The organism is Falsiroseomonas sp., assembly GCF_051860665.1.
Classification (GTDB): Bacteria; Pseudomonadota; Alphaproteobacteria; order Acetobacterales; family Acetobacteraceae; genus Falsiroseomonas.
The window spans coordinates 223,013-333,887 of record NZ_JBHYDM010000003.1 but is presented as its reverse complement, the minus strand read 5'-3'; the positions used below and the strand labels follow the sequence as shown (position 1 = coordinate 333,887).

At 70.6% G+C, this 110,875-nt stretch carries 104 protein-coding genes (2 of these 104 cut by a window edge); 43 read left to right on the top strand and 61 right to left on the bottom strand.

The window, feature by feature from the left end; translation table 11 throughout:
• The 4 genes in view from ACTIF1_RS05010 to ACTIF1_RS04995 are tightly spaced (each overlapping or abutting the next) and all read right to left on the bottom strand, a layout consistent with a single transcriptional unit that may run on beyond the window.
• Window positions 1–199 carry the 5' portion of an acyl-CoA dehydrogenase family protein gene (locus ACTIF1_RS05010; protein ID WP_439595282.1) on the bottom strand. 965 nt of this gene lie to the left of the window's left edge, so the window shows 199 of its 1,164 coding nt (coding positions 1–199); it begins with the start codon at window positions 197–199; its stop codon lies off the left edge, out of view.
• Window positions 199–1,026: an enoyl-CoA hydratase family protein gene (locus ACTIF1_RS05005; RefSeq protein ID WP_439595281.1), complete on the bottom strand. Its 828-nt coding sequence runs from the start codon at window positions 1,024–1,026 to the stop codon at window positions 199–201. The genes ACTIF1_RS05010 and ACTIF1_RS05005 overlap by 1 nt, the downstream gene beginning before the upstream one ends.
• A complete protein-coding gene (locus ACTIF1_RS05000; RefSeq protein ID WP_439595280.1) occupies window positions 1,023–1,520 on the bottom strand; it encodes a MarR family winged helix-turn-helix transcriptional regulator in 498 nt (165 codons plus the stop codon). Before ACTIF1_RS05000 ends, ACTIF1_RS05005 begins: the two co-directional genes overlap by 4 nt.
• Complete coding sequence (locus ACTIF1_RS04995) at window positions 1,517–2,251, bottom strand: SDR family NAD(P)-dependent oxidoreductase (RefSeq protein ID WP_439595279.1); 735 nt, start codon at window positions 2,249–2,251, stop codon at window positions 1,517–1,519. Before ACTIF1_RS04995 ends, ACTIF1_RS05000 begins: the two co-directional genes overlap by 4 nt.
• A 105-nt stretch (window positions 2,252–2,356) precedes the next feature.
• On the opposite strand from ACTIF1_RS04995, the gene ACTIF1_RS04990 reads away from it, so the two are divergent.
• Window positions 2,357–4,660, top strand: coding sequence for a bifunctional salicylyl-CoA 5-hydroxylase/oxidoreductase (locus tag ACTIF1_RS04990; protein WP_439595278.1), 2,304 nt, complete (start codon window positions 2,357–2,359; stop codon window positions 4,658–4,660).
• A gap of 24 nt (window positions 4,661–4,684) precedes the next feature.
• Here ACTIF1_RS04990 and ACTIF1_RS04985 read toward each other — a convergent pair whose 3' ends face one another.
• A complete protein-coding gene (locus ACTIF1_RS04985; RefSeq protein WP_439595277.1) occupies window positions 4,685–5,008 on the bottom strand; it encodes a hypothetical protein in 324 nt (107 codons plus the stop codon).
• A gap of 129 nt (window positions 5,009–5,137) precedes the next feature.
• Between ACTIF1_RS04985 and ACTIF1_RS04980 the strand changes: the two genes are divergently transcribed.
• Both ACTIF1_RS04980 and ACTIF1_RS04975 read left to right on the top strand, forming a co-directional pair.
• A complete protein-coding gene (locus tag ACTIF1_RS04980) occupies window positions 5,138–6,034 on the top strand; it encodes a LysR family transcriptional regulator (protein ID WP_439595276.1) in 897 nt (298 codons plus the stop codon).
• A gap of 98 nt (window positions 6,035–6,132) precedes the next feature.
• Window positions 6,133–6,516 (top strand): hypothetical protein, encoded by a 384-nt coding sequence (locus ACTIF1_RS04975; protein ID WP_439595275.1) that lies wholly within the window; start codon window positions 6,133–6,135, stop codon window positions 6,514–6,516.
• Between the two features lie 20 nt (window positions 6,517–6,536).
• On the opposite strand, the gene ACTIF1_RS04970 is transcribed toward ACTIF1_RS04975, so the two are convergent.
• From ACTIF1_RS04970 to ACTIF1_RS04945, 6 genes are read right to left on the bottom strand one after another with little or no spacing between them, the layout of a single operon-like run.
• A complete protein-coding gene (locus ACTIF1_RS04970) occupies window positions 6,537–7,253 on the bottom strand; it encodes an ABC transporter ATP-binding protein (RefSeq protein ID WP_439595274.1) in 717 nt (238 codons plus the stop codon).
• On the bottom strand, window positions 7,247–8,020 hold the full coding sequence (locus ACTIF1_RS04965; RefSeq protein ID WP_439595273.1) for an ABC transporter ATP-binding protein: 774 nt from the start codon (window positions 8,018–8,020) through the stop codon (window positions 7,247–7,249). Before ACTIF1_RS04965 ends, ACTIF1_RS04970 begins: the two co-directional genes overlap by 7 nt.
• Window positions 8,013–8,960: a branched-chain amino acid ABC transporter permease gene (locus ACTIF1_RS04960; protein ID WP_439595272.1), complete on the bottom strand. Its 948-nt coding sequence runs from the start codon at window positions 8,958–8,960 to the stop codon at window positions 8,013–8,015. Before ACTIF1_RS04960 ends, ACTIF1_RS04965 begins: the two co-directional genes overlap by 8 nt.
• Complete coding sequence (locus ACTIF1_RS04955; protein WP_439595271.1) at window positions 8,960–9,883, bottom strand: branched-chain amino acid ABC transporter permease; 924 nt, start codon at window positions 9,881–9,883, stop codon at window positions 8,960–8,962. The genes ACTIF1_RS04960 and ACTIF1_RS04955 overlap by 1 nt, the downstream gene beginning before the upstream one ends.
• A gap of 13 nt (window positions 9,884–9,896) precedes the next feature.
• Window positions 9,897–11,096: an ABC transporter substrate-binding protein gene (locus ACTIF1_RS04950; protein WP_439595270.1), complete on the bottom strand. Its 1,200-nt coding sequence runs from the start codon at window positions 11,094–11,096 to the stop codon at window positions 9,897–9,899.
• Between the two features lie 42 nt (window positions 11,097–11,138).
• Entirely contained in the window at window positions 11,139–11,963 is an 825-nt protein-coding gene (locus tag ACTIF1_RS04945) for an alpha/beta hydrolase (protein WP_439595269.1), read from the bottom strand.
• A gap of 103 nt (window positions 11,964–12,066) precedes the next feature.
• Between ACTIF1_RS04945 and ACTIF1_RS04940 the strand changes: the two genes are divergently transcribed.
• The 6 genes from ACTIF1_RS04940 (at window position 12,067) to ACTIF1_RS04915 (ending at window position 18,415) form a co-directional block, all read left to right on the top strand.
• Complete coding sequence (locus ACTIF1_RS04940) at window positions 12,067–12,639, top strand: nucleoside 2-deoxyribosyltransferase (protein ID WP_439595268.1); 573 nt, start codon at window positions 12,067–12,069, stop codon at window positions 12,637–12,639.
• 58 nt (window positions 12,640–12,697) lie between these two features.
• Window positions 12,698–14,407: a gamma-glutamyltransferase family protein gene (locus ACTIF1_RS04935; RefSeq protein WP_439595267.1), complete on the top strand. Its 1,710-nt coding sequence runs from the start codon at window positions 12,698–12,700 to the stop codon at window positions 14,405–14,407.
• Window positions 14,404–15,156, top strand: coding sequence for a DUF1194 domain-containing protein (locus ACTIF1_RS04930; RefSeq protein ID WP_439595266.1), 753 nt, complete (start codon window positions 14,404–14,406; stop codon window positions 15,154–15,156). Before ACTIF1_RS04935 ends, ACTIF1_RS04930 begins: the two co-directional genes overlap by 4 nt.
• A gap of 78 nt (window positions 15,157–15,234) precedes the next feature.
• Window positions 15,235–16,737, top strand: coding sequence for a circularly permuted type 2 ATP-grasp protein (locus ACTIF1_RS04925; protein WP_439595265.1), 1,503 nt, complete (start codon window positions 15,235–15,237; stop codon window positions 16,735–16,737).
• A 5-nt stretch (window positions 16,738–16,742) separates the two neighbouring features.
• Window positions 16,743–17,684 carry an alpha-E domain-containing protein gene (locus ACTIF1_RS04920; protein WP_439595264.1) on the top strand — a complete coding sequence of 314 codons (942 nt, stop codon included), beginning with the start codon at window positions 16,743–16,745 and terminating at the stop codon, window positions 17,682–17,684.
• Entirely contained in the window at window positions 17,681–18,415 is a 735-nt protein-coding gene (locus ACTIF1_RS04915; RefSeq protein ID WP_439595263.1) for a peptidase, read from the top strand. Before ACTIF1_RS04920 ends, ACTIF1_RS04915 begins: the two co-directional genes overlap by 4 nt.
• Here ACTIF1_RS04915 and ACTIF1_RS04910 read toward each other — a convergent pair whose 3' ends face one another.
• Genes ACTIF1_RS04910 through ACTIF1_RS04895 form a run of 4 tightly spaced genes read right to left on the bottom strand, consistent with a single transcriptional unit; the run spans window position 18,416 to window position 23,025 of the window.
• Window positions 18,416–19,825, bottom strand: coding sequence for an FAD-binding oxidoreductase (locus ACTIF1_RS04910; RefSeq protein ID WP_439595262.1), 1,410 nt, complete (start codon window positions 19,823–19,825; stop codon window positions 18,416–18,418).
• A complete protein-coding gene (locus ACTIF1_RS04905; RefSeq protein WP_439595261.1) occupies window positions 19,825–21,177 on the bottom strand; it encodes an FAD-binding oxidoreductase in 1,353 nt (450 codons plus the stop codon). Before ACTIF1_RS04905 ends, ACTIF1_RS04910 begins: the two co-directional genes overlap by 1 nt.
• On the bottom strand, window positions 21,170–21,988 hold the full coding sequence (locus ACTIF1_RS04900; protein WP_216872475.1) for a creatininase family protein: 819 nt from the start codon (window positions 21,986–21,988) through the stop codon (window positions 21,170–21,172). The genes ACTIF1_RS04905 and ACTIF1_RS04900 overlap by 8 nt, the downstream gene beginning before the upstream one ends.
• A gap of 23 nt (window positions 21,989–22,011) precedes the next feature.
• Window positions 22,012–23,025: an ABC transporter substrate-binding protein gene (locus ACTIF1_RS04895; protein ID WP_439595260.1), complete on the bottom strand. Its 1,014-nt coding sequence runs from the start codon at window positions 23,023–23,025 to the stop codon at window positions 22,012–22,014.
• Between the two features lie 226 nt (window positions 23,026–23,251).
• Between ACTIF1_RS04895 and ACTIF1_RS04890 the strand changes: the two genes are divergently transcribed.
• From ACTIF1_RS04890 to ACTIF1_RS04870, 5 genes are all read left to right on the top strand, one after another.
• A complete protein-coding gene (locus ACTIF1_RS04890; protein WP_439595259.1) occupies window positions 23,252–24,265 on the top strand; it encodes an aromatic ring-hydroxylating dioxygenase subunit alpha in 1,014 nt (337 codons plus the stop codon).
• Window positions 24,266–24,319: 54 nt separating this feature from the next.
• Window positions 24,320–25,246, top strand: coding sequence for an NAD(P)-dependent oxidoreductase (locus ACTIF1_RS04885; RefSeq protein WP_439595258.1), 927 nt, complete (start codon window positions 24,320–24,322; stop codon window positions 25,244–25,246).
• Window positions 25,247–25,324: 78 nt separating this feature from the next.
• On the top strand, window positions 25,325–26,527 hold the full coding sequence (gene egtB / locus ACTIF1_RS04880) for an ergothioneine biosynthesis protein EgtB (RefSeq protein WP_439595257.1): 1,203 nt from the start codon (window positions 25,325–25,327) through the stop codon (window positions 26,525–26,527).
• Entirely contained in the window at window positions 26,524–27,465 is a 942-nt protein-coding gene (gene egtD, locus ACTIF1_RS04875; RefSeq protein WP_439595256.1) for an L-histidine N(alpha)-methyltransferase, read from the top strand. The genes egtB and egtD overlap by 4 nt, the downstream gene beginning before the upstream one ends.
• A 67-nt stretch (window positions 27,466–27,532) precedes the next feature.
• Entirely contained in the window at window positions 27,533–27,958 is a 426-nt protein-coding gene (locus ACTIF1_RS04870; protein ID WP_439595255.1) for a response regulator, read from the top strand.
• A gap of 112 nt (window positions 27,959–28,070) precedes the next feature.
• Here the strand turns inward: ACTIF1_RS04870 and glgX are convergent, their stop codons facing one another.
• Window positions 28,071–30,272, bottom strand: coding sequence for a glycogen debranching protein GlgX (glgX, locus tag ACTIF1_RS04865; protein ID WP_439595254.1), 2,202 nt, complete (start codon window positions 30,270–30,272; stop codon window positions 28,071–28,073).
• A gap of 179 nt (window positions 30,273–30,451) precedes the next feature.
• Here glgX and treZ point away from each other — a divergent pair, with 179 nt between their 5' ends.
• The 3 genes from treZ to ACTIF1_RS04850 all read left to right on the top strand — a co-directional run bounded on the left by treZ (window position 30,452) and on the right by ACTIF1_RS04850 (window position 35,356).
• Window positions 30,452–32,263, top strand: a complete 1,812-nt coding sequence (gene treZ / locus ACTIF1_RS04860) for a malto-oligosyltrehalose trehalohydrolase (protein WP_439595253.1) — start codon at window positions 30,452–30,454, stop codon at window positions 32,261–32,263.
• Window positions 32,260–34,950 carry a malto-oligosyltrehalose synthase gene (gene treY / locus ACTIF1_RS04855; protein WP_439595252.1) on the top strand — a complete coding sequence of 897 codons (2,691 nt, stop codon included), beginning with the start codon at window positions 32,260–32,262 and terminating at the stop codon, window positions 34,948–34,950. The genes treZ and treY overlap by 4 nt, the downstream gene beginning before the upstream one ends.
• A 97-nt stretch (window positions 34,951–35,047) precedes the next feature.
• The gene (locus ACTIF1_RS04850) at window positions 35,048–35,356 is read left to right on the top strand and encodes an HU family DNA-binding protein (protein WP_439595251.1); all 309 of its coding nucleotides are present in this window, start codon (window positions 35,048–35,050) and stop codon (window positions 35,354–35,356) included.
• A 77-nt stretch (window positions 35,357–35,433) separates the two neighbouring features.
• Here ACTIF1_RS04850 and ACTIF1_RS04845 read toward each other — a convergent pair whose 3' ends face one another.
• Together ACTIF1_RS04845 and ACTIF1_RS04840 are read right to left on the bottom strand one after the other, a co-directional pair.
• A complete protein-coding gene (locus ACTIF1_RS04845; protein ID WP_439595250.1) occupies window positions 35,434–36,867 on the bottom strand; it encodes an NAD-dependent succinate-semialdehyde dehydrogenase in 1,434 nt (477 codons plus the stop codon).
• A gap of 65 nt (window positions 36,868–36,932) precedes the next feature.
• On the bottom strand, window positions 36,933–37,976 hold the full coding sequence (locus ACTIF1_RS04840) for a C-terminal binding protein (RefSeq protein ID WP_439595249.1): 1,044 nt from the start codon (window positions 37,974–37,976) through the stop codon (window positions 36,933–36,935).
• Window positions 37,977–38,081: 105 nt separating this feature from the next.
• Here ACTIF1_RS04840 and ACTIF1_RS04835 point away from each other — a divergent pair, with 105 nt between their 5' ends.
• On the top strand, window positions 38,082–38,843 hold the full coding sequence (locus tag ACTIF1_RS04835) for an SDR family oxidoreductase (RefSeq protein ID WP_439595248.1): 762 nt from the start codon (window positions 38,082–38,084) through the stop codon (window positions 38,841–38,843).
• A 2-nt stretch (window positions 38,844–38,845) separates the two neighbouring features.
• On the opposite strand, the gene ACTIF1_RS04830 is transcribed toward ACTIF1_RS04835, so the two are convergent.
• The 5 genes from ACTIF1_RS04830 to ACTIF1_RS04810 are packed head-to-tail and all read right to left on the bottom strand — an operon-like array spanning window position 38,846 to window position 43,845.
• The gene (locus tag ACTIF1_RS04830) at window positions 38,846–39,460 is read right to left on the bottom strand and encodes a flavodoxin family protein (protein ID WP_439595247.1); all 615 of its coding nucleotides are present in this window, start codon (window positions 39,458–39,460) and stop codon (window positions 38,846–38,848) included.
• A gap of 58 nt (window positions 39,461–39,518) precedes the next feature.
• Window positions 39,519–40,427: a carbohydrate ABC transporter permease gene (locus ACTIF1_RS04825; RefSeq protein ID WP_439595246.1), complete on the bottom strand. Its 909-nt coding sequence runs from the start codon at window positions 40,425–40,427 to the stop codon at window positions 39,519–39,521.
• Window positions 40,420–41,376 carry a carbohydrate ABC transporter permease gene (locus ACTIF1_RS04820; protein WP_439595245.1) on the bottom strand — a complete coding sequence of 319 codons (957 nt, stop codon included), beginning with the start codon at window positions 41,374–41,376 and terminating at the stop codon, window positions 40,420–40,422. Before ACTIF1_RS04820 ends, ACTIF1_RS04825 begins: the two co-directional genes overlap by 8 nt.
• Before the next feature lie 57 nt (window positions 41,377–41,433).
• On the bottom strand, window positions 41,434–42,762 hold the full coding sequence (locus ACTIF1_RS04815) for an ABC transporter substrate-binding protein (protein WP_439595244.1): 1,329 nt from the start codon (window positions 42,760–42,762) through the stop codon (window positions 41,434–41,436).
• A gap of 36 nt (window positions 42,763–42,798) precedes the next feature.
• Complete coding sequence (locus tag ACTIF1_RS04810; protein ID WP_439595243.1) at window positions 42,799–43,845, bottom strand: ABC transporter ATP-binding protein; 1,047 nt, start codon at window positions 43,843–43,845, stop codon at window positions 42,799–42,801.
• 235 nt (window positions 43,846–44,080) lie between these two features.
• Between ACTIF1_RS04810 and ACTIF1_RS04805 the strand changes: the two genes are divergently transcribed.
• Both ACTIF1_RS04805 and ACTIF1_RS04800 read left to right on the top strand, forming a co-directional pair.
• Entirely contained in the window at window positions 44,081–45,259 is a 1,179-nt protein-coding gene (locus ACTIF1_RS04805) for a multidrug effflux MFS transporter (RefSeq protein ID WP_439595242.1), read from the top strand.
• Window positions 45,260–45,332: 73 nt separating this feature from the next.
• Window positions 45,333–47,918, top strand: coding sequence for a Calx-beta domain-containing protein (locus ACTIF1_RS04800; protein WP_439595241.1), 2,586 nt, complete (start codon window positions 45,333–45,335; stop codon window positions 47,916–47,918).
• A gap of 7 nt (window positions 47,919–47,925) precedes the next feature.
• On the opposite strand, the gene tgt is transcribed toward ACTIF1_RS04800, so the two are convergent.
• The 5 genes from tgt to ACTIF1_RS04775 all read right to left on the bottom strand — a co-directional run bounded on the left by tgt (window position 47,926) and on the right by ACTIF1_RS04775 (window position 53,065).
• On the bottom strand, window positions 47,926–49,050 hold the full coding sequence (tgt, locus tag ACTIF1_RS04795) for a tRNA guanosine(34) transglycosylase Tgt (protein ID WP_439595240.1): 1,125 nt from the start codon (window positions 49,048–49,050) through the stop codon (window positions 47,926–47,928).
• Complete coding sequence (gene queA, locus ACTIF1_RS04790; RefSeq protein ID WP_439595239.1) at window positions 49,041–50,123, bottom strand: tRNA preQ1(34) S-adenosylmethionine ribosyltransferase-isomerase QueA; 1,083 nt, start codon at window positions 50,121–50,123, stop codon at window positions 49,041–49,043. The genes tgt and queA overlap by 10 nt, the downstream gene beginning before the upstream one ends.
• Window positions 50,124–50,166: 43 nt before the next feature.
• Window positions 50,167–50,493: a hypothetical protein gene (locus ACTIF1_RS04785; RefSeq protein WP_439595238.1), complete on the bottom strand. Its 327-nt coding sequence runs from the start codon at window positions 50,491–50,493 to the stop codon at window positions 50,167–50,169.
• A 62-nt stretch (window positions 50,494–50,555) separates the two neighbouring features.
• Window positions 50,556–51,758 (bottom strand): DUF1501 domain-containing protein, encoded by a 1,203-nt coding sequence (locus tag ACTIF1_RS04780; RefSeq protein WP_439595237.1) that lies wholly within the window; start codon window positions 51,756–51,758, stop codon window positions 50,556–50,558.
• The gene (locus ACTIF1_RS04775; RefSeq protein WP_439595236.1) at window positions 51,755–53,065 is read right to left on the bottom strand and encodes a DUF1800 domain-containing protein; all 1,311 of its coding nucleotides are present in this window, start codon (window positions 53,063–53,065) and stop codon (window positions 51,755–51,757) included. Before ACTIF1_RS04775 ends, ACTIF1_RS04780 begins: the two co-directional genes overlap by 4 nt.
• Before the next feature lie 242 nt (window positions 53,066–53,307).
• On the opposite strand from ACTIF1_RS04775, the gene fusA reads away from it, so the two are divergent.
• Complete coding sequence (gene fusA, locus ACTIF1_RS04770; RefSeq protein WP_439595235.1) at window positions 53,308–55,389, top strand: elongation factor G; 2,082 nt, start codon at window positions 53,308–53,310, stop codon at window positions 55,387–55,389.
• A 62-nt stretch (window positions 55,390–55,451) separates the two neighbouring features.
• On the opposite strand, the gene ACTIF1_RS04765 is transcribed toward fusA, so the two are convergent.
• From ACTIF1_RS04765 to ACTIF1_RS04730, 8 genes are all read right to left on the bottom strand, one after another.
• Entirely contained in the window at window positions 55,452–55,895 is a 444-nt protein-coding gene (locus ACTIF1_RS04765; protein WP_439595234.1) for a MaoC/PaaZ C-terminal domain-containing protein, read from the bottom strand.
• Window positions 55,892–57,385 carry a tripartite tricarboxylate transporter permease gene (locus ACTIF1_RS04760; RefSeq protein WP_439595233.1) on the bottom strand — a complete coding sequence of 498 codons (1,494 nt, stop codon included), beginning with the start codon at window positions 57,383–57,385 and terminating at the stop codon, window positions 55,892–55,894. Before ACTIF1_RS04760 ends, ACTIF1_RS04765 begins: the two co-directional genes overlap by 4 nt.
• Window positions 57,386–57,395: 10 nt before the next feature.
• The gene (locus tag ACTIF1_RS04755; RefSeq protein ID WP_439595232.1) at window positions 57,396–57,860 is read right to left on the bottom strand and encodes a tripartite tricarboxylate transporter TctB family protein; all 465 of its coding nucleotides are present in this window, start codon (window positions 57,858–57,860) and stop codon (window positions 57,396–57,398) included.
• Window positions 57,861–57,918: 58 nt separating this feature from the next.
• Entirely contained in the window at window positions 57,919–58,908 is a 990-nt protein-coding gene (locus ACTIF1_RS04750; RefSeq protein WP_439595231.1) for a Bug family tripartite tricarboxylate transporter substrate binding protein, read from the bottom strand.
• Window positions 58,909–59,029: 121 nt separating this feature from the next.
• Complete coding sequence (locus tag ACTIF1_RS04745; RefSeq protein WP_439595230.1) at window positions 59,030–59,719, bottom strand: MlaA family lipoprotein; 690 nt, start codon at window positions 59,717–59,719, stop codon at window positions 59,030–59,032.
• On the bottom strand, window positions 59,719–60,174 hold the full coding sequence (locus ACTIF1_RS04740; protein ID WP_439595229.1) for an NfeD family protein: 456 nt from the start codon (window positions 60,172–60,174) through the stop codon (window positions 59,719–59,721). The genes ACTIF1_RS04745 and ACTIF1_RS04740 overlap by 1 nt, the downstream gene beginning before the upstream one ends.
• Entirely contained in the window at window positions 60,159–61,115 is a 957-nt protein-coding gene (locus ACTIF1_RS04735) for an SPFH domain-containing protein (protein WP_439595228.1), read from the bottom strand. Before ACTIF1_RS04735 ends, ACTIF1_RS04740 begins: the two co-directional genes overlap by 16 nt.
• Before the next feature lie 221 nt (window positions 61,116–61,336).
• Complete coding sequence (locus tag ACTIF1_RS04730) at window positions 61,337–61,684, bottom strand: hypothetical protein (protein ID WP_439595227.1); 348 nt, start codon at window positions 61,682–61,684, stop codon at window positions 61,337–61,339.
• A gap of 102 nt (window positions 61,685–61,786) precedes the next feature.
• On the opposite strand from ACTIF1_RS04730, the gene ACTIF1_RS04725 reads away from it, so the two are divergent.
• Window positions 61,787–63,211 (top strand): M20 family metallopeptidase, encoded by a 1,425-nt coding sequence (locus ACTIF1_RS04725; RefSeq protein ID WP_439595226.1) that lies wholly within the window; start codon window positions 61,787–61,789, stop codon window positions 63,209–63,211.
• Window positions 63,212–63,453: 242 nt separating this feature from the next.
• Here ACTIF1_RS04725 and ACTIF1_RS04720 read toward each other — a convergent pair whose 3' ends face one another.
• The 4 genes from ACTIF1_RS04720 to ACTIF1_RS04705 form a co-directional block, all read right to left on the bottom strand.
• Window positions 63,454–64,749: a TRAP transporter large permease gene (locus ACTIF1_RS04720; protein WP_439595225.1), complete on the bottom strand. Its 1,296-nt coding sequence runs from the start codon at window positions 64,747–64,749 to the stop codon at window positions 63,454–63,456.
• A 2-nt stretch (window positions 64,750–64,751) separates the two neighbouring features.
• The gene (locus ACTIF1_RS04715; RefSeq protein WP_439595224.1) at window positions 64,752–65,264 is read right to left on the bottom strand and encodes a TRAP transporter small permease; all 513 of its coding nucleotides are present in this window, start codon (window positions 65,262–65,264) and stop codon (window positions 64,752–64,754) included.
• A 55-nt stretch (window positions 65,265–65,319) separates the two neighbouring features.
• Entirely contained in the window at window positions 65,320–66,360 is a 1,041-nt protein-coding gene (gene dctP / locus ACTIF1_RS04710; RefSeq protein ID WP_439595223.1) for a TRAP transporter substrate-binding protein DctP, read from the bottom strand.
• A 95-nt stretch (window positions 66,361–66,455) separates the two neighbouring features.
• Window positions 66,456–67,289, bottom strand: a complete 834-nt coding sequence (locus ACTIF1_RS04705; RefSeq protein WP_439595222.1) for a sulfotransferase family protein — start codon at window positions 67,287–67,289, stop codon at window positions 66,456–66,458.
• 134 nt (window positions 67,290–67,423) lie between these two features.
• On the opposite strand from ACTIF1_RS04705, the gene leuB reads away from it, so the two are divergent.
• Window positions 67,424–68,533 carry a 3-isopropylmalate dehydrogenase gene (gene leuB / locus ACTIF1_RS04700; RefSeq protein WP_439595221.1) on the top strand — a complete coding sequence of 370 codons (1,110 nt, stop codon included), beginning with the start codon at window positions 67,424–67,426 and terminating at the stop codon, window positions 68,531–68,533.
• On the opposite strand, the gene ACTIF1_RS04695 is transcribed toward leuB, so the two are convergent.
• The gene (locus ACTIF1_RS04695) at window positions 68,530–69,249 is read right to left on the bottom strand and encodes a carboxymuconolactone decarboxylase family protein (protein ID WP_439595220.1); all 720 of its coding nucleotides are present in this window, start codon (window positions 69,247–69,249) and stop codon (window positions 68,530–68,532) included. The two genes, leuB and ACTIF1_RS04695, sit on opposite strands and share 4 nt — an antisense overlap.
• On the bottom strand, window positions 69,246–70,199 hold the full coding sequence (locus ACTIF1_RS04690; protein ID WP_439595219.1) for a Bug family tripartite tricarboxylate transporter substrate binding protein: 954 nt from the start codon (window positions 70,197–70,199) through the stop codon (window positions 69,246–69,248). Before ACTIF1_RS04690 ends, ACTIF1_RS04695 begins: the two co-directional genes overlap by 4 nt.
• A gap of 181 nt (window positions 70,200–70,380) precedes the next feature.
• Here ACTIF1_RS04690 and ACTIF1_RS04685 point away from each other — a divergent pair, with 181 nt between their 5' ends.
• The gene (locus ACTIF1_RS04685) at window positions 70,381–70,905 is read left to right on the top strand and encodes a cysteine dioxygenase (RefSeq protein ID WP_439595218.1); all 525 of its coding nucleotides are present in this window, start codon (window positions 70,381–70,383) and stop codon (window positions 70,903–70,905) included.
• Between the two features lie 71 nt (window positions 70,906–70,976).
• Complete coding sequence (locus ACTIF1_RS04680) at window positions 70,977–71,861, top strand: DMT family transporter (RefSeq protein ID WP_439595217.1); 885 nt, start codon at window positions 70,977–70,979, stop codon at window positions 71,859–71,861.
• Here the strand turns inward: ACTIF1_RS04680 and ACTIF1_RS04675 are convergent.
• The 5 genes from ACTIF1_RS04675 to hutU form a co-directional block, all read right to left on the bottom strand.
• Complete coding sequence (locus ACTIF1_RS04675) at window positions 71,858–72,079, bottom strand: YdcH family protein (RefSeq protein ID WP_439595216.1); 222 nt, start codon at window positions 72,077–72,079, stop codon at window positions 71,858–71,860. The two genes, ACTIF1_RS04680 and ACTIF1_RS04675, sit on opposite strands and share 4 nt — an antisense overlap.
• A gap of 178 nt (window positions 72,080–72,257) precedes the next feature.
• Window positions 72,258–72,668, bottom strand: a complete 411-nt coding sequence (locus tag ACTIF1_RS04670) for a PaaI family thioesterase (protein WP_439595215.1) — start codon at window positions 72,666–72,668, stop codon at window positions 72,258–72,260.
• Complete coding sequence (hutI, locus tag ACTIF1_RS04665; protein WP_439595214.1) at window positions 72,665–73,870, bottom strand: imidazolonepropionase; 1,206 nt, start codon at window positions 73,868–73,870, stop codon at window positions 72,665–72,667. The genes ACTIF1_RS04670 and hutI overlap by 4 nt, the downstream gene beginning before the upstream one ends.
• Window positions 73,867–75,342: a histidine ammonia-lyase gene (gene hutH / locus ACTIF1_RS04660; protein ID WP_439595213.1), complete on the bottom strand. Its 1,476-nt coding sequence runs from the start codon at window positions 75,340–75,342 to the stop codon at window positions 73,867–73,869. Before hutH ends, hutI begins: the two co-directional genes overlap by 4 nt.
• Window positions 75,339–77,009, bottom strand: coding sequence for a urocanate hydratase (gene hutU, locus ACTIF1_RS04655; RefSeq protein WP_439595212.1), 1,671 nt, complete (start codon window positions 77,007–77,009; stop codon window positions 75,339–75,341). The genes hutH and hutU overlap by 4 nt, the downstream gene beginning before the upstream one ends.
• Before the next feature lie 64 nt (window positions 77,010–77,073).
• On the opposite strand from hutU, the gene ACTIF1_RS04650 reads away from it, so the two are divergent.
• Genes ACTIF1_RS04650 through ACTIF1_RS04635 form a run of 4 tightly spaced genes read left to right on the top strand, consistent with a single transcriptional unit; the run spans window position 77,074 to window position 80,750 of the window.
• Window positions 77,074–77,799: a UTRA domain-containing protein gene (locus ACTIF1_RS04650; RefSeq protein ID WP_439595211.1), complete on the top strand. Its 726-nt coding sequence runs from the start codon at window positions 77,074–77,076 to the stop codon at window positions 77,797–77,799.
• Entirely contained in the window at window positions 77,796–79,160 is a 1,365-nt protein-coding gene (locus tag ACTIF1_RS04645; protein ID WP_439595210.1) for a formimidoylglutamate deiminase, read from the top strand. Before ACTIF1_RS04650 ends, ACTIF1_RS04645 begins: the two co-directional genes overlap by 4 nt.
• The gene (locus tag ACTIF1_RS04640; RefSeq protein ID WP_439595209.1) at window positions 79,157–79,912 is read left to right on the top strand and encodes an SDR family NAD(P)-dependent oxidoreductase; all 756 of its coding nucleotides are present in this window, start codon (window positions 79,157–79,159) and stop codon (window positions 79,910–79,912) included. Before ACTIF1_RS04645 ends, ACTIF1_RS04640 begins: the two co-directional genes overlap by 4 nt.
• Window position 79,913: 1 nt before the next feature.
• Window positions 79,914–80,750 (top strand): GNAT family N-acetyltransferase, encoded by an 837-nt coding sequence (locus ACTIF1_RS04635; RefSeq protein WP_439595208.1) that lies wholly within the window; start codon window positions 79,914–79,916, stop codon window positions 80,748–80,750.
• Between the two features lie 5 nt (window positions 80,751–80,755).
• Here the strand turns inward: ACTIF1_RS04635 and ACTIF1_RS04630 are convergent, their stop codons facing one another.
• From ACTIF1_RS04630 to ACTIF1_RS04620, 3 genes are read right to left on the bottom strand one after another with little or no spacing between them, the layout of a single operon-like run.
• The gene (locus ACTIF1_RS04630; RefSeq protein ID WP_439595207.1) at window positions 80,756–81,853 is read right to left on the bottom strand and encodes a site-2 protease family protein; all 1,098 of its coding nucleotides are present in this window, start codon (window positions 81,851–81,853) and stop codon (window positions 80,756–80,758) included.
• A complete protein-coding gene (locus tag ACTIF1_RS04625) occupies window positions 81,853–82,380 on the bottom strand; it encodes a lipocalin family protein (RefSeq protein WP_439595206.1) in 528 nt (175 codons plus the stop codon). The genes ACTIF1_RS04630 and ACTIF1_RS04625 overlap by 1 nt, the downstream gene beginning before the upstream one ends.
• The gene (locus ACTIF1_RS04620; RefSeq protein ID WP_439595205.1) at window positions 82,377–83,282 is read right to left on the bottom strand and encodes a polysaccharide deacetylase family protein; all 906 of its coding nucleotides are present in this window, start codon (window positions 83,280–83,282) and stop codon (window positions 82,377–82,379) included. The genes ACTIF1_RS04625 and ACTIF1_RS04620 overlap by 4 nt, the downstream gene beginning before the upstream one ends.
• A gap of 126 nt (window positions 83,283–83,408) precedes the next feature.
• Between ACTIF1_RS04620 and cydD the strand changes: the two genes are divergently transcribed.
• From cydD to ACTIF1_RS04600, 4 genes are all read left to right on the top strand, one after another.
• Window positions 83,409–85,082 carry a thiol reductant ABC exporter subunit CydD gene (gene cydD / locus ACTIF1_RS04615; protein ID WP_439595204.1) on the top strand — a complete coding sequence of 558 codons (1,674 nt, stop codon included), beginning with the start codon at window positions 83,409–83,411 and terminating at the stop codon, window positions 85,080–85,082.
• The gene (cydC, locus tag ACTIF1_RS04610) at window positions 85,079–86,734 is read left to right on the top strand and encodes a thiol reductant ABC exporter subunit CydC (protein ID WP_439595203.1); all 1,656 of its coding nucleotides are present in this window, start codon (window positions 85,079–85,081) and stop codon (window positions 86,732–86,734) included. The genes cydD and cydC overlap by 4 nt, the downstream gene beginning before the upstream one ends.
• Before the next feature lie 147 nt (window positions 86,735–86,881).
• Window positions 86,882–88,255, top strand: a complete 1,374-nt coding sequence (locus ACTIF1_RS04605) for a hypothetical protein (protein ID WP_439595202.1) — start codon at window positions 86,882–86,884, stop codon at window positions 88,253–88,255.
• A gap of 69 nt (window positions 88,256–88,324) precedes the next feature.
• On the top strand, window positions 88,325–89,308 hold the full coding sequence (locus tag ACTIF1_RS04600; RefSeq protein ID WP_439595201.1) for a Bug family tripartite tricarboxylate transporter substrate binding protein: 984 nt from the start codon (window positions 88,325–88,327) through the stop codon (window positions 89,306–89,308).
• Between the two features lie 3 nt (window positions 89,309–89,311).
• Here ACTIF1_RS04600 and ACTIF1_RS04595 read toward each other — a convergent pair whose 3' ends face one another.
• Window positions 89,312–90,496 carry an MFS transporter gene (locus ACTIF1_RS04595; protein WP_439595200.1) on the bottom strand — a complete coding sequence of 395 codons (1,185 nt, stop codon included), beginning with the start codon at window positions 90,494–90,496 and terminating at the stop codon, window positions 89,312–89,314.
• 416 nt (window positions 90,497–90,912) lie between these two features.
• Here ACTIF1_RS04595 and ACTIF1_RS04590 point away from each other — a divergent pair, with 416 nt between their 5' ends.
• A complete protein-coding gene (locus ACTIF1_RS04590) occupies window positions 90,913–91,989 on the top strand; it encodes an asparaginase (protein ID WP_439595199.1) in 1,077 nt (358 codons plus the stop codon).
• A gap of 110 nt (window positions 91,990–92,099) precedes the next feature.
• Here the strand turns inward: ACTIF1_RS04590 and ACTIF1_RS04585 are convergent, their stop codons facing one another.
• A complete protein-coding gene (locus tag ACTIF1_RS04585) occupies window positions 92,100–93,143 on the bottom strand; it encodes a serine hydrolase domain-containing protein (RefSeq protein WP_439595198.1) in 1,044 nt (347 codons plus the stop codon).
• 144 nt (window positions 93,144–93,287) lie between these two features.
• Here ACTIF1_RS04585 and msrA point away from each other — a divergent pair, with 144 nt between their 5' ends.
• The 4 genes from msrA to ACTIF1_RS04565 all read left to right on the top strand — a co-directional run bounded on the left by msrA (window position 93,288) and on the right by ACTIF1_RS04565 (window position 96,209).
• Entirely contained in the window at window positions 93,288–93,833 is a 546-nt protein-coding gene (gene msrA, locus ACTIF1_RS04580; RefSeq protein WP_439595197.1) for a peptide-methionine (S)-S-oxide reductase MsrA, read from the top strand.
• Between the two features lie 10 nt (window positions 93,834–93,843).
• Window positions 93,844–94,269 carry a peptide-methionine (R)-S-oxide reductase MsrB gene (msrB, locus tag ACTIF1_RS04575; RefSeq protein WP_439595196.1) on the top strand — a complete coding sequence of 142 codons (426 nt, stop codon included), beginning with the start codon at window positions 93,844–93,846 and terminating at the stop codon, window positions 94,267–94,269.
• An 84-nt stretch (window positions 94,270–94,353) separates the two neighbouring features.
• A complete protein-coding gene (locus ACTIF1_RS04570) occupies window positions 94,354–95,454 on the top strand; it encodes a beta-propeller fold lactonase family protein (protein ID WP_439595195.1) in 1,101 nt (366 codons plus the stop codon).
• On the top strand, window positions 95,451–96,209 hold the full coding sequence (locus ACTIF1_RS04565) for a polysaccharide deacetylase family protein (protein ID WP_439595194.1): 759 nt from the start codon (window positions 95,451–95,453) through the stop codon (window positions 96,207–96,209). Before ACTIF1_RS04570 ends, ACTIF1_RS04565 begins: the two co-directional genes overlap by 4 nt.
• Window positions 96,210–96,213: 4 nt before the next feature.
• On the opposite strand, the gene ACTIF1_RS04560 is transcribed toward ACTIF1_RS04565, so the two are convergent.
• Entirely contained in the window at window positions 96,214–96,558 is a 345-nt protein-coding gene (locus ACTIF1_RS04560) for a YMGG-like glycine zipper-containing protein (protein ID WP_439595193.1), read from the bottom strand.
• A 204-nt stretch (window positions 96,559–96,762) separates the two neighbouring features.
• Between ACTIF1_RS04560 and ACTIF1_RS04555 the strand changes: the two genes are divergently transcribed.
• Both ACTIF1_RS04555 and ACTIF1_RS04550 read left to right on the top strand, forming a co-directional pair.
• Complete coding sequence (locus ACTIF1_RS04555; protein ID WP_439595192.1) at window positions 96,763–97,875, top strand: Kelch repeat-containing protein; 1,113 nt, start codon at window positions 96,763–96,765, stop codon at window positions 97,873–97,875.
• The gene (locus ACTIF1_RS04550) at window positions 97,875–98,477 is read left to right on the top strand and encodes a histidine phosphatase family protein (protein WP_439595191.1); all 603 of its coding nucleotides are present in this window, start codon (window positions 97,875–97,877) and stop codon (window positions 98,475–98,477) included. Before ACTIF1_RS04555 ends, ACTIF1_RS04550 begins: the two co-directional genes overlap by 1 nt.
• On the opposite strand, the gene ACTIF1_RS04545 is transcribed toward ACTIF1_RS04550, so the two are convergent.
• From ACTIF1_RS04545 to ACTIF1_RS04530, 4 genes are all read right to left on the bottom strand, one after another.
• Complete coding sequence (locus tag ACTIF1_RS04545; RefSeq protein ID WP_439595190.1) at window positions 98,474–99,502, bottom strand: hypothetical protein; 1,029 nt, start codon at window positions 99,500–99,502, stop codon at window positions 98,474–98,476. The two genes, ACTIF1_RS04550 and ACTIF1_RS04545, sit on opposite strands and share 4 nt — an antisense overlap.
• Window positions 99,503–99,568: 66 nt before the next feature.
• Window positions 99,569–100,903: a chromate efflux transporter gene (chrA, locus tag ACTIF1_RS04540; RefSeq protein ID WP_439595189.1), complete on the bottom strand. Its 1,335-nt coding sequence runs from the start codon at window positions 100,901–100,903 to the stop codon at window positions 99,569–99,571.
• Complete coding sequence (locus ACTIF1_RS04535; protein ID WP_439595188.1) at window positions 100,900–101,715, bottom strand: chromate resistance protein ChrB domain-containing protein; 816 nt, start codon at window positions 101,713–101,715, stop codon at window positions 100,900–100,902. Before ACTIF1_RS04535 ends, chrA begins: the two co-directional genes overlap by 4 nt.
• A gap of 146 nt (window positions 101,716–101,861) precedes the next feature.
• A complete protein-coding gene (locus ACTIF1_RS04530) occupies window positions 101,862–102,677 on the bottom strand; it encodes a chromate resistance protein ChrB domain-containing protein (RefSeq protein ID WP_439595187.1) in 816 nt (271 codons plus the stop codon).
• A gap of 181 nt (window positions 102,678–102,858) precedes the next feature.
• On the opposite strand from ACTIF1_RS04530, the gene ACTIF1_RS04525 reads away from it, so the two are divergent.
• Window positions 102,859–103,995, top strand: coding sequence for an anti-sigma factor antagonist (locus tag ACTIF1_RS04525; RefSeq protein ID WP_439595186.1), 1,137 nt, complete (start codon window positions 102,859–102,861; stop codon window positions 103,993–103,995).
• Between the two features lie 99 nt (window positions 103,996–104,094).
• Here ACTIF1_RS04525 and ACTIF1_RS04520 read toward each other — a convergent pair whose 3' ends face one another.
• Together ACTIF1_RS04520 and ACTIF1_RS04515 are read right to left on the bottom strand one after the other, a co-directional pair.
• Window positions 104,095–104,232, bottom strand: coding sequence for a hypothetical protein (locus tag ACTIF1_RS04520; protein ID WP_439595185.1), 138 nt, complete (start codon window positions 104,230–104,232; stop codon window positions 104,095–104,097).
• A complete protein-coding gene (locus tag ACTIF1_RS04515) occupies window positions 104,229–104,969 on the bottom strand; it encodes a TSUP family transporter (RefSeq protein WP_439595184.1) in 741 nt (246 codons plus the stop codon). The genes ACTIF1_RS04520 and ACTIF1_RS04515 overlap by 4 nt, the downstream gene beginning before the upstream one ends.
• 157 nt (window positions 104,970–105,126) lie before the next feature.
• Between ACTIF1_RS04515 and ACTIF1_RS04510 the strand changes: the two genes are divergently transcribed.
• The gene (locus tag ACTIF1_RS04510) at window positions 105,127–106,746 is read left to right on the top strand and encodes a thiamine pyrophosphate-binding protein (RefSeq protein WP_439595183.1); all 1,620 of its coding nucleotides are present in this window, start codon (window positions 105,127–105,129) and stop codon (window positions 106,744–106,746) included.
• A gap of 10 nt (window positions 106,747–106,756) precedes the next feature.
• Window positions 106,757–107,374, top strand: coding sequence for a pyridoxamine 5'-phosphate oxidase family protein (locus ACTIF1_RS04505; protein WP_439595182.1), 618 nt, complete (start codon window positions 106,757–106,759; stop codon window positions 107,372–107,374).
• Between the two features lies 1 nt (window position 107,375).
• Here ACTIF1_RS04505 and ACTIF1_RS04500 read toward each other — a convergent pair whose 3' ends face one another.
• Window positions 107,376–108,611 carry an Hsp70 family protein gene (locus tag ACTIF1_RS04500; protein WP_439595181.1) on the bottom strand — a complete coding sequence of 412 codons (1,236 nt, stop codon included), beginning with the start codon at window positions 108,609–108,611 and terminating at the stop codon, window positions 107,376–107,378.
• 72 nt (window positions 108,612–108,683) lie between these two features.
• A protein-coding gene (locus ACTIF1_RS04495) for a calcium-binding protein (protein WP_439595180.1) crosses the window boundary here: on the bottom strand, window positions 108,684–110,875 show its 3' portion. It continues 400 nt past the right edge of the window; the window shows 2,192 of its 2,592 coding nt (coding positions 401–2,592); its start codon lies beyond the right edge, outside the window; the stop codon is at window positions 108,684–108,686.

Here is a 110,875-nt window from a genome sequence, read left to right as displayed (position 1 = left end):
GCGCACCGTCTGCAGGGCAGGGCACGCGCAGCAGTCCGGCCTCGCCCATGGCGCGCGCCAGGCGGATGACGCTGGCATCGGCGTCCTGCTCATCGGACAGCGCCTCGGCATGCGCCGCCGCCCATTCCTCCACCTCGGCCGCCCAGTCGCGGTGGCGGGGCTCGAAGAAGGGCCAGTCGAGGAAGGTCCGGTCGGCCATCAGTCGCCCTTGAACACCGGGCGCTGCTTCGCGACGAAGGCGTCGAAGGCGCGCCGGAAATCCTGCGTGGTCATGCAGAGCGCCTGGGCCACCGCCTCGGCCTCGATCGCCTGCTCGATGGACATGGCCCATTCCATGGCGAGCATGCGCTTGGTCATGGCATGCGCGAAGGCCGGCCCTTCCGCGATGCCGCGCGCCATCTCCGTGGTCGCCTCCAGCACCGTTTCCGGCGTGTGCAGGGCGTTGAAGAAACCCCAGGCCAGGCCTTCCTCGCCGCCGAGGGAGCGACCCAGATAGAGAAGCTCGCTGGCCCGCCCCTGGCCGATGATCCGCGGCAGGATGGCGCAGGCGCCCATGTCGCAGCCGGCGAGGCCAACGCGGTTGAACAGGAAGGCCACCTTGGTCCGCGCGGTGCCGAGCCGCAGGTCCGAGGCCATGGCGATGATGGCGCCCGCGCCGGCGCAGATGCCGTCGACCGCCGCCAGGATCGGCTGCGGGCAGGCGCGCATCGCCTTCACCAGGTCGCCGGTCATGGCGGTAAAGGCCATCAGCCCGCGCGTGTCGCGATCCAGCAGCGGCCCGATGATTTCGTGCACGTCGCCGCCTGAACAAAAGTTGCCGCCGGCGCCGGTGACCACGAAGGCGCGCACCTGGTCGTCATGCACGGCCGCCCGGAAGATGGCGGTGAGTTCGGCGTAGCTGTCGAAAGTCAGCGGATTCTTACGCTCCGGCCGGTTCAGCGTGAGCGTGGCGACGTTCCCCACCACCTCCAGCTTCACATGCTGCGCGGCGTAGTCGGACAGCGGGCCGGTGATGGCGGTGATCATGCGCTGGGCTCCGGCGGCAAGGCGTTGCGGACCGAGATTTTCGTGTGGCCGAGCAGCCGGAACAGCGCGCCGCGTTCCACCGGCGTCACGCCGGCCAGCAGCTCCGCGATCCAGCCCTCATGCGCCGCGGATTGCCGTGCGAATTCGCGGCGGCCCTTGGCCGTCAGGCGCAAAAGCTGGGCGCGGCGATCGCCGGGGCGGGCGCGGCGCTCGATCAGCCCCTCGGCCTCCAGCCGCGCGGCGAGGCCGGTGACATTGCCGTTGCTGACCATCATGCGGCGGGAGACCTCGCCCAGCGAAAGCCCTTCCGGCGCGCGGTCCAGCGCGGCCAGCAGGTCGAAGCGGGGCAGGGTGGTGTCGAAATCCCGGCGCAGGCGGCTGCGGATCTCGCCCTCGATCAGCGTGGTGCAGGTCAGCAGCCGCAGCCAGAGGCGCAGCTCGTCCTTGTGGCCGGGGGGCGCATGGGCGAGGGCGGTTTCGGCATCCACGCTCATGTCTCGCCCCCGTCCACCGCGATGGCCTGGCCGTTGATGGCGCCGCTGCCGGGCCAGCAGAGGGCCAGCGCGGCCGCCGCCACTTCCGCCGGCTGCACCAGGCGCCGCTGCGGATTGTGCCTGGCCAGTTCCGCGCGCGCCGCGGCCTCGTCGCGACCGGTCTTCGCCATGATGCGGGCGACGGACTCCGCCACGATCTCGGTCTCGGTGAAGCCGGGGCAGATGGCATTCACCGTCACGCCCCTGGTCGCCACTTCCTGCGCCAGGGACCGCACCAGGCCGAGCAGCCCGTGCTTGGCCGCGGCATAGGCGGTGACATAGGGGTAGCCCTTGAGGCTGGCGGTGGAGGCCACCATCACCACGCGGCCGAAGCCGGCCTCGATCATCCCCGGCAGCACCGCCTGCGCCACCGCGACGGCGCCCATCAGGTTCACGCGCCACATCCGCTCGAACAGCGCGGCGTCGGATTTCAGGAAGGGCGCGCTTTCGGCGGCACCCGCGGCATGCAGCAGGATGTCGAAGCGCGGCAGCGCCGGCAGGGCGTTGATATCGGCCGCGATGTGGTCCGCGGCATCGCCCTCCGCCACCCGCGCCCGCAGCGGTGCCTCCCGCCGCCCCAGCACCGTCACCCGCGCACCGGCCGCCGTAAGCGCCGCGGCGCAGGCGGCGCCGATGCCGCTGCCGCCGCCGGTCACCAATGCCGTCCTGCCCTGGATGGTGCCTGCCTGCATGATGCTTGAAGCCTAAAACATCCCCGGAACCTTGCGCAACATCCGGTTGAACCCTCATTGCTTGAAGCCTAAACTATTCCACGAAGCGACCAGGGGGCCGAGGTGATGCGGATCGCGGTGATCGGTGGCGGCCCGGCGGGGCTGTATTTCGCCATCCTGATGAAGCGGGATTTTCCAGACTCCCGCATCACCGTGGTGGAACGCAACCAGGCCGAGGATACCTTCGGCTTCGGCGTGGTCTTCAGCGACGCCACGCTGGACGCCTTCAAGCAGGCCGACGAGCCGAGCTACCGCGCCATCACCGAAAGCTTTGCCTATTGGGACGACATCGCGATCGTCGCCAAGGGCCAGGAACACCGCGTCGGCGGCAACGGCTTTTGCGGCTGCTCGCGCCGCACCTTGCTGATGCTGCTGGCCGCGCGCGCGCGCGAACTGGGCGTGGAGCTGGAATTCCGACGGGAGGCCACGCCCGAGGATTTCCCGGATGCGGACCTGATCGTCGCCGCCGATGGCATCAACTCCCCCATCCGCGAGCGCTTCGCCGAGCACTTTCGGCCCGAGGTGGACCTCCGCCCCAACCGCTTCGCCTGGATGGGCAGCACCCGGCCCTTCGACGCCTTCACCTTCTTCTTCAAGGAAACGCCGCACGGCATCTTCATCGCCCATTGCTACCAGTACGAGGCCGGTGCCAGCACCTGGGTGCTGGAGACCGATCCTGAGACTTTCGCCAAGGCCGGCCTGGACGGGATGGATGAGGCCCAGAGTGCGGCCTTCCTCGAAGGCGTCTTCGCCGAGGAATTGCAGGGCCACCGCCTGATCACCAACCGCAGCCAGTGGCGCCGCTTCCCCACCATCAAATGCGCCCGCTGGGTGCGCGGCAATGTGGTGCTGCTGGGGGATGCCAAGGCCAGTGCGCATTTCTCCATCGGCTCCGGCACCAAGCTGGCCATGGAGGATGCCATCGCGCTGCACCAGTCCTTCCTGGCGGAGCAAAGCGTTGCCAGCGCGCTGCATGCCTTCGAGACCGGGCGGCGGGAGGATGTGGAGAAGACGCAGCACGCCGCCAATGTCTCGCTCGTCTGGTTCGAGCATGTGAAGCGCTTCTGGGACTTCTCCCCCACCCGCTTCGCCTTCGGCGTGATGACGCGCAGCAAGGCCATCACCTGGGACAACCTGGCGCTGCGCGCACCGGATTTCGTGGCGGAGACGCAGCGCGCGGTGGCGGAGGAGGTGGGCGGCGATCCGAAGCGCCCGCCGATGTTCCAGCCGCTGGCCCTGCGCGACATGACGCTGGCGAACCGCGTCGTCGTCTCGCCCATGTGCATGTACTCGGCGCAGAACGGCCTGCCCGGCGATTTTCACCTGGCGCATTACGGCGCGCGGGCCATGGGCGGCGCCGGGCTGGTCTTCACGGAGATGACCTGCGTCTCACCGGAGGCGCGCATCACGCCGGGTTGCGCCGGCCTGTGGAACGACGCGCAGCAGGCGGCCTGGACCCGCATCGTCGATCTGGTGCATGCGACCTCCGCCGCAAAAATCTGCCTCCAGCTGGGCCATGCCGGCCGCAAGGGCGCGACGAAGCTGATGTGGGAAGGCATGGACCAGCCGCTGGAGGCCGGCGCCTGGCCGATCCTCTCCGCCAGCCCCATCCCCTACTACAAGCACAGCCAGGTGCCGCGCGAGATGACGCGGGACAACATGGATCAGGTGAAGGCGGATTTCGTCGCCGCGGCCGAACGCGGCCTCGCCTGCGGCTTCGATATGCTGGAGCTGCATTGCGCCCACGGCTATCTGCTCGCCAGCTTCCTCTCGCCGCTGACCAATGCGCGCACGGATGAATATGGCGGCCCGATCGAGAACCGCCTGCGCTATCCGCTGGAAGTCTTCGCCGCACTTCGCGCCGTATGGCCGGCCGGGAAGCCGATGTCGGTGCGCATCTCCGCCACCGACTGGGCGGAGGGCGGGCTCACGGAGGCGGATTGCCTCGCCATCGCGCGCGCCTTCGTCGCCGCCGGCGTGGATCTGGTGGATGTCTCCACCGGCCAGACGGTGGCCGATGCCAGCCCGGTCTATGGCCGCATGTTCCAGCTGCCCTGGGCGGACATGATCCGCAACGAGGCGGGGGTGGCCGTGATGTGCGTGGGCAATATCACCAGCGCGGACCAGGTGAACACCATCATCGCCGCTGGGCGCGCGGACCTGGTGGCGCTGGGGCGCCCGCATCTGACGGACCCCTTCTTCACCCTGCATGCCGCGGCAGCTTATGGCGTGCGGGATGTCGCCTGCCCGCCGCAATACCGCTGGGGCCAGGACGCCGCGCTGCGCAATGCGGCGAAGGACCAGGCGGAGCTGCGGGAGCTGAAGCTGAAGGCACGGCCGGCGAGCCATGCGCCGCGGGCGGTCGTTTAGCGCCGCCCGCGGGATTGGCCGGCATCAGCTGCGCGGGCTGGCGGCGGGCAGCTCGACGCGCTGGGTGTTCTCGCCGCGGCTGATCACCACGGCCACCTGGCCGGGCTGGGCGCGCTGCACGAACTGGTCATCCAGATAGGTCACGATGGCCTCGCTGCCGGTCACCTGCCGCACCGCGACGGCGCCGCCGCCGAGGATATTGCCCTGCGGGCCGGGGCCGTAGACGATCTCGGCGCTCTCGCCGGAGCCGATGGTGCGGGGGTACATGTCCTGGGCGAAGGCGCCCTGGCTGGACAGGCCGGCCAGCAGGGCGGTGGCGGCGAGAAGGCTGCGGAGGGTGGTGCTCATGGAAGCGGTCTTTCCTGTTGGTGGGGCGAGCGACCCGATGTCGCTGCCGGTGACGGGAAGATGCCGCCCGCCGTCGTTCCGCGGGATTGCCCATTGTCGTTCGCCCGGCATGCGGAAATGCATGGGGCCATGACCCCCCCTGCGCCGCTGGATTGGAGCCTGCTGCAGGCCTTCGTCGTGGTGATGCGGACCGGCAGCCTCTCCGCCGCCGCGATCCAGCTGAAGCTCACCCAGCCCACCGTCGGCCGGCAGATCCGCACGCTGGAGGAGGCGGTGGGGGAGGCGCTGTTCGATCGCACGCCGCAGGGCCTGCGCCCGACCGACCGCGCCCAGGCGCTGTTCGACCATGCGCTGGGCCTGGAGCAGGCGGCCCAGGCGCTGGCCATCGCCATGGCCGGCAAGCTGGATGCGCCCAGTGGCCCGGTGCGCATCACCACCAGCGAGCCCTTTGGCGTGGAGCGACTGCCCGTGCTGCTGCGGCCCTTCATGGAGGCGAATCCCGACATCACCATCGAGATGCTGGCCAGCAGCCAGGTGGAGAACCTGCTGCGGCGCGACGCCGATATCGCCATCCGCTTCGCGCGGCCGGAACAGCCGGACCTGGTGGCACGCCAGGTCGGCACCATGGAACTCGGCATCTTCGCGCAGGAGGACTATCTGGCCCGATACGGTGAGCCGCAGACGCTGGCCGAACTGGCGCAGCACCGCATGGTGGGCTTCGACCGCGACCCCTTCGCCCGCCGCGTGGCGGAACGGCTGGCCTTGCCGGTCGAAAGCTGGCGGGTGGTCTATCGCTCCGACAGCATGGTGGGCCAGCACGCGGCGGTGCGCGCCGGGCTCGGCATCGGCATCATGCAGGTCCGGCTGGGGGAGCGCGCGGGGCTGCGACGGCTGATGCAGGCGCACTTCGCGCCGCGCCAGGCCGTGTGGCTGGTGGCGCATGCCGATGTGCGCCAGGGCCGCCGCTTCCGCGCGGTGTTCGACCACCTGGCGCAGGTGCTGCCGGCGGAATTCGGCGGGCGGTGAGGCGGGGCCAAGGCTCCGCCAATCCCCGGCATTGGCAGCGCCTGCTGGACCCCCCCTTCGCCGCGGCCGATAGTCAGGCCAGCGATAAAGGAAGCACAATGTCATTCCCCCTGAGAGCCGCGCTGGCCGGCCTTCTGCTGGCGCTCGGCGCAAGCCTGCCGGCCAAGGCGCAGCCGTCGAGAACCGTCTGCAGCGGCATGCTGGTTGTCTTCGCGGGTTGGAGCGTCCAGCAGGGCACCCCGGAGGGGATCGACGTAACCTATTACGCCAACGTCATGAACCGCTACGTCCGGAACATCGGGGTGCGGATCATGATGTTCGACGTCCCCGGCGGCTTTCCCGTGGGGCGCACCGGCGGTGGCCAGGTCACCATCTCCAGCCAGGCGATGCCGTTGAACCTGCTGACGATCAGGATGCCGCATGGTGCGACGGCGCCGGATGCCGAGGCCGTGCTGGACCGGGTGCGCTGGTTCTGCGGCTGACTGCGGCGGGGCGGTCCGCTTTACAGGTGCAGGTAGGTGTCCCGCACCGCCGGCGTTGCCTCCAGCTCCGCGCTGGTGCCGGTCCAGACGGTGCGGCCCTTCTCGATCACCACATGCCGGTCGGCGAGGCGGGAGACGGCGGCGAGGTTCTTGTCGATCAGCAGGATCGCCTGGCCCTCCGCCTTGAGTTGCGCCAGCACGGACCAGATCTCGGCGCGGATCAGCGGCGCCAGGCCCTCCGTCGCCTCGTCCAGGATCAGCAGGCGGGGATTCGTCATCAGCGCGCGGCCGATCGCCACCATCTGCTGCTCGCCGCCCGAGAGTTTGGCGCCGGGGTTGCGGCGGCGTTCGCGCAGGCGGGGGAAGAAGTCGTAGACGGCGGGCAGCGTCCAGCGCGGCGCGCCGGGGCCGCGATGCGCGGCGGTGGCCAGCAGATTCTCCTCCACCGTCAGGGTCGGGAAGACCTGGCGGCCTTCCGGCACCAGGCCCAGGCCCTGCTGCGCCAGGCGATGCGCCGGCAGGCCGGCCACCGCGCGGTTGTCCAGCACGATCTCCCCGCCCCAGATGCGGCCGCCGACGCTCGGCAGCAGCCCCATGATGGCGCGCACCGTGGTGGTCTTGCCCATGCCGTTGCGTCCGAGCAGGGTCACCACCTGGCCCGCCCCGATCTCGAGATCCAGGCCGAACAGCACCTGGCTGCCGCCATAGCCGGCGGTGAGGGATTCGAGCCTCAGCATGGTGCGGCCATCAGGGGGATATCGTCCTCGCCGAGATAGGCGGCGCGGACCTCCGGGTTCTCGCGGATCTGGTCGGGGCCCCCGGTGGCGATCAGGCGGCCATAGACGAGGACGGAGATGCGGTCCGCCAGCGCGAAGACCGCCTGCATGTCGTGTTCCACCAGCACGATGGTGTAGCGGCCGCGGAAGGACCGCAGCAGCGCCACCAGCCGTTCCGTCTCCTCCGGCCCGGCGCCGGCCAGCGGCTCATCCAGCAGCAGCAGGCGGGGTTGGGTGGCCAGTGCGATGGCAAGCTCCAGCTGGCGCTTCTCGCCATGGCTCATGGCGCCGGCCGGCGTCGCGGCCCGATGGGCGAGGCCCACCTGCTCCAGCGCCGCCAGGGCCGCCGCATTCAGCCGGCGCTCCGTCGCGGCGGGGCGGAAGAAACGGAAGGAGGTGCCATCGCCCGCCTGCACGGCGAGCGCGACATTCTCGACCGCGGAAAAGTCCGGGATGATCGAGGTGATCTGGAAGGACCGCGCCAGGCCGAGGCGCGCGCGGCGATGCAGCGGCAGGCCGGTGACGTCGCGGCCGCCGAACAGGATGCGGCCGGAATCGATCGGCAGCACGCCGCTGACCTCGTTGATCAGCGTGGTCTTGCCGGCGCCGTTCGGGCCGATGATGGCGTGGATCTCGCCCGGCGCGACGTCGAGCGAGACGTCATCGGTCACGGTCAGCGCGCCGAACCGCTTGCGCAGGCCGCGCAGGGAGAGCACGGCCTCAGCCACGGCGCAGCACCCGGCCGATCTGCGCCGGCAGGCCCGCCAGCCCGCCCGGCAGGAAGAGCACGGCCAGGATCAGCAGCACGCCGAAGACCAGGCGCCAATGCTCCCATTGATGCGACAGCCACTCCTCCAGCAGCACGAAGCCGAGCGCGCCGAGCAGCGCGCCATGCAGGCCCGAGATGCCGCCGAGGATCACCATGAACAGCAGCTCGCCGGATCGCTGCCAGGAGATATAGGCGGGGGCGACGAATTCGGTGGCATTGGCAAAGAGGAAGCCGGCCGCGCCGCCGATGGCCCCCGCAATGACATAGGCGGTCAGGCGATAGGGATAGGGCGCGAAGCCCAGCGCCTGCGCCCGCATCGGATTGCCCCGCACCGCCCGCAGCACCCGGCCGAAGCGGGAGGCGAGCAGCATGCGGCAGAGCAGCCAGCTGGCCGTCAGCGCGCCGAGGCAGACGAAGTGGAAGACCAGGCGATCCGAAAGGATGCGCGTGCCGGCCACCTCGCTGCGCGCATAAAGCGTGTAGCCATCATCGCCGCCATAGCCGGAGAGCGAGCTGGCCGTGAAGAAGGCCATCTGCCCGAAGGCGAGCGTGATCATGATGAAATGCACGCCGCTGGTGCGGATGGCGACCGCACCGGTGACCAGCGCGAAGCCGGCGGCGGCGAGGATCGCGACCGGCAGAACCACCGCGGCATCGACGATCTGGCGGTCGTCCAGGATCACCACCGCATAGGCGCCGAAGCCCAGCATCGCCGCATGGCCGAGCGAGACCAGCCCGGCGCCGCCGACGAGGAAGGAGAGCGAGACGGCGGCCATGGCCAGGATCATGGCGCGCGCCAGCAAAGTAAGGATATAGCCCTCGCCGAATCCCACGAAGGGCGCGAGGCCGAGGGCGGCCAGCAGCAGCAGCGCCGGCGCCTCCTTCCGCAGGAAACCCATCAGGAGGCGCGCACCGGAAACAGGCCCGCCGGCCGGAAGGCGAGGATCGCCGCCATGGCGATATAGATCAGCATGGAGGCCAGAGCCGCGCCCACCTGCCGCGCGGCGGAGGGATCGAGGAAGAGCCGCATCAGGTCCGGCGCCATGGTGCGGCCCAGCGTCTCCACCGTGCCCACCAGCAGCGCCGCGATGAAGGCGCCGCGGATGGAGCCGATGCCGCCGATGACGATGACGACGAAGGCGAGGATCAGCAGGTTGTCGCCCATGCCGGCCTCCACCGAGAGGATCGGCGCCGCCATCACCCCCGCGAAACCCGCCAGCATGGCGCCGAAGCCGAAGACCAGCATGAAGAGCCGGCGGATATCGACGCCGAGTGCGGCGACCATCGGCGCATTGGTGGCCCCCGCGCGGATCAGCATGCCGACGCGCGTGCGCTCCACCAGCCACCAGAGCAGGCCCGCGGTGGCGAGGCCCCCGGCGATGATCGCCAGGCGGTAATGCGGGTAGAGCAGCCCGTCCATGATCGGGAAGCCGCCGGTCAGCGCCTCCGGCATCGGCACCTGCAGCGGCGCCGGGCCGAAGAGCAGTTTCACCCCTTCGTTCAGGATCAGGATCACCCCGAAGGTGGCCAGCACCTGCGCCATGTGGTCGCGGTCATAGAGATGCCGGAAGACCAGGAATTCCAGCACCAGCCCGACCAGCAGGGTCGCCGGCAGCGCCAGCAGCAGCGCCAGCCAGAAGCTGCCGGTCTGGCTGGCGAGGAACGCCGCAAAGTAGGCGCCGAGCATATACTGCACGCCATGCGCCAGGTTGATGAAATCCATCACCCCGAAGACCAGCGTCAGCCCGGCGGCCACCAGGAACAGCAGGATGCCGAGCTGCAGCCCGTTCAGGCCCTGCACGAGCAGCAGCGTCAGCGACATCCTGCTTGCGCCCTCAGCCCGCCGGCATGCGGCATTGCGCCGCGAAGGGGTCGGTGACGTTGTCATAGACCTTGCGCACATGCTCGGTCTGGAACTTGCCGTCGGGCCGCTGCGCCACCTTGGCCAGCCAGAAATCCTGCACCGGGAAGTGGTTGGCGCCGAAGGCGAAGGTGCCGCGCACGCTGCGGAAATCGGCGGCCTTGATGGCGTTGCGCAGCGCGCCCTTGTCGGCCAGGTTGCCGCCGGTCTTGGTGACCGCGCTGTTCAGCAGGATGGCCGCGTCATAGGCATGCGCGGCATAGCTGGCGGGCACGTAGTTGAACTGCGCCTCGAAGTCGCGGACGAAGCGGGCGTTCTGTTCGTTGGGCAGGGTGGGCGTCCAGCTCGTGCCGGTCTGGAAGCCGATCGCGGCCTCCCCCTGCGCGGGCAGGGAGGCCTCGTCCACCGTGAAGGCGGAGAGGAAGGGAATGGTGGCCAGCCCCGCCTGGCGATACTGCCGCACGATGGCGACGCCCAGCCCGCCCGGCATGAAGGTGAAGACCGCATCCGGACGGGCGGCGGCGATGCGCGCGAGCTCGGCGGAGAAGTCCATCTGGGTCAGCGGCGTGAACATCTCGTCCACCACCGTGCCCTTGTATTCGGACTTGAAGCCCGCGACGGCGTCGCGCCCCGCCTGGTAGTTCGGCGCCAGCAGCATGACGCGGCCATAGCCCGCATCCTGCGCCGCCTTGCCCATCACCGCGTGGTTCTGGTCGTTCACATAGGAAGTCGCGAAGAAATAGGGGTTGCAGCCACGGCCGGCGAAGGGGGAGGGGCCGGCATTGGTGGAGATCAGGAAGGTCTGGTTGTCCGTCACCGGCCGCATGATGGCGGCCAGGATATTGGAGAAGACCACGCCCACCACGAAATCCACCTTGTCGCGTTCCAGCGCGGCGCGAACCTTGGTCACCGCCGCATCCGGGCGCAGCTCGTCGTCGATCAGCAGCACCTCCGCCGCGCGGCCACCCAGCTTGCCGTCGAGATGGCGCATGCCGAGCTGGAAACCGTCCCGCAGATGCGTGCCGAGCGAGGCCGCGGGGCCCGTGGCCAGCGCCACCAGCCCGATCTTCACGGGCGCCGCCTGGGCGCGGGCGACCATCGGCGCCGCCAGCGCGCCAGCCGCCAGGCCCCCAGCCAAACCAAGCGCATGGCGCCGGCCGAATTGGATGCTCATCATCGTCCCTCCAGTCTCCCGCATTATTTTAAGCTTGAACTATCACGCGCTTGCAAGCTGTTTGGCGTGCAGCACGATGGTGCTCTCGGGATCCGCCATCGGCGCCAGCACGGTGAAGTGGTCGGCCCCCGGCAGGATGGTGCAGTCGCCGCCCCAGGCGGCCGCCATGTCGCGGCTCTGGCGGATGAACTCGCCGCTCTCGGCGCCGCCCACCACGCAAGCCAGTCTCCGGGGCAGCGCACCGGGCGGGCGCGGCAGGAAGCGGGGCGAGAGGCGGCGCGCCTCGGCGCGGTCGAGCTTCAGCGCGACGCCGATGCTGGTATGGCGCAGCGGATCCAGCTCGAAGACGCCGGAGATGGGCAGCGCAGCATGGACCAGCCCGGCCGGCAGCGCGGCATCCAGCGCCGGCCAATCGGTGGCCAGCAGCATCGCCGCCAGATGCCCGCCGGCGGAATGGCCGCTCGCCATCAACGCTCGCCCGTGCCGGCGGTGCAGCATGGCCGCCGCCGCCTGCATCTGCGCGACGATGATGGCCAGCGTGACCTGCGGGCAGAGGTAGTAGGAGGGCACCGCCACCGCGACGCCCCGCAGGTTCAAGCCGCGCGCGCAGTGGGAGACGAATTCGCGCCCCAGCCCCTGCCAATAGCCGCCATGGATGAAGAGCGCGATGGGCGCATCGCGGGCCGTCGCATCCGGCCAGAACAGGTCGAGCTTCTCGCGCGCGCCCGGCCCGTAGGGCAGGGCGAGCTCCACGGCCGGGCAGGCGTCCCGCCAGGCGGCGGAGTCCCGCTGCCACGCCGCGATATGCGCGGGGTGCTCCGGCACCCGGGCGCGGTTGTTGTATTCGGCTTCGAGGTCGATGCTCATCGCCGCCCATTGCACGCGCCGGCCCGCCTTCCGGCAAGCCCGGATTCGGCGTGTGGCAGGGGCCCGGTTCCTCAACCAGCCGCCCATCGGGCATGATGGGGGGATGAAAGTCTATCTCGCCGGTCCCGATGTCTTCCTGCCCGAGGCCGCCGCCATGGCGGCGGAGAAGAAGCGCCTCTGCGCGCTGCATGGCCTGGAGGGCGTCTTCCCCACCGACCCACGCCCGGACCCCGCCGCCGATGCGGCCGCGGAGGCCTGGTACGCCATCTATCTGCGGAACGAGGCGCATATCCGCGCCTGCGACGCGCTGGTGGCCAATCTGACACCCTTCCGCGGCCCCTCCGCCGATGCCGGCACGGTCTATGAGCTCGGCTTCATGCGGGCGCTTGGCCGGCCGGTGCTGGGCTACAGCAATGCGGCGGCGGATTTCGCCAGCCGCACGCGGCATTTCCTCGGCCCCGAGGCCCGCCGCAACGAAGCCGGGCGCTGGGTGGATGGGGAGGGCCTGGCGCTGGAGGAATTCGGCCTGGCTGACAATCTGATGATCGATGGCGGCATCCGCGCCGCGGCGGGGCTTCTGGTGCGGCGCGACGTGCCGGAGGCGGCGCGCTGGACGGACCTTGCGGGCTTCGAGGCCTGCCTCCAGGCCCTGGCTCGGCTGCGCCAGGGCGGTTGACAGGCGGGCCCCCGGGCGCGGAGCCTGCATCCCAGTTTACACGGATGCTGGAAGCCCCATGAATATGCCCCCCGCCGGCCGCCCCACCATCAGCGGCACGCGCCATGCCATCAGCGCGGGCCACTACCTGGCCTCGGCCGCGGGCTATGCCATCCTCGAGGCCGGCGGCAATGCGGTCGATGCGGGCTGCGCGGCGGGGCTGGCACTCGGCGTGCTGCAGCCGGACCTGGTCAGCGTCGCCGGCGTCGCGCCCATCCTGATCCGCAAGGCCGATGGCACGGTGGAGAGCATCGCCGGCCTCGGCCATTGGCCGCGCGCGACGCCGCCTGATGTCTTCATGCGCGAACATGGCGGCCAGATGCCGCCCGGCGTGCGCCGCATGGTGGTGCCTGCCGCGCCGGATGCCTGGATCCAGGCCCTGTCCCGCCACGGCACGATGAGTTTCGGCGAGATCGCCGCCGCCGCCATCCGCTTCGCCGGCGAAGGCTTTGCGATGTACCCGCTGCTGCGCGAAAGCCTGACGGCGCATGAGGCGGAATACCGCACCTGGGACCAGAACGCCGCGATCTTCCTGCCCGGCGGCAAGGTGCCGGCGCTCGGCCAGAAATTTCTCCAGTCCGACCTCGCCCGCAGCCTGACCTATATGGTGGACCAGGAACGCGCCGCGGTGGGGCAGGGGCGGCAGGCCGGGCTGCAGGCCGCGCATGACGCCTTCTACAAGGGCGACCTGGCGCAGGCGGTCGTAAAATTCGTCCAGGCGGAGGGCGGCTTCCTCTCGGCCCAGGACATGGCGGACTACCGCAGCCGGATCGAGCCCGTGGTGGCGCGCGACTGGCGTGGCCACACCCTGCTGACCTGCGGCCCCTGGTGCCAGGGCCCGGCGCTGACGGAGGCGCTGCTGATCGTCGAGCGCCTCGGCATCGACGGGCTGGCGCACAACTCCGCCGCCTATATCCATGTGCTGGTGGAGGCGCTGAAGGGCGCGCTGGCCGACCGCGAATACCACTTTGGCGACCCCGCCATGGTGGATGTGCCGCTGGAGCAGCTTCTGTCACCCGGCCATATCGCGGCGCGCGCGGCGGCCATCGACCTGAAGCGCGCCCATCCCGGCCTGCCGGAGCCGATCCTGGGGCGCGGCAACGACCTGCCCGAGGCCAGCCGCGCGGCGCTGCCGAAGGTGGAGGCCGATACCTCCTACGTCGCGGTGGTGGACCGCTGGGGCAATGCCTTCAGCGCCACCCCCTCCGACGGGTCCTGGAACGTGCCGGTGGTGCCGGGCACGGGGCTGGTGATCTCGGGCCGCGGCTCGCAGAACCGGCCGGACCCGGCGCATCCCTCGGGAGTCGCCCCCGGCAAGCGGCCGCGGCTGACGCCGAACCCGGCCATGGTGGTGACGAAGGATGGCGGCGCCATGCCCTTCGGCACGCCGGGCGGCGATGTGCAGATCCAGGCCATGCTGCAGGTCATGCTGAACATCCTGCATTTCGGCATGGAGGTGCAGGACGCCATCGAGGCGCCGCGCGTCGCCAGCTATTCCTTCCCCTCCTCCTTCGCCCCCTACGAATACTTCCCGGGCCGCCTGGCGGTGGAATCGCGCATTTCGGAGGCGGTGCGGGCGGAGCTTTCGGCGCTCGGCCATGAGGTGAAGCCCTGGCCCGATATCACCTGGCTGGCCGGCAGCGTGGAGGTGGTGCTGGACGACGTGGCGGCGGGCCTGAAGCGCGCCGGGGCCGATCCGCGCCGCCCGGCCTACGCCATCGCCTCGTGATCCCGCGCCGCGCCCTGCTGGCCACGCCGGCGCTGGCGGCCGCGCCTGCGCGGGCCCAGATGGGAGCCGCGGGCGCGGCGGTGGACCTGCTGCTGGTGCTGGCCGTCGATGCCTCCGGCTCCATCGACGCCGATGAATTCGCCCTGCAGCGGGAGGGAATCGCGGAGGCCATCGCCCATCCCGCCGTGCTGGCCGCCATCCGGTCCCGGCCGCGCGGGGCGATCGGGGTGGCCATGGTGGAATGGGGCTCCCCGGGCGGGGCGGCGACGGTGGTGGATTGGCTGCGCGTCAGCGACGCCGCCAGCGCCCAGGCGGCGGCGGAGGCGATGCGCGATGCCCCACGCTCCCGCCAATCCTACAACGCCATCGGGGACGCCATCCTGCATGCCACCGCGCTGATCGCCGGCGCCCCCTGGCGGGCGGAGGAGCGCACCATCGACGTCTCCGGCGACGGGCCCGATATCCGCAGCCTGACCCCGGCGGCGGAGGCGCGGGACTACGCCGTCGCGCAGGGCATCGTGGTGAACGGCCTGGCGATCGAGGCGAGCTCCGCCTGGCGCGACGGGCGCCTCGCCGCGGCCTATGAGCGGGATGTGATGGGCGGCCCCGGCGCCTTCGTGATGCGGGCCGAGGACCGGCGCGACTTCGCCCGCGCGATGCGCGCCAAGCTGATCCGGGAGGTTGCGCTGCACCCGGCCGGGGCACAATCCGCCCAGGACGCAGGCAAGGCAGGCCTCGCCCGCGGCTAGCGGCCGCCCCGCGCCCCTTCCCAGCCGGGACCATTTCGCCCAAGGTCGTCCTGAAACGGGGAATGCTGGACGCTCGATGTGACGGAAACCGGCCGCGCTTTCGACGAGATGCATGAAGACGGCGCCGTGCGCCCAGCCTATGCCGGCATCGCCGCCTGGCTTCAGGCGCATGGGCTGGAAGCCCTGGCAGTGAAACGGGCGGAAGCAGAGGCGCTGTTCCGCCGCGTCGGCATCACCTTCGCCGTCTATGGCGAGGGCGGCGACCCGGAACGGCTGATCCCCTTCGACGTGATCCCCCGCATCCTGGCCCGCGCCGAATGGGACCGGCTGGCCACCGGCCTGACCCAGCGCGTGAAGGCGCTGAACATGTTCATGGCGGATGTCTACGGGAAGCAGGAGATCCTGGCCGCAGGCCTGATCCCGCGCGCCCTGGTGCTGGAGAACGAGGCCTATTGCCCGCAGATGCAGGGCTTCGTGCCCCCCGGGGGCATCTACAGCCATATCTCCGGCATCGACCTGGTGCGCACCGGCTCGGATGACTTCTACGTGCTGGAGGACAATTGCCGCACGCCCTCCGGCGTCTCCTACATGCTGGAGAACCGGGAGGCGATGCTGCGGCTCTTCCCGGCGCTCTGCGCCAGCCACCGCCTCGCGCCGGTCAGCCACTACCCGGAGGATCTGCTGGAGACGCTGAAGGACGTGGCGCCGCCAAATTGCCGGGGCGAGCCCTCCGTCGCCATCCTGACGCCCGGCCATTTCAACAGCGCCTATTACGAGCACTGCTTCCTGGCCGATGAGATGGGCGTGGAGGTGGTGGAGGGCGCGGATCTCTTCGTGCAGGACGACATCGTCTTCATGCGCACCACCGCAGGGCCGCGGCGCGTGGACGTGCTGTATCGCCGCGTCGATGACGACTACCTGGACCCGAAGGTGTTCCGGCCGGACAGCATGCTCGGCGTGCCCGGCATCTTCGGCGCCTATCGCGCGGGCAACGTCACGCTGGCCAATGCGCCGGGCGCGGGCATCGCCGATGACAAGGCGATCTACCCCTTCGTGCCGGAGATGATCCGCTTCTATCTCGGCGAGGCGCCGCTGCTGCAGAACGTGCCGACCTTCCTCTGCGAAAGGGAGGAGGACCGTGCCTATGTGCTGGCCAATATCGCGGATCTCGTGGTGAAGCTGGCGCGGGGTTCGGGCGGCTACGGCATGCTGATCGGGCCGCACAGCACGGCGGAACAGCGCGCGGAATTCACCCGGCGCATCCTGGAAAAGCCGGCGGACTATATCGCGCAGCCGACGCTCGCGCTCTCCACCGTGCCCTGCCTGGCCGGGGAGGAGATCGCGCCGCGCCATGTCGACCTCAGGCCCTATGTGCTGACCGGCAAGGCGGTGCGGATCGTGCCGGGCGGGCTGACCCGCGTGGCGCTGCGGGCGGGGTCGCTGGTGGTGAATTCGTCGCAGGGCGGCGGCACCAAGGACACCTGGGTGGTGGATGACGCGCCCAGCCAGTCTCAATCACAAAGCCAGTCGCAATCCGGTGGCGGGCGCCAGAGCCAGTCGCAATCGCAGGGGCAGGGGTAGTCGCCATGCTCTCCCGCACCGCAGACAGCCTCTATTGGATGGGCCGCTATACCGAGCGCGCCGGCAACCTCGCCCGCGGCATGCAGGTGGCGCTGCGCATGGCCGGGCTGGGCGAGAGCCTGGGCGACACCGGCGATGAATGGCGCAGCCTGCTGGTCGCCACCGGCGCCGAGCCGGGCTTCCTGGCCGAGCATAGCGAGGTGACGCCGGAGGCGGTGATCCGCTGGCTCGCGGTGGACCCCAAGAACCCCTCCTCCATCGCCAATTGCGTGGAGGCCGCGCGCAGCAATGGCCGCGCGGTGCGCACGGCGCTGACCGTGGATATGTGGGAGGCGCTGAACGACACCTGGCGCGAGATGCGCCTGCTGGCCGCGACCGCCACCGACGCCGACCGGCTGCCCGCCTTCCTCGACTGGGTGCGCGCGCGCACGCTGCTGTTCAACGGCGCGGCGGCGGATACCATGCTGCGCGACGACGGCTGGCGCTTCGTGCATCTCGGCGTGATGCTGGAGCGCGCCGACAACACGGCGCGGCTGCTGGATGCGAAGCATACGGCGCTCGACGGGCCGGAATCGGAGGGCGCGGTGGCCTATGCGCAGTGGCAGGCGCTGCTGCGCTCCGTCTCCGCCCTGCGCTCCTACCAATGGGTCTATCACACGCGGCTGCAGCCCAGGCTGGTGGCGGATCTGCTGATCCTGCGCCCGGAACTGCCGCGCTCCCTGCTCGCCTGCCACCGGCGGGTGGAGCAGGTGCTGGACCGGATTTCGGAATCGAGCGGCGGCCGTCGCGGGGAATGCCATCGCCTGGCGAGCGAGGCCCATGCGCGGCTGCGCGATGCGCGGATCGAGGATATCCTGGCCGGCGGGCTGCACGATTTCCTGACGCGCATGATCGACCGCAACCTCGATCTCGGCCGCGAGATCGCCGATTTCTACCTGCACGCATGACCTATTGCGTCGGCCTTCTGCTGGATGCCGGGTTGGTGATGCTGTCCGACACCCGCACCAATGCGGGCGTCGACAATATTTCCGTGTTCGGCAAGACCTTCGTTCAGGAACAGCCGGGCGAGCGTGTGCTGGTCCTGCTCACGGCCGGCAATCTCGCGGTGACGCAGGCGGTGTGGAACCGGCTGCAGGAAGGCGTGAAGCTGGAAGGCGAGACGCTGACGCTGGCCACGGTGCCGAGCATGTTCCGCGCGGCGCAACTCGTGGGCGCTGCGGTGCGCGAAGTCTTCGCGACGGATGGTCCCGGGCTGCGCGACCAGGGGCTGGGCTTCGATGTTTCCATCCTGCTCGGCGGGCAGATCGGCACGGCGCCGCCGCGGCTCTTCCTGGTCTATGCCGCCGGCAATTTCATCGAGGCGACGGCGGACACGCCCTTCCTGCAGATCGGCGAGCACAAATACGGCAAGCCGATCCTCGACCGCGTGCTGAGCCCGGCGACGCCGCTGGCGGATGGCGTGACCTTGGCGCTGATCAGCATGGACAGCACGCTGCGCTCCAACCTGACGGTGGGCCTGCCGATCGACCTGACGGTGATCCGCCGCGATGCGCTGGGCGTCTCGCTGCGCCGGCGCATCGGGGAGGATGATGCCTACTTCGCCTTCCTGCGCCAGCGCTGGTCCGAAAGCCTGCGCGAGGCCTATCAGGCGCTGCCGCGGCCGGACTGGCTGGATTAGTTATTCGAGGACTTCCTCGACCGCCGGCGCATCGGCCTGGCCGTAGAGGTAGAAGCCCCGCTTGCGTTCCGGCGTCCAGTCGGGGTCGTCCCAGGCGATCATCTTGCCGGGGTTCAGCAGGCCATTCGGATCCGCGATGCGCTTGAAGTCCAGCTGCTCGGAATCGATCCGCTTCATGCCGCCCTCCTCCAGCGTGAAGGCATGCGGATTGAAGACGGGGACGCCGGCCTCCTCATGGATGCGGATGATTTCCGCCAGCCGCTCCTCCGTCGTGAAGCGCACGAGCTGCAGGCCGAAGCAGGAGACGACGCCGCCGAGGCGGACGAATTCGAGGTGCTGCATCACCTCATCGCCGAACAGCGCATCCATCTTCGCGATGAGGTCGAAGTGGTGCGGCGCGGGAAAGAGGCTCTGCAGATAGGTCAGGCTGCGATCGACCTTGAGCGCCTGCAGCGTGGTGTGGTTCCAGGTGAATTCATAGAGCGGCGTCTCGGCGGCCTCGGTCGGCGCCGCATGCACCTGCCGGCCGCCGAAGCGCGCCAGCAGCGGCGGCAGCAATTCCAGAAAGGGCTCGGCCACCATGGCGAGCGAGGTCGCGGTGCCCGGCACCAGCATGCCGAGGAAGGGTTTGAAATAGCGCTGCGCCACGCCCGGCGCGACGACGCCGGCCATCTTCTTCACGATACCGTCCGAGGCCACCAGCGCCTCCGAGAATCGCGCAGCCGAAATCGTGTCCGGGAATTCCGACAGCACGTCGATCCAGTCCCAGGCCGGCGCCAGCGGCATCTCCAGCTCGGTGATCACGCCGTTGGTGCCATAGGCGTGGTTCGCCTTGTCGATCTCGGCGCCGCGCAGCTCCAGCACGCGCGGCTGCGCCTCCATCGTCACCACGCGCAGGCCCAGGATGTTGCCGGGCTCGCGCAGCTTGCCGTAGGTGCAGGAGCCGATGCCGGAGGAGCCGCCGGCGATGAAGCCGCCGAGGCTTGCGGTGCGCTTGGTGGAGGGGTGGAAGCGCAGCTCGCCACGCACCTCCCGCCGCGTGATCGCATCCAGCTCGATCAGCTTGATCCCCGCCTGCGCCCGCACCACGCCGGGCTTGGTCCAGATCACGCGGTTGAGGCCCATCAGGTCCAGCACGATGCCGCCCTTCAGCGGCATGGCCTGGCCGTAATTGCCGGTGCCGGCGCCGCGCGGCGTCAGCGGCACCTGGTGCTTCACGCAGGCCGCCATGATGGCGATGACCTCCGCCTCGTCCCGCGGGCAGGCCACCGCCTCCGCCGTCACACCGTTCAACTGGCGCTTCAGTACGGGCGAGTACCAGAAGAAGTCGCGCGAGCGCTGGCGCACCAAGGCGGGGTCGGTGATCCAGTCGATGGCCGGCAGTTCGGCCAGTACGGCTTGAACGGACATCAGGCCTCCAGAGGAACGAAATCGCGCATCTTGCCGGGGTTGAGCAGGCCGAGCGGGTCGGTGCGCTGCTTGAAGCCGAGCTGGTCGCCGGGCACGCGGCGGTAGTTGCTGCCTTCCTCGATGGTCAGCACGTGGGGATTGGCGATGCCGATGCCATGCGCCTCGAAGGCCGCCATGATCTCGGCCAGGCGTTCGGCATTGGTCCAGCGGATGACGGGCAGGGCGGACATGGTGAGGCGGCCGCCGAAGCGGACGCATTCCGTGTGCATCCAGACCTCCTCGCGGAAGGGGATGCGCACGGCCTCGATCGCTTCGAGCGTGTTCTCGAAGGGGAAGCGGCATTGCAGGTAGGTGACGCCGCGATCCTTCTTCAGCACCTGCAGCGTGGTGTGGTTCCAGCAATATTCGTAGAAGGGCGTGGCATCGCCATCGCGCTCGGCCTCCACGGTGGACTGCTCGGCGACGATGGTGCCGCCGTGTTCCGCGGCCAGCTCGCGCAGCGCCAGCAGGGCGGAGGGTGCGACCATCACCAGCGCCAGCGCATGGCCCGCGGGCACGGCATCGGAAAGGCCGCGGAAGAAGGGCGGCAGCTGGCTGTCGAAGACGCCGCACATCTTCTTCGGGATGCCGTCCGCAAAACTGAGCTCCAGCGCGAAGCGGCTGGCGGGGACGAAGTCGGGGAAGGCGATGGCGACGTCGCGCCAATCCTGCGCCGGCGTCAGCGGCACGCGGATGCGGGTCAGCACGCCGGTGGTGCCATAGGTGCGGTTGACGGGGTTGGCCGCCGTGCCCTCCAGCTCCAGCACCTGAGGCGGATCCGTCATGGTCGCCACGCGGGCGCCCAAAAGATTGCCGCGTTCGCGCATGGTGCCGTGGCTGATGCCGCCCACCCCGGCGCCGCCACCGGCGACGAAGCCGCCGATGGTCGCGGTGCGCTTGGTGGAGGGCCAGAGCTTCAGCTCCCAGCCCCGCTCGCGCGCCCAGAGGTCGAGGTCGATCATCTTCGCCCCGGCCTCCACCTCCACCACGCCATCGGTGAGGGCGATCGGCGCGGCCATCGCCGACATGTCGAGCACGATGCCGCCTTCCAGCGGCACGCATTGCCCGTAATTGCCCGTGCCGCCGCCGCGCTGCGTCACCGGCACGCGGGCGGCCCGCGCGGCGGTGAGAACCCGCAAGACTTCGGCCTCGTCGCGCGGCCGGACAAACAGCTCGGCGGATTTGCCGCCGAGCTGCGCCTTCAGGATCGGGCTGTACCAGTAGAAGTCGCGGCTCTTCTGCCGCAGCAAGGCGCGATCGGTCGAAAATTCGATCCCGTCCAATGCGGCGACCAGGGCTGCGATGTCAGCCATGCGGGGAGGGCTCGTTGGCGAGAAAACCCTCGGCATCGAAGGCCGCGACCTGGCCCCAGAGCGTCGCCATCTTCTCGGCGGCAAAATCCAGCAGCTGCTCGCCGATTTCCGTGGTGGCCAGCGAGGCATCGCCCACCGCGCCGGCCGGGTTCAGGTCCTGCGCCTGCCAGGCCAGCGGCGCGCCGGCATCGGGCGCCATGTTCGGCGCGATGTTCGACACGCCCTGCCAGCGGCTGACGAAATTCACCGCCTTGTCCATGTGGACGAGGTGCGGCGTGAGCGCGAGCATCACCGAGGTCTCGTCGCGCCCGGCATGGATGCCGTACTTGCCCTCCACCGGATCCTTCAGCGCCTCCGGCTTGCCCATCCGCGCCCACATGGCGTTGATGGCCAAAATGCCGTGCTGGATGCGGATGCGGCGGCAGGCGATGTCAAGGACGGAAACGTTGCCGCCATGGCTGTTGACGATCACCAGGCGCTTCACGCCCGCGCGCGCCACGCTCGCGCCGATATCGGTGACCAGCGCCAGCAGCGTCTCGGGCGAGGTGGTGACAGTGCCGGGGAAACGCAAATGCTCCACGGAGCAGCCCACGCATTGCGTCGGCAGCACCAGCACCGGCAGCTCCGCCGGCGTCACCGCCAGGGTGCGGGCGATGACGCCCTGGTTGATGGTGGTGTCCACCGAGACCGGCAGATGCGGCCCGTGCTGCTCGATGGAGGCGACCGGCAGCACGGCGACGGTATTGGCCGGCAGGTCCTTGAAGGCGGGCCAGGGCAGGTCCTGCCAGTAGCGGGTGGGAAGCGGGGCCATGGCGGGACCTTTCACGTGGCGCCTCAGGACTGCCGGAGATCGGCAGCCGGGGGCAGGTAGGACGGGTCGTAGATATCGGAGGCCGGCAGCGGGCGCGAGATGCCGAAGGCGTCCCGCACCGCGTCGATGTTGCGCTGCAGCCGGGCCATGTCGATCTGGCCGAAGCCGTTCTGGCGCACATGCGGCGTGAAGGTCAGGCGGTCCAGCGCCATGCGCAGGCGCTCCGTCTCCAGCGCCACATCCGTCAGCGGTTCGCGCCGGCGGAGATTGGCGATGGTGGCGTCCGGGTCGCGCAGGCTGTCGTATTGCGCGCGCACCAGGCCGCGGATCAGGCCCGTCACCGCCTGCGGATTGGCCGCCGCCCAGCGCCGCGTGGTGATGAGGGAGGTGGCGAAGAAATTCGCGCCGACATCGCTGAACAGCATGGTGACGATGTCCTGCTCCGCAATGCCGAGCCCGCGCAGCGAGAAGATGCCGGAGGTGATGAAGCCGGTGATGGCATTCACCCGGCCCTGCGCCAGCATCGGCTCCCGCAGCTGCGGCGTCACGCTCTGCCAGCGGACGGCGGCCGGGTCGAAGCCGGCGGCCTTGGCGAAGGCGGGGAAAAGCTGCCGGCCTGCGTCCGATTCCGGCGCGGCGAGGGTCTTGCCGACCAGGTCGGCCGGCGTGCGGATGTTTTCCCGCCGCAGGGTCATCACGGCGAGCGCCGTGGCATCGTGCAGGATGAAGGGCGTGAAGAGGTCGCTCTCCGGCCGCTCCAGCTTCATGCGGATGGTGGGGGAAAGATCGGCGACGCCCACGTCATAGGCACCAGCCGAGATCTTCACCGGCACGTCGCCGGAGCCGAAGCCCCGATCCATGGTGACGTTCAGCCCGGCCTCGCGGAAATAGCCCTTGTCCAGCGCCAGCACGAAGGCGCCCTGCGGGCCCTGCAGCGCCCAGTCCAGGCTGAAGCGGACATTGGTCAGCGACTGTGCCTGGACGGCGGGGGCGGCGAGGGTGGAGCCGATCAGGGCGAGGGCTTGGCGGCGGCGCATGGCGGGTTCCCGGCAGTTCGATTTGCGGCGCTGTTAGCAAGGCGGGCGCGGGGAATGAAGGGTGTTCTGCCCGAAGCCTCGGCGTGTCAGCCTGATTCTGCCCGGAATCTGGGCAGGCTGGCGATCAGGCGGGCGCTTTTGCCCGCGCTGCCGCCGCGCGGCGCTTGCGTCCCGGGGCCGGGATTCGCACCCTGGTGGCCGCCCGATCCGCCAGGAGGACCGCCGGATGCTCGCCACCGCCACGCCGCTGCTGCGCCGCTTCTGGTACCCGGTCATGCCGGTCGGCCACCTCGCCGAAGGCCCGAAACCCTTCCGCCTGCTCGGCCAGGACCTGGTGATCTGGCTGGACGGGGAGGGCAAGGCGGCAGCCATGGATGACCGCTGCTGCCATCGCACGGCCAAACTCTCCAAGGGTTTCTACACCTCCGGCCGGCTGGCCTGCGGCTATCACGGCTGGGAATTTTCCGCCGACGGCCGCGTCATGCGCGTGCCGCAGCGGCCGGTGGATCGGCAGGGCGCCACCAATATGCGCGTGCCCGCCTACCAGGCGGAGATCCGCTACGGCCATGTCTGGGTGGCGCTGGAGGATCCGCTGTATCCGCTGCCGGATTTCGAGGAGGAGGGCCTCGGCTTCCGGCGCATCGACGAATTCTACGAGGTCTGGAGCTGCGCCGGCCTGCGCCTGATGGAGAACAGTTTTGATAATGCCCACTTCGCCTTCGTCCACCGGACGAGCTTTGGCGACCAGGGGCACCCGGAACCGGCCAAGCTGGAGATCGAGGAACACGAGGACGGCTTCATGATGATCACGGAGGTTCCGGTGCGGAATCCCGAGATCCAGAAGAAGGTCCTCAACATGGAAAGCGACACCACCGTCCGCCACATGCGCGGCCGCTGGTACGCGCCCTTCCTGCGCAAACTGCGCATCCAGTATCCGAACGGCCTCAGCCATTCCATCGTCACCTGCGCCACGCCGATCGACGACGGCACCTCCATGGTCGTGCAATTCGTCTTCCGCAACGACACGGAGGACCAGGCCAAGGCCGCCGATGTCATCGCCTTCGACCGCATCGTGACGGATGAGGACCGCGACATCCTGGAAAGCACCGATTTCGACGTGCCGCTTGACCAGACGGGCATCGAGATGAACATGCCCAGCGACCGCCCCGGCGTTCTGATGCGACGGATGCTGGCGCGGATGATCGCGGCGCATCAGCCGGCGCTGGAGCCCGCGGAGTAGCGCATTGACCTGCGGCGGCCCGTCGCCGATGGACGGGCCGACCGGAGGACAAGCATGCGAAAGCCCGAAATCCTGCTGCTGAGCGACATGATCCAGCCCGCCGCCCTGGCCGAGCTGGACAGGCATTTCACCGTGCATGACGGCCGCGACCCGGCGGCGCTGAAGGCGGTGCTGGACGGGCAGGGTGCCACCATCGCTGGCCTCGCCATTTCCGGCCGCAACACCGTGGACCGCGCCCTGCTGGACCGCCTGCCGGCACTTCGCATCGTCGCCTGCTTCAGCGCCGGCATCGACAAGGTGGATACCGCCGCGCTCGCGGAACGTGGCATCGCCTTGACCAACACCTCCGCCGTGCTGGCGGAGGAGGTGGCGGACCTCGCCATGGCGCTGCTGGTCATGGCGCGGCGCCGGCTGCTGGCGGCGGATGCCCATGTCCGCAGCGGCGATTGGGCGCGGGTCGGCGACTTTCCCTTCGGCCATTCCATCCAGGGCTGCCGCATGGGGCTGCTCGGCTTCGGCCATATCGGCAGCGCCATCGCCCGCCGCGCCGCTGCTGCGGGGCTCAGCCTGCGCTACTGCACCCGCAGCCCGCGCCCGGGGCTGGACCTGCCCTTCCACCCCACGCCGCTGGCGCTGGCGCAGGACAGCGACATCCTGATGGTCGCCACCACCGGCGGCGCCGCCAACCGCAACCTGGTGGATGAAGCCACCCTCCGCGCCCTCGGTCCCCGGGGCACGTTGATCAACATCTCCCGCGGCGAGGTGGTGGAGGAGGCGGCGCTGCTGGCGGCGCTGGAGGATGGCGGGCTGGGCTCGGCCGGCCTCGATGTCTTCCGGAACGAGCCGCGCATCGACCCGCGCTTCGCCGCGCTGCCCAACGTGGTCCTGGCCCCGCATATCGCCAGCGCCACGGTGGAAACGCGGGCCGCCATGGGCGCGCATGTCGTGCAATCCCTCCGGCGCGCCCTGCTGCCGGGCTGAAGCGCCGGGCGCCCCGCGAGGCGCAACCCGGCTGTTCCTGCCGCGTTCCTGGCGCTGAACCGGGAGCGCCGCGACAGCATGAACCAGATTTCCATGGGGCGCCCCGCGGCCGCGCGGCACCTCCTCGATCGCTATCGCTCCGTCCGTGCGCGGACCGAGTCACTGGCCACGCCGCTCTCGCCGGAGGATCAGGTCGTGCAATCCATGCCGGATTGCAGCCCGACCAAATGGCATCGCGCCCATACCACCTGGTTCTTCGAGACTTTTCTGCTGTTGCCGCATCTGCCGGGTGCCCAGCGTGTGCAGGAGGATTACGCGACGCTGTTCAACAGCTACTACGTCGCCGCCGGCCCGCGGCATGCCCGGCCGCAGCGCGGCATGATCACACGGCCGGACGGTGCCGCCATCGCTGAATATCGCCGCCAGGTGGATGCCGGCATGGCGCGGCTGCTCGGCGTCGCGACACCCGAGATCGCCTCCCTGGTGGAGCTCGGCCTGCAGCATGAGGAACAGCACCAGGAGCTGTTGCTGACGGATGCGCTGCACGCCCTGTCGCTGAACCCGCTGCGCCCGGCCTATGACCCCGCATGGCAGGACCCCGCGCCGGATGCCGCGGCCGCCGCCATGCTGGAGGGGCCGGAAGGCGTGGTCGAGATCGGCCATGACGGCATCGGCTATGCCTTCGACAATGAGACGCCGCGCCATCGCCACTACCTGGCGCCCTATCGCATCGCCAATCGCCTGGTGACCAATGCCGAATGGCAGGCCTTCATCGCGGAGGGCGGCTATCAACGCCCCCTGCTCTGGATGAGCGACGGCTGGGCCGCCTGCCAGGCACAGGACTGGCACGCGCCGCTCTATTGGGAGGAGCGGGACGGGGCCTGGCTGGAATTCGGCCTGGGGGGGCCGCGCCCGATCGACCCCGCCGCGCCGGTCCGCCACATCTCCTGGTACGAGGCGGATGCCTTCGCCCGCTGGGCCGGCAAGCGCCTGCCGACCGAGCAGGAATGGGAAGCCGCGGCCGCCCTCCCTGGTTTTGCCGAGGCCGAGGGCATCGCCTGGCAATGGACCGGCAGCGCCTATCGCCCCTATCCGGGGTTTCGCCCCTGGGAAGGCGCGGTCGGCGAATACAACGGCAAGTTCATGGTGAACCAGATGGTGCTGCGCGGCGGCTCGCTGGCCACCGCCCCCGGCCATTCCCGCGCCAGCTACCGCAACTTCTTCCCGCCCGAGGCGCGCTGGCAATTCACCGGCCTCCGCCTGGCGGAGGATGCGGCATGAGCGCCGCGGTGGAGCTGCAGCCGGCCCTGGTGGCCGATGCCATCGCGGGCCTGTCCGCCGCGCGCAAGACGCTGCCCTGCAAATGGCTCTATGACGCCGAGGGCACGCGGCTGTTCGAGGCGATCACCCGCCTGCCGGAATACTACCCGACGCGGACCGAGGTGCAGATCCTGGACCAGCGCGGCCGGGACATCGCCCAGGCGGTGGGCCCTGGCGCGGCCGTGGTGGAATTCGGCCCCGGCGACGGCGCCAAGGCGGTGCAGCTGCTGGGCGCGCTTCAGGCGCCGGTGGCGTACCTGCCCGTGGACATCGCCCCGGAATGGCTGGAGGACGTGGCCGCGCGCGTCACCGCGGCCTTCCCGGGCCTGCCGGTGCGCCCGGTGGTGGCGGATTTCACGCGGCCCTTCGACCTGCCCGCCCATGCCGGCGGCAGCGCCGCGCGACTCGGCTTCTTCTCCGGCTCCACCATCGGCAATTTCGAGCCGGAGGAGGCGGTGGCTTTCCTGGCACGCGCCCGGGCGACCTTGGGGCCGGGGGCGCGGATGCTGCTGGGCGCCGACCTGGTGAAGGAAGTGGCGATCCTGGAAGCCGCCTATGACGACAGCGCCCGGGTGACCGCCGCCTTCAACCTGAACCTGCTGGCGCGGCTGAACCGGGAGGCCGGGGCGGATTTCGCGCTGGATGGCTTCGCCCATGCGGCGCGCTGGAATCCGGGGCGGGAACGCATCGAGATGCACCTCGTCTCCCGCCGCCCGCAGCAGGTGCGGCTGGGCGGAAAGGTCTTCACCTTCGCCCGGGGCGAGAGCATCCATACCGAGAGCAGCCACAAATACCGCCCCGACCGCCTGCGCCAATTGGCCGAGGCGGCCGGCTGGCGCCAGGCGCAAGTCTGGATGGATCCGGAGGAGATGTTCTCCGTCTGGCTGCTGCGGGCCTGACCGGCCCGGCCGCGGAACCGGGGCAGATTCGTTTCGTTATGCCCCGATCAACCGGAGGGAGAGGGCGATGCCGGAGCAGGGAATGCGCCGCGTGCTGGTCGTCGAGGACGAGGATCTGGTCGCCATGGCGACCGGGGAGGCGCTTGAAGACCACGGCTTTCATGTCTGCGGTACCGCGGCGACCGAGGCCGCCGCGCTGAGCCTGGCCGCCGAATGCGATCCTGACTTCGCCGTGGTGGACCTGCAGCTGGCCGGCGGCGGCAGCGGATTGAAGGTGGGGCGGGCGCTGGCGGCGGAAGGGGTGCAGGTTCTGTACGCCACCGGCCATGGTCCCGCCTGGCGGCAGGAGATGGAGGATACCGGCGCGCGCGGCTGCATCGCCAAGCCCTACGACTTTCGCGACGTGGCGCGGGCGCTGGAGGCCTTGGACCGCCTCCAGCTTGGCACAGCACCCCCTCCGCTGCCGCCGGATGTGCACCTCTTCGTCGATTGAGGCGCGCGCCTAGGCCACGATCCGTCCAGTCGGACGGATATCGTGCCCTGGAAGTCATTATTTCCAATGCACGAAATCCGATAACACTGATTCAGCGTTATCGGATGGTGCTTCAGGCGACGGGCGGGATCGGCGGCGCCATGGCGCCGGCGAGCAGCGCGGTGCGCGCCGCGGTCAGGATGGCGCGGCCGCCGGCTTCGGGGTGCAGCACCAAAAGCAGCAGCGAACGGCCGGTCACCAGATAGGGGTGGCCGAATTCGAAGGGTTCCGGCTCGTCCAGATCGGGCTTGTTGGTATCCACCAGCAGCAGCCAGCGCTGGCCCGCGGGTGGTTCCGGCAGGGCGAATTCCACCACGTCGTGATGCGCGTTCAGCACCAGCAGCAGCGTGGCATCGCCGGCCGGGCGGCGGATGCCGGTGGCCTGGGCGCGGCCATCCAGCAGCATGCCGAAGCAGCGCGCATTGGGATCGTCCCAATGCCCGTCCTCCATCTCGGTGCCGGAGGGCGTCAGCCAGGTGACATCCTTGATGCCCAGCTCCTCATCCACCCCGCCATTCAGGAAGCGCGCGCGGCGCAGGACGGGGAAGTTATGGCGCAGCGCGATCAGCTTGCGGGTGAAGGCGGCCAGGTCGCGGCCGGCGGCATCGATGCCGGCCCAGTTCACCCAGGACAGCTCGTTGTCCTGGCAATAGACATTGTTGTTGCCCTGCTGGCTGCGGCCGAACTCGTCGCCGGACAGCAGCATCGGCGTGCCCTGCGACAGCAGCAGGGTGGCCAGCATGTTGCGCTTCTGGCGTTCGCGCAGCGCATTGATCTCGGGGTCGTCAGTCGGCCCCTCGGCGCCGTGGTTCCAGGAGATGTTGTGGGCATGGCCGTCCTGGCCGCCCTCGCCATTCGCCTCGTTGTGCTTGTCGTTGTAGCTGACCAGGTCGTGCAGCGTGAACCCGTCATGCGCCGTGATGAAGTTCACGCTGGCCCAGGGCTTGCGGCCACGGCGTTCGAAGAGATCCGCGGAGGCGGTGAGCCGCGCCGCGACATCCGAGGACTGCCCCTCATCGCCCTTCCAGAAGGCGCGGACCGTGTCGCGGAAGCGGTCGTTCCACTCCGCCCAGCCGGGCGGGAAGCCGCCCACCTGGTAGCCGCCCGGCCCGCAATCCCAGGGCTCCGCGATCAGCTTCACGCGGGACAGGACGGGGTCCTGCCGGCAGCTGTCCAGAAAGCCGCCGCCTTCGTCGAAGCCGTGATCCTCGCGGCCGAGAATCGTCGCCAGGTCGAACCGGAAGCCGTCGACTCGCATCTCGGTCGCCCAGTAGCGCAGGCTGTCATTCACCATCTGCAGCACGCGGGGATGCGACAGGTTGAGCGTGTTCCCGGTGCCGGTGTCATTGATGTAGTAGCGCGGCTGGTCCTTCAGCAGGCGGTAGTAGCTGGCATTGTCGATGCCCTTGAAGGACAGCATCGGGCCGCGCTCATTGCCCTCCGCCGTGTGGTTGTAGACGACGTCCAGGATCACCTCGAGCCCGCCATCATGCAGCCGCGCGACCATCTCCTTGAATTCGGAGAAGGCGAATTCCCGGTTGCGCGCATAGCGCCGCGCCGGGGCGAAGAAGGAGATGGTGTTGTAGCCCCAGTAGTTGGTGAGGCCCTTATCCAGCAGGAACTGGTCATTCAGGAAGGTATGCACCGGCAGCAGCTCGACCGAGGTCACGCCGAGGCCGCGCAGGTAGTCCACCACCTCCCTGGAGGCGAGGCCGGCATAGGTGCCGCGCAGATCCTCGGGCAGCGCCGGGTGCAGCTTGGTCAGGCCCTTCACATGGGTCTCGTAGACCACGGTGCGGTCCCAGGGCACGGCGGGGCTGCGTTCGCGGCCCCAGGTGAAGGCGGGGTCGATGACGCGGCATTTCGGCATCAGCGGGCCGCTGTCGCGCGTGTCGAAGGTCAGGTCGTCGCCGGTTTCCAGCTCATAGCCGAAGCATTCCGGGCCCCAGGTCAGGTCGCCGACGATGGCGCGCGCATAGGGGTCGATCAGCAGCTTGTTCGGATTGAAGCGGTGGCCGGCTTCCGGCGCATGCGGCCCGTGCACGCGATAGCCGTAGATGGTGCCGGGCCGCGCATCCGGCAGGTAGCCGTGCCAGACCTCGTCGGTGTATTCGGGTAGCGCGATGCGCTCAAGCTCGGTCTCGCCAGCATCGTCGTAGAGGCACAGCTCCACCTTCGTGGCATTGGCGGAGAAGAGGGCGAAGTTCACGCCCAGCCCGTCCCAGCTGGCGCCGAGCGGGAAGGGAGAGCCTTCGCGGATGCGCGAAGGCCGCATGACCTGGGGCGCCTCATTCACTGGCCGTATCCGCATCTCAAGCCCCCTCGGAACAGCCGGGCCCGAGACGGAACCGGCGGCTGCACAACATTCCTGGCCGCGCCGCGTTCCCGCGGCGCAGCAGAGGAATTTTTCGCCTGCGGATGGAACGAAGGCACCCTCTGCCGGTTTCCCGGGGCATGACCAGCCCCAGCGTGACGCGTGCCCACTCCATGCCCTTCGGCGCATCGGTGCAGCCGGATGGCGCCGTGCTGTTCCGCCTCTGGGCGCCGACCCATGCGCAGGTGCGGCTGGAGATCGACGGCGCCGAACCGCTGCCCATGCGGCGGGAGGAGGGCGGCTGGCATGCGCTGGCGACGCGCGCGGCGCGGGCGGGCAGCCGCTATCGCTTCGTGTTGCCGGACGGGCTGCGCGTGCCGGACCCGGCCTCCCGCCACCAGCCGAAGGATGTGCACGGGCCGAGCGAGGTGATCGACCCCGCCGCGCATCACTGGACCGATGCCGGCTGGCGCGGCCGCCCCTGGGCGGAGGCGGTGCTGTATGAATTGCACATCGGCAGCTTCACGCCGGAAGGCACATTCGCGGCCGCGATCGCGCGCCTGCCGCATCTGGCGGCACTCGGCGTCACCGCCCTCCAGATCATGCCGGTGGCGGATTTCCCGGGCGGCCGGAACTGGGGTTATGACGGCGTGCTGCCCTATGCCCCGGATGGCAGCTACGGCCGGCCGGAGGACCTGAAGGCGCTGGTGCAGGCCGCGCATGGCCATGGGCTGATGGTCATGCTCGACGTGGTCTACAACCACTTCGGGCCGGAGGGCGCCTATCTGCACGCCATCGCGCCGCAGGCCTTCACGCATCGCCACAAGACCCCCTGGGGCGCCGCGTTGAACTTCGACGGGGCCGAGTCCGAGCCGGTGCGGGAATACTTCATCCACAACGCGCTCTACTGGATCGAGGAATTCCACCTCGACGGGCTGCGGCTGGATGCCGTGCATGCCATCCTCGACGACAGCCCGCGCCACCTGCTGGAGGAATTGGCGGAGCGCGTGCGCGCCGCCGTGCCGGACCGGCCGGTGCATCTGGTGCTGGAGAATGAGGAGAACGAGGCGCGCCGGCTGCAGCGCGACGCCCGCGGCCGGCCCCTGCACTACACGGCGCAGTGGAACGACGATGCGCATCATGTGCTGCATGTCGCGGCGACCGGCGAGCGCAGCGGCTATTATGCCGACTACCAGGGCGACACCGAACTTCTCGCCCGCACCCTGGCCGAGGGTTTCGGCTTCCAGGGCCAGATGATGCCCTATCGCGGCCATCCGCGCGGCGAGGCCAGCGCGGCCCTGCCGCCCGCCGCCTTCATCGCTTTCCTGCAGAACCACGACCAGATCGGCAACCGCGCCTTCGGCGATCGCCTGTCGCAGATCGCGCCGCTTCCCGCGCTGCGCGCCGTCGGCGCCGTGGCGCTGCTGCTGCCGCAGGTGCCGATGCTCTTCATGGGCGAGGAATGGTCCGCCGCGCAGCCCTTCCCCTTCTTCTGCGACTTCGGGCCCGACCTGGCCGATGCCGTGCGCGAAGGGCGCCGCGCGGAATTTTCTCGATTCCCCGAATTTGCTGATCCGGAAAGCCGGGAACGCATACCGGACCCCCTGGCGGAGGCCACCTTCGCCTCGGCGAAACTGCGCTGGGACGAGCTGGCGCGGCCTGCGCATGCCGAGGCGCTGGAGTGGCACCGCGCCATCCTCGCCGTGCGCCACGCCGAGATCATCCCGCACCTGTCCGGCATCCGCCGCGGCGGGGTCCGCCGGGTGCTGGGCGAGGGCGCGGTCGAGATCACCTGGGCGCTGCATCGCGGCGGCAAGCTGCACCTCGCCGCCAATCTCTCCGCCACCGAACTGCCCGAACCTGCCGAGGCCGGCCGCGTGATCTGGCGGGCGGGGGCCGCGCAGGGCCTCGGCCCCTGGACCGTCCGCTGGTCCATCGAGGAAACCGCATGACCGACGCCGTGATCCCGCGCGCCACCTACCGCCTGCAATTCCATGCCGGCTTCGGCTTCGCCGATGCGGCGCGGCTGGCGCCCTATCTCGCACGGCTCGGGGTCAGCCATGTCTATGCCTCGCCCTATCTGAAGGCGCGGCCGGGCAGCACGCATGGCTATGACATCGTTGACCACAATGCGCTGAACCCGGAACTGGGCGACGCCCAGGCCTTCCGCGACATGGTCACGGCCTTCCGGGCGCATGGGCTGGGGCAGATCCTCGACTTCGTGCCCAACCACATGGGCGTCGGCGGGGCGGACAATCCCTGGTGGCTCGATGTGCTCGAATGGGGCGAGGCCTCGGACTATGCCGGCTGGTTCGACATCGACTGGCGCGTGGGCCGGCTGCTGGTGCCCTTCCTGGGCGACCAGTACGGCGTGGTGCTGGAGGCTGGCGACCTGGCACTGCGCTTCGATGCGGAGGCCGGCAGCTTCGCCGTCTGGGCCTATGGCACGCACAAGCTGCCGATCTGCCCGCTGCATTACGGCCGCGTGCTGGGCGATGCGCATCCCATGCTGGAACGCCTGGGCGACGCCTTTGCCGGCCTGCCGGATTGGCGGCCACGCATCGTGGCCCGGGCGCGCGACCTGCAGGCGGAACTCGCCGGCCTGGTCGCGCAGGACCCCGCGCTGCTGCGGGAGGTGGAGCAGGCGGTGGCCGCGCTGAATGCGGAACCGGCCCGATTGGATGCGCTGATCCGCGACCAGCACTGGCGCGCCGCCCACTTCCGCGTGGCGGCCGATGACATCAACTACCGCCGCTTCTTCAACATCAATGAGCTGGCCGGGCTGCGCATGGAGCTGCCGGAGCTTTTCGCGCATGCCCATCGCCTGGTCTTCGCCCTGCTGGCCGATGGCACGCTGGACGGGCTGCGGATCGACCATGTGGACGGCCTGCTCGATCCCAAGGGCTATCTGGAACAGCTGCGCGCCGCGGCACCACGCCCCTTCTACCTGGTGGTGGAAAAGATCCTCGCCCGCCACGAGCCCCTGCGCGCGGATTGGCCGGTGCAGGGCACCACGGGCTACGAATTCGCCAACCTTGCTGTGGGCGTGCTGGTCGATCCTGCCGGCGAGGCACCACTGACCCGCCTCTACGCCGAATTCACGGGGGCGGCGCAAAGTTTCGACGCCATCGTGCAGGACTGCAAGCTGCGGATCATGCGAAACGAGATGGCCGGCGAGCTGGCGATGCTGGCGCGGGAGGCCGCGCGCATCGCGCAGCAGACGCCGCGCAGCGCCGATTTCACGCAGAACATCCTCTCCCGCGGCCTGGCCGCCGTGGTGGCGGGCTTCACCGTCTATCGCAGCTATGTCGATGCCGCCGCGCCGCCCACGGCGGAGGACCGGCAGGCCATCGATGAGGCGGTGGCCGCGGCGCGGCGGCAGGAGCCGGACCTCGACCCCAGCGTCTTCGACTTCCTGCACCGCCTGCTGACCACGGATCTGGTGGCCGAGCCCCGCAGCGGCTTCAGCCGGCATGCGGTGCAGCGCTTCGCCATGCGGGTGCAGCAGTACAGCGGCCCGATCATGGCCAAGGGCCTGGAGGACACCGCCTTCTACCGCTACAACCGCATGGCCGCGCTGAACGAGGTGGGCGGCCATCCCGACCATTTCGGCGTCTCGCCGGAGGAATTCCACGCCGCCAATGCGGAGCGCGCGCGGCACTGGCCCCAGGCGATGCTCTCCACCTCCACCCACGACACCAAGCGCGGCGAGGATACCCGGGCGCGGCTGGCGGTGCTGGCCAGCATGCCGGAGGAATGGTCGCGCCAGGTGCGCAACTGGTCCGCCATCCTGCGGCAGGACCAGGGGCCGCCGGACCGCAACGACGAATACCTCTTCTACCAGCTGCTGCTCGGCGTCTGGCCGGTCCAAGGGGGGGGCCAGGGTGCGGAGGCGGAACTGGGCGCGCGGCTGGAAGGCGCCATGACCAAGTCCATGCGGGAGGCCAAGCGCCATTCCAACTGGGCCGCACCCAATGCCGGATATGAGGCGGCGATGCTGGGCTTCGTCCGGCGGGCGCTGGAGAGCCAGGACTTTCTTTCGGCCTTCCTGCCCTTCCAGCACAGGGTGGCGCGGCTCGGCCTCGATCTCAGCCTGGTGCAGACGGCGCTGAAGCTGACCCTGCCGGGCATGCCGGACATCTACCAGGGCACCGAATCCTGGGACCTCAGCCTGGTGGACCCGGACAACCGGCGCCCGGTGGATTATGCCGCGCGCGACTCGGCGCTGGAGTCGGTGACGGCGGCCCTGGCGCAGGACCGCGCCGGCGCCTGGCGCGCCATGGCGGAGGGCTGGCGCGACGGCCGGCTGAAGCTGGCCCTGACCGCCACCCTGCTGGCGCATCGGGCCGCGCAGCCGGCGCTTTATGCCAGTGGCGACTACCGGCCGCTCACCGCCTCCGGCCCCGCAGCGCGGCAGCTTCTGGGCTTCGCGCGGCAGCATGGCGAATCGGAGATTCGCCTTGTCGCAGCACGATTCGCGCCGCGGCCGGACTGGCAGGACAGCAGCCTGGAATGGCCGGGCACGGAGGCCGAATGGCGGGACCTGTTGACCGGTCAGGTGATCCGTCCACAGGGAAGGTTAATGCCGTCTGAAGCCTTGCGCGACCTGCCGGTGGCCGTCTTCGAGCGGATCCGCTGAAACACTGCGACAACTGAAACATGCAGCTTCCCGCGAATCATACGCTGACATTCGCGGCGGTTCCGGCTATGCGACCGGTCTCGCAAGGAGCCAGTGCATGTCGAAGAAGTTTCTGACGGACGTCATCGTGAAGTCCACCGAGATGCCGGCGAACGCCGCCGGCAAGCTCGCCGCCGACATCATCGCGGCCATCAAGGGGGAGATCGTCCAGTCCGGGCGCTTCACCATCCCCGACTTCGGCGCCTTCAGCGTGCGGGAGACGGCCAAGCGCACCGCGCTGAACCCCCGCACGGGTGAGAAGGTGGCGGTGAAGGCCGGCGCGACGGTGCGCTTCAAGGCCAGCAAGGCGCTGAAGGAATCGGCGCTGGCGGGCGTGAAGAAGGCCAAGCGCAAGGCCAAGGCCTGATCCATCCGGGCCGCAAGGCGCCCGGATAACCTGCCAGGGGGCACCGGATGGCGACATCCGGTGCCCTTTTCTGTTTGTCAGAGGCCCGCCTGGCTGACGAACTTGGTGTTCAGATAGGCCTCGATCGCCTCCGACCCGCCCTCGGAGCCATAGCCGCTGTCCTTCATGCCGCCGAAGGGCACTTCCGGCAGCGCGAGGCCCAGGTGGTTGATGGTCATCATGCCCGATTCGACCCGCGCCGCGATAGCATTGGCCGTCTTGGCGCTGCGGGTGAAGGCGTAGGAGGCGAGGCCGAAGGGCAGGCGGTTGGCTTCCTCCACCACCTCCTCCAGCTCGCCGAAGGGCGCGATCATGGCGACGGGGCCGAAGGGCTCCTCGTTCATCATGCGCGCATCGCGGCCGACGCCGGTCAGCACGGTCGGCTGGTAGAAATAGCCCTTGTTGCCGATCCGCTCGCCGCCCGTGTGGACCTCGGCGCCGCGCTGCCGCGCATCGGCCACCAGGCCCTCCACCCAGGGCACGCGCCGCTCATGCGCCAGCGGGCCCATCTGGCTGTCCGGATCCATGCCGGCGCCGACCTTCAGCGCCTTGGCATGGGCGGTGAAGCGCTCGACGAATTCCGGGTAGGACTTCTGCTGCACCAGGAAGCGGGTGGGGGAGACGCAGACCTGTCCCGCATTGCGGAATTTCGCGCTCGCCAGGGTCTTCGCCGCCAGCTCCAGATCCGCATCGTCGAAGACGATCGCCGGCGCATGGCCGCCGAGTTCCATCGTCACGCGCTTCATGTGCTGCCCGGCCAGGGCCGAGAGCATCTTGCCGATCGGGGTGGAGCCCGTGAAGGTCACCTTGCGGATGACGGGGTGCGGAATGAGGTATTCGCTGATCTCGGCCGGCACGCCATAGACGAGGTTGGCCACGCCCTTGGGCAGGCCAGCATCGGCGAAGGCGCGGATCAGCTCGGCAGGCGAAGCCGGGGTCTCCTCCGGCGCCTTGACGATGATGGAGCAGCCGGTGGCCAGCGCGGCCGACAGCTTGCGGACGACCTGGTTGATCGGGAAGTTCCAGGGCGTGAAGGCGGCGACGGGGCCGACCGGCTCCTTCACCACCAGCTGGTAGACACCCTCGGCCCGCGCCGGGATGACGCGGCCATAGGCGCGGCGGGCTTCCTCGGCGAACCAGTCAATGATGTCGGCAGCCGCCATCACCTCCATCTTCGCCTCGGCGAGCGGCTTGCCCTGCTCCAGCGTCATCATCTGCGCGGTGGCATCGGCGCGGGAGCGGAAGATATCGGCGGCCTTGCGCATCAGCTTGGAGCGATCGAAGGCCGAGACCTTCTTCCACACGGCGAAGCCGCGGGCGGCGGCTTCCAGCGCCTCGTCCAGGTCATCCGTGGTGGCATGGGCGACCTGGCCGATGACTTCCTCGGTGGCCGGGTTCAGCACGGGCAGGCTGCGGCCGCCGCGGGCGGCGCGCCAGGTGCCGTCGATGAAAAGCTGGGTATCGGGATACATGCGCGTCTCCTAGGGATCTTGGCGCGGAAGGTGCCACAGGGGCCGCCGAGGGGGAACCGGGGGGCTCAGCTGTTGGGCCCACGCTCCATCGCATAGGGCTGCCAGCGGCGCAGTCCGGAGCCCGGCAGCACCGTGGGATTCACGCAGGACATCGGCCAGCGGCCCGAGAGCACCAGCGCCAGCTCCTGCCCCGCCCGCCGCTTGCGCGCTTCATCGAAACGGGCGGAGGCGCTGGCATTGTGCGGCGAGAGGATGACGTGGGGCATCTTCAGCAGCGGATTGTCCGGCTTCACCGGCTCGACCTCGAACACGTCGAGGCCGGCGCCGGCAATGCGCTTCGACTGCAACGCCGCGATCAGCGCCGCCTCGTCCACCGTCGGTCCGCGGCCGGTGTTGATGAAGATGGCGTTGGACTTCATTTTCGCGAAATGCCGCGTGGTCAGCATATGGCCGGTATCCGGCGTGGCCGGTGCGTGCATCGAGATGAAATCGGATTGCGTCAGCACCTCGTCCAGGCTGGCGGGCACCACGCCGAGCGCGCTCATGGTCAGCTCATCCACGAAGGGGTCGTAGGCCATCATGCGCAGCCCGAATGCCTTGGCGCGCAGGGCGACCAGGCGGGCGACGCGGCCGAAGGCGACGAAGCCCAGCGTCTGGCCCATCAGCCGCGGCACGGTGGAAAGCTGTGGGCGGCCTTCCGCCCAGCGGCCCTCGCGCACCATGCGGTCCTGCTCGATGCAGCGGCGATGCGTCGCCAGCAGCAGCATCATGGCGTGGTCGGCCACCTCCTCGATGAAGGTGTCGGGGCAATTGGTCACGGCGATGCCCTGCGCGGTGGCGGCGACCACATCGACATAGTCCACGCCCACGGTGGCGCAGGTGATGACCTTGGCCTTGGTCAGCGCCTGGATCATGGGCGCGGAGAAGCGCATGCCCTTGGCATAGACCGCATCGGCCTCCGGCGCCGCGGCGATGAAACCCTCCTCCGTCGCCGGGCATTCCACGATCTCGGCGCCGAGCCGTTCCAGCGCCTCCATCTCCAGCGCATAGCCGCCACCATGCGTGGTGAAGGAGGCACCTGCGGGCGTCAGGATTCTGGGCTTGGACATTCTGCGTTTCCCCTTTTGATTGCCCGCAGCTTGCATCCGCTGCGGGGGGGCCGACAAGCGCGTGGCGCGCTGCTAGCCTGCGTCCACGACAAGGGAGAAGCGAAAATGGCGCGTTTGACGGGCAAGGTCGCCTGGGTCACCGGGGCGGGCAGCGGCATCGGGGAAGCCGCGGCGCTGGCGCTGGCCGAAGAAGGCGCGGAACTGGTGCTGACCGGCCGCCGCAGCGCGCCGCTGCAGGATGTGGCGGCGCGCATCAAGGCCCAAGGCGGCACGGCCCATGTACAGCCCGCCGATATGATGGATGCCGCGGCCGTGAAGGCGGTGGGCGCTTTCCTGGCCGAGAAATTCGGGCGGCTCGACATCCTGGTGAACAATGCCGGGCTGAACATCACGCAGCGCCGCTGGGCGGTGCTGGACACGGACGGGGTGGATGAGCTGGTGCGTGGCAACCTCGCCTCCGCCTTCTATGCGGTGACGGTGGCGCTGCCGCTGATGCGGAAGCAGAAGGACGGCGTGCTGATCCACACCGCCTCCATGGCCGGGCGCAATATCTCCATGCTCTCCGGCGCCGGTTATACCGCGGCCAAGCACGGCGTGGTGGCGATGAGCCACACGATCAACATGGAGGAATGCGTCAACGGCATCCGCAGCTGCGCCCTGCTGCCGGGGGAGGTGGCCACGCCCATCCTCGACAAGCGCCCGAATCCCGTGAGCGCGGAGGAGCGCGCGAAGATGGTGCAATCCGCCGATGTCGGCGACCTGGTGCGCTACATCGCCTGCCTGCCGAAGCATGTGACCATCAACGAGGTCTGGATCACGCCGACGCATAACCGCAGCTATGTGGCGGCGCTGAACCAGAAGCTCTGAGTCTATTCCGCGCCGGGGAAGGGCTTGGCCTGCAGCAGCCGCGCCAGATGCGCGGCGCTGCTGGCCAGCATTTCGGCGGTTTCCGTCACCTTCTCCGGCGTCTTCTGCAAATCCTTGAAGTCGATATCGCCCATCGCCTCGCCCACCCAGTAGCAGCTTGCCGAAGGCGGGATGGTCCAGCCCACGTCGTTCAGCGCCTGGAAGATCTGCGCGGCGGAGGCATGGGCGCCGTCCTCGTTGCCGACGATGGCGGCGATGGCAACCTTGCCATAGCTCGGCATGCGGCCCTTGTCGTCCGTCTCCGAGATGAAGGCGTCCATCCGCTCCAGCACGCGCTTGGCGACGCTGCTGGGCTGTCCCATCCAGATCGGACCGCCGAAGATCAGGATGTCATGCGCCAGGATCTTTGACCGCAACGCGGGCCAGTCATCGCCATCACCTTCGTCGGAGCTGACGCCGGGCTTGATGTTCAGCGCGGCGACGCGGACGGTCTCCGTCACCTCGACCTTCTGATCCGCAAAAGCGGATTTCAGCACCGCGATCATCGCATCGGTGGAGGAGGTTTCGCTGGTATCGGACTTCAGCGTGCAGTTGAGGGCGAGGGCCTTGATCGGCATGGCGGCAGTCTCCGGAAGGGCGCAATGCAAGCGCCCCTCCGGCCGGCTGGTTCCGCCGCTACTCCTTCACGGCACCCGTGAGGGAGGAGACGTAGTAGTCCACGAAGAAGGAATAGAAGATGGCGACGGGCAGGGACCCCAGCAGCGACCCCGCCATCAGCGCACCCCACTGATACACATCGCCAGTCACCAGCTCCGTCAGGATCGCCACCGGCACGGTCTTGTTCTCGCTGCTCTGGATGAAGGCCAGGGCATAGATGAACTCGTTCCAGGACAGGGTGAAGCTGAAGATGCCGGCCGAGATCAGGCCCGGCACGGCCAGCGGTAGCGTGATCTGCCACAGGATCTGCAGCCGCGTCGCGCCGTCGATCAGCGCGCATTCCTCCAGCTCGAAGGGGATCGACTTGAAATAGCCGATCAGCAGCCAGGTGCAGAAGGGAATGAGGAAGGTCGGGTAGGTCAGGATCAGCGCGAAGGGCGTGTCGAACAGGCCGAGCTGGAAGACCATGGTGGCCAGCGGGATGAACAGGATCGAGGGCGGCACGAGATAGGCGAGATAGATCGCCAGCCCCACATACTGGCTGCCCTTGAACCGCAGCCGCTGGATGGCATAGGCGGCCAGCGTGCTCGCAAAAATCGAGAGCACGGTGGAGCAGACCGCCACCAGCATCGTCGTCATCAGCCACTTCGGATAGGCCGTGTTGAACAGCAGCAGCCGGATGTGGTCGAGCGTGGGGGAGCTGATCCAGAAGGGATTGTGCTCCGCGAAGTTGTACATCTCCCCGTTCGGTTTAAAGGCCGTCACCGTCATCCAGTAGAAGGGAAACAGCAGGATGATGAGGAAGCAGGCCAGCGGCAGGTAGAGCAGCACGAAGCGGCGGGACTTGCTGTCCCAGGCCATCGTCTCCGGCTGGGCGGAGGAGGCGTTGGTCGCCTTCGGTTCATTGGCCACGGCGGCGTCAGTCATTGCCCTCTCCCTGCTGCCACTTGCGCCGTGCCAGGCCGAAATAGCTGAACAGCGTGGCGAAGACGAGGAAGGGGATCATGGAGACGGCGATCGCCGCGCCCTCGCCCAATTGCCCGCCCTGGATGCCGCGCTGGAAGGCCAGTGTGGCCAAGAGATGCGTCGAATTCACCGGTCCGCCGCGCGTGATGGCATAGACCAGCTGGAAATCGGTGAAGGTGAAGATGATGGAGAAGGTCATCACGATGGCCAGGATCGGCAGCAGCATCGGGAAGGTGATGTAGCGGAAGCGCTGCCAGGCGCTGGCGCCGTCCAGCAGCGCCGCCTCGTAGAGCGAGGGCGAGATGGTCTGCAGACCCGCGAGCAGGGAGATGGCGACGAAGGGAATGCCGCGCCAGATATTGGCCGCGATCAGCGACCAGCGCGCCGGCCAGGCGGTATTGATGAAGTCGATGTTGCTGTCGATCAGCCCCATCTGGATCATCATGTAGGAGATGATCGAGAATTGCGGATCGTAGATCCACCAGAAGGCGATGGCGGAGAGAACCGTCGGCACGATCCAGGGCAGCAGGATGATGGCCCGCAGCATCGACTTGAACGGCACATGCTGGTTCAGCAGCAGCGCCAGCCAGAGGCCCAGCCCGAATTTTCCGATCGTCGCGACGCCCGTATAGAAGACGCTGTAGAAGACCGCGTTCCAGAAGATCGGGTCATCCATCAGCCAGACGAAGTTCTCGATGCCGACCCAGACCCCCTCCCGACCGATGGTCTGGTCGGTGAAGGCCAGCCAGATGCCGAGGCCGAGCGGATAGGTCAGGAAGGTCATCAGCAGCCCGACCGCGGGCAGCAGGCAGACGAAGGCGAGGAAGGGCTTCCAGTCGAACAACCGCGAGAGCGCGCCCTGCTTCGGGCGCATCTTGGTCCAGACCGGCGCGGCGGTTGTCGCGGACATGGCGAATTCCCGTATTGGGCCCTGGCGCCCGCGCGAGGCGGGCGCCAGGGCCGGGGATCAGCGGCGGGAGCGGAAGAAGCGGCGGGCGCGGCGCTCGGCCTCAGCCACCGCCTGCTGCGGCGTCGCCTGGCCCGAGGCGACGGAGGCGCACATCTGCACCATGACGTAGTCGGCATTCGCGGCGGCGGAGGCCTGGCTGATCGGGCCCTTGTAGCCGGCGTAGAAGGTCGTATCCATGACGTTCTTGAACACCGAGACCTTGGGATCCGAGGTCCAGACCGCGCTGTTGGAATAGGCGTTCAGCGGCTGCGACCAGTAGCCGAGATTCGCCTGCAGCCAGGGGTCGTACTGCTCCGTCTCCAGCAGGAAGGCGAGCAGGGCCTTGGCGGCATTGGGGAAGCGGCTGTGCCGGAAGACCATCGCATTCAGCGTCAGCCCCGCCATGGGCGAGGTCTGCTGCAGGCCAAGCGGCATCAGCGAATGTTCCGTGTCATCCGCGATGGGCCGCAGCGCCGCATCGTTCTTCATGGAGAAATACAGCGAGACGCCATTGGCCGTCAGGTGGCATTCGCCGGCGGAATAGGCGCGGTTGTTGCTGATATCGCCCCAGGCGATCGTACCGGGGATGAAGGTGGCATAGAGCTCCTTCAGGTATTCCAGCGAGGCGATGGTCTCGCGGCTGTTGATCGCGACCTCGTTGTTCTCGTCCACCAGATAGCCGCCGAAGGACCAGACCAGCCACTGCGCGAAGCCGTTGCCATCGCCTACCGCATTGCCCAGCGCGAAGCCCGCCGGCTTGCCCGCCGCCTTCAGCGCCTGGCACAGCCGCAGGAAGCCGGCATGATCCTCCGGCGGCCGCTCGAAGCCCGCCGCGTTCACCGAGGATTTGCGCCAGACGAGGGGACCGCCGGAGGAGCCGAATGGCAGGCCGATCCAGGCATCGCCGCCGGCGCGCTTGCCGTAGCGCTGCGCCATCGCCTTCCAGCCGCCGTACTTGGTGCCGATATAACCCGCGACATCCGACAGCTCGACCAGCTTGTCCGAATAGATATGCGGCGCCTCATTGAAGCCGATGATCAGGTCGGGGCCGGCGCCGGTATTGGCGGTGACCGCGGTCTGCTGGGTGATGTCCTCCCAGCCCACGAAGTCGACGCGCACCTCGACCCCGGTCTGCTGCGTGAAGCGCGCGCAATTGGCGCGGAACACCTCCTCATCCGGCTGCACGAAGCGCACCGGGCGCAGCATGCGCAGCGTGGCGCCGCGTTCGACGGGCAGGTTCAGCGGCGGCGCCGGCTGGGTGGGGATGGATTGCGCCCCGGCCTGGCCGGCGGCGAGGGCGGAGCCGGTCAGCGCCAGCGCCGCGCGGCGGGTGATGAGATGGGTCATTCTTCTTGTTTCCTCCTTGTTTGACTTTTGGGCGTCTCAACTCGGCAGGCGGCCTCCATCGGGACCGAAGAGATGGACCAAAGAGAGGTCGGGTGCGACGCGCAGCCGGTCGCCCGGGCGGCCCTGGACGCGTTCGCGGAAGGCACCGGTCAGCACCGTCTCGCCGATACGCAGCGTCACCTGCGTCTCGGATCCCGTGGGCTCGATCAGCACGATGCTGCCCTCCACCCCGTCATCGGCCAGGTGCAGATGCTCCGGCCGGATGCCGTAGGTGGCGGCATGGGCCGGCGCGCCAGGCGGCAGCGGCAGCAGCGCGCCGCCATCCGTGCGAAAGCCCTGCGGCGTGACGGTGCCGGGCAGCAGGTTCATGGCCGGGCTGCCGATGAAGCCCGCGACGAAGAGATTGGCCGGCTTGTCATAGAGCGCCAGCGGCGCGCCGGCCTGCTCGATCCGCCCGCCATGCATCACCACGATCTGGTCGGCCATGGTCATGGCCTCGATCTGGTCATGCGTGACGTAGATGGTGGTGGTGCCCAGCCGCTGCTGCAGCTCCCGGATCTCGGAGCGCATCTGCACGCGCAGCTTGGCATCCAGGTTGGACAGCGGCTCGTCGAACAGGAAGACCTGCGGATGCCGCACGATGGCGCGGCCCATGGCAACCCGCTGCCGCTGGCCGCCCGAAAGCTGGCGCGGATAGCGGTCCAGCAGCGCATCCAGGCCGAGGATCTTTGCGGCGCGCTGGACCTCTTCCTCCATGACGGCAGGCGGCGCCTTGGCCAGCTTCATCGAGAAAGCCATGTTCTGCCGCACCGTCATATGCGGATAGAGCGCGTAGTTCTGGAACACCATGGCGATGTCCCGGTCCTTCGGCGGCACGTTGTTCACCACGCGCCCGTCGATCGCGATCTCGCCGCCGGTGATGTTCTCGAGCCCCGCGATCATCCGCAGAAGCGTGGACTTGCCGCAGCCGGATGGGCCGACCAGGACGACGAATTCGCCATCCGCGATCTCCACATCGACGCCGTGCAGGATGCGGGTGGTGCCGAAGGATTTGAGCGCCTGCCGCACCGAGACCGTTGCCATGCTTTTTTTCCGCTTCCCCCGCGCGCCCCTTTGCCGGCGGCTGCGCGAGGGAAGGCTACACACGGCTTCGCGCCGCGCGCAACCTCGCCACCGCCACGCCGGGGCGGCGCTTTGCCTGGCTAAGCGGTGCCAGGTTCCAGCCTCGCGCATGGCCGTCCCGCCGGATCGCGCGCTGGACGCGGCCGGGGGCGCGGGTCTAGGCAAATGCTGCATAGCAGCAAGGCCGACCTCCCCGATGCCTGAACACTACAGGCGCCTCGCCGCCCTCCTTGGTGCGCTCACCGCGCTGGGGCCGCTGGGCGTGGACATGTACCTGCCCGCCTTCCCGGCGATGGGCACCGAACTCGCCGCCAGCCCCGCCGCCATCCAGCGCACGCTGGCCGTCTTCCTGCTCGGCATGGCCGCCGGGCAGCTGGTCTATGGGCCGCTGTCGGACCGGCTCGGGCGGCGGCGGCCGCTGATGATCGGCATGGTGGTCTTCACCCTGGCCTCCATCGGCTGCGCCCTGGCGAGCTCCGCCGATGCGCTGGTCGCGCTGCGGCTGGCGCAGGCGCTGGGCGGCTGCGTCGGCGTGGTGGTGGCGCGGGCCGTGGTGCGCGACCTGTGCGATGAGCGCGGCGCGGTGCGCATGATGTCCATGCTGATGCTGGCCATGGGCGCGGCGCCGATCCTGGCGCCGATGCTGGGCGGCTGGCTGCTGGCGGCGCTGGGCTGGCGCGCCATCTTCTGGTTCCTCGCGATCTATGGCGGCCTGGCGCTGCTGGTGATGGTGCGCTGGCTGCCGGAGAGCCTGCCGCCGGAGCAGCGACGCCGGGATGGGCTGGGCCAGGTGATGCTGGTCTATCTCCAGCTGCTGCGCGACCGCCGCTTCCTGTCGCATGCCCTGGCCGGCGCGCTGCCGATGGCGGGGCTGTTCGCCTATCTCGTCGGCTCACCGAACCTGCTGATGCAGGTGCATGGGCTTGGGCCGGTGGAATACGGCATGGCCTTCGGCGCGAATGCCTTCGGGTTGATCCTGGCGAGCCAGATCATCAGTCGCCTCGTGCGCCGCGGCCAGCCGGCGCGGCTGCTGGTGGCCGGGCTGGTGCTGCTGGCGCTGGCGGGCCTCGGCGTGGTGCTCGCGGTGCTGAGCGGCGGGCTGGTGCCACTGCTGGCGGCCTTCTTCCTGTATCTCGCGCTGATGGGCTCCGTGCTGCCGCTCTCCTCGGCCCTGGCCATGGCGCCGATGGGGCGGATGGCGGGCAGTGCCTCGGCACTGATGGGCACGCTGCAATTCGGCGTCGGCGCGGTGGTGGGTGCGGTGCTCGGCGCCTTCGGCGGCACCTCCGCGCTTGCGATGGGCGTGCTGATCGCGCTGGCCGGCATGGGCGGCCTGGCGGCGCATCTGGGGCTGAAGCGCAGCGTGGCGGGGTGAGGGCCGGTCTCACGCCTGCGTGAGGAGCCTGCGCGACCGTTCCCGGCCCGCAAGTATTCGTTAATCTCGGGCCATGGCGCTTCTCACCCTTTCCGGACCCGCCACCCCCCTGCCGGAGGGCGAGGAGCCGGGCACGCCCTACACCTTCCTCGTCACCTGGTCCGGGCCCGCGGATACCGCGGCCTGGTTCCTCTGGAGCGTCGCGGGGACGGAGGCGGAGCCGACGGAGCCTGCCGTGCCGGGCGATTTCGCCGGCGGCCCGCGCCACCCCACCACCGGCATGCCGATCGGCGCGATCAGGCTGGTGGCGGGCGAGACGACGGAACTGACCATCCCCATCCTGGGCAATGCGGAGATCGGCCCCTCCAAGGGCTTCACCCTGACCCTGAGCGGCGAAGGTGAGACCGCTTCCGCCACAGCCATCATCGCGGATGACGATTCCCCCCTGCCGGGCCTGGTGCTGACCGGACAGATCGTCGACCGAGGCGAAGGCACCTCCGCCGATGGCTACTCGCTCTACACCTTCCTGGTGACCCGGAGCGGCGACCTGTCCGGCGCGAGCAGCGTCGGCTGGCAGCTGGTGGGTGATGGCGAAAACCCCGCCACCCAATACGACTTCCGGAGTGGGACCTATGGGGGATGGCTCAGCTTTGCACCGGGCGAGAGCGAGGCCCTGATCAAGGTGCGCGTCCTGCGTGATTCGGTGATCGAGCCCGATGAGGGCTTCGCCGTGGTGCTGGTGAATCCGGAGCAGGCCAAGGTCGTGCAGGGCCGGGCCGCGGCGGTCATCCGCAATGACGACTTCGCGGTGACGGTCACGCCACTGCTGTCGGATCGGGAGGAAGGCACCGGCGATGGTGTCGCGGTCTTCAGCTACCTGGTCACCCGCATCGGCGATGTCTCCGCCCCCTGTAGCGTGACCTGGGAAACATTCGGTTCGGCGGCGGAGCCGGGGCTGCAGGCGGCCACGGGGGAGGATTTCCTCGGCGGTGTCATGCCTCGGGGCGTGGTGCATTTCGCGGCAGGGGAGACCAGCGCGATCATCAAGGTCCGGGTCCTGCGCGACGCGGAACCGGAATACGACGAGGGCTTCGGCCTGAGGGTCGACCGGCCATCGCCCGTCGTCTACGGCGTCATCCGCAACGATGACCAACTTGCACCCTTGCTGTCGATCAGCGGCATCCTGGACGACCGGGCCGAGGATGCCGATGCGGGGCAGGTCGACCCGGACGGTGTTCCGCTGGACTATACCGCCTTCACCTATCGCGTGACCCGCAGCGGCGACCTGTCCGAAGGCAGCAGCTTCGGCTGGGTTGTCAGTGGCACCGGCACGAACCCGATCAACGAGATCGATATCCCCGGCTGGAGCCGATCCGGCTCGGGCTGGATGGCGCCCGGCGTGGCGGAGGTGACGATCACCATCCGGGTGTTCATGGACAACCAGGCGGAGGCGGATGAGCAGTTCCTGGTTTCGCTCACCGGCCCCTCCGCCGGGCCGCAGGGCAGCGCGCTCGGCACCATCCGCGACGACGATGGGCCTGCAGTGTCGCTGAGCGCGGAGGTGACCGAGCAGGACGAGGGCACGGGGCCCGGGGTGACGGTCTTCACCTATCTGGTGACGCGCAGCGGCGACCTGTCCGGTGAAAGCCGGATCGACTGGGGGATCGACACCTTCGTCGGCATGCGTGTCGATACGGACGATTTCCTGGGCGGCGTGCTGCCCTCCGGCACGCTGGTCTTCGCGCCCGGTGAGGCCAGCAAGACCATCGAGGTGAATGTGCTGCGCGACGACGCGGCGGAGATCGACGAGGATTTCGTCCTGCGCCTGGTCAATCCAACCGGCGCGGCGATCGTCTACGACGCGGTGCGCAGCGTGATCCGCAACGACGATCGGGGCCCTACCTGGCTCACGATCGAGGGGATCGTCGACGACCGCGCCGAGGGTACCGGTGACGGCGTGGCCGTGTTCAGCTTCCTGGTGCGCCGCGAGGGTGATCTCTCGGGCGTCAGCAGCGTCACCTGGCGTGCCTCCGGCAGCGGCGAGAATCCCGCCGGGGTGGGCGATGCGGAGGAGCTGGCCTACTACGGCCGGAGCAGGACACTGACCTTCGCCGCCGGGGAATCCGAGAAGATCGTGAAGCTCAGGGTGCAGCGGGACAACCAGGTCGAGGCCGACGAGACCTTCACGGTGAGTCTGGAGAACCCTGTCGGCGCCGGCCTTGTCGGGGGGCAGGCCACCGGCGTGATCCGCAACGACGACTTTGCCCTCTCGAACCTGCGCGTGGTGGCGGTGCGCGACGAGGGTGCGGAGGGCACCGGTGCCGGCGTCAGCGTCTATTCCTGGCAGGTGGTGCGGGAGGGCGATCTGCGCGGCACGGTGCAGCTTGACTGGCAGGGCATCGGCCTCGGCGCCGATGCGGCCGATTTCCTCGGCAGCGTGCTGCCCTCCGGCCGGCTGGTCTTCGCGCCCGGCGTCACCGAGCAGACCATCAAGATGCGCGTGCTGCGCGATGGTGCGGCGGAGGGCGACGAGGCCTTCGCGCTGGCGCTGTCCGGCGTGCGCGGCGCGACGCTCGGGGAGGATCTGTTCCTGGGCCTGATCCGCGACGATGACGCCCCGCCGGCCATGCTCCTCGCGGACCATGCCCTGATCGGCTGAGCCCGGCTCAGCCTGTCTCGCCTTCCGCCCAGCCCGCCTCGATCGCCGCCGCCTCCGCCTCGAAGCGCCCTTCGAGGATGGCAGTGCGCAGCCGCGTCATCAGCGTCTGGTAGTAGCGGATATTGTGCCAGGTCAGCAGCATCGGGCCGAGCATCTCCTCGGCCTTGATCAGGTGGTGCAGATAGGCGCGGGAATGGTTCCGGCAGGCGGGGCAGTCGCAATCCGGGTCCAGCGGGCGCGTATCCTCCGCATGCTTCGCATTGCGCATATTCAGCACGCCGCGGCTGGTATAGGCGCGGCCGGTGCGGCCCGAGCGCGTCGGGATCACGCAGTCGAACATATCGACGCCGCGACGGACGGATTCGATGAGGTCCGACGGCGTGCCGACGCCCATCAGGTAGCGGGGTGCATCCTGCGGCAACAGGGGCGCGGTGAAGTCCAGCACGCGCAGCATTTCCGGCTGGCCCTCGCCCACGGCGAGGCCGCCGATGGCATAGCCCTCGAAGCCGATGGCGGTCAGCGCGGCGACGCTCTCGCGCCGCAGATTTTCGAAGACGCTGCCCTGGACGATGCCGAACAGCCCATGGCCGTCGCGTGCGACAAAAGCCTGGCGGGAGCGCGCGGCCCAGCGCATTGACAGGCGCATGCTCTCTGCCGCCTGCTCCTCGGTCGCCGGGAAGGGCGTGCATTCGTCGAAGCACATGGTGACGTCGGCGCCGAGCAGGTGCTGGATCTCGACGCTGCGCTCGGGCGTGATGCGGTGCCTGGAGCCATCGATATGGCTCTGGAAGGTCACGCCGTCCTGGTCGAGCTTCCGCAATCCAGAGAGCGACATCACCTGGAAGCCGCCGGAATCCGTCAGGATCGGCCCGTGCCAGTCCATCATCCTGTGCAGCCCGCCGAGCCGCGCCACGCGCTCCGCCCCCGGCCGCAGCATCAGGTGGTAGGTATTGCCCAAGACCATGCGCGCACCCGTCGCGCGCACGGAATCGGCCGTCATCGCCTTCACCGTCCCGGCGGTGCCGACCGGCATGAAGACGGGCGTCGGCACCTCGCCATGCGCCGTATGCAGCACGCCAGCCCGCGCCGCCCCATCGCGCGCCGCCATCTTCCAATGCAGGGTCACGGGCAAAAATCCTGGTCGCAGCGGAACAGCAGGCTGCCGTCGCCGTAGGAGAAGAAGCGATACTCTTGGCCGATGGCATGCGCATAGGCGGCGCGCATGCGGCGCGTGCCGCAGAAGGCGGAGACCAGCATCAGCAGCGTCGATTTCGGCAGGTGGAAATTTGTCAGCAGCGCATCCGCCGCCCGGAACCGATAGCCGGGCAGGATGTAGATGCCGGTCAGGCCGCGGAAGGGCGCCACCGTGCCATCCTCAGCCGCCGCACTTTCCAGCGTGCGCAGCGCCGTGGTGCCCACCGCCACCACGCGCCGTCCGGCGGCGCGCGCGGCGTTGATGGCGTCGGCCGAAGCCTCCGGCATCTCGCACCATTCCTGGTGGATGCGGTGCGCGCGCGGATCCTCGTCCCGCACCGGCAGGAAGGTGCCGGCGCCGACATGCAGCGTCACCGGCACGCGGGCGATGCCGCGCGCATCGAGCGCCGCCAGAAGCCGTTCGGTGAAGTGCAGGCTGGCCGTGGGGGCCGCCACGGCGCCGGGATGACGGGCAAAAATGGTCTGGTAGTCCGCCGCATCCTCGGCGCCAGGCCCGGCCTCGCGCTGGATATAGGGGGGCAGGGGGATCTCGCCCGCCTGTTCCAGCGCCGCGGCCAGCGCCGCCTGGTCCGGGCCGAAGTCGAAGAGGGCGGAGCCGCCTTCGTGGCGCTCCACCACGCGCGCCGTGCAGCCCGGCGCGCCCTCGATCTCCACCACATCGCCCAGGCGCAGCCGGCGGGCATTGCGCACCAGCGCCTGCCACAGCCCGCCGCCCTCGGCGCGGTTCAGCATGATCTCGATGCGCGCCTCGCCGCGGCGGGCACGGAGGCGGGCCGGGATGACGCGGGTATCGTTCACCACCAGCACGTCGCCGGGCTCCAGCAGCTTCGGCAGGTCCAGCACGCCCTGGTCCGAAAACCCCTCCGGCCGCACCACCAGCAGCCGCGCGGCATCGCGCGGGCGTGCCGGCGCCTGGGCGATCAGGCGCTCCGGCAGGTCGAAGTCGAAATCCCCGGTCCGCAGCGGGGGGGGTGGGGAGGCCTCTGGCATGGGCGCGGCATGTGACCCGCCGCGCCCGCCTTGTCCAGTTGGATCAGCCCGCCGGGCGCCAGCGCACCACGTCACTGGGCGCGGAGGTCTCGCCCTCCGTCACGCCGATCACGGCCGAGACATCCACCTTGCCGCGGCTCGGCACCTCCAGCGTCGGCGGCTCGACATTGACGATCTGCGAGCCCGCCGGCGCCTCGATATGACCGGCCGGCCGCGCCTTGGTGGCCGGGGTATCCGCATTCCCGGCGCTGGTGGCGCTGCCCCGGCCGGCATAGCCGACGCCTTCCATGGGGGCGAAGGAATAGCGCGGCTCCACCGTGCCGTCCTCGTGCTGCGTCTCGTAGCGATAGATCGGGAAACGTTCGGCCATCCGGGAAGGTCCTGTCCTGTTCCCGGTTGCAACGCCGCCCGCGCGGCGGCGGTTGCGCGGCGTCAGGCGCGCACCAGGCCCCGCATGGCCGGCGCCTCGCTGCTGCCCGGAAAGGCCTGCGCCACCGCGGCCTCGGGCAGCCGCAGATGGTCTCGCAGCAGGCCCTTGGCGATGCTGCGCAGGTCCTGGGTGGGCTGCAGGTCCCGGTTCTCGAAGAGCTTGTCCTCCGCCAGCCCAGGCCAATCGGCCACCACCCGCCCGCCGGTGACGGCGCCACCGGCCAGGAAGGCGACGCCACCGGTGCCGTGGTCCGTGCCCTGGTTGCCGTTCACCCGCGCGGTACGGCCGAATTCCGTCACCACCAGCACGGCGGTTCTGGCCCATTCGGCGCCGAGGCCTTCCTTCAGCTGGGCGAGCCCCTCATCCAGCGCGCGCAGCGGGCCCATGATGCGGCCCATCTGCTGCGCATGCGTGTCCCAGCCCCCCAGTTCCAGGGCCGCCACGCGGGGTCCGCCCGCCTCGGCCAGCAGCCGCCCGGCGGTGCCGGCGAGCGTCGCGAAGGTCACCCGCTCCCGCTCCGGCGTGCCGAGCGTCTGGGCCACGAAGCCGCGGGCGCGCATGCCCTCGGCGAAGGCGGGGCCGGTCAGGGGATCGGCCTGCTGCAGCGCGGCCAGGCGGTACATCAGCTCCGGCGCCGGGCGATCCAGCCCCGGCGGGGCATAGGCGCCGACCGGCACCGGCCCGCGCAGCAGCAGCGGCACGCCGGTTCCGATGGCGAGCCCGGTGCGGGCCTGCTGCCCGGCCGGCAGCGCCTGCAGGGCCCGGTTCAGCCAGCCGCTGGCCATGCGCTGGCCGCTGCCGGATTCCAGCAGGTCCTGCGCCTCGAAATGGCTGCGGCTGCGATAGGGGCCGGCCACCGCATGCAGCACGGTCGCCTCGTTGGCCGTGAACATCCCATGCAGGTTCGCCAGCGCCGGATGCAGCCCGAAGGTGCCGCCGAGGTCGAGCAGCCCCTCCTGTTCGCCGTCCCTTCGGCCCGGCTCCGGCAGCGCCAGCCGCTCCCGCAGCCCCTTCAGGGCGGGGTCGCCATAGGGCTGCACCACGAAAAGCCCATCCAGCGCCCCGCGCAGCAGGATGACGACCAGCCGGCGGTCGCCCGGCGCCTGGCCGAAGGCAAGCCGCGCCCGGCCGGCCACGAAGGTGGCGCCGAGGCCGAGCAGCAGGCCGCGCCGGCCGATGTTGAAGGAGGCGTGGGGTGCGCTCATCGGTGCATGAACTCCGGGCTGCCGAGCAGCAGGGTCAGCGCGTCGCGCACCGATCCGGCGCGACGCATCTCGGTGACGGTCTCGGCGCGGGCGAGGGGGCCGAGGGCGGCCTCCGCCACCGCACCGGGCTCCAGCCGCTCCATCCGCCCGGCCAGGGTGAAGGCCCAGTCCACCCGGCGCATCAGCGCCTCCGGCGTCGCCCATTCCGCCGCCACATCGGCCCAGCCGATCGGCTGCTGCGCGGTCCAGAGCGGCTGGGACAGGCTGTTCATGCCATTCAGCAGCAGCCGCGCCTGCGCCTCCGGCAGGCCGAGCGCCCGGCAGGCGGCAATGGTATAGTCCTGCGGCGCCCGGAACTTGCCGAGCGGCGGGTCCCAGGCCTGGGGCAGGGCGACCAGGGTGCGGGCGGTGGCGGCAAGGTCGCCCTTGGTCTCCCGCAGCGTGCGTTCCAGCGCGGTGACGGCGGCGGGCGGGGGCTGGTCCGCCACGAAATGCCGCGCCAGCTTCACCGCCAGGTGGCGCCAGGTGGCCGGATGTTCCGCCAGGAAGCGGATCGCCTCCTCGCCCGCCGCCTCGCCATGCCCGAAGCGGCGGCCCAGCAGGCGCTTCTCGCCCGGCTCGTGATTGTTGCCGCGGAAGACGAAGCCGTAGGGCTCGCGCGTCCCCTCGAAGGACCAGCCGGTCAGGATCTTGGCCAGCTCCTGCACATCGCTCTGGGTATAGCCGCCGGCGGGCGACAGGGTGTGCAACTCCAGCATCTCCCGCGCCAGGTTCTCGTTCAGCCCGCGGCGGCTGCGGCGGCCGCCGGGGCTGTTCGGGCCGAGGGAGCCGGCATTGTCCAGGTAGATCAGCATGGCCGGGTGGCGTGCCACCGCCAGCACCATATCGGCGAAGCGGCCGGTGACATGCGGGCGGATGGCATCCCGCTCATAGCTGCCGATCAGCAGCGCGAGGCTGCCGGAGCGGCGGCTGACGGTGAAATGATTCATCCAGAAATCGACCAGCCTTTCCCGGAAGGGCTGCTCGGCGGTCAGGCGTCGGTTGGCCCAGGCCAGGGTCTCGGTCCGCAGCAGCGCGGCCACTGCGGCGCGGGTCTGCACCGGGTCGCCCACCGGGTCCCGCGCGCGGCGGGCGGCGAGATCCGCGCCGCGCACCTCCAGCGCCTGGGCCAGGCTCGCGCCCTCGGGCGGCGCGGCGGGGCGGTCGATCTGCTGCAGCAGCCAGGCCTCGGGCTGCGCCGGCGGGGCTTCGCCGAGCCGAAGGCCGAGCCCGAAGCGGATGGCGGCGATATGGGCCGGGGTGTTCATGACCCCTAAACTAGCATGCACCGCCGCGGTTTCACCGCAGGCTTTCGTGACATAGGGTGACCTGGAGGGCTCCCTCCCGGGCGACCCGCGGCCCGGGCCCCGCCCGATCCGCGCGCGGACGCTTGCAAAACCCGCGGGGAGAGGGCATGTCCCGCCGCGAGAAGACGATACTCGAATCATTGCGCGGGCGGCAACGGGCGGAAGCCCGCGGTCGGACCCGCTTTCGCCTATGGAGACCCATCGTGGCGCGCACTGAACTGGCCCTGATCCGCAACATCGGCATCACCGCGCATATCGATGCCGGTAAGACCACCACGACAGAGCGGATCCTGTACTACACCGGCAAGTCCCACCGCATCGGTGAGGTCCATGACGGCAACACCACGACGGACTACATGGCGCAGGAGCGCGAGCGGGGGATCACCATCACCTCCGCCGCCGTGACGGCGATCTGGAAGGATCACCGCATCAACGTCATCGACACCCCCGGCCACATCGACTTCAATATCGAGGTCAACCGGTCGCTGCGCGTGCTCGACGGCGCCATCTTCATCATCGAGGGCGTGGCCGGCGTGCAGCCGCAGTCCGAGACGAACTGGCGCCTGGCCGACCGCTACAACGTCCCGCGCATCATCTTCATCAACAAGCTGGACCGCACGGGCGCCGATTTCTATCGCGCCGCGGAGACGCTGACCGAGAAGCTGGGCATCAACTGGGTCACCCTGCAGCTGCCGATCGGCATCGAGGACACCTTCATCGGCGTCGTCGACCTGGTCGAGATGAAGGCCATCATCTGGAAGGGTGACGAGCTCGGCGCGCAGTACGAATACCAGGAGATTCCTGACGACCTGAAGGAGAAGGCGGCCGAGTACCGCCAGAAGCTGGTCGACACCGCCGTCGGCATCGACGAGACGGCGATGGAGGAATATTTCGACAAGGGCGACGTCTCGGTCGAGACCCTGAAGAAGTGCATCAAGAAGGGCACGATCAGCGGCGAGTTCCGCCCGGTGCTCTGCGGCACCGCCTTCAAGAACAAGGGCGTGCAGCCGCTGCTGGATGCGGTGCTGGACTACCTGCCGAGCCCGATCGACATCCCCGGCATCAAGGTGGCGCCGGAGGAAGGCCAGGACGAGACGGCCGACCGCCAGGTGATCCCGGCCGATCCGGAAGCGCCCTTCGCCGGCCTCGCCTTCAAGATCATCAACGACAAGTACGGCAACCTGACCTTCGTGCGCGTCTATCGCGGCACGCTGCGCCAGGGCGACATGGTGATGAACACCACCAAGGGCCAGCGCGAGCGCATCGGCCGCATGTTCCAGATGCACGCCGACAAGCGCGAGGAAATCAAGGAAGTCTCCGCCGGCGACATCGCCGCCTTCGTCGGGCTGAAGGACACCGGCACGGGTGACACGCTCGCCGATGCCGCCGATCCGGTGGTGCTGGAGCGCATGGCCTTCCCGGTGCCGGTCATCGACATCTCCGTCGAGCCGAAGACCAAGGAAGGCATCGAGAAGATGACCCTCGGCCTGCAGAAGCTGGCGGGCGAGGACCCCAGCCTGCGCCTGCGCACGGACCAGGAGACGGGCCAGACCATCCTCTCCGGCATGGGCGAGCTGCATCTCGAGATCATCGTCGACCGCCTGATGCGCGAATACGGCGTGGACGCGAATATCGGCGCGCCGCAGGTGGCGTACCGGGAGACGATCACCAAGAGCCACACCGAGACCTATACCCACAAGAAGCAGTCGGGCGGTTCGGGCCAGTTCGCCGAGGTGAAGATCGTCTTCGAGCCGAAGGAGCGCACCGAGGGCGTCGAGTTCGTCAACGGCACCACCGGCGGCTCCGTGCCGAAGGAATACATCCCGGCGGTGGAAAAGGGCATCAAGGTGCAGGCCGATACCGGCGTGCTGGCCGGCTTCCCGACGGTGGACTTCAAGTTCACCCTGGTGGACGGCAAGTACCATGACGTCGACTCCTCGGCGCTGGCCTTCGAAATCGCCGCCAAGGCCTGCTTCCGCGAGGGCATGAAGAAGGCCGGCCCGGTGATCCTGGAGCCGATCATGGACGTGGAAGTCACCACGCCGTCCGACCATGTCGGCGACGTGGTCGGCGACCTGAACCGCCGCCGCGGCGTCATCCAGTCCCAGGACATGGCCGGCACCTCGGTCATCGTCCGGGCGCATGTGCCGCTGAAGGAAATGTTCGGCTACATCTCGAACCTGCGCGGCATGACCAAGGGCCGCGCCAGCTTCTCGATGCAGTTCCACCACTACGACCCGGTGCCGCGTAACGTCGCCGAGGAGATCATGAAGAAGTCCGCCTGATCCCATCCGGGATTGGCGACAGCAGGCGGCGCGGGGGGCAACCCCCGTGCCGTTTGGCGTTTTCAGCGCCTGAGGAAGTGGGTGCCCAGCGCGTCCAGCACCACCCGGCCTTCCGCGGCGGTGGCGACCAGGTAGCGCAGCTTCGCCACCGCCATCTCCGGCTTGCTGCGGCTGGTGCGTATCTCCGCCACCTGCAGGCGCATGGTCACCGGCTGGTCCGGCTCCAGCGGCGCCGGCCAGATCAGCTCCGCCCCGCCGCCGGCCAAGTTGATCTCCGCCAGCAGCCCGCTGCGGATCAGGTGGCCGACGGCGGCGGAATAGGTGTGCAGCCCGCTGGCCACCAGCCGGCCGAAGACGGACTGGCGTGCCGCTTCCTCATCCAGGTGGAAGGGCTGCGGGTCCCAGCGCCGGGCGAAATCCAGCACCTCCGCCCGCGGCAGAACAAAGCCGCCGAGGTCGAATTCCATGCCTTGCGCCAGCTCATCCGCCGAGCGCAGCGCCCTCATGCCGCTGCGGCCACCGGCGCGCGCCGGACGCCGCGCGCCAGCATCACCAGCCAGATCAGCAGCGTCGCCACCCCCAGCGTGCCGGCGATCGGGCGGCTGAAGAATTCCAGGAAGGACCCGTCCGCCTTGATCATGGACTGCACGAAGGTCTGCTCCAGCATCTCCCCCAGCACCAGGCCCAGGATCAGCGGCGCCACGGGGATGCCGTGCTCCTCCATCACCCAGCCCAGCAGGCCCATCACCAGCATCAGCACCACGCCATAGAGGCTGTTGGTCATGGCGAAGCTGCCCACCAGGCAGAACAGCAGGATGACGGGCAGCAGCAGGTTGCGCGGCACCCGCAGGATCTGCCGGGCGGACTTGATGGCGGCCCAGCCCAGCGGGAACATCAGCAGGTTGGCCAGGATGAAGATCAGGAAGACCGCATAGATCAGCTGCGGGTTTTCCTGGAACACCGTGGGGCCGGGGTTCATGCCCTTCATATAGAGCACGCCGATGACGATGGCGGTGATGCTGTCACCCGGAATGCCGAAGACGAGCGCCGGGATCCAGGCGGCCGCGAGTGCCGAGTTGTTGGCCGAGGTCGCATCCACGATGCCCTCCACCTCGCCCGTGCCGAATTTCTCCGGCTCCCGGGAGAAGCGCTTGGCCACCGCATAGCTGATCCAGGCGGCGATATCGGCGCCCGCGCCGGGCAGGGCGCCGATCGCCGTGCCGATGGCGCTGCCGCGCAGGAAATTCCACCAGTAGCGACGAAAGACGCCGCCGACGCCGCGGAACATATTGCCCACCGCCTGGGTCACCGCCTTGGCCGCCACATCCACCGTCACCGCGCCGCGCATCAGCTCGCTGACCGCGAACATGCCGATCATGGTGGGGACGAAGTTGATGCCGGACATCAGGTCGACATTGTCGAAGGTGAAGCGCGGGAAGCCTGCCGCCGGGTCGATGCCGACGGTGGCCAGCAGCAGCCCGAAGAACAGCGACAGAAATCCCTTCACGGGGTCGGCGTTCGACATGAACACCGCGCAGGTCAGGCCCAGGCAGGCCAGCCAGAAATACTCGTAGGAAGAGAAATTGATGGCGACTTCCGCCAGCATCGGCGCGAAGGCGATCAGCACCACCACGCCGATCAGCCCGCCGGCGACGGAGAAAACCAGGTTCACGCCCATGCAGAGGTTCAACTGCCCCTTCTGCGTCATGGCGTAGGATTCATCCGCATAGGCCGCGGAGGCCGGCGTGCCCGGCATGCGCAGCATCGCCGCCGGGATATCGCCCGCGAAGATCGCCATGGCGGTCGCCGTCACGATGGCGCCCAGCGCGGGGACCGGCGGCATGAAGAAGGTGACGGGCACCAGCAGCGCGGTGGCCATGGTGGCGGTCAGCCCCGGCATGGCGCCCACGAACATGCCGAAGACGGCGGAGACCGCGATCACCCCCAGCACGAAGGGGTCGAAGACCATGCCGAAGGCCTGGATCAGCGTGTCCATCGGTCGGCCCTCACAAGACGCTGTCGAGGATGCCGCGCGGCAGCGGCACGCGCATCAGCCCGGCGAAGAACCAGTGCACCAGCAGCGTCATGCCCGCCGCCACCGGCAGCGCCACCGCCGGCCGCGCCTGGAACCACAGGAACAGGCCGAGCAGCAGCAGGAAGGCGGTGGGGATGAAGCCGAGCGGGTCGGACAGCAGGATATAGGCCAGGGCGGCGCCGGGGATCAGCAGGAAGGAGGCCAGCCGCGCCGGCTGCGCCATCCACCCCTCCACCACCAGCAGCGGCTGCCGTGCCCGAAGGCCGCGCAGCAGGAGCGTGAGCGCGCAAAGCCCGATGCCCGCGGCCAGGATGCGCGGGAACAGGTTCGGCCCATAGTCCTGGCCGGGAAAGGCGGGGAAATAGGTGGTCAGCCACCAGACCCAACCGGCAAAGCCGAGCAGGATCGCGCCCAGCAGGGCATCGTTCATTCGCATGGCAGGCCTTCCGCAGGCGGCGCAGGCGAGGGGGCCGTGGCCCCCTCGCGCCAGGAGATCAGCCGCGCGCGAGGCCCGCGCCGCGCATCGCATCGCCCATGGCGCGGTCGCCCTCCGCCATGAAGCTGGCGAAGCCGGCGGCGTCCTGCCAGACCGTGCCGAAGCCGCGGCTGGTCATGAACTCCTTGAACTGCGGATTGTCATAGGCCGCCTTCAGCGCCGTGCCGAGGCGCTGGGCGACCGGCGCCGGCAGACCCTTCGGCGCCGCGATGCCGCGCCAGGCGCCGACCGAGTAGTTGATGCCCAGCGTCTCGTTCAAGGTGGGCACCTGGGCGAACATCGGGTTGCGCTCCGGCGCCATGATCGCCAGCGACTTGGCGCGGCCGGCATCGATCATCGCCCGCGCCTCGGGCACCGAGCAGGTGACGATATCGACGCCGCCCGCCGCCAGTTCCTGCATCGCCGGCGCCGCGCCATTGGAGGGGACCCAGCGCACATGGTCGCCCTTCAGCCCCATCGCCTGCAGCCAGCCGACCAGGGCCAGGTGCCAGATGCCGCCCTGGCCGGTGCCGCTCGCCTTGAAGGTGCCGGCCGGCCGCGCCTTGATGGCATCCGCCAGGGCCTTGATATCGGCATAGGGCGAATTGGTGGCCACCTGCACGCCGGGCGGATCCGAATTCATCAGCGCCAGCGGCGTATAGGATTCGGGATTGAGCTGGGTCAGCCCCTGCCAATGCATCATGGTGATTTCCACCGTGATCATGCCGATGGTGTAGCCATCCGGAGCCGCCGTCGCGATGGCGGAATGGCCGACCACGCCGGAGCCGCCGGTGCGATTCACCACATTCACCGGCTGGCCGAGGTCCCGCTCCAGCAGGCTGCCCACGATGCGCGCCGTGGCATCCGTGCCACCGCCGGCGCCCCAGGGCACGATCAGCTGGATCGGGCGGTTCGGCCAGTTGCCCTGGCCGAGGGCCGGCATGGCGAGCGGCGCGGTCAGCGCGGCGCCGCTGGCGGCCAGCAGGGTACGGCGGGACAGCAGGGTCATGGGATCGTCTCTCCTCCTCTGCGCCCAGGTTGCTCCCGGGCACTTGCCGCAAGGCTAGGCCGGGTTGCGCGGGAGCTTCAAGCCAGGAGAGGAGCGGCGAGGCGACTTCGTTGCGCCGTGGTCAGTCTTCCTCCGCGGCCTGCTCGCTTGCAGCCTGGGCCGCCCGGTCCACGGCGCACAGCGCGGCCCGGCGCTGCAGATAGGCGCTGCGATAGACCGCATAGGGATCCAGCGCCTGCGCCTCGACGCGGCCGAGCTCGCCCGAGAGCTGGCTGTATTCCACCAGCAGGTCACCGCCCCGCCAGGGCAGGAAGAGCTGCGGGCCGAGCACCTGGGCCAGGCCGGCGCTGCTGGCCAGCAGCGCCCCGGCATCGCGGAGCGTCGAGGGGCCGAGGATCGGCAGCACCAGATAAGGCCCGCTCGGGATCCCCCAGGCGCAGGCCGCATCCGCCGGCACGGCGACGCGCCGCCCGAAACCCCATTCCGCCGCGCTGTCCCGCACCCCGCCGAGCCCGAGGCTGGAATTGATGCCGAAGCGGGCCGTCGCATGCCAGGCCAGGCCGAAATCCCCCGCCGCCAGGCCGGAGATGGCCGTGATCGGCTCCCGCAGATTGGCGAAGGCATTGGCGATGCCCTGGCGGACCGGGGCGGGGGCATGGGTGACATAGGCGGTGACCACCGGGTCCAGCACCCAGGCCTGCACCAGGCGATTGAAGCCGTGGATGCGGCGGTTCACCCCCTCCAGCGGATCGGAGGCTGCCTGGGCGAGCCCCGGCACCAGCAGCAGCGCCGCCAGCAGAAGCGGCCGCATCAGGCGGGCTGCCCGATGTCGTCGTGGATCGGCCGCACCACCAGCACCACACCCTCCACCGCCTCCACCCGCACCGGCGCACCGACCGGGGGCAGCGCCAGGCCGGGCGGCAGCCGGGCCGGCCATTCGCTGTCGCCCAGCCGCACCCGCGGCGCGCCATCGGGCCCGGAGAGCAGCACCGCGCGCCGCCCGGCCAGGCCGGCCTCCGGCGCATTCACCCGGAGGCCCGGCGCACTGCGGCCACGGCGGAGGGCCAGCGAGCCCGCCACCCCCGCCGCCAGCAGCACCAGGAAGACCAGGACGATGGGCCCGAAGCCGAGACCGGTGACGACCAGCAGCACCAGACCGGTGCCGATCGCGGCAATCCCGGCCCAGAGCAGATAGACGCCCGGCAGCAGCAGCTCCGCCCCCAGCGCGACCAGGCCGAGCAGGATCCAGATCAGGCCCGGTTCCACGGTCGGTCCCCCGGCAGGCGGCCGCCACCGGGCGGCGGATTCGGACCCGCCGCGCCCTCCGGCGGCGCGGTGCCGCGCAGCAATTCCATGGCCTGGGTGATGCCGCCCGCCAGCGCCGCACTTTCCATGGGCACGATGACGAGGCGGGAGGAGGGGTTGGCGGCCATGGCCTCGAAGGCCTTCACGTATTTGTCCGCGATGAAGTAGCGCAGCGCATCGGCGCCCGCGCCGGCGGCGGCCTCCGCCACCATCTTCGTCGCATTCGCCTCCGCCTGGGCCAGCGCCTCCCGCGCCTCGGCATCGCGCAGCGCGGCATCGCGACGGCCCTCCGCCTGCAGCACCAGGGCCTGCTTTTCGCCCTCCGCCTTGGCCACGCTGGCGCGGCGCTCCCGCTCCGCCGTCATCTGCAGGTTCATGGCGCGGATCAGCGTATCCGGCGGCTCGATCTTGCGGATCTCGACCCGGCTGACCTTGGCGCCCCAGGGATCCGTGGCACCGTCCAGGATATTGAGCAGCGAGGTATTGATGCGGTCGCGGGAGGACAGCGTCTGGTCCAGGTCCATCTCGCCGATCACGGCGCGGATATTGGTCATCGCCATGGCGACCAGCGCCTGGGTCAGGTCCTGCACCGCATAGGCGGCCTTGGTCGGATCCATGACGCGGTAATAGACGATGCCATCCACCGCCACCGTCGCATTGTCCTTGGTGATGACGGACTGCTCCGGGATGTCCAGCACCACCTCCTGCACATTCAGCCGGTGGCCGATGCGATCCACGAAGGGGATGATGAGGTTGAGCCCCGGGGAGAGCAGCCGGGTGAAGGCGCCGAAGCGCTCCACCGTCCAGACCTGGCCCTGCGGCACCGTGCGGATGCCCTGGGCGACGGTGACCACCGCCAGCAGCAGCAGCACGACAAGCACGATGGTCGCCAGGGAATCCATGGAGTCGCCTTCGAAACGTGCCGGCTGGCCGGCCTGGGGGAGGGGGCGCCATCCTGGCGCGGGCTGCGGGCGCCGTTCTGGCGCGGAATCGGACCCCCATCCTGGAGTACCGCCGCCGCGCCATCCTGGCGCAGGCGGGCCAGGGCCTTTGCCTGCCGCAGCCCGCCCAGTCTGGCCCGGATTGCCGATTCTTGCCAGAGGCTTAAGAGCCGGCCGGAACCTTACCGGAACTCATTGTCCCGCAGCGAGGCATTGCCCTTGTGGTCGGTGCGGCTGGCCAGCGCCGTATCCAGCGCCCGCCCCAGCTTGCCGAGCGCGCCGTTCATCGCCTTCGGCACCGTCTCCGCCTGATGGGACACGGCAATCGGCGCCTTCCCGGTCGGCCGCGCCTCCACCATGCAGCGCTTGTCCTGGGCCCCGCCCTTCAGGGCGTTCACATCGCCGAGATGCACCTCGACGCGCGTCAGATGCGCCTCGAACCGCCCGACCGCCTCGACCACCGCCTGCTCCACCCGGGCGATCAGATCGGCGCCGCCGGCGCCATCGGGGGTATTCACCTGGATCTGCATGCGGACCTCCCTTGCAGTTGCCAGGGGGCAACGCGCTGGCCGGGCGGGCCGTTTCCGGCGATACTCCCGCTTTCGCCCTAAGCCTTGGCCAAGGAGCCCATCATGCAGAATTCGGAACAGATCTGGCAGCTCGTCGACCAGCGGCGCGAGCCCTATGTCGAGCTCTCGGACAAGATCTGGGGCATGCCGGAGCTCTGCTACGACGAACACCGCAGCTGCGCCGAACACAAGGCGATGCTCGAGGCCGAGGGCTTTCGCGTCACCACCAATGTCGCCGGCATCCCCACCGCGGTGATGGGCGAGGCCGGTGAGGGCGGGCCCGTCATCGCCATCCTCGGCGAATACGACGCACTGCCCGGCCTGTCCCAGGAAGCCGGCGTGACCGAGCCGCGCCCCGTCCCCGGCGAGACCCGCGGCCATGGCTGCGGCCACAACCTGCTCGGCTCCGCCAGCCTGATGGCCGCCGCCGCGGTGAAGGACTGGCTGAAGGCCAATGGCCTGCCCGGCCGCGTGCGCTACTACGGCTGCCCCGCCGAGGAAGGCGGCGCCGCCAAGGGCTTCATGGTGCGCGACGGCGCCTTCGACGATGTCGACATCGCCATCACCTGGCACCCGGCCAGCTTCGCCGGCGTCGACGACATGATCTCGCTGGCCAATACCCGCATCGATTTCTCCTTCATCGGCCGCGCCAGCCACGCCGCCGCGGCGCCGCATCTCGGCCGCTCGGCACTCGATGCCGTCGAGCTGATGAATGTCGGCGTGAACTACATGCGGGAGCACATGCCCTCCGACGCCCGCATCCACTACGCCTATCTCGATGCCGGCGGCATCGCGCCCAACGTGGTGCAGTCCACCGCGAAGGTCCGCTACCTGATCCGCGCCCGCAACGTGACCGAGCTCAACGCCCTCGTCGCCCGCGTGCGCAAGATCGCCGACGGCGCCGCGCTGATGACGGAATGCACCGTCTCCACCCGCGTCGTCTCCGCCGTCTCCAACCTCATGGGCAACGCGCCGCTGGACAAGGCGATGCAGGCCAATCTGGACCGGCTCGGCGCGCCGGAATGGGACGACGCCGACCGCGCCAAGGCCGCCGAATTCCAGGCGACCCTTTCGGAGGAAGACATCCTCTCCGCCTGGCGCCGCGTCGGCGTCGAACCCCGCCCCGGCGAAGTGCTCTGCGAACAGGTGGTGCCGGAGAATGCCAAGGGCGTGCCGATGATCGGCTCCACCGACGTCGGCGACGTCTCCTGGAAGGTGCCCACCGTGCAGGCCCGCGGCGCCACCTGCGCCATCGGCACGCCCTTCCACTCCTGGCAGCTCACCGGCCAGGGCAAGCTGCCCGCCGCCCATAAGGGCATGGTCCACGTCGCCAAGGTCATGGCCGGCACCGCCATCGACGCCCTGCAGAACCCGAAGCTGATCGCCGAGGCCAAGGCCGACCACGCCAAGCGCACCGGCGGCAAGCCCTACCAGAGCCCGCTCCCCGCCGACGCCAAGCCGGCCCTGGACATGAGCGTCTCGGTCTGAAGCGTTGCGCGGATGATTGCAGGAGGGGCGCCGCCCCTCCTGCACCTCCCCGCAAAGGGCTTTGGCCCTTTGAACCCATGAATATGAGCAGAAATGGAGAGGGGGCCGGGCCGACCGCGTCATCAGCGGGACCGCCAGCCCCCTCTCCATTTCTGCTCAAAGTCCTCGCGGTCCAGGGGCCGGGCCCCTGGCATGGGGGTGCAGGGGGAACAGCGTTCCCCCTGCAAACCACCCGCGCAGCCCTACAGATCCCCGAACGCGCGTGGCAGGAACAGGGCCAGGTCGGGGATGAAGGCGACCAGCAGCAGGGCGGTCAGCATGGCCAGGACGAACCACAGCACCCAGGGGATGGTGGATTCCATGGAGGCGCCGGCCACTTTGCAGGTGACCATGAGGTTCACGGCCATGGGCGGTGTGAAGGCGCCGATGGCGACGTTCATGGTCAGGATGATGCCGAACCAGGTCAGGTCCCAGTTGAAGCTTTTGGCGATGGGCAGAAGGATTGGCAGGAAGACCAGGAAGATGGAGATGGCGTCGATCAGCATGCCCGCCACCAGCAGCAAGGCGGTGATCAGCAGCAGCATGATGGTTTCGTTGCCGGTGATGCCGACCAGGGTCTGGGCCAGGGCGTCGAAGGCGCCGACGGTGCTGCCGGCATGGGCGAAGATGCTGGCGAGTGCGATGATCATCAGCACCACGGCGCTGATTTCCGCGCTGTCGCGCAGTGTGGCGTAGATGTCCGCCCAGCGCAGCACGCGGTAGATGAAGAGCCCGACGAAGAGGCCGTAGAAGACCGCGACGACGGCCGCTTCGGTGGGTGTGAAGGCGCCGGTGCGCAGCCCGCCCAGGATGACGATGGGGGCGAGCAGGCCCCAGATCGCGTCCTTGAAGGAGGCCCAGAGGGGCGGGCGCTGTTCCTCCGCTGGCGGCATGCCGAAGCCGTGGATGCGGGCCAGAAGGATGGCGGGCACCAGCAGCGACAGACCGGCCAGGAGTCCCGGCACCACGCCGCCCAGGAACAGGGCGGGCACGGAGACTCCGGGCACGATCACCGCATAGACGATGAAGGGGATGGAGGGCGGGATCAGTACCGCGGTGGACCCGGCGGCGGCGATCAGGCTGGCGGAATAGGCGCGCGGATAGCCTTGCTTCAGCATGGCCGGCAGCATCACCGCGGCGACGGCGGCGGCATCCGCGGCGCCGGAACCGCTGATGCCGCCGAGCACCATGCAGACCAGCACGGCGACGATGGCGAGCGCCCCGCGTCGCGGCCCGACCACGGCCTGGGCGAAGACCACCAGCCGCGCCGCGACGCCCGCGCGTTCGAAGACCATGCCGGCCAGGACGAACATCGGCAGGGCCAGCAGCGGGTATTTGGCGATGCCGGTCCAGATGTTGGTGGGCAGGGCCATGATGCCGAGCCCCTCGATGGCGATCACCAGGAAGCCGGCCAGGCCGAGCGAGACGCCGATCGGCACGCCCAGGAAGAGCAGCGCGAAGAAGACGCCGAGCAGGATGAGGGAGCCTTCGAGCGCCATGGCTAGCGCGCCCTCGCCACGCGCAGCATGCGGCCCAGGATGCGCAGGCAGATCACGGCCGAGAGCAGCGGCATCCAGACCGTGTAATACCAGGAGGGCACGCCGAGGCCCGGCGAGAGCACCTCGAAGCGGTATTCGTCCCAGGTGTACCAGGCGCCGTACCAGGCGATGAAGCCGAAGATCAGCAGGCAGGAGGCCAGCACCGCCTGTTCCACCAGCCGCGCCAGCTTCACCGGCAGGCGTTCGGTGAAGAAGGTCATGCGGATGTGGCGGTCGTTGCCGAAGGCGGCGGCGGCGCCGACGAAGGCCATCACCACCATCAGCGCCACCGAATATTCCTCGGTGAAGGCGAAGGAGACATTGGTGAAGTAGCGCACCACCACATTGCCGAAGGTGATCAGTGCGAGGATGCCCATGATGGCGGCGCCGATCGCGCCCTCGATCGTCACCGGAATGCGCGGCGGCGCTTCCCCCAGTTGCAGGCCAGGGGCCTGGATATCGGCGTGCTCGGTCATCGGGGCATCCCGCAGGCGGGCGCGGCGGGGTCAGCGCCGCCGCGCCGGCGATCCATCAGGCCCGCGCGCCGGAAACGGCGGCTTCGGCGCGGCGCACCAGATCGGCGCCGACGGTCTGCGCGTATTTGTCGTAGACCGGGCGCGTGGCGCGGGCGAAGGCCTGCTTTTCCGCGTCCGACAGGATGGTGACCGTCACGTTGCGCCGCGCCAGTTCATCGAGCGAGCTGCGGTCGCCATCGGCGCCCAGCCCCTTGCGGCTGGCGGCGATCTGTTCCTGCGCCGCCTGCTGCGCGCAGTCCCGCACCAGCGCCTGGTCCTCGGCCGAGAAGCTGGCCAGCACCGGCTTGGTCAGCAGGAAGATCCCGGCATCGGCCACGTAGTTCCAGATGGTCAGGTGGCGCTGCGCCAGCGTGTCCATGCGGAAGCCGAGGAAGAGGTTCACCGGGTTCTCCTGCCCATCCACCGCGCCGGTGGAGAGCGCCGGCTGCAGGTCGGCGAAGGACATCTGGACGGGGTTCGCGCCGAGCGCCGTGAAGATCTCGGAGAAGATGGCGCCGGCGGCGAAGCGGATCTTCATGCCGCGCAGATCCTCCGGCGTGCGGATCGCCTTGCGGCTGTTGGAGATCTCGCGAAACCCGTTCTCGCCCCAGGCCACCGGCTGCACGTCCCGCTGCTCCAGGGTGCGGAACAGCTCGGCGCCGATCGGGCCCTTGATGATGGCATCGAAGCCGCGGCTGTCCTGCAGCAGGAAGGGCAGGGAGAAGATGTTCATCTCCCGGATCTGCGGCGAGATGTTGATGGTGGAGAAGACCGCGAAGTCGATCACGCCCTGGCGCATCGCCACCAGTTCGCGCGTCTGGTCGCCGCCGACCAGCTGGCTGCCCGGATAGACCTTCACATTGATCCGTCCGCCGGAGCGTTCGGTCACCAGCTCCGCCCAGCGGAAGGCGCCGTCCGCCAGGGGGATGGTGCGGTTGCCGACGACGGAGAGCTTGTATTCCGGCTTGTAGCGCGTCTGCGCCCGGGCGACATGCGGTGCCGCGAGCGCGCCGGCGGCTGCGGCCAGCGCGATGCGCCGGGTGATCAGGCTGGTCATCGGAACCCCTCCCATTCTGCGCCGCGCCTTGGCCGGCCGGCTTTTCGTGGCGGGCAGAATGCGGGGGGGCGCACCCGTTCCGCAAGGGGGTGGATTCAGGTGCCGGCCCTGGCCAGCCAGGCGGCGGCGGCGTCGAAGGGCTCGGGGTCCAGCCCGGTCTCCGCGGGCGCGCGGCGCAGCTCGGCATAGACGCGCTTCACGGCGGCCGGCACCTCCGGGTCGCGCAGCAGCGTCTCGGTCTCCGCCTCATGGTGGCGCAGCGCGGGGGTCAGGAAGGCGATCGTCTCCAGCGCCCGCTCCCGCCGCACCGGCACGCCGAGATGGGCGAGGAGGCCGCGCCAGTCGCGCAGCAGATCGTCGTAATGCAGCACGGCGCGCGGCAGGCCGCGGCTGTCGCGCTCGGCTGCCAGCACATGCGAGAGCCAGAGGCCAAGCGCCTGCCGCTTCGGCATGGCCTCCCGCACCTCCAGGGAGCGGGCGACCTCCAGCGGGTTGCGCACCGGCAGCAGGGCAAGCGGCGCGGCGCCGAAGCGGGAAAGCGCCGGCAGCCAGACCGCGAGCAGGCGGCAGATGCGCGGATCCTTCAGCACGAAGGGCGCGGTGCCGGGGAATTCGGTGGCCAGCATCGCCAGGGCCTCCGCGATGAACTCCTCGCGCGCGGGCTCCGGCAGCAGGCCCTCCGGCAGCGGGTGCGGGTCGTCGTAGCGGCTGCCGGCGGCGGCCAGGATGCGGTCGTTGAGCGCCGCGACCTCCGCCGATTCCCAGAAGCCGCGCGGATTGTCCCGGGCCGGGTTCATCACCCGTGCCGGCAGCGAAAGCCCGTGCAGCGACAGCACGCGGGTGAGGGCGGAGGTGCCGGAGCGGTGCATGCCCAGCACCAGGACGGCGGGCCGGGCTTCGGGCGAAGCGGAGGGGGAGGCTGGTTCCATTGGCGCGCAGACTGCCACGCCGCCCCGCGCCAAGGCAAAGCCGCAGCGACAGCACCAAAGACGGGTCACGGGCTTGACGCGAAGGGCGCAGGGCGGCGCCATGCGGGCCAACCAAGTTCCGGGAGTTTCGCCGCATGACCAAGCCCGCCCGCCCGCCGTTGCATGTCCTGGTCCTCGGCGGGGACGGCATCGGGCCCGAGGTCACGGCGCAGGCGCTGCGGGTGCTGCGCCGGATGCAGGCGAAGCACGAACTGCCCCTGACCATCGAGGAGCAGCCCTATGGCAATGCCACCTGGCGCGCCACCGGCAGCCTGATGCCGGCCGAGACGCATGCCGCGGTGGATCGCGCCGATGCGGTGCTGTTCGGCGCGGTGGACAGCCTGGGCCGCGGCGCAATGCCGGCCGAGGAACGCGCCCGCGGCGGCCTGCTGTCGCTGCGCCGGCGGCTCGGCCTTTTCGCCAATCTGCGGCCGGTGCGGACGGAGCGCGCGCTGGACGCCGTCTCCCCCTTCAAGCCGCGGACGCTGGCGGGGGTGGACCTGGTCTTCGTGCGCGAATTGTCGGGCGGCGTCTATTACGGGGAGCCGCGCGGCATCGAGCGTGACGCGGATGGAAGGCGGCGCGGCGTCAACACGCATATCTACGACGAGGACCAGATCATCCGCGCCGCGCGCTTCGCCTTCGCCCTCGCCCGCGGCCGGCGCGGCGTGCTGACCAGCGTCGACAAGGCCAATGTGATGGAGGCCGGGGCGCTGTGGCGCCAGGTGGTGACGGCGCTGCATCACGACGAATTCCGCGACGTGCGGATGGACCATATGCTGGCCGATACCTGCGCCCTGATGCTGAACCGCGACCCGCAGCGCTTCGACGTGATCCTGACCGACAATCTGTTCGGCGACCTGCTGTCGGATGCCGCGGCGGGCCTGGCCGGCAGCCTCGGCATGCTGCCCAGCGGCAGCCTTTCGGCGCCGCGGCCGGATGGCAGGCGGCGCGCGCTCTATGAGCCGGTGCATGGCTCCGCGCCGGATATCGCCGGCAAGGGCGTGGCGAATCCGCTCGCCGCCATCCTCTCCGTCGCCCTGCTGCTGCGCTGGTCCGCGGGGGCGGAGGCGGCGGCGCGGGAGGTGGAGGCGGCGGTGACCGCCGCGCTGGATGCCGGCGCGCGTTGCGCCGACATCGCCTTGCCGGGCGAGGCGGTGCTGGGCACGGAGGCGATGGGCGAGGCCGTGCTGGCGCGGCTCTAGCCCGGCGCCACCCCCGTCGCCTCGTCATGCCCGCCCTGGCCGGTCAGCGCCGCCCAGGCGCGGAAGCGGGGGCTGGCGGGCAGCGTGCCGTCGGCGATCAGCGCGCGCCAATGGCCACAGGCCTCGACGAAGCGCGGCACGCTGCCGGGGAACATGGCCAGGCTGATCGCCTCCGCCATCGCCTCCTCCTCCACCCCATCCGCATAGGCGGCGGCCAGGTGCCAGGCGAAGGGCCGCCAGCGGGCGCGGCAGACCTGCACGGCCAGCCCCGCCAGATGCACCAGGCGGATGGGCGCGGCCGGCGCCACGATCCGCAGCGTCGTCACATAGCTCGCCTGGGGATCGAAGGGCGCCAGCTGCCGGCCCCAGTCGCGCGCGGCGAAGTCGAAGGCCTCCGCCCCGATGGCGAAGGCGGCTGAAGCAAAGGCGGCACCGATCATCGCATCCGTGCCGCCGGCCGCGCGGAATTTGGTGATGTGATGCGTCGCCAGCGCCTCATCGGTCGCGGCCAGCACCGCAATCCAGACGAATTCGCGGTCGTGGTGGCTCAGCACCCGGTCGTCCAGGGCAAGGGCGGTATAGGCGGCGTCGTAGCCTTCCAGCAGCTTCGGAAAGGCCAGCGCCATCAGCCCGTGATGCGGCAGCAGATAGCCGCGCTTGGCGCGCACCTCGGCCAGGCGCGCCTCCAGCTCCGCCGTCGTCTCGGCGCCGCTCATTCGACGCGGATCTGCGCGCTGCGGGCGATCTCGGCCCAGCGGGTGACCTCGCTGGAGACCATCTCGCTGTACTCGGCCGGGGTCATCCGGTTGGGCGGCGCGCCGAGGCTCGCCAGGCGCTCGACCAGCGCCGGCGTGTTCAGCCCGGCGACGACCGCGCGGTTGATCTCGGCGGCCTGGTCGGCGGGCATGGCGGCGGGGCCCGAAAGGCCGAACCAGTTGGTGGCGACCAGGTCGGGGAAGCCGGCCTCCACCACGCTCGGCACATCCGGCCAGCGCGCCGCGCGCTCCGGCAGGGTGATGGCCAGCAGGCGCAGCCGGTCGTTGTTGCCGATATCGGGCACCGCCGCGATCAGCCCCTCCACCTGGCCGCCGATGACATCCGCCGTGGCCGGGGCGCTGCCGCGATAGGGGACATGGGTGATATCGACCCCGGCCGCCCGCTTCAGCAGTTCCAGCTTCACATGGGAGGAGGTGCCGATGCCGGTGGAGCCGAAGCGCACCGCGCCCGCCTGCGCCTTCGCCCGTGCGACGAGGTCCGCCATGCTGCGGATCGGCCCATCGGCGGCCACCGCGATGGCGGAAGGCACGGCGGCGACCAGGGCGATGTGGCGGAAATCCGTGACCGGGTTGTAGGGCACGCTGCGATTGACCGCCGGCCCGATCGCCTGGCTGGCGATATTGGAGAGCAGGATCACGCCCTCCGCCGGGCCGCGGGCCACGGCGTCCGATCCGATGGCGCCGCCGGCGCCGGCGCGGTTGTCCACCACCACGGGCGCGCCGAGCGCCTGCTCGATCTCCCGCGCGGCCAGCCGGCCCAGCAGATCCGCCGTGCCGCCAGCCGGGAAGGGCACCACCAGGCGCAGCGGCCGGCGGGCGGCCTGGCCGAGGGCGGGGGCGGCGAGGGGTGGGGCGAGCAGGGCGGCGGCGAGCAGGCTGCGGCGAAGCATGGCGGGGATCTCCGGACTTGTATCCCACAGCATAGCCACCCCCGCCCGGCCGCAAAGGGGGCGGCGCGCGCAGGATGAAGGGGCTGCCGTGAGCGGCTTTTTTGGAAGGACACTCTCTTTCCTCGTTGCGCGAAGAAAAAATCGCGGTGTAGTCTCCGCTCGTCGAGGAAAACCCGAGCCCATGACCTTCATCCGCACCCGCACCCCGCGCGAGACCATGCTGGCCGGCATCGCGGCCGCCGCGCGGCAGCCTTTGGTGGAGCGCCCGCGCGCCGTCGCCGCCGCCATCGCGGCCTTCGCCGCCGATCCGGCGCTGCTGGAGGGCATGGACTGCCCCTGCTGCCCGGACCGCTACATCCGCCACCTGCTGCAGAGCGACGAGGAAGCAGGCTATGCCGTGGTCGCGCTGGTCTGGCGGCCGGGCCAGATGTCCCCGGTGCATGGCCACAAGACCTGGTGCGCCTTCGCCGTCCACCAGGGCACGCTGACCGAGACCTATTACGCGCCGCCCGAGGCCGAAGGCGACCTGCCGCAGCCGCTCAGCACGCAGCTGCTGAACCCGGGCCAGGGCAGCCACGGCCCGGCCGATCCCGGCCTGATTCACCGCCTGGCCAATCTTTCCTGCCGCACCGCCATTTCCATCCATTGCTACGGCGTCGGCTTCGACCGCTTCGGCCAGGATGTGAACGAGGTGCACGCCGCCTGACCCGGCCCGCCCCTGGGAAGGGGGCGAGGGTGCGGGTAGGGTGAGGGTGTGATCTCCTCCCCCCAGCACGCGTGAACCGGAATGTCCTGATCGGCCTGTGCTTCGGCCTGGCCGCGGCGCTGACCTGGGGTGGCCAGGCGGTGGTGACCCGCAGCGGCACGGTGGCCGGCTATTCGCCGCTGGATCTCGCCGTCCTGCGCTATGGCGCGGCGGCGCTGGTGCTGCTGCCCTTCGCCTGGCGGGCGCGGCGGGTGCTGGCCGCGATCGGCCCGCCGAAGCTGATGGGGCTGGTCGCCACCGGCGGCGCGGCCAATGCGCTGCTCTTCGGCTGGGGCCTTGTCTACGCGCCCGCAAGCCACGGCGGCACGGTCGCGCCCATCACCGCCGCCGTCATGGGCGCCGTGCTGGCCGTGCCGCTGCTGGGCGAGAGGCCGACGCGGGGGCGGGCCATCGCGCTCGGCTTCATCGTCTGCGGCATCCTGCTGATCGGCTGGGACGGCATTTCGGGTAGCCATCCGGGCGCCTGGCGCGGCGACCTCATCCTGGTCGGCGCGGGCACGGTCTGGGGCGCCTTCACCGTGCTGCTGCGGCGCTGGCGGATTCCGGCGCTGGCCGGCAATGCGGCCATGTGCATCCTCTCCGCCCTGGTGCTGCTGCCGCCCTGGCTCTGGCTGGGCGGCGGCGTGGTGCCCGATATGCCCTGGCAGTCCAACCTGCTGCAGGGCTTTGCCCAGGGCGTTCTCTCCTCCGCCATCGCCACCACGCTCTATGCCCGGGCGGGGGAGCTGATGGGCGCGACGCGCACCGCCTGCCTGACCACCATGGTGCCGGTGGCCGCGGTGCTGATGTCCGTGCTGATCCTGGGGGAGCCGCTGGGCCTGGCGAAGCTGGCCGGCGTGGTGGTGGCGGTCGGCGCCATGCTGATCGCCGTGCTTTTCACCGGCCGGCGGGTCTAGGGCGCCGCATCCTCCCGCGCCCAGCGCGGCATGGCACAGCCGCCGAGGGCGGCCACCCGATCCTTGGCCAGCAGCTTTTCGCGGCTCAGCCGGCGGATCAGCGCCTCATCCGGGGCGGAGCGCGCCCTTTCGGCGGCGATCAGCCGCTCCAGATCCGTCAACCGCTCCACCAGACGCAGCCTGAGCACACCGCCCGACGCGCCGAACCCACCATCCATGACGCCCTCAGCCTCCACTATCCGTCGCTGCGCGGGGGCGCGGCGGTTGGGGAGGCCCGACATCGCGGGAACCGGGGGGAACGCCGCCAGAGGGACCCGGGCCTCTGGATAAGATGCTGGTCCCGCTTTCTGACGATTTCAAGACGAAACCGAGACAGCCCGCCTCAAGCCTGGGCGATCAGCGCCGGGCCAGGCTGGCCCAGCTGGTCGTCACATGGGCGCAGGGCTCCGCCGCCCCCTCCGCCCGCAGGGTCACCTCGCCATAGGAGAGCGTCCGGCCGCGCTTGATGACCCGGGCTTCCGCCAGCACGGCGGTGGCGGGGGGCGGGCGGAGAAAGGTGATGGTGAGGCTCGCCGTCAGGCTCTCATCCCGCCCCTCGGTCAGGGAGAGCAGCGCGACCCACATGGCGACATCGGCCAGGCCCATCAGCGCGGGGCCGGAGACGGTGCCGCCGGGCCGCAAGAGGTCGTCCTTCGCCGGCAGGCGCAGGGTCGCGAGCCCCTCGCCGAAGGACAGCACCTCGATCCCCCAGGCGCCGGCCAGCGGCACGCCGGCCCGCACCCGGTCCTGCATGGCGGCGGTGTTCATCGCCCGGCCACCACGCGGCCGAGGCAGGGGTTGCGGCCGATCCAGTAGCAGAGTTCGGCGGGGCGGGAGATGCCGTATATCGCCAGGTCGCAGCGCAGGCCGGGGGCGAGGGCGCCGCGATCGGCCAGGCCCAGCGCGGCGGCGGCATGGGTGGTGACGCCGGCCAGGGCTTCGGCGACCGTCAGCCGGAACAGGGTGCAGCCCATGTTCAGCATCAGCAGCAGGGAGGGGGCGGGGCAGGAGCCAGGGTTGAGGTCGGTGGCCAGCGCGATGCGCAGCCCCGCCGCGCGCATCGCGGCGATGTCCGGAAAATGGATTTCGCGGATGAAATAGAAGGCACCGGGCAGCAGCACGCCGACGGTGCCGGCGGCGGCCATGGCCGCGAGGCCTTCCGAGTTCGCATATTCGATGTGGTCGGCGGAGAGCGCGCCGTAGCGCGCGGCGAGTGCGGCGCCGCCATCGTCGCGCAGCTGGTCCGCATGCAGCTTGGTGCGCAGCCCGGCGCGGCGGGCGGCGTCGAAGACCCAGGCGGTCTGCTCGGCCGAAAAACCGATGGCGCTATCGGTGAAGGCGTCCACCGCATCGGCCAGGCCCTCGGCCGCGATGGCGGGGATCATCTCCTCCGCCACATGGCGCGCGAAATCCGCGGTGCGGCCGGCAAATTCCGGCGGGGTGGCATGGGCGCCCAGGAAGCTGGTCTGCAGCGAGACGTCCCGCAGCGCCGGCAGGCGGCGGGCTGCGCGCAGCATGCGGGCCTCGGTTGCGAGATCGAGGCCATAGCCCGACTTCACCTCGATGGTGGTGACGCCTTCCGCCAGCAGCTGGTCGAGGCGGGGCAGGGCGGAGGTCACCAGCGCCTCCTCGGAGGCCTCCCGCGTGGCGCGGACGGTGGAGAGGATGCCGCCTCCAGCCTTGGCGATGGCCTCGTAGCTGGCGCCGTCCAGCCGCATCTCGAATTCGCGGGCGCGATCGCCGGCGAAGACCAGGTGGGTGTGGCAGTCGATCAGCCCGGGCAGGATCCAGGCGCCGTCGCAATGCCGCGTTTCCGCCGCCGTGGCCGGCAGGTCCTCGCGCTTGCCGACCCAGGCGATGCGGCCATCCTTCGACGCGATGGCGCCATCCGCGATGACGCCGAGCGGGTCGCCATCCCGCGGCACCAGGGTGCAGAGATTCGCGTCCAGCCAGACGCGGTCGAAGATCATGCGGGCAACTCCACCAGCGCGGCGAAGGCGCCAGCCTGCACCAGCCGGCGCACGGCTTCCATATCGGGCGCCATGAACCTGTCGGCATCCCAGGGCGCCGCGACGCCGCGCACCAGGGCCTGCGCGGCCTGGAGCGGCGGCGAGGTCGTCAGCGGCCGATGAAACTCCAGCCCCTGCGCCGCACACAGCAATTCGATGGAGAGGATGGAAGACAGATTTTCCGCCATCTCGCCCAGCCGCAGCGCGGCGCCGGTGGCCATGCTGACATGGTCCTCCTGGTTCGCGCTGGTGGGCAGGCTGTCGACGCTGCGCGGCGTGGCGAGCGCCCGGTTCTCCGCGACCAGCGCGGCGGCGGTGACCTGGGCGATCATGAAGCCGGAATGCAGCCCGCCCTCCGCCACCAGGAAGGCCGGCAGGCCACTGGTCACGGGGTCCACCAGCAGGGCGATGCGGCGTTCGCTGATGGCGCCGAGTTCCGCGAGTGTCAGGGCGATGGAATCGGCGGCGAAGGCCACCGGCTCCGCGTGGAAATTGCCGCCCGACAGGATGTCGCCATCGGCCATGACCAGGGGATTGTCGGTGACCGCATTGGCCTCGCGTTGCAGGACCGCCGCGGCATGGTCCAGCAGGTCGAGGCAGGCGCCGGCGACCTGCGGCTGGCAGCGCAGGGAATAGGGGTCCTGCACCCGCGTATCACCCTCCCGGTGGCTGTCGCGGATGGCGCTGCCGGCCATCAGCCCGCGCAGCGCGGCGGCGCAGCGGATCTGGCCGGGCTGGCCGCGCAGCGCATGGATGCGCGCATCAAAGGGGGTGTCGGAGCCGCGCGCCGCATCGACGCTGAGCGCGCCGGCCACCAGCGAAGTATGCAGAAGATCCTGGGCCGCAAACAGGTTTGTAAGCGCGATGGCGGTGGAGACCTGCGTGCCGTTCAGCAGCGCCAGCCCCTCCTTCGGCCCGAGCGTCAGCGGCGCGATCCCCGCCTCGGCGCCTGGCCGGCGCGCGCCATTCACAAAAACCTCGCCTTCGCCGACCAGCACCAGCGCGAGATGCGCCAGCGGTGCCAGGTCGCCCGAAGCGCCGACCGAGCCTTTGGATGGAATGACCGGCAGCGCATCCGCCGCCAGCAGCGCGAGCAGCGATTCGACCACCGCGACGCGCACGCCGGAGGCGCCGCGGGACAGCGACAGCGCCTTCAGCGCCAGCACCAGCCGCACCACCGGCGCGGGCAGCGGCGCGCCGGTGCCGGCCGCGTGGCTGCGCAGAAGGTTCAGCTGAAGCTGCGCCAGTTTTTCGGGCGCGATGCGGGTGGAAGCGAGCTTCCCGAAACCCGTGTTCACGCCATAGATCGGGCCATCCTCGGTCAGCCGCGCGGCGAGCACGGCCGCGCCCTGTTCGGTGGCCTCGCGCCAGCCACTTGGCAGTTCGAAGGGCGCGCCCGCCATCACGGCGCGCAGCGTGGCGAGGTCGATCATCGCAGGATTCCCGGCAGGTCGAGGCACTTTTCGCGGGCGCAATCCAGCGCCTCCTCATAGCCCGCATCGGCATGGCGCATCACGCCCGTCGCCGGGTCGTTCCACAGCACGCGCGCCAGCCGCCGCGCCGCCGCTTCCGTGCCATCCGCCACGATCACCATGCCGGCGTGCTGCGAGAATCCCATGCCGACGCCGCCGCCGTGATGCAGCGAGACCCAGGTCGCGCCGGAGGCCGTGTTCAGCAATGCGTTGAGCAAAGGCCAGTCGGAGACGGCATCCGATCCATCGCGCATCGCCTCCGTCTCCCGGTTCGGCGAGGCGACGGAGCCGGAATCCAGGTGGTCGCGCCCGATGACGATGGGCCCGATCTCGCCGCGCGCCACCATCTCGTTGAAGGCGAGGCCGAGCCGATCACGCTGCCCCAGACCCACCCAGCAGATCCGCGCCGGCAGTCCCTGGAAGGCGATTCGCTGCTGCGCCATGTCGAGCCAGTTGTGCAGGTGCCGGTCATCCGGGATCAGCGCCTTCACCTTGGCATCGGTGCGCCGGATATCCTCGGGATCGCCCGAGAGCGCGGCCCAGCGGAACGGCCCGACGCCGCGGCAGAAGAGAGGCCGGATATAGGCGGGCACGAAGCCCGGGAAGTCGAAGGCCTTCGCAAGACCTTCCTCCTTCGCCATCTGCCGGATGTTGTTGCCGTAATCCATCACCACGGCGCCGCGGCTCTGGAAATCCAGCATCGCCTGCACATGCGCCACCATCGAATGTTTGGCCGCCACCGCGACGGCGGCGGGATCGCTCTCCCGCATCGCGGCCCACTTTTCCAGCGACCAGCCCGCGGGCAGGTAGCCATTGGCCGGGTCATGCGCGCTGGTCTGGTCGGTGACGATGTCCGGCACCACGCCGCGCCGCACCAGCTCGGGAAAGACCTCGGCCGCATTGCCAAGCAGGCCGACGCTGATGGCACGGCGGTCCGCACAGGCCGCGCGGATCATCGCCAAAGCCGTGTCCAGATCATCCGCGCGATGATCGAGATAATTCGTCTCCAGCCGCTTCTCGATGGAGGAGGGCTGGCATTCCACCGCCAGCACGCAGGCGCCGGCAAAGACGCCGGCCAGCGGCTGCGCACCGCCCATGCCGCCCAAACCCCCGGTGAGAATCCAGCGGCCCGCGAGGTCCCCGCCAAAATGCTGACGCCCGGCCTCCGCGAAGGTCTCGTAGGTGCCCTGCACGATCCCCTGGCTGCCGATATAGATCCAGGACCCGGCCGTCATCTGGCCGTACATCATCAGCCCCTTGCGATCGAGCTCGGAGAAATGCTCCCAGGTGGCCCAGCGCGGCACCAGGTTGGAGTTCGCGATCAGCACCCGCGGCGCGTCGCTATGCGTGCGGAACACGCCGACCGGTTTTCCCGACTGCACCAGCAGCGTCTGGTCTTCCTCCAGCCGCTTCAGCGTGGCGACGATGCGCTCAAAACTGTCCCAGTCGCGCGCGGCGCGGCCGATGCCGCCATAGACCACCAGCTCGCCCGGCTTCTCCGCCACCTCGTCGTCGAGGTTGTTCATCAGCATCCGCATCGCCGCCTCCGTGGTCCAGTGGCGGCAGCTCAGCTCCAACCCGCGCGGGCTGCGGATGGCGGGGGCGTTGCGGCGGCGCGGATCGGACATCGAGGCTCTCCGGGGCTTTCATCCAGCATTGCGGCTGACAAAGATTATGTCTAGACATAATCGCATGACCCGTCACGCCGCCATCCGCGCCGAGATCGAGGCGCGCATCCTCTCCGGCGCGCTCCGCCCGGGCGACAAGCTGCCCTCCGAGGTCGAACTGGTCGCGGAACACGGCGTGGCGCGGATGACGGCGAGCCGGGCGCTGGCCGATCTTGTGGCGGCCGGCCTTGTGGTGCGCCGCCGCAAGGCCGGCAGCTTCGTGGCCGCACCGCGGGCGGAGGAGGCGCTGCTCGGCATTCCTGACCTCCGCGCCACTATCGGCCCCGGCCATCGCCACGCCGTGCTGTCCCGCGCGCTGCGGGCCGCCACGGCCGAGGATCGCGCCCGGCTGGGCGCCCTGCCGCGCGGCGCCCGCGTGCTGGCGCTGGTGGTGCGGCACGAGGCCGGCGGCCTGGCCATGGCGCTGGAGGACCGCCTCATCAGCCTGCACGCCGTCCCCGAAGCGCGCGCCGAGAGATTCGAGAAAACGCCGCCCGGCTCCTGGCTGCTGGACCGCGTGCCCTGGACGGAGGCCGAGCATCGCATCAGCGCCATCGCGGCGGATGCGGACACCGCCGGCCGGCTCGGCATCGCGCCGGGCGCCGCCTGCCTGGTGCTGGACCGCCGCAGCTTTCGCGGCGAGGAGGCTGTCACCGCCGTCCGCTTGACCTATCCCGGCGACCGCCACGCCTTCACCGGCCGCTCCCGCCCATTGCGCGAGGCGCCGCAACCAGGAATACGGGACGCATGACCAAGACCTTCCTAGCCAGCGCCGCGCTGCTGCCGCAGGGCTGGGCGCGGGACGTGCTGATCGAGGCCGATGCCGCCGGCTTCATCACCGCCGTCACCGCCGATGCCGCGCCGCTGGGAACCACCCGCCGGCTTACCGGCGCCGTCGTGCCAGGCGTCCCGAACCTGCACTCCCACGCCTTCCAGCGCGCCATGGCCGGTGGCGCCGAACGCCGCAGCCCGATGGGCCAGGACAGTTTCTGGACCTGGCGCGAGACCATGTACCGCTTCGTCGGCCGTTTCGCGCCCGAGGATGCCGAGGCCGTCGCCGCGCAGCTCCACGTCGAGCTTCTGGAGCACGGTTTTTCGAGTTTGTGCGAGTTTCATTACCTGCACCACCAGCCGGACGGCACGCCCTATGCGGACCGTGCGGAAATGGCACGGCGAAACATCGCAGCTGCGCGGCGGACGGGCCTCGGGCTCACCATGCTGCCCTCGCTCTACCGCCACGGCGGCATCTTCGGCGTGGCGCCGCATGAGGGGCAGCGGCGCTTCCTGAACGATCTCGACGGCTTCTTCGCCATCGTGGAGGCCACGCGCGCCGCCATCGGCGACGACCCGCAGATGGCACTCGGCCTCGCCCCGCATTCGCTGCGAGCCGTCACGCCCGAGATGCTGCGCGCGATCCAGGATTTCGCCGGCCCCATCCATATCCACGCCGCCGAACAGCCGAAGGAAGTCGCGGAATGCCTGGCCGCCACCGGCGCGCGGCCGGTGCAGTGGCTGCTGGACCATGCGCCGCTCGATGCGCGCTGGGTGCTGATCCACGCGACGCATATGGAGGCCGCCGAGATCACGGGCCTGGCGCGCAGTGGCGCCGTCGCCGGCCTCTGCCCGACGACGGAGGCCTCGCTCGGCGACGGCATCTTCGCGCTACCCGACTTTCTCGCCGCCGGTGGCCGCTTCGGCGTCGGCACGGACAGCCATGTCGGCACCGCGCCGCGCGAGGAGTTGCGCCAGCTGGAGACCAGCCAGCGCCTGCGCGACAATGCCCGCTCCATCGCCACCGCCGACCAGAACCCGCATCCCGGCCGCACCCTGCTGGATGCCGCCCTGGCCGGCGGCGCCCAGGCCAGCGGGCGGCGGATCGGCGCCCTCGCGCCGGGGATGCGCGCCGATCTCGTCGAGCTCGACTCGCAGCACCCCACCCTGCTGGGGCGAGAGGGGGATGCGCTGCTCGACGCCTGGGTCTTCAGCGGCCAGTCCAACCCCGTCCGCACCGTCATCGTCGGCGGCCGCGCGGTGGTGGAGGCCGGGCGGCATATCGACGCCATGGCCATTCGGGACCAGTTTGGCGCCGCAATGCGGAGACTCTTGGCATGAGTGGACAGTTGGACGGCCAGGTGGCGGTCATCACCGGCGGCAGCCGCGGCATCGGGCGGGCCATCGCGCTGCTGTTTGCCCGCGAAGGCGCCGATATCGCCTTCTGCCACCTGAATGACGCCGAAGGCGCCGCCCCCGTCATCGCGCAGATCGAGGCCCTCGGGCGCCGCGCCTTCGCCGCCTCCGTCGATGTCGCGGACCTGCCCGCGCTCCGCGCCTTCATCACCGAGGCGGAGCAAAAACTTGGCCCCTGCGACATCCTGGTGAACAATGCCGGCCTGAACATCCGCGGCCCCATCGAGACCATCACGGAAGACATGTTCGACCGGGTGATGAACGTGCATGTGAAAGCCAGCTTCTTCGCCGCCCAGGCGGTTTGGGACGGCATGGCCGCGCGCGGCCGCGGCCGCATCATCACCACGGCCAGCCAGCTCGGCCTGAAGGGCGCGGCGAATATCGTGCCCTATTGCACCGCCAAGGCGGCGCTGATCGGCATGACCCGCGCGCTGGGGCATGAGGGCGCGCCCAAGGGCATCCTGGTCAATGCCATCGCGCCGGGGCCGGTCGCCACCGACCTCACGGCGCAGCTCGGTGCGGAATGGGCGGAGCGCACCGGCGCGAAGCTGCCCATCGGCCGCGTCGGCCAGCCGGAGGAGATCGCCGCCGCCGCGCTGCTGCTGGCCTCCTCACCGGGGGGCGACTTCTTCGTCGGCGCCACGCTGTCGCCGAATGGCGGGGACATCATGCACTGACATGGCACGCCTCATCACCCTGAGCGCGGCGCAGGCCGCGACCGCCGTCGAATGGGCCGCCGCCGAGGGCTGGAATCCCGGCCTTTCGGACCTGCCCTGCTTCCTCATCCAGGACCCGGGCCTGTTCCTGGCCATGGAGGAAGACGGCGCGCTGCTCAGCGTCATCTCCGCCACGCGGTATGGGACGGATTTCGGCTTCATCGGCTTCTACATCGCGCGGCCGGAGCTGCGCGGGCAGGGGCATGGCATGGCCGTGTGGCGCGCGGCCATGGCGCAGCTGGAAGGTAGGCTGATCGGCCTGGATGGCGTGGTGGCGCAGCAGGCGAACTACCGCAAATCCGGATTCCGGCTCGCCTGGAACACCATCCGCTTCGGCGGCCTGCCCGCTCGCCCGCCCGTGCCGGCGCAGGGCATCGTGCCGGCCGGGGACGTCCCCTTCGCCGCACTTTCCGCGCTGGATCGCAGCGTCTTCCCGGCAACTCGGGAAGCCTATCTGCGCGCCTGGATCGCCCAGCCCGGCCATGTGGCGCTGGCGCATGTCTCGGATGGCGCGGTCACCGGCTTCGGCGTGATCCGCCCGGCGCGGGAGGGCCACAAGATCGGCCCGCTGACCGCCGAGACGCCGGAGGTGGCGCAGGCCCTGGCCGCCGCGCTGATCGCCCGCGTGCCGGAAGGCCCCGTCTTCATCGATGTGCCGGAGCCGCATCGCGCCGCCGTGGCGCTGGCCGAGGGTCTCGGCCTGACGCCGGGCTTCGAGTGCGCGCGCATGTACACCGGCCCCGCGCCGCAGATCCGCGCCGAACGGCTGTTCGGCGGGATGAGCCTGGAACTGGGCTGAACCAATCAGCTGGCGCGCGCCGCCTGGCCCGCGCGCGCCGCCTCCAGCATCAGCATCTCGCCCAGGTTCTCGTGCGTCAGCACGCCGATCAGGCGGCCGCCCGAATCCACCACGCCGATCGGGCCCGCAGCCTCCTGCATCACGCGCAGCGCCTCCTCCAGCGCCGTGCGATGCGGCACCACCGGCACCTCGCGCCGCATCGCCTCCAGCACCGGTGCATCCGGTCCGTCCTGCTGCAGGGCGCGGACCAGGTCGCTGCGGGTCAGGATGCCGCGCAGCCTTCCGCCGCCGTCCACCACCGGAAAATCGGTCTGCGCGGTGCGGATCAGCAGTTCCGCCGCATCGGCGATGCGCGCCGTCACGGGCAGGCTCTCGAAGCGGGTGATCATGGCGTCCTCGGCCGTCATGCCGCGGGACAATTCGCGCAGTTGCACCGCCTGCGCCTCCGCCTGCGCGCCGAGCCAGACGAAGAGCGCCACGAAGACCATCAGCGGCGCCCCGTTCAGCAGGCCCAGCAGCCCCAGCCCGAAGGCCAGCACCTGCCCGATGCCGGAGGCGATCTCCGTCGCCCGCCGTGCGCCCAGCCGCATGGCCAGCAGCGCCCGCAGCACGCGGCCGCCATCCATGGGGAAGGCCGGCAGAAGGTTGAAGACCACCAGCGTCACATTCACCCAGAACAGCCGCGCCAGCATGCCATGCGCGGGATTCTCCAGATTGGCCGCGGCCTCCATCGCCGGCAGGCCGCCGAGCGCCAGGAACAGCAGCAGCGCGATCACCACATTCACCGCCGGCCCGGCCAGCGCCACCACCAGCTCCTCCGCCGGCTTGTCCGGAATTCGCTCCAGCCGTGCGACACCCCCGATCGGCAGCAGGGTGATGTCCGGTGTGCGCACGCCATAGCGGCGGGCGGCGGCGACATGGCCGAATTCGTGCAGCAGCACGCAGCCGAAGAGCAGGCAGATGAAGACGATGCCCTCCACCGCCGCCGGCAGCCCGCCCTGCAGGCCATGCGCGACGCCGATCCAGGCCAGCAGCAGCAGGAAGGTCAGGTGCAGCCGGATCTCGGTGCCCGCGATGCGGCCGAGCGGGATGGACCAGGACATCACGGCGCCTCCTGCGGTGTGGTCTGCAGGCGGCTGACGACGAATCCCTGCGCGGCGGCGATGCCCACGGCCTCGGCATAGTAGCCCGGCGCAAGGGCCGGCCGGCGCGACAGGATCCAGAGGTAGTCGCGCCCCGGCGCGCCCACCACGGCCCAGCGATAGCCGGGATCCAGCCCGATCACCCAGTAGTCGCCGTAGAAGGGCCAGAAGAAGCTGACGCGCAGCTTCGCATTGCCGCTGCCCTCCACGACATAGGCCTCGCCCTCCGCCAGCCGCGGCGCACCGGCATTGTCCAGGCACCGGTTCACCACGCCCACCCTGCCATCCGGCCGCGGGGTATAGGTGGCGGTGGTATGGGTGCAGCCGCGCGGACCGTCCTGGAAGCTGTTCGGAATGCGGGAAATCTCGAACCAGGTGCCGGCATAGCGGGCGAGATCCACCTGCGGCACCGTCGCCACCGGCGGCCGATCGGGTGCGGTGGCGCAGGCGCCGAGAAGCAGCAGGACAGCAACCAGGGCGCGCTTCATGCGGGATACTCCGAACCCGGCACCACGCCGGGCGGCAGGGCTGCCACGTGTTCGAAAATGGCGCCGGCGGTGGTGATCCAGATGGTGTCGCGATGCTGCGCGATCTCGCCCAGCGCGCGGCGCAGCTGCCGCATGCGATGCGGCTGGCCGATGATATAGGGGTGCAGCGCGATGCCCATCACCTGCGGCAGCCCGTCCCGCACCTGGTGCAGGCGCTCGTGGAAATCGTCCAGGATCATATCGGCAAAGGCCGCCGCGCCATCCTTGCGGCCGACGATGGCGGGAATGTCGTTCACCTCCTGCGGATAGGGCATGGCGAGCAGCTTTCCCGCGCGGGTCCGCATCCAGATCGGGGCATCATCGGCGCACCAGTTCATGGAATAGGCATAGCCCGCCTCCGCCAGCAGATCGGGCGTCGTGCGGCTTTCGGCGATCCAGGGGCTGAGCCAGCCGCGCGGGGCCTGGCCCTCATGCCGGCGGATCGCCTCGGTCGATTCGGCGATCAGCGCGGCTTCCTCGGCCTCCGGCAGGATCGATTGCCGTTCGGAATTGGTGCGGCCATGGCCTGCGATCTCATCGCCGCGGGCGCGATGCGCGGCCACCAGCTCCGGCGCATAGTCATACATGGCGCTGTTCAGCAGCACCGTGGCAGGCAGGCGCAATTCGTCGAGCAGATCCAGCAGCCGCCAGGCGCCAACGCGATTGCCGTAGTCCCGCCAGGCGAAGTTCAGCACATCCGGCTGCGGCCCGCCGGCCGCCAGCTCCGCGCCCAGCCCCTCGGCGAAGGCGAAATGCTCCAGGTTGACGCCGAGATAGACGGCCAGCGCCGCGCCGCCGGGCCAGGCATAGGGCGTCCGGCCGGACCAGCCGGCATAGTCGTAGCGTCCATGGGTGGGCAGCATGGCGGGCCTCCGGCAGCGGAAGCCGGCAGGTTGGGGTTTTCGCACCACAGGGCAAGCCCGATTGGTTAACCGAAGCGCCGGGGGGTGATGACCGGTGGGCCGCCCTGGCCTATTCTCCGCCGGGACATGACCAGGGCGAGACAGGGGGGGGATGCGGCGTCGGCGCTGCTGCAGCGCGAGGCGCGTGCGGCACGCGGCCGGCTGGGCCTGCCCGTGGCGCTCGGCCTTGCGCAGATCCTCATCGGCATCGCCCAGGCCTGGCTGATCGCGGGCCTCATCGCCACCCTGCTGGGTTTCGGCGCCGCTGGCTGGCCGGCGCTCGGGGCTGTCGCCGCCCTGGCGCTGGTCTCGGCCGGGCTGGGCGTGGCGCAGGAACGCGCGCTGCTCGCGGCCGGGGAGGCCGCCAAGGCCCGCCTGCGCGCCACCGTCTTCGACCGGCTGCTGGCCCGCGCGACGGAGGACCCGCGCGGCGTCGGCGAGGGTGCCGCGCTGGTGGTGGACCGGATCGAGGCGCTGGAGGGCTTTCTGACGCGCTGGCTGCCGGCGGCGGCCCTCGCCATCGCGGGCCCGATCCTTGTCGCCGGCGCGGCCTTCGCCGTGGATGCGACCAGCGGCGCCATCCTGCTGGTGGCCGCGCTTCTGGTGCCGGTCGCCATGGCGGTGACCGGCATCGGCGCCGCCCAGGCCAGCCGCCGGCAATTCGCCGCGCTGGATCTGCTGTCCGGCCGCTTCCTGGACCGCATGCGCGGCCTGCCCACCCTGGTGCTGTTCCGGCGGCAGGAGGCCGAGGCGGAGGCGCTGGGCCGGGCGGCGGAGGATCTGCGCCAGCGCACCATGCGGGTGCTGCGGGTGGCCTTCCTCTCCTCCGCCTCGATGGAGGCGCTGGCCGCAGGCGCCATCGCCTGCCTGGCCATCCGGCACGGCGCGGTGCTCGGCCAGAACCATCCGGACCCGGCGGGCGCGATCTTCTGCCTGCTGCTGGTGCCGGCGCTGTTCACCCCCTTGCGCGCCTTCTCCCAGGCCTATCACGAGCGCCTTTCCGCCCGCGGCGCGGCGGCCGAGCTGGCGCCGCTGCTGGACGGCGAGGCGCAGGCCGGGCTGAAGCTGGAGGAGATGCCCGGCAAGCTGGTGGTCAGCTTCCAGGATGTGCGCCTGACCTACGACCCGACCCGCGCGCCCGCCTTGGATGGCCTGAGCTTTCGGGTGCTGCCGGGTGAGACGCTGGTGCTGGCCGGACCTTCGGGCGCCGGCAAATCCTCCATCCTGCGGCTGCTGATGGGTTTCCGGCGGCCGGATTCGGGGCGCATTTCCCTCAATGGCCAGGACGCCACGCTGCTGGCGCCGGCCGAGCTGCGGCGCCTCTCCTCCTATGTCGGCCAGCGCGCCCATCTGTTCCGCGGCACGATCCGCGAGAACATCGCGCTGGCCCGGCCGGAGGCGACGGCCGCCGAGGTGGAGGCCGCCGCCACCGCCGCCCGCGTGACGGATTTCGCCAAGACCCTGCCGCAGGGGCTGGAGACGCAGGTGGGGGAGGGCGGCTTCGGCCTGTCCGGCGGCCAGGCACAGCGGGTCGCCATCGCGCGGGCCTTCCTGCGCGACACGCCCCTGGTGCTGCTGGACGAGCCGACGGCGCATCTGGACCCGGGGACCGAGGCCGATGTGCTGGACAGCCTGCGCCGCCTCTGCACCGGGCGGACCGCGATCATCGCCAGCCATAGCCGGGCCGCGCAGCGGGCGCTGGGGCGGGTGCTGGAGATCGAGGCAGGGCGCGCGCAGGGCCAGCGGATGGCGGGCGAATGACGGCTGATCTCCTGCGGGTCCTGGGTTTGTGGCGGGGCCGGGCGGGCTGGCTGCTGGCCGGCATGGCGGTGGCCTGCGGCGCGGTGCTGGCGGGCCTCGCCCTGCTGGGCCTGGCCGGGCGCGGCGTGGCGGAAGGCGTGACCCAGGCGGCGGTCTTCACCGGCGGCGCGGCAGCCCTGATCTGGCTGCGCCCGGTCATCATCCTGCGCCCCCTGCTGCGCTACCTCGAACGCCTGGTGACCCACGCCGCCACCTTCCGCGCGCTGGCCGATACCCGCATCTGGTTCTTTCGCAGGCTCGCCGAGCGGCTGCCGGCCGGGCTTGGTTTTCGCCGCGCGGGGGATCTGCTGGGGCGGCTGGTGTCCGACATCGATGCGCTGGACCGCGTCTATCTCGGCGCCCTGGTGCCGGGCGTGGCGGGGGCGGCGGCGGTGCTGGCCATCGCGCTGATCCTGGGCGCCATCGACGCTTCGCTGGCGGCGCTGGTGGCCCTGCCGCTGGCGCTGGCCCTGCTGCTGCCACCGCTGCTGGCGCCGGGGGCGGCGGCCGCCGGGCAGCGCGTGGCGGAAAGCCAGGGCGCGCTGCGCGCCGCCGTGGTGGATCCGCTGACCGGCATCGAGGATACGCTGGCCGCGGGCGCCGAGCCCCGCGCCGCCGCCCGGGTGGCCCGCGAAGGCACCGCGCTGGCCCAGGCGCAGCGGGCCCTGGCCCGGCGCGGCGCCTGGGGGGGCGCGGCCGGCGCCCTGCTCGGCCAGGCGGCCATGCTCGGCGCCCTGGCCTATGGGCTGGCGATGGGGGAGGCCGGCATCGCCGCCGCGGTGCTCGGCCTGTTCCTGGCCATCGCGGCCGGGGAGGCGCTGGGCCTGATGCCGCGCGCCGGCGCCGCCCTCGCCGCCGCGGGTGCCAGCGCCCGCCGGCTGTTCGAGGCCGCGGACCAGGCCCCGCCCGTGGCCGAACCGGTCGCGCCGGCAGCCCTGCCCAAGGGCCATGCCATCCGCATCCGCGACCTGCACTTCACCTGGACGCCGGAGGGCCCTCCGGTCTTCGAGGGGCTGGACCTCGATGTGCCGGAAGGCGCGCGCATCGCGCTGCTCGGCCCCTCGGGCATCGGCAAGTCCACGCTCGCCTCCCTGCTGCTGAAGCTGGCCGCGCCGCGATCGGGCAGCATCACGCTGGGCGGCGTCGAGATCGCCAGCCTGCCGGCGGATGCCGTGCGCTCGCGCATCGCCTGCCTGACCCAGGATGCGCGCCTCTTCGACGACACGATCGAGGCCAATCTCCGCCTCGGCCGGCCGGAGGCGGAGGAGGTCGCGATATGGCAGGCGCTGGACCGCGCCGGGATCGGGGAGGTGGTGCGCAGCCTGCCCGAAGGCCTGGCGACGCGCTGCGGCGAGGCCGGCGCCCGCTTCTCCGGCGGCCAGGCGCGCCGCCTGGTGCTGGCCCGCGCGCTGCTGTCCGAGGCCCCGGTGCTGATCCTGGACGAGCCCGCGGCCGGGCTGGACCCGGAGACGGAGCGTGCCTTCCTGGAGACGCTGGGCGAGGCGACCGCCGGGCGCAGCGTGATCCTGATCGTCCACCGGCTGGTGGGGGTGGAACGCCCGACGCGCATCCTGCGGCTCGCCGCGGGGCGGGCCGTGCCGGCGATGGGCTGACCCCCCCCCCCCGCCGGCACCCCAGGGCGGCTCGACCCAGGAACCGCCCCTTTCGCGCAAGCCGTCCGAGGGTCCCGACCTTCGCTCCTCATTGCGCTGCCGCGACGTCCCGGCGCATCCTGCGCCGGGGCAGGGCGGGGGCGCGGGATGGCGGAGGAGGCGAAGACCGCCGTGGTGATGATCCACGGCATCGGCGAGCAGCGTCCGATGGAGACCCTCTGGGGCTTCGTCACCACCGCCTGGTCCACGGACCGCGACCTGACCGGCGATGGGCAGGGCGAGACCTTCGCCAAGCCGGACCAGATGAGCGGCAGCTTCGAACTGCGCCGTGTCACCACCCGCAAATGGACCGGCGAGGCCGCGCGGCGGGTGGATTTCTTCGAATTCTACTGGGCGCATCTGCTGACCGGGAACACGGTGGCGGATGTGCTGGGCTGGCTGAAGCGCCTGCTGTGGCGCTGGCCCAGCTCCGTGCCGCCGCGGCTGAAGGGGATGTGGCGGGCCGGGTTGGTCGCAGGGCTGCTGGCCATCGCGATCGCGTTGCTCGCCTGGCTGAAGCCGGGATGGCGGCCAGCCACCATCCCATACTGGGTCTGGCCCCTGGCCACTGCACTGGCCGGCCTGGGCTGGTTCTTGCTGTCGCGCTTTGGCGGCCCGGTGCTGGGCGATGCGGCGCGCTACCTCAGCCCGACGCCCAACAACGTGGCTGCCCGCCAGAGGATCCGGGAGGCGGGGATCGACCTTCTGGAGAAGCTGCGGGCCTCGGGCAAATACGACCGCATCATCGTGGTCGGCCACAGCCTGGGCTCCGTCATCGGCTATGACGTGCTGAACCACGCCTTCGCCCGCATCGGTGACGGGGCCATGGCCGAGGCGCATGATGCGGCGGTGACGGCGGCGATGCAGGCGGTGGAGGCGGCGGCGGTGGCGCTGCGCCGCGCCGATGAGGCGGATTGCGGCGCCGCGCGCGTCGCCTATCGCGAGGCCCAGCGCGCCTATGCCGCGGCCCTGGCCCAGGCCCCCGGCCGGCCCTGGCTGGTCAGCGACTTCGTCACCTGCGGCAGCCCGTTATCCAAGGCCGATGTCCTGCTGGCGCAGGATGCCGCGGCGCTGAAGCTGGCCAAGCTGCGCCGCCAGGCGCCGACCGCCCCACCCTGGCTGGAGGAAGAGATACGCTTCACCTATCGGCTGAAAACCGGCCAGCGCATCCCGCACCACGCCGCCGTCTTCGCCCCGGTGGTCTGGACCAATATCTACCACCCGAGCCGCCTGGTCGCCTTCGGCGACTTCATCTCCGGCCCCGTGGCGCCGATCCTTGGCCGCGGCATCCTGGATATCCAGGTGCCGATCGGCGCCTGGCGCTTCCTGCATACGCGCTACTGGAGGCTGGACGCCGGCAAGCAGGTGGCCCCCGTTGTGCGGGCGCTGCGGCGCGCGCTGAACCTGCGCGGCGCGTCGGAGGAGGCGCTCTGGGGCGACCAGGCCACGGCGCCGGAAGTGGCGGCCGACAAGCTGCCCTGATCCCGCGCCCCTGGCGCCCGTCCCCGGTCCCCGGCATTCTGGCGCGAGAAGAAGAACCGGAGGATCCCCATGCAGCGCCGCCATCTCCTGGCCGCCCTCGCCGCGCCCGCCCTCGCCCCCGCCCTCGCCCCCGGCCTCGCCCGGGCGCAGGAGGCCTGGCCGAGCCGGCCCATCACCCTGATCGTCCCCTGGGCGCCCGGCGGGTCCAATGACGTGGTCGCGCGCCTGGTGGCGCCGCTGTTGCAGGAAAAGCTGGGGCAATCCGTGGTGGTGGAGAACCGCGCCGGCGGCGGCGGCTCCATCGGCATGGGGCAGATCGTCCGCGCCCGGCCGGATGGCTACAACCTGCTGGTCTCCTCCGCCTCCAACCATGTGTTCCACGCGCTGGTCTCGCCCGACCTGGGCTATGACGTGCGGGAGGCGCTGGCCGGCATCGCCATGATGGTGGACGTGCCGAATGTGCTGGCGGTGCATCCCGGCCTCGGCGTGAACAATGTGCAGGAACTGCTGGCCAAGATCCGCGCCACGCGCGGCGGCCTGTCCTTCGGCTCCTCCGGCACCGCCTCCTCCAACCACCTGGCGGGGGAGCTGTTCCGGATGATGTCGAATACCGAGCTGGTGCACGTGCCCTATCGCGGCGGCGGCCCGGTGGCGAACGACCTGATCGCCGGCACCATCCCCATGGCCTTCATGAACCTGCCGACCGTGGTGGGCCCGGCGGAGGGCGGGCGCGTGCGCATCATCGGCGTCGGCACGGAGGAGCGGGTGCGGATCCGGCCGGACCTGCCCACCATCGCGGAACAGGGCCTGCCCGGCTATTCGGTGCGCAGCTGGACCGGCCTTTTTGCCCCCCGCGGCACGCCCCGCCCGGTGATCGACCGCATGGCCCAGGCGATGCGGGAGGCGCTGGAGTCCGAGACGGTGAAGGCCCGCCTGACCGCTTTGGCCAGCGAGCCGATCTGGATGGACCCGGCGGCGACCGATGCCTTCGTCCGCGCCGAATTCGACCGCTGGGCCCCGGTGGTACGCGCCGCCAACGTCACCACCGGCTGAGCCTTACCCCGCGCCGCGCCGCGCCAGCTGGCGGTGCAGCAGCAGCACCAGCAGCGGCGCCAGCCAGGCCAGCGCGATGCTGGCGCCGACCAGCCAGGGCATGTGGTCCAGCCCGCCATCCGGCCTTTCCCGCACCACCAGGGTGGAGGCCGCGGCCCCCAGCCCCTGGCCGAAGCTGGTGGTGGCGGCGACCAGGCATTGGTAGCTCATCCGCTCCGCCGGCAGGGCGACGCGGGTGGCGCTGCCCTGGGCCACGGTGCTGCGCGCCAGCTGCACCGCCAGCACGGCGCCGAGCAGCCCCGTGACCAGCCAAGCCGGACCGCTCAGCGCGAAGGCGGCGACCAGCACCGCGGTCAGCACGCAGCCTACGGTGAGGGAGGCCGGCAGCACGCCGACGCGGTCCATCAGCGTGCCGGTGGCGCGCGTTGTCGCCACTGCCAGCGCGCCGCCCACCAGGTAGATCACCCGCAGCGCCGGCTCGCCGAGGCCCGCATTGCCCAGCGCATAGGCCGCGATATGCGGCGAGACCAGCAGCGTGGCGAAGGAGGCGGCGCCGATCAGCGCCAGCCCGGTCAGGCTCTCCCCCCGCCCCAGCAGGCGCGCGAGGCCGGAAAGCGTCACCCGCGGGCGCGGCGGCGGCGGCGGCTGGCCGGGGCGCGGGCCGAGCAGCCACCAGACCGGCCAGAGCAGCAGCAGATAGAGGCCCGAGATGGCCAGGATCGGCACCCGCCAGCCCCCCGCCGTGGCGCCCAGCACCAGCGCCAGCGGCAGCCCCGCCACCAGCGCCAGGCCATAGGCGCCGGTCACGCTGCTGACGGCGCGGTTGCGCCGCTCCTCCGGCACCGATTCCGCGATGCTGGTCACAACCGCCGCCATCAGCGGCCCCGCGCAGGCGCCGGCGCAGGCCCGCGCCGCCAGCAGCAAGGGGAAGTTCGGCGCCAGGAAGGTGGCCACCGAAAACAGGCCGAGGCCGCAGAGCGAGCCCAGCAGCGCCGCGCGCCGGCTGACGCCGCCGAGCAGCAGCGCGCCCGCCAGCCCGCCAAGCCCCGCGGCCAGGGTGTAGAAGGTGGTGGTCAGCGCCGCATCCTCGACCGGGATGCCGAGGTCGCGCGCCAGGAAGGGCCCGAGGGGGAAGAAGATCACGGCGCCCAGCGCATTGGCGAAGGCGACGGTGGCGAGCAGCGGCACGGTGGCGCCGCCGCGGCGGCCTGGGGATTCGGACGTGGCGTGAACTCCGCTGGCGGCCCGGTCATGATGCACCGCAGCATGGCCGGATCGTCAAGCCGGGGAGCGTGGTCTCGACCATGTTCGAACGAGAAGAACTCGCAATCAGGTGGAGGCCGGAAGGGTGGCGGGCTGCGCTTCGCGATCCTGAAATGGCGGACCGAGCGCGGACTCGAGGCCATGCTCCGGAAGGTCGGCGGCCTTCCGGCCCTCGCCGCCTGGTGTCTGGTGCCGGCCATCTCCGCTGTCCATGGCCGCGACCAGGGGCAAAAAGCGACCGTCAGGCTGGATTGACACATAACGTATCGAATGCCTGACATATCCGGCTTGCGAAACTGCCCTTGCAGCTTCACAAAGGCGGGTCTGCGGAGGACACGAGAATGAGGGACGGCACCGACTTCGTCGAGCTCGCGCGCATCTGGCGCGGCCCTGTGGTGGAGAGCGTGCACCGGGGCACCGTCGTGGTGGCCGATTTCGAGGGAAGGCTGGTCGGCAGCTGGGGCGATGCGGGTCTGATGACCTTCCCGCGCTCCTCGCTCAAACCCTTCCAGGCGATGGCGCTGGTCGAGAGCGGCGCGGCGGAGGCCTATGGCCTGTCCGACGAATACATCGCCATGGCCTGCGCCTCGCATGACGCGCAGCCCTTCCAGACGGCGCTGGTCAGCGACTGGCTCGGCCGGCTCGGCCTGGACGAGACCGCGCTGGTCTGCGGCCCGGCCCTGCCGCGGCGCGAGGCGGACCAGGCGGCGGCCTTCGCCGCGGGCGGCGCACGGCGGCTGTTCCACAACTGCTCCGGCAAGCATTGCGGCTTCCTGACGGTGGCGAAGCATCTTGGTGCCGGGCTGGACTATGGCGATGCGACGCATCCGGCGCAGCGACTCTACCTCGACATCCTGTCCGACTATCTCGGCCGCGACGCGACCAGGCTGCCGATGGGCCGCGATGGCTGCGGCCTGCCGGCGCTGGCCCTGCCGATGCGCGACCTGGCCAAGGCGGCGGCGCGGCTGAGCCTGGGCTATTCCGCCAATCCGGCGCGGCGGGCGGCGGCGAAGCGGGTGATGGGCGCGATGATCGCCTATCCGGACCATATCTCGGGGATGGACTCCGCCACCTCCCGCATCTTCGCCGCCACGCAGGGCCGGGTCGTGCTGAAGGGCGGCGCGGAGGGCTTCGTGATGGCCATGGTGCCGGAGCGGGGCCTGGGCATCTGCATCAAGATCGCCGATGGCGCGGCGCGCGCGAAATACGGCGTTCTGGCGCGCACGCTGGGCCATTTCGGCGTGCTCGGCACGGCGGAGTCCGAGGCGCTGATCGCCCAGGTGAACGAGCCCATCACCGACAGCACCGGCGCCCTGGTCGGCGGCACGGAGATCGTCTTCGAAAAGCCGGTGCCGACCAGCGAGACCAAGGCGACGCTCGGCTTCTGGCTGGGCGGCGTGAAGGAAGCCTTCTTCTGATCCTTCAGTAGGGCGTGCCGTCCTTCCGCGGGAAGCGACGCACGCCGTCCGGGCCGGGGCCCACCAGCATGTCGATGCAGGGAGAGGTCGAGACCTCTCCCGGCAATCTCCTAGCCCAGCGCCGCCGCCACCTTGGCGCAGAAGGGGCCGACCGCATCGGGATGCACCCAGCGCAGCACCGCCACCACCTCGCCTGCCGGCCAGATCCAGGTGACATTGCCGCCGGCACCCATGGCGAAGACGGAATCGGCCGGCGCCTCCGGCCAGCGCCCGGCGCCGTTCAGCCACCAGAGGAAGCCGTAGCTCGGGTTCAGCGGGCAGGCGGCGAGGGATTGCTCGATCCAGGCCGCCGGCACCACCTGCCGCCCTTCCCAGGCGCCCCTGTTCAGCACCAGCTGGCCGATGCGGGCCTGGTCCTCGGCATGGATGCGCATGCCGGCGCCCCAATGCGTGCCGCCGGGCACGGAGGGCAGGCGGCGGCCCTCGATCTCCACCCAGGCATTGTCATAGGGATACCAGACCCAGTCCCGGCTGCCGCCGATCGGGCCCAGGATTCGCTCGGCGAAAACCTCTGGCAGCGGGCGGCGGAACAGGTGCAGCAGGGACAGCGACAGGCGGTTCACGCGGACATCGTTGTATTCCCAATAGGTCCCCGGGCGCTGCAGCGGGCGGTCCATGCCCTTCGGCCCGGCGCCTTCGCGGGCCAGGTCGCGGCCGCGGTCGATGCGGTCGGACTTGCCGAAAAGCTCACCCTCCCATTCGGATGTATTGGTCAGCAGGTGGCGCCAGGTGATCTCGGCATTCTGGTCGGATTCGAAGCCGCCATCCCGCACCCGGACCCGCACCGGCTCGTCCAGGTCGGGCAGCAGCCCATCGGCCTGGGCGATGCCGGCGAGCAGGGAGAGATAGGATTTGGCGGCGCTGAAGGTCATGTCCGCCTGGCGGGTGTCGCCCCAATGCGCGACCCGCTGGCCGCGATGCAGCACCAGCCCATTGGGCGCGCCGCGGGGGAAGACCGGGCCGAGCACGGCATTGTGCGGCGGCGGGTCGAAATGGCCGGCCTCCAGATGCGCCAGCAGGTCGCGCGGGAAGGGGGATTCATGCGCCTCGGCGAAGGCCACGGCGTCGGTCAGGCGGGGGGATGGCTGCGTCATGCGGCCAGGGTGCCCGCGCCCGGCACGCCCTGGAAGCCCCCAGCGCGACCTCTGCGAAACCTTGCGCCTTGCCGCGGCGAAGTGCCCCCTGAATCGCTGGCGCCGAGCGCCCATATAGCGATCCAATTCAGGAGAGACCCGACCATGACGACGGAAACCGCCACCATCGGCGGCGGCTGCTTCTGGTGCATCGAAGGCGCGCTGCGGCATGTGCAGGGCGTGACCCGCGTGGAGAGCGGCTATGCCGGCGGCCATGTGCCCAACCCGACCTATGAGCAGGTCTGTGGCAAGCAGACCGGCCATGCCGAGGTGGTGCAGGTGGAGTTCGACCCCGCCGTGCTGAGCTATGCCGATCTGCTGCGCATGTTCTTCACCCTGCACGACCCCACCACCAAGGACCGCCAGGGCAACGATGTCGGCCCGCAATACCGCAGCATCATCCTGTACCACTCGCCGGAGCAGCAGCAGACGGCGAAGGATGTGATGGCCGAGGTCGAGGCTTCCGGCATCTGGGGAGCCAGGCTGGTGACCGAGCTGGTGCCGCTCGAAAAATACTGGCCCGGCGAGGCCGAGCACCAGGACTACTTCGCCCGCAACCCCTGGTCCGGCTATTGCCGCGTGGTGGTGGCGCCGAAAGTCGCGAAGTTCCGCAAGAGCTTCGCCCATCGCCTGAAGTCCGCGGCGGCCTGAGGAGAGACAGATGAGCCTGTTCAGCAAGGAGAAGCCCGCGGGCACCTTCCCGGTGCAGAAGTCGGAGGCCGAGTGGCGGGCCGAGCTTTCGCCCGAGGCCTTCAAGGTGCTGCGCCAGCACGGCACGGAACGTCCCGGCACCAGCCCGCTGCTGGCGGAGAAGCGCCCCGGCACCTTCGCCTGCGCCGCCTGCGGGCATGAGCTGTTCGACAATGCGACGAAGTTCGAAAGCGGCACCGGCTGGCCCAGCTTCTTCCGCCCGCTGCCCGGCGGCATCGCCACCACCACGGACCGCAGCTTCTTCATGACGCGGACGGAAGTGCATTGCGCCAATTGCGGCGGACATCTGGGCCATGTCTTCCCGGACGGCCCGGCGCCCACCGGGGAACGCTACTGCATGAATGGCGTTGCGATGGTGTTCCAGCCGGCGGGTTAACCCGGCGGAAAGCGGGACCCTGGACAATTCCCAGCCGGACAGCGATTCTGAAACACGCACTTCCGCCGCTCAAGGGCCCTTCCTGTGCATTGGCGTAGCCTTGCCCTGTTCCTCGCGCTCCTCCTGCCGGCCGGAGCGCGGGCGGATCTCGTCTATGTGCTGAATTCGACCGATGCCACCATCTCGGTGCTGGATGCGGCGACGCGCAGCGAGCGCAACCGCATCCAGGTGCTGCGCGAGCCGCACCACCTGGTGCTGACGCCGGATGGTCGCGAATTGCTGGTGGCGGATTCCGGCGGCAACGAGGTCTTCTTCCTCGACCCCGCGACCGGGCAGGTGCTGCGCCGCGCGCCGATCTCGAACCCCTACCACCTGGAATTCAGCCCCGATGGCCGCTTCCTGGTAATTGCCAGCCTGCGCCGCGGCCAGGTGGACGTGCTGGATGCGCGGACCCTCGCCGTGCTGCAGCGCTTCCGCCCGGGCGACAAGCCGAGCCATGTGGCCTTCAGCCCGGACAGCCGGATGGCCTATGTGACCATCCAGGGCGATGGCCAGGTCGCCGCCTTCGACCTGGAGACGCTGACCCAGGCCTGGATCCAGCCGGTGGGGCCGGAGCCCGCCGGCATCATCTGGCATCGTGGCCAGCTGGTCATGGGCATCATGGGCAGCAGCCACTTCGTCACGCTGAACCCGGAGACGCGGGAGGTGGCGCCGGCCTTCACCCTGGGCCGCGGCGCCCATACCATCTTTCCGGCGCCGGAGGGCCGCGCGCTCTATGCCACCAGCCGGGTGGACAGCCGGGTGGCGGAAATCGACCCCGATACGCTCACCGTGCGCCGCGTCTGGGCGATCCCCGGCGGGCCGGATTGCCTGACCTTCGACCCGCAGGGTCGCGTCTGGATGACGCTGCGCTGGTCCCGCAGCGTCGCGATCCTCGACCCGGCGGCGGATCGCTGGGAGACGGCGCGCGTCGGTCGCTCGCCGCATGGCATCTTCTACAAGTCGATGGGGCAGGGGGCGGATTTCGCCAGCCGCCAGCCCGGCGCCACCTCCGGCAGCCGGCCGCTCGCGGCCCCCCTGCCAGGGCGGCCGGCCGCCGCACCGCCTGCGGCGCCCGGGCTGGTGCCGGGCGCTATCCCGCCGCGGCCGCCGGTGCTTCCCGCCTCGCTGCAGCAGCCGCGATGACGGCAGGCCGGCGCGGCCTGCTGGCGGCTGGTCTCTCGGCGCTCGCCGCGCCCGCCCTGGCGCAGCTGCCGCAGGGCTGCCGCGGGCAGGTCTTCCTCACCATCGACACCGGCTGGAGCCGGGAGGCGGAGGCGATCGCCGCCATCCTGCGCCGCCATGCGGTGCCGGCTACGCTCTTCATCGCCGACGAGCCCACCTATCGCGGCGATACCAGCCTCTCCGAAAGCTGGGCACCCTTCTGGCGCGCCAGGGCGGCGGAGGGCCATGCCTTCGCCAGCCACACCTGGCGCCACTGGTATTTCGCCAATGACTCCGGCCCGGGGCGGACCACCTTCCGGTCGCGGCGGGGGCAGGGGGAGGTGGTGCTGGACCAGGCGGCGCTCTGTGCCGAACTGGCCCGCCCGATCGGGGCGCTGCGCCGCTTCGCGCCGGAGGCCCGGGTGCTGCCCCTCTGGCGCGCGCCGGGCGGCATCGTCACGCGCAATGCCGTGGCCATGGCATCGGCCTGCGGCCTGCGCCACCAGGGCTGGACCCGCAACGGCTTCCTGGGGGATGAGCTGGACAGCGCGGCCCATCCTAATGCCGCCCTGCTGCGCCGCAACCTGGCCCATATCGGGCCGGGGGAGGTGCTGGTGATGCATTGGGGCGTGCGCAGCCGGCGCGAGCCCTTCGCGGGCATCCTGGAGGCGCTGGTCACGGGCCTGCTGGCCCGTGGCCTCTGCTTCGCGCTGCTGCCGCCCGAGGGCGTGGCCTGAGGCCTCAGCGGTAGTTGGGCTGGTAGCCGGCCGGCGGGGCGCCCTGGTGCCAATTGCCGTGCTGGTCGTACCAGCCGCCATAGCGGGGGTCCCGCTGCTGCGCCACATAGGGGTCCTGCGGAATGCGCTCCGGCTCCGGCGCCGGGGTCAGCGCGCCGCCGACCGCGCCCAGCGCGCCGCCGATCAGCGCGCCTCGGCCGGCACTGCCGGTGACGGAGCCGATGAGCGCACCGGCGCCGGCGCCGAGCGCACCGCCGGCCAGCGCCCGCTGGTTGCGGTCATTCGGGTCGCTGCAGGCGGCCAGTGCCAGGATCGGCGCTGCCAGCAGAAGGGCGCGGGGTGGGCGCATGGAGGGTCTCCTCGTCGGGTGACAGATGTCGGGTCGCGCCCGGCCGGCGCCAAGTCCGGCCGGGGCGTCGTAACCACAACGTGCCGACCGGACCGGGGTTCTTTTATGGCCGCAAACGCGCCTTCGCATGGCGTCAGAACGTGGCTTTTCCTTCATCTGGAGGGGCGCTAGCCTGCCGTCTCGGCAGGAAAACGGATGGGCGGGATGGACAGGCGGATGATCCTCGGCGGCGCCGCGGCGTTCCTGGCGGGCGCCAAGACGGCAGGCGCGCAACAGGCCGTGCCGCATCACGGCCTGCCCATCCCCTCGGACCGCATGGCGCCGCTGCGCGGCCAGGGGCCGGTGGTGCTGACCCCCGCGCAATACGCCCAGCGCTTCGTCGACAGCCCGGCGCCGGCCGGCACGCCCGGCCGCTGGGTCAGCCGTGCCCCGCTGCCGCTGCCGCGCACGGAAATGGCCTGGGCCGCCGAATGGGAAGGCAAGCTGCATGTCGTCGGCGGCTATGCCGAGCAGCAGGTGAACAATACCTGGCACCACATCTACGACCCCGCCACCGATAGCTGGCGCGAGGCCGCCCGCCTGCCGCGCGGCGCCAATCATGTGGGCGTCGTGGCCACCGCTGGCCGGGTCTATGCCTTCGGCGGCTTCAGCAACCAGAATCGCGGCGCCGATACGCTGGCCTTCGCCTATGACGTGGCCGCCGACCGCTGGGACAGGCTGGCGCCCATGCCGCGCCCACGCGGCGCCGGCGCGCTGGCCGTGCTGGACGGCAAGATCCACCATATCGGCGGCGCCTCCGAGCCGGAGGCGGAGCGCGCCTCGGTCGGCTGGCACGAGGTCTACGACCCGCAGGCCGACAAGTGGGAGATGCGCAAGGCGCTGCCCGGCGCGCGGGACCATGCCGGCGTGCTGGCGCATGACGGCGTCATCCACATCATCGGCGGCCGCTTCAACACCTTCGAGTACAATACCGGCCTGCACCATGTGTACCTGCCGGCGCAGGATACCTGGGTGGAGCGCGCGCCCCTGCCGACGCCGCGCTCCGGCCACGGGCTGGTGCTCTATCGCGGGCGCTTCTTCGCCATGGGCGGCGAGTCCGGCTGGTTCGAGAACCGCGTGCTGACCGGCCGCGTGCATGGCCAGATGGAGAGCTACGACCCGGTCACCGATACCTGGCAGCACCACGCCCCGATGCCCACGCCGCGCCACGGCATGGGTGCCGTCACCATCGGCGATTTCATCTATGTCGCCGGCGGGGGTCCCGTGGTGGGCGGTGGAATCAAGACCGCGGTGCATGAGGCCTTTACCCTCGGCTGATGCGGCGCCGATCCTTCCTGGCGGCGCCGTCGCTGCTGCTGGCGGCGCCGGCTTCCGCGGCCACTGCGCAGGGCGAGGCGGCGGCGGCCCTGGTCTCCGCCTTGCGCGCCGGCGGCCTTGTGGTCGTGCTGCGGCATGGCATCACGGATCGCAGCCAGGCCGATAGCGGCCGGCTGGAGGATCGGGCAGGGCAGCGCAACCTGTCGGAGGCCGGGCGCGCCCAGTCCCGCCGCCTCGGCCAGTCCTTCGCGGCGCGCGGCATCCGGCTGGGCGAGGTGCGGACCAGCCCCGTCTTCCGCGCCCGCGACACGGCGGAGCTGGCCTTCGGCGCCCGGGCGGTGGTGGAGCCGCGGCTGACGGCGGATGACTATACGCCCGATCCGGCGCTGCTCGCGGCCAATATTGCCTGGCTGCGCGACCGGGTGCGCCGCCCCTCCGCGCCCGATGCGGTGGATGTGCTGGTCGGCCATATCGTGCCGCTGGGCATGGTGCTGGGGCGCGGCCTGAGCCAGGCGGAATACCCCGAGGGCGCGCTGGCGATCTTCGGGCCGCAGGCGGGCCTGCTGGGCGTGCTGGCGGCGGAGACGCTTGCGGTGGGTTAGGGGTTGGGCTTCGGCGGCTCCCGGATCGCGACCTCGGAGGATTTCAGCACGCTCGGGACCAGCCTTTCGGAAAAGCCGGCCAGGAAGCTCCAGACCACCAGCAGCGCCAGCTGGGCATTGGGCAGCACCAGGCTGAGTGGCGTGACCGCCGCCGTGGCCTCCTTCGGATGGCTGAACTGGTCGAAGCCCATCAGGTCGAACTTCGGGATCAGCGCGCCCCCCACCACGCCCGAGAGCAGGAAGAAATAGACGATGATGGCGCCCGTGGTGCCGACGGCGCCGCGCAGCACATTGGACCAGAAGCTGCGCGCATCGTTCAGCTCGCCCAGCGTCATGGCGGCGCGATTGGCCTGCAGCGTCAGCAGGCGGCTGAACATGGCGCCGAAGAAGCCGGTGCTGGCCGCCGTATAGAGCGGCAGCCAGGCCCAGCCGGAAAAGGCCAGCCGCCCCGGCGCTTCCGGGCGCGGCGCCAGGTAGATGGCGATATAGGGCAGCAGGAAGATGGCGCAGCCGATGATGCCGAGGAAGGCCACCAGCCGCGCCGCCTTCTTCTGGATCGGCCGCGCATGGAACTTGCGCTGCAGCGTCCAATGCGTCTCCTCCAGCACCGCCAGCAGCAGGGCGCGCAGCCGCGTGGCGCCGCCGGGCTTCAGGCCGGGCGGGGTCTGCGCGGTATCGGCCACCAGCGGCATGGCGGCATCGAGATAGGCCTGCAGCCGGGGCGCGCTCTGCACGCGCTGTTCCACCGCCTGGTCCAGCCGGCGGCGCAGCTCCGCCACCAGCGTCTCCTCCGGCTCCAGCAGGGCGAGGCGGCGCTCGGTCTGGTAGATGCGGCTCCAGAGCAGGTCCTCGGGCTCCGCCGCGCCGCTGAGGCAGGCGGCGCGGATGTCCCGGATCACCGCCTGGATTTCCCCGAGTTCCGGCGGCAGGGGGCCGCCGGTCAGTCGGCTCGCCAGGAAATCGGCCCGCACCTCCAGCTGCGCCAGGTGGTTATGGACCATCGGGTTCTGCGGAACGATCGCCATGGCCTGCCTCCCGACGCCTCGGCGGGGATCAGGCCATGTTCCGCACGGCCTGGCAACGAATCCGCCTCAGCCCAGCAGCGCCCGCAGCAGGAAGCCGGCGGCAGCGGTCACGCCCAGCGTGCGCAGCAGGCCGAGCTTCAGGCCGAAAAGGCTGACCGCCGCCAGCAGGCTCAGCAGCAGCGCATCCCAGTTCAGCGTGGCGAGCTCCGGCAGGTCCAGCCGCAGCGGGCCGAGCGGCACGGTCTCCATGCGTGCGAACAGCACCCGCAGCCCGAACCACAGCGCCAGGTTGGCGATCACGCCCACCACCGCCGCGGTCACGCCCGACAGCGCCGCCTTCAGCCGTGGCTGGGCATGCAGCCGCTCGACGAAGGGGGCACCCAGAAAGATCCAGGCGAAGCAGGGCGCGAAGGTGACCCAGAGCGCCAGCACCGCGCCCAGCACCCCGCCCCAGAGTCCCTGGGCGCCGAAACCCGCCAGGAAGCCCACGAATTGCAGCACCAGGATCAGCGGCCCCGGCGTGGTCTCCGCCAGGCCCAGGCCGGCCAGCATATCGGCCGCCGAGAGCCAGCCGTAATGCTCCACCGCCTCCTGCGCCACATAGGCGAGCACCGCATAGGCGCCGCCGAAGGTGACCACGGCGAGCTTGGAGAAGAACCAGGCGATGTCGCCCCAGGGCACGGTGCCGAGCAGCAGCGCGACCGGCCAGGCCCAGAGCGCCAGTGCGATCAGCCCGGCTGTGCGGGCCTTGCGCGCCAGGCGCGGGATGCGGTCCGGATCGGCGGCGATGGCGGCATCCAGCATGGCCGGTGGTCCCTCCGCCGCCGCACCATGGCCGGCACCCGCAAAAGCCTGGGGCAAGGCGTAGCCGATGGCCGCCGCGGCCAGCACCACGACGGGAAAGGGCAGGTCCAGCGCGAAGAGTCCCAGGAAAGCGGCCGCCGCCACCGCCCAGGGCGGGGCGCCATGCAGCGCGCGCTTCGCCACGCGCAACAGCGCCTCCACCACCACCACCAGCACGGCACATTTCAGCCCGAAGAACAGCGCCGCCACCAGCGGCACGGTGCCCAGCGTGACATAGAGCACCGACAGCGCCAGCATCACCGCCGCACCCGGCAGGATGAACAGCAGGCCCGCCGCCAGGCCGCCGCGCACGCCGTGCATCAGCCAGCCGAGATAGGTGGCCAGCTGCTGCGCCTCCGGCCCCGGCAGCAGCATGCAGAAGTTCAGCGCATGCAGGAAACGGGCGTCCGAGATCCAGCGGCGCTGCTCCACCACCTCCCGGTGCATCACCGCGATCTGCGCGGCGGGGCCACCGAAGGACAGCAGGCCGATCCGCCACCAGACGGCGAGTGCCGCGCGGAAGCTGGGAAAATCCTGAGGCGGCCGGGAATCCATCATGCGCGTCCTTGGGCGGGCCAGTTGTGTGTCTCCGCCATCGCATCCCGGCACCAGAGGTGGAAGGCATCGTAGAGGGCGAGCCCGGCCTCGAGCTGCGCCAGGTCGTCCATATGCAGGCGCGAGAGGCCGAGCGAGGCGGCGAGCAGTCCGGCCGCTTCCGGCGCCAGCTCCGGCCGCGCGGTATCGGCGCCGCGCACCAGCAGGGCCAGCCGCGCCAGGGCGGGGGTGGCCAGGTCGAATTCCGCGATCATGGTGTCGAAGGTGCAGTCGGCGCCGCGGTGGCTCCAGAACACGCCCTCGATATCGAAGGGCGTCGCGCCGAATCGTTCGGCCACGGCGGCGACCTCTGACGGGGCGACGAAGAGGAACCGCGCCTCTCGGTCGATGAAGCGGCGGATCAGCCAGGGGCAGGCGATGCGGTCCACCTTCGGCCGGGCGCGGGTCACCCAGATCGTCCGGCCCGTCGCGTCGCGTGGCGGCAGCAGCGCCTCGGGGATCAGCGGCAGCCCGGCGGCGCGCCAGGCCTCGAAGCCGCCCTGCAGCACCCAGGCGCGGGCGCCATCCTGCCGCAGCCAGGCGGCGGCGCCCTCGGAGATCTTCAGGCCGCGCTGGCAGATCACGACGACTTCCCGCCCTTCGAAGCGCGGCGCCCAGGCGGCGATCGCGCGATGGTCGTGATGCATGGCGGTCGGCAGGCCGCGTGGATCCGCCGCGGCATCCTCCGCCAGCCGGACATCGATCAGCAGGGGCGCATCAGGCAGGCCGAGGCGCGCCAACAGGCTTTCGGGTGACAGCGAAGGGTAGGCAGCCATGGACGTCCACTCCCGAACGGGCGGTTGGACGCGATGCTTGGGCTGGCTGCCTGATGGGGCGATCGCGGTGGCCCCGGCGGAAGACTAGAAGGCCGCGGCCGCGGCGGTCAATCGGCGCGGTCAGCGCCTCCCGCGTGCGCGCGGGCTCACGCGTAGTCCTGGTTCGGCCAGGTGTGCACTTCCTCGGTGGCGTCGCGGCACCACAGGTGGAAGGCGTCATACAGCGCGAGCCCCGCCTCCAGCTGCGCCAGGTCGTCGCGATGCAGGCGCGACAGGCCGAGCGAGGCGGCCAGCAGGCCGGCGGATTGCGGGGCGAGGTCGTGCCGCGCCGTCTCCGCGCCGCGCACGATCATCGCCAGGCGCTCCAGCGTCGGCGTGCGCAGGCCGAATTCCTCCAGCATCGTGTCGAAGGTGCTGCCATCGCCGCGATGGGTCCAGAAGACGCCCTCGATATCGAAGGGCGTGGCGCCGAAGCGCTCCGCCACCAGCTCCACCTGGGAGGCGGCGACGAAGAGGAACACCGCGCCGGGATCGACGAAGCGGCGGATCAGCCAGGGGCAGGCGATGCGGTCCACCTTGGGCCGCGCGCGGGTCACCCAGACGGTGCGGCCCTCGGCATCGCGCGGCGGGATGGCGGCCGGCTCCAGCAGCGGCATGCGGGCGGCGCGCCAGGCGGCGAAGCCGCCCTCCAGCACCTGCGCCATCGCCCCCTCATGCCGCAGCCAGGCGGCCGCGCCCTCGCTCAGCTTCAGGCCCTTCTGGCAGACCAGGATCACGTCCTGGCCGCGGAATTCGGGCGCCCAGTCGGCCACGGCCCGATGGTCCCGGCGCCGGGAGGCCGGCAGCAGGCGCGGATCCTCGGCGATATCCTCAGGCTCCCGCAGATCGATCAGCACCGGCCCCTCGGGCAGGCCGATCAGCCGGGAGACCTGCTGGACGGTGAGGGCGGTGGCGGAGGGCATGGCGGTCGGTCCTGATCGGGCGCGCCTTGGGGCGATACCATGCCTGGATGGGGGCGGGCCACTCGGCCCTTCCGTCCCGACGAGGCCGCGCCGATGGACCACCGGCCCATCTCCCGTAATGATATGAACTGTCGCCACCCGACCGATACCCGGCTTTCCCCTTCGCCAGGACCTCGAGCCCATGAAGATCGATGCGCATCGCGTGGAGGACCGCCTGACCGTGGCCCTGACCGGGCGGCTGGACACCAGCACGGCGCCGCTGCTCGGCCGGGACATGCAACTGGACGGGGTCCGGCATCTCGTTCTCGATCTCGATGCCTGCCACTACGTCTCCAGCGCCGGGCTGCGGGAATTCCTGCGCGCGCGGAAGCGCCTGGCGGCCGTGGACGGCACGATGCTCCTGACCAATGTCTCGCGCGATATCCAGGACATCCTGGACATGACGGGCTTCTCCAAGCTCATTCCCAGCCAGCCCAAGGTCCGGGCCATCTCGCTCGAGGGTCTGGAATTCCTCTCCGCGGGCGTCTGCGGCGAATGCTACCGCCTGGACCCCGAGACCATCGTGAAGCTGTACAAGGAGGGGATCGGGGCCGAGGTCGCGGAGAAGGAGAAGCAGTACGCCAAGGCCGCCTTCGTGCTGGGGATCCCGACCGCCATCTCCTTCGACGTCGTCACCTGCGGCGCCCGCACGGGCGTGGTCTATGAGATGCTGGACGCGGCGCTGTTCAGCGCCACCATCCGGAACGACCTGCGGAACATCGAAAGCCACGCCCGGCTGCTCGCCCAGGTGGCAAAGACGGTCCATGCGACCCCCGCCGATCCGGCGATCTTCCCCGACATCAAGGCGAACTTCCGGGACTATATCAACCAGATGGGCGACGTCCTGCAGCCCGGCGAGATCGCCCTGCTGCAGCGCCTGCTGCAGAGGATTCCGGACGCCGACACCTGCGTGCACTTCGACCTGCACACCAGCAATATCATGATCCGCGACGGCGAGCCGGTGATCATCGACATGGGCGACCTCTCCCGCGGCCACTACCTTTTCGACATCGGGCTGCTCTGCACCGTCTACGGCTATCCCGAGACGGGCATCTGCGAGATGGCGACGAAGATCCCCAATGCCGAGGGCCTGCGCCTGCTGGAGCATTTTCTCGAAGCCTATTTCGCGGACAAGCCGGCCGAGGAGCACCGCTTCTTCCAGGCCAATCGGTCTTTCCTGGCCGCTCTGCGGCTGATCTATACCAGCACCTTCCTGCCCAGCCTCCGCGCGGAAAACGCCCGGATCATCAGGGAAATCCTGCTGCCACGGATGACCTAGGGCATTTTCAAGCCATGCGGCTTCGCATGGCGACTCGGAAAATGCGTCAGAACAATCGGCTGGAGCCGTTTCACCATCTTCGCTTTCGGTGAAACCTCCCTAGCGCGGCCCGCGCGGGGAGGCGGGGACACCGCAGCCGCAATCCTCGGCCGGCGGCGCGCCGGGTGGCGGCGTGGGCTGGGCCAGGGCGGGCGCGGCTAGCAGCAGCAGCGCGACCAGTGCGACGAAACCCCTCATGTCAGACCCTCCAGCATCAGGACCAGGCCCGAGGCGAGCAACAGGCCAAGCACCACCCGCCGGAAGCCCTCCGCCGGCACCCGCCGCTGCGCCAGCACGCCGAGCCAGGCGCCGAGCGCCAGCGCGGGCAGCGCCATCAGCAGCATGCGCGAGGAGTCGCGGCCGAAGAAGCCCCCCGCGAGCAGCGCCAGCGCGGCCGCCACCTGCATGGCCACGATGAAGGGCTGGAAGATGGCGCGCGCCTCCTCCGGCCGCAGGCCCTTCAGCTCCGCCCAGATCGCCGGCAGGGCGCCGGAGAAGCCGCCGATGCCGCCCAGGATGCCGCTGGCGAGACCGACCGTCGCATCCGCTCCGGGCCCCGCCTGCACCGCCGCCATCGGACGCCGCGCCAGGCCGAGCAGCGCCAGGCCGGCGAAGGCCACCAGCAGCAGCCCCACCCCCGTGGCGATGGCGGATGCCTCGACCCGCGCCAGCACCCAGACGCCGAGCGGCGTGCCCAGGATGCCGCCCACCACATAGGGCCGCAGCACCTGCCAGCGCAGCGTGGGCCAGATGGCGCCCAGTGTGCCGAGCTGGATCAGCAGCGAGCCCAGCACCAGCACCGGCGCCATCTGCTGCGGCGCCATCCCATGCAGCAGGATGGCCGCGGCCACCAGGTTGAAGGCGAAGCCGGCGAGGCCGGAGGCGAAGGCGGCCAGGAAGCAGCCGGCGAGCAGGAGGAAAATCTCGAAGGTCATGGTGGTTCCAGGCGCTGCAGCGTCACGCTGCCGAACCAACCGCAGTCCCGCCCCGCGCGCCACCGCCCCAGGGTTGCATCCGCCCCATCTTGTGCCCCCCATGGCCGCGTGGTGCTGTCGCGGCCAAGCGAAGGACCTCGGGGGAGATTGACAGGAAATGGCACTGCGCGGTGCGGATGTTCTGGTGAAGGGCCTCAGGGCCGCCGGGGTGACGCGGATCTTCACCCTGTCCGGCAACCATATCATGGAGGTCTTCGACGCGCTCGTCGGCTCCGGGATCGAGCTGGTGCATACGCGGCATGAGGCCGCGGCGGTGCATATGGCGGACGCCTATGCGCGGCTGACCGGGCAGGTCGGCGTCGCCATGGTCACCGGCGGCCAGGGCCATGCCAATGCCACCGCCGCGCTGTGCTCGGCACTGGCCGGGGAAGTGCCGGTGCTGCTGCTGTCCGGTCATGCGCCGCTGGCCGATCTCGGCAATGGCGCCTTCCAGGAACTGCCGCAGGCGGAGCTCGCCGCGCCGATCAGCAAGGCGGCCTGGGCGGCGCAGACGGCGGCGGGGCTGGCGCAGGATGTGGCGCGCGCCTTCGGCATCGCGCTGGCCGGCCGCCCGGGCCCGGTGCATCTCAGCCTGCCGACGGATGTGCTGGAGGCGGAGGTGGAGGCGGCTCCGGTGCCGGAGGCCGCGGCCTTCGCTGGCCGCCCGATGTCGCTGGGTGCGCCGAGCGCGCTGCTGGTGGCCCAGGCGGTGGCCGCCGCCGCGCGCCCGCTGCTGATCGCGCCCCCCGCCCTCTGCACGCCCACGGGCTTCGCGGCCATGGCGAAGCTGGAGGCGGCGAGCGGCCTGCCGGTGGTGCCGATGCAATCGCCCCGCGGCCTGGCCGACCCCTCGCTCGGCGCCTTCCCCGAGGTGCTGGCGGAGGCCGACCTGGTGGTGCTGGTCGGCAAGCCGCTGGACTTCACCCTGAAATTCGGCCGCAGCCCCGCCACCGCCGCGACCTGCCGCTGGATCGTGCTGGAGCCGGAAGGCGCGCTGGTGGCCCGCGCGCAGCGGCTGGTGGGGGATCGGCTGGTCCTGGCGGCCGTGGCCGATGCCGCCAGCAGCATCGCGGCGCTTTCCAGCGTCATGCAGCCGGTCGCGGCCCAGGGCGGCTGGGCCGATCGCGTGCGGCAGGCGGTGGCCTGGCGCCCGGCGGACTGGGCGGCGCTGGCCGGCGCGCCGGCTGGGCCGATCCGCTCCGCCACGCTGGGCCTGGCGGTGGCGGAGGCGGTGGCGACCCAGGATGCCACCTTCGTCTGCGATGGCGGCGAGATCGGGCAATGGGGCCTGGCCACCATGCGCGGCGGCCGCCGCATCGTGAACGGCGTGGCGGGGGCGATCGGCGTCGGCATCCCCTTCGCCATCGGCGCCCGCGCGGCGCTGCCGCGGCCGACGCTCGCGCTGATGGGCGATGGCAGCTTCGGCTTCCACATGGCGGAGCTGGACACGGCGGCGCGGCACGGCCTGCCCTTCGTCGCCGTCATCGGCAATGACAGCCGCTGGAATGCCGAGCACCAGATCCAGCTGCGCGACTATGGCGCCAATCGCGCGCATGGCTGCGAATTGGCATCCGGCACGCGCTACGACATGATCGCCACCGCGCTCGGCGGCCATGGCGAGCAGGTGACGGATGCGCGGGAGCTGGCCCCGGCGCTGGCGCGTGCCTTCGCCAGCGGCAGGCCGGCCGTGGTGAATGTGGTGCTCGACGGCCAGCCGGCGCCGACGCTGCGCAGATAGGGGATGGACGATGAGTGACCCGCATGCCGTGACCAGCCTGGCGGCGCTGGAGGCGCTGTATGGCGAGGCGAATGCGAATTCGCTGCTGAAGGTACGCCGCGACATCGACGTTCCGAGCCGCGACTTCATCGCCCGAAGCCCCTTCTGCATCCTGTCCACGCGCGGGGCCGATGGCGCGGTGCATGGCACGCCCCGCGGCGATGCGCCGGGCTTCGTCCGCGTGCTGTCCGGCACCGAGATCGCCTTGCCGGACCGGCGCGGCAACAACCGGCTGGATGCGCTGCGCGACATCGTGGGGGATCCGCGCGTCGCACTGCTGTTCCTGATCCCCGGCGTGGGGGAGACGCTGCGGGTGGCGGGCCGCGGCACCATCACCGCCGACCCGGCGCTCTGCGCCCAGCTGGCGGAGCAGGGCAGGGCGCCCGCGACGGTGCTGCGGATCGCGGTGGAGGAGGTCTATTTCCAATGCGCCCGCGCGCTGCTGCGCTCCGGCCTCTGGGGCGATACGCCGCGGCCGGCGGGCGTGCCGACGGCGGGACAGTTCCTGAAATCCGCGACGGCGGGCGCCTTCGACGCCGCGACCTACGATGCCGAGGCGCCGGCCCGGCTGGCGGCGAACCTGTACTGACCTACGCCGCCATCAGCGCCAGCCCCTCCGCGACGGACACGAACTCGCCGCCCGCCACCACCCGGTCCTCGCCGAAGCGATCGGTGAAGATGTGGCGGACGGCGGGGACGAGGGAGGAGCCGCCGGTGAGGAAGACGCGGTCCACCGCCTCGGCCGGCAGCGCCGCATCGGCCAGCGCGGCATCGACGGCCCTGCGCATCTGGGCCAGTTCCGGGGCGATCCAGCCCTCGAAATCGGCGCGGGTGATCTCCGCCGCCACCTCGAAATCCGCGTGCCGGAAGCGCAGCGTGGCGCTCTCGGCGCGGGAGAGGTCGGCCTTGGCGGTGGAGACGGCGCGGTAGAGCGCATAGCCCGCCTCATCCTTCACCAGCCGCACCAGGCGGTGGAGTTGTTCGGGATGTTCCGCCGTGCGCGCCACCGCCTCGATATCCCGCAGCGTCTTCGGCGCGCGCATCAGCGACAGCAGGTGCCAGCGGGCAAAACTGGCGTACCAGGCGGGGGGGATCGGCAGCTCCGTGCCGGTGACGCGATAGGTCCCGCCCTTGCCCAGCAGCGGAGAGACGACGCGGTCGATGATCCGGAAGTCGAAGGCATCACCGGCGACGCCGACGCCGGCATGCCCGAGCGCCGTCACACGCCGCGGCGGCCCGGGGTCGAAGCGCAACAGCGAAAAGTCGCTGGTGCCGCCGCCGAAGTCGGCCACCAGCACCGTGGCGGGCCGGTCCAGCGCCTGGGCGAAGCGGTGGCCAGCGGCGGCGGGTTCCAGCGCCACCTGCACCTGTTCCATGCCGGCCAGCGCGAAGGCGCGGCGCAGCCGCTGCTCGCCCAGCGCGTCATCGGCGGATTCGCCCACGAAGCGCACGGGACGGCCGACCACCACGCGGGCGCCGGCCAGGTCATCCCGGAAGGGGGCGAGGAGCGCGCGCAGGAAGACCGCCACCAGCGGCTCCAGCGCCCAGGACTGGCCCAGGATGCGGGTCTCCTGGAAGCTGCGCTGCGCCAGGTAGCTCTTCATCGACATGATGAGGCGGGAATCGAGCGGGTCGTCGAGATAGGCCTCGATGGCGGCGGGCCCGGCGGCGTGCTTCGTGCGGCCATCGGCGCCGTTCCAGAAGCACAGGACGGACCGGAAGACGTCATCCGTCGCATGCCGCAGCACGCGCACGCTGCCATCGGCCGCCTGGGCGGTGACCACGCTATTGGTGGTGCCGAAATCGATGCCGATGACGGGTTGCATGCGGACGCTGCCTTGGGCCGGGGAGGGGGCGCGGCTTAGAGCATTTTGCCGCACGACCCAAGTCGGCCGTCGCTACAGCACCTGGTCGACCGCGAGCAGGGTGGTGGCGAAGGGTCCGCTCCCCTGTAGCACCAGCGTACCGGCGAAGCCGTTCAGGTCCAGCGCCATCTCGGGCGCCGTATCGCCGCCGCTGTTCACCAGCAGGGCGGTTTGCAGGAAGACGTCATCCACCCAGACATTCTGGGCCAGCCGCGCCTCCGGCACGCCGCCTGTGAAGGCGCCGTCGCCACGATAGGCCAGGATAGGCGCCTCGTAGTAGTAGTCCGGGTCCTTGACTAGTTGCACCGTCTCGCCGACCTCGAGATCTGTGATGACCGTGCTGCGACTGCCCTGCCACTGCACCACGAAGCTGTCCTCCCCGGACCCGCCTTCGAGCGTGTCGCGACGGTAGTTGCCGATGCTGCTCAGCGCGTCGTCGCCGCCCAGCCCGCGGATGATGCTGCGGGCGCCCTGGCTGCCCAGAAAGTCGTTGCCCTCCGTGCCGGTGAGAAGAACCGGCTGGCGCTGGAAAAGCCCGCTGCCGGGCGTGATCTCGGTCAGGTCGCCGCTGGTCGGCGAACCCCCGAGCGCGGTGTAGAGGCCGGGCATCTGGGCGAGCGGCGTGACCAGCCCGCGGCCATCGAAATCGATGACCAGCGCATCCGGCGTGATCAGCACCTCGCCGGCCCGCCCCGTGAAAGCCTGCACCACGCGCAGCCCGGGGATCGCCGAAAGGTCGATGATATCGTCGAAGTCGAGATCGCCGATCCAGTCGCGCCCGGTGAAGCGTTGCAGCACCGGGTCCCAGCCGAGTTCCTCGACCGAGTTGAAGACGAAGCGGTCCGCGCCGGCACCGCCCACCATGCCCTCCGCGCCGAGGCCGCCCACCAGCACGTCGTCGCCCTTGCCGCCTTCGAGCACGTCAATGCCGCTGCCGCCGACCAGGGTGTCGGCGCCGTCGCCACCGCGCAACCAGTCGGCCGCCGCGCCGCCAGCCAGCAGGTCGTCGCCGCCATTGCCCTGCACCGTGTCCGCGCCGGCGCCGCCGGTCAGCGTCTCCGCCGTGTCGTCGCCATATTCCCACTGGCCCTGGACGAATTGCAGGACGAGGCTACCCGGCGCGGTCTCCGCCAGCGGCGCATTCAGGTAGAGCCTGACATCGGTCGTGCCATCGCCGTCCAGGTCGAATTCCAGGCCCTGCGAGGTCTGCCGGATGGCGCCCGGCGATCCGTCGAATTGCAGGTCGCCGAGGAAGCGGAAGCCCGACAGGGCCGAGAGGTCGATGCGGTCCTGCCATGTGGTGGGGGCGAGGAAGTCGTCCTGCAATTCGGCGATCGAGCGGAAGACGAAGACATTCGCGCCCTCTCCGCCATACAGGCTGTCGGCGCCGAGGCCACCCACCAGCGTGTCGTTGCCCTCGCCCCCCAGCAGCGAATCCGCGCCTTCGCCGCCCAGCAGAAGGTCGCCGCCGGTGCCGCCGAGGAGGCGGTCGCCACCGCTGCCGCCGTCCAGGGTATCCGCCCCTTCGCCGCCATCCAGCGTGTCCTGGAAAGCGCCGCCGCGCAGCAGGTCGGCGCCGCCCATGCCCACCAGGCTGTCGGCACCCTGGCTGCCTTGCAGCGTCTCCGCCGCCGCCGTGCCCAGCCGATCAAGCCGGTCACCGATCTGCAGGGTCAGGCTGCCCGCGAAGCGCTGCACCAGCGGGCCGGTGAGGCCAAGCAGCGTCATGCTCGCATCGGCCAGGGCATCGCCATCGAGATCCAGCTCGATCAGGCCGCGGCCATTGGCCAGGCTGTAGCGGTACTCGCCGGCCGTGCCGGTGAAGGCCGCATCGGCCAGGAAGGTGAAGCCGGCCAGCCCGGACAGGGTCAGGCGGTCCTCGGCCCGGAAATCGCGGATCACGTCGCCATCGATCTCGGCGAGCAGCGGGTAGATGAAGATATCCGCCCCGACGCCGCCCGAAAGCGTATCGGCGCCCAGGCCGCCCCGCAGCACATCGTCGCCGGCGCCGCCATGCATGGAATCCCGGCCATCGCCGCCGCGCATCGTATCATTGCCGCCGGCACCCAGCAGCGTATCCGCCCCCGCGGTGCCATTCATGGCTTCGGCGGCGGAGGTGCCGAGGCGGTCGAGGGGCGTCACCTTGGTGAGCACGCCGCCATTGCCGAGGGTGAAATCATGCTGGCCGGCGAGCGTGAGCACCACCGGGGGGCCGCCCAGGCCAT

Coding starts and splice junctions, on each gene's coding strand:
- ACTIF1_RS05005 (WP_439595281.1), bottom strand. CDS start 1,026: ATGATCACCGCCATCACCGGCCCGCTGTCCGACTACGCCGCGCAGCAT.
- ACTIF1_RS05000 (WP_439595280.1), bottom strand. CDS start 1,520: ATGAGCGTGGATGCCGAAACCGCCCTCGCCCATGCGCCCCCCGGCCAC.
- ACTIF1_RS04995 (WP_439595279.1), bottom strand. CDS start 2,251: ATGCAGGCAGGCACCATCCAGGGCAGGACGGCATTGGTGACCGGCGGC.
- ACTIF1_RS04990 (WP_439595278.1), top strand. CDS start 2,357: ATGCGGATCGCGGTGATCGGTGGCGGCCCGGCGGGGCTGTATTTCGCC.
- ACTIF1_RS04985 (WP_439595277.1), bottom strand. CDS start 5,008: ATGAGCACCACCCTCCGCAGCCTTCTCGCCGCCACCGCCCTGCTGGCC.
- ACTIF1_RS04980 (WP_439595276.1), top strand. CDS start 5,138: ATGACCCCCCCTGCGCCGCTGGATTGGAGCCTGCTGCAGGCCTTCGTC.
- ACTIF1_RS04975 (WP_439595275.1), top strand. CDS start 6,133: ATGTCATTCCCCCTGAGAGCCGCGCTGGCCGGCCTTCTGCTGGCGCTC.
- ACTIF1_RS04970 (WP_439595274.1), bottom strand. CDS start 7,253: ATGCTGAGGCTCGAATCCCTCACCGCCGGCTATGGCGGCAGCCAGGTG.
- ACTIF1_RS04960 (WP_439595272.1), bottom strand. CDS start 8,960: ATGGGTTTCCTGCGGAAGGAGGCGCCGGCGCTGCTGCTGCTGGCCGCC.
- ACTIF1_RS04955 (WP_439595271.1), bottom strand. CDS start 9,883: ATGTCGCTGACGCTGCTGCTCGTGCAGGGCCTGAACGGGCTGCAGCTC.
- ACTIF1_RS04950 (WP_439595270.1), bottom strand. CDS start 11,096: ATGAGCATCCAATTCGGCCGGCGCCATGCGCTTGGTTTGGCTGGGGGC.
- ACTIF1_RS04945 (WP_439595269.1), bottom strand. CDS start 11,963: ATGAGCATCGACCTCGAAGCCGAATACAACAACCGCGCCCGGGTGCCG.
- ACTIF1_RS04940 (WP_439595268.1), top strand. CDS start 12,067: ATGAAAGTCTATCTCGCCGGTCCCGATGTCTTCCTGCCCGAGGCCGCC.
- ACTIF1_RS04935 (WP_439595267.1), top strand. CDS start 12,698: ATGAATATGCCCCCCGCCGGCCGCCCCACCATCAGCGGCACGCGCCAT.
- ACTIF1_RS04920 (WP_439595264.1), top strand. CDS start 16,743: ATGCTCTCCCGCACCGCAGACAGCCTCTATTGGATGGGCCGCTATACC.
- ACTIF1_RS04915 (WP_439595263.1), top strand. CDS start 17,681: ATGACCTATTGCGTCGGCCTTCTGCTGGATGCCGGGTTGGTGATGCTG.
- ACTIF1_RS04910 (WP_439595262.1), bottom strand. CDS start 19,825: ATGTCCGTTCAAGCCGTACTGGCCGAACTGCCGGCCATCGACTGGATC.
- ACTIF1_RS04905 (WP_439595261.1), bottom strand. CDS start 21,177: ATGGCTGACATCGCAGCCCTGGTCGCCGCATTGGACGGGATCGAATTT.
- ACTIF1_RS04900 (WP_216872475.1), bottom strand. CDS start 21,988: ATGGCCCCGCTTCCCACCCGCTACTGGCAGGACCTGCCCTGGCCCGCC.
- ACTIF1_RS04895 (WP_439595260.1), bottom strand. CDS start 23,025: ATGCGCCGCCGCCAAGCCCTCGCCCTGATCGGCTCCACCCTCGCCGCC.
- ACTIF1_RS04890 (WP_439595259.1), top strand. CDS start 23,252: ATGCTCGCCACCGCCACGCCGCTGCTGCGCCGCTTCTGGTACCCGGTC.
- ACTIF1_RS04885 (WP_439595258.1), top strand. CDS start 24,320: ATGCGAAAGCCCGAAATCCTGCTGCTGAGCGACATGATCCAGCCCGCC.
- egtB (WP_439595257.1), top strand. CDS start 25,325: ATGAACCAGATTTCCATGGGGCGCCCCGCGGCCGCGCGGCACCTCCTC.
- egtD (WP_439595256.1), top strand. CDS start 26,524: ATGAGCGCCGCGGTGGAGCTGCAGCCGGCCCTGGTGGCCGATGCCATC.
- ACTIF1_RS04870 (WP_439595255.1), top strand. CDS start 27,533: ATGCCGGAGCAGGGAATGCGCCGCGTGCTGGTCGTCGAGGACGAGGAT.
- glgX (WP_439595254.1), bottom strand. CDS start 30,272: ATGCGGCCTTCGCGCATCCGCGAAGGCTCTCCCTTCCCGCTCGGCGCC.
- treZ (WP_439595253.1), top strand. CDS start 30,452: ATGACCAGCCCCAGCGTGACGCGTGCCCACTCCATGCCCTTCGGCGCA.
- treY (WP_439595252.1), top strand. CDS start 32,260: ATGACCGACGCCGTGATCCCGCGCGCCACCTACCGCCTGCAATTCCAT.
- ACTIF1_RS04850 (WP_439595251.1), top strand. CDS start 35,048: ATGTCGAAGAAGTTTCTGACGGACGTCATCGTGAAGTCCACCGAGATG.
- ACTIF1_RS04845 (WP_439595250.1), bottom strand. CDS start 36,867: ATGTATCCCGATACCCAGCTTTTCATCGACGGCACCTGGCGCGCCGCC.
- ACTIF1_RS04840 (WP_439595249.1), bottom strand. CDS start 37,976: ATGTCCAAGCCCAGAATCCTGACGCCCGCAGGTGCCTCCTTCACCACG.
- ACTIF1_RS04835 (WP_439595248.1), top strand. CDS start 38,082: ATGGCGCGTTTGACGGGCAAGGTCGCCTGGGTCACCGGGGCGGGCAGC.
- ACTIF1_RS04830 (WP_439595247.1), bottom strand. CDS start 39,460: ATGCCGATCAAGGCCCTCGCCCTCAACTGCACGCTGAAGTCCGATACC.
- ACTIF1_RS04825 (WP_439595246.1), bottom strand. CDS start 40,427: ATGACTGACGCCGCCGTGGCCAATGAACCGAAGGCGACCAACGCCTCC.
- ACTIF1_RS04820 (WP_439595245.1), bottom strand. CDS start 41,376: ATGTCCGCGACAACCGCCGCGCCGGTCTGGACCAAGATGCGCCCGAAG.
- ACTIF1_RS04815 (WP_439595244.1), bottom strand. CDS start 42,762: ATGACCCATCTCATCACCCGCCGCGCGGCGCTGGCGCTGACCGGCTCC.
- ACTIF1_RS04810 (WP_439595243.1), bottom strand. CDS start 43,845: ATGGCAACGGTCTCGGTGCGGCAGGCGCTCAAATCCTTCGGCACCACC.
- ACTIF1_RS04805 (WP_439595242.1), top strand. CDS start 44,081: ATGCCTGAACACTACAGGCGCCTCGCCGCCCTCCTTGGTGCGCTCACC.
- ACTIF1_RS04800 (WP_439595241.1), top strand. CDS start 45,333: ATGGCGCTTCTCACCCTTTCCGGACCCGCCACCCCCCTGCCGGAGGGC.
- queA (WP_439595239.1), bottom strand. CDS start 50,123: ATGCCAGAGGCCTCCCCACCCCCCCCGCTGCGGACCGGGGATTTCGAC.
- ACTIF1_RS04785 (WP_439595238.1), bottom strand. CDS start 50,493: ATGGCCGAACGTTTCCCGATCTATCGCTACGAGACGCAGCACGAGGAC.
- ACTIF1_RS04780 (WP_439595237.1), bottom strand. CDS start 51,758: ATGAGCGCACCCCACGCCTCCTTCAACATCGGCCGGCGCGGCCTGCTG.
- ACTIF1_RS04775 (WP_439595236.1), bottom strand. CDS start 53,065: ATGAACACCCCGGCCCATATCGCCGCCATCCGCTTCGGGCTCGGCCTT.
- ACTIF1_RS04765 (WP_439595234.1), bottom strand. CDS start 55,895: ATGAGGGCGCTGCGCTCGGCGGATGAGCTGGCGCAAGGCATGGAATTC.
- ACTIF1_RS04760 (WP_439595233.1), bottom strand. CDS start 57,385: ATGGACACGCTGATCCAGGCCTTCGGCATGGTCTTCGACCCCTTCGTG.
- ACTIF1_RS04755 (WP_439595232.1), bottom strand. CDS start 57,860: ATGCGAATGAACGATGCCCTGCTGGGCGCGATCCTGCTCGGCTTTGCC.
- ACTIF1_RS04750 (WP_439595231.1), bottom strand. CDS start 58,908: ATGACCCTGCTGTCCCGCCGTACCCTGCTGGCCGCCAGCGGCGCCGCG.
- ACTIF1_RS04745 (WP_439595230.1), bottom strand. CDS start 59,719: ATGCGGCCGCTTCTGCTGGCGGCGCTGCTGCTGGTGCCGGGGCTCGCC.
- ACTIF1_RS04735 (WP_439595228.1), bottom strand. CDS start 61,115: ATGGATTCCCTGGCGACCATCGTGCTTGTCGTGCTGCTGCTGCTGGCG.
- ACTIF1_RS04730 (WP_439595227.1), bottom strand. CDS start 61,684: ATGCAGATCCAGGTGAATACCCCCGATGGCGCCGGCGGCGCCGATCTG.
- ACTIF1_RS04725 (WP_439595226.1), top strand. CDS start 61,787: ATGCAGAATTCGGAACAGATCTGGCAGCTCGTCGACCAGCGGCGCGAG.
- ACTIF1_RS04720 (WP_439595225.1), bottom strand. CDS start 64,749: ATGGCGCTCGAAGGCTCCCTCATCCTGCTCGGCGTCTTCTTCGCGCTG.
- ACTIF1_RS04715 (WP_439595224.1), bottom strand. CDS start 65,264: ATGACCGAGCACGCCGATATCCAGGCCCCTGGCCTGCAACTGGGGGAA.
- dctP (WP_439595223.1), bottom strand. CDS start 66,360: ATGACCAGCCTGATCACCCGGCGCATCGCGCTGGCCGCAGCCGCCGGC.
- ACTIF1_RS04705 (WP_439595222.1), bottom strand. CDS start 67,289: ATGGAACCAGCCTCCCCCTCCGCTTCGCCCGAAGCCCGGCCCGCCGTC.
- leuB (WP_439595221.1), top strand. CDS start 67,424: ATGACCAAGCCCGCCCGCCCGCCGTTGCATGTCCTGGTCCTCGGCGGG.
- ACTIF1_RS04695 (WP_439595220.1), bottom strand. CDS start 69,249: ATGAGCGGCGCCGAGACGACGGCGGAGCTGGAGGCGCGCCTGGCCGAG.
- ACTIF1_RS04690 (WP_439595219.1), bottom strand. CDS start 70,199: ATGCTTCGCCGCAGCCTGCTCGCCGCCGCCCTGCTCGCCCCACCCCTC.
- ACTIF1_RS04685 (WP_439595218.1), top strand. CDS start 70,381: ATGACCTTCATCCGCACCCGCACCCCGCGCGAGACCATGCTGGCCGGC.
- ACTIF1_RS04675 (WP_439595216.1), bottom strand. CDS start 72,079: ATGGATGGTGGGTTCGGCGCGTCGGGCGGTGTGCTCAGGCTGCGTCTG.
- ACTIF1_RS04670 (WP_439595215.1), bottom strand. CDS start 72,668: ATGAACACCGCCGCCATGCAGGACCGGGTGCGGGCCGGCGTGCCGCTG.
- hutI (WP_439595214.1), bottom strand. CDS start 73,870: ATGATCTTCGACCGCGTCTGGCTGGACGCGAATCTCTGCACCCTGGTG.
- hutH (WP_439595213.1), bottom strand. CDS start 75,342: ATGATCGACCTCGCCACGCTGCGCGCCGTGATGGCGGGCGCGCCCTTC.
- hutU (WP_439595212.1), bottom strand. CDS start 77,009: ATGTCCGATCCGCGCCGCCGCAACGCCCCCGCCATCCGCAGCCCGCGC.
- ACTIF1_RS04650 (WP_439595211.1), top strand. CDS start 77,074: ATGACCCGTCACGCCGCCATCCGCGCCGAGATCGAGGCGCGCATCCTC.
- ACTIF1_RS04645 (WP_439595210.1), top strand. CDS start 77,796: ATGACCAAGACCTTCCTAGCCAGCGCCGCGCTGCTGCCGCAGGGCTGG.
- ACTIF1_RS04640 (WP_439595209.1), top strand. CDS start 79,157: ATGAGTGGACAGTTGGACGGCCAGGTGGCGGTCATCACCGGCGGCAGC.
- ACTIF1_RS04635 (WP_439595208.1), top strand. CDS start 79,914: ATGGCACGCCTCATCACCCTGAGCGCGGCGCAGGCCGCGACCGCCGTC.
- ACTIF1_RS04630 (WP_439595207.1), bottom strand. CDS start 81,853: ATGTCCTGGTCCATCCCGCTCGGCCGCATCGCGGGCACCGAGATCCGG.
- ACTIF1_RS04625 (WP_439595206.1), bottom strand. CDS start 82,380: ATGAAGCGCGCCCTGGTTGCTGTCCTGCTGCTTCTCGGCGCCTGCGCC.
- ACTIF1_RS04620 (WP_439595205.1), bottom strand. CDS start 83,282: ATGCTGCCCACCCATGGACGCTACGACTATGCCGGCTGGTCCGGCCGG.
- cydD (WP_439595204.1), top strand. CDS start 83,409: ATGACCAGGGCGAGACAGGGGGGGGATGCGGCGTCGGCGCTGCTGCAG.
- cydC (WP_439595203.1), top strand. CDS start 85,079: ATGACGGCTGATCTCCTGCGGGTCCTGGGTTTGTGGCGGGGCCGGGCG.
- ACTIF1_RS04605 (WP_439595202.1), top strand. CDS start 86,882: ATGGCGGAGGAGGCGAAGACCGCCGTGGTGATGATCCACGGCATCGGC.
- ACTIF1_RS04600 (WP_439595201.1), top strand. CDS start 88,325: ATGCAGCGCCGCCATCTCCTGGCCGCCCTCGCCGCGCCCGCCCTCGCC.
- ACTIF1_RS04590 (WP_439595199.1), top strand. CDS start 90,913: ATGAGGGACGGCACCGACTTCGTCGAGCTCGCGCGCATCTGGCGCGGC.
- ACTIF1_RS04585 (WP_439595198.1), bottom strand. CDS start 93,143: ATGACGCAGCCATCCCCCCGCCTGACCGACGCCGTGGCCTTCGCCGAG.
- msrA (WP_439595197.1), top strand. CDS start 93,288: ATGACGACGGAAACCGCCACCATCGGCGGCGGCTGCTTCTGGTGCATC.
- msrB (WP_439595196.1), top strand. CDS start 93,844: ATGAGCCTGTTCAGCAAGGAGAAGCCCGCGGGCACCTTCCCGGTGCAG.
- ACTIF1_RS04565 (WP_439595194.1), top strand. CDS start 95,451: ATGACGGCAGGCCGGCGCGGCCTGCTGGCGGCTGGTCTCTCGGCGCTC.
- ACTIF1_RS04560 (WP_439595193.1), bottom strand. CDS start 96,558: ATGCGCCCACCCCGCGCCCTTCTGCTGGCAGCGCCGATCCTGGCACTG.
- ACTIF1_RS04555 (WP_439595192.1), top strand. CDS start 96,763: ATGGACAGGCGGATGATCCTCGGCGGCGCCGCGGCGTTCCTGGCGGGC.
- ACTIF1_RS04550 (WP_439595191.1), top strand. CDS start 97,875: ATGCGGCGCCGATCCTTCCTGGCGGCGCCGTCGCTGCTGCTGGCGGCG.
- ACTIF1_RS04545 (WP_439595190.1), bottom strand. CDS start 99,502: ATGGCGATCGTTCCGCAGAACCCGATGGTCCATAACCACCTGGCGCAG.
- chrA (WP_439595189.1), bottom strand. CDS start 100,903: ATGATGGATTCCCGGCCGCCTCAGGATTTTCCCAGCTTCCGCGCGGCA.
- ACTIF1_RS04535 (WP_439595188.1), bottom strand. CDS start 101,715: ATGGCTGCCTACCCTTCGCTGTCACCCGAAAGCCTGTTGGCGCGCCTC.
- ACTIF1_RS04530 (WP_439595187.1), bottom strand. CDS start 102,677: ATGCCCTCCGCCACCGCCCTCACCGTCCAGCAGGTCTCCCGGCTGATC.
- ACTIF1_RS04525 (WP_439595186.1), top strand. CDS start 102,859: ATGAAGATCGATGCGCATCGCGTGGAGGACCGCCTGACCGTGGCCCTG.
- ACTIF1_RS04520 (WP_439595185.1), bottom strand. CDS start 104,232: ATGAGGGGTTTCGTCGCACTGGTCGCGCTGCTGCTGCTAGCCGCGCCC.
- ACTIF1_RS04515 (WP_439595184.1), bottom strand. CDS start 104,969: ATGACCTTCGAGATTTTCCTCCTGCTCGCCGGCTGCTTCCTGGCCGCC.
- ACTIF1_RS04510 (WP_439595183.1), top strand. CDS start 105,127: ATGGCACTGCGCGGTGCGGATGTTCTGGTGAAGGGCCTCAGGGCCGCC.
- ACTIF1_RS04505 (WP_439595182.1), top strand. CDS start 106,757: ATGAGTGACCCGCATGCCGTGACCAGCCTGGCGGCGCTGGAGGCGCTG.
- ACTIF1_RS04500 (WP_439595181.1), bottom strand. CDS start 108,611: ATGCAACCCGTCATCGGCATCGATTTCGGCACCACCAATAGCGTGGTC.